This is a genomic window from Rhizobium sp. AP16 (genome assembly GCF_000281735.1).
In the GTDB taxonomy this organism is placed as follows: Bacteria; Pseudomonadota; Alphaproteobacteria; order Rhizobiales; family Rhizobiaceae; genus Rhizobium; species Rhizobium rhizogenes.
Map to the genome: position 1 here is coordinate 1 of NZ_AJVM01000004.1, position 105,589 is coordinate 105,589.

A 105,589-nucleotide genomic window follows, 5' to 3' on the forward strand; every position below is an offset into this window, starting at 1 on the left:
CGGCTTGCCGCCGGGGAGCCACTTTTCGCGCGCCTGTCCGCCCTTCCAGGCCTTGGTGGTGAAGCCGAGAATCTCGACCTTGACACCGCAACGTTCCAGCGTGCGCGCCAGAATGTCGGCGCAGGAGGCCGCAACCGTGATCGGCCGGCCGCGCATCGAACCGGAATTGTCGATCAGCAGCGTCACAACCGTATCACGGAACTGCGTGTCGCGCTCCATCTTGAAGGACAGCGCCTGCATCGGATCGATGATCAGACGCGTCAGACGCGCCGGATCGAGATAGCCCTCTTCCAGGTCGAAGTCCCAGGAGCGGTTCTGCTGCGCCATCAGGCGACGCTGGAGGCGGTTGGCAAGCCGCCCGACCGCACCCTGCAGATGCGCAAGCTGCTTGTCGAGGAAGGCACGCAGGCGCTCGAGCTCGACCGTGTCGCAGAGTTCCTGCGCCGTCGTGGTCTCGTCGTATTCCTCGGTGAAGACGTGGTAGTCGACCTTTTCGTTGAAGTCGGCAAAGGGCGTGTTCGGACGGCGGGTTTCGCCCGGCGTTTCCGAATCCTCTTCACCCTCTTCGCTCATGTCGTCATCGGAGATTTCGGCGCCGTCCATCTCGCCGTCGTCCATCTGCTCGTCGGAGGCTTCGCTGTCCTCGGCCGGCGCGGAGTCGGAGCCATCGTCGCTCTCGACATCCTGGTCGTCCTGATCCTCGCCGCTCGGCTTGTCTTCCTCGGCAGACTCCTCGTCGGAATCCGGCTCCATTTCCTGGTCGCCGTATTCCTCGGCCATTTCCATGGCCGTCAGCATGCTGCGGACGGCGCGGGCAAAGCTTTGCTGGTCGTTGATGCTGGAGGTGAGATTGTCGAGTTCGCCGCCGGTCTTTTCTTCGATGAAGGACCGCCAGAGGTCGAGCACCTTGCCCGCACTTTCCGGAGGCTTCTGACCGGTCAGCTTCTCGCGCACAATCATCGCCATGGCTTCGCCGATCGGCGCATCTTCCTGCCGTTCGATGCCGGAGAAGTTCGCCTTGGCGTATTTTTCCGAATTCATCGAGTTGAGGTTGGAGGCCACGCCGCTCATGCGCAGGGCACCGATCGATTCGACCCGCGCCTGCTCGACCGCATCGAAGATCGAGCGGGCGTCGGCGCCTTGCGGCGCCATGACGGCATGCACGCGGGCATCATGGCAGGCAAGCCTGAGCGCCATCGAATCGCCGAGACCGCGCGTCACCGCCAGCTCATGCGCCGTCGGCCGCTTCGAAAGTTCCGGCAGGCGAATGCGTTCGCCCGTCATTCCCGGGCGCTCGTTGGCGAAGGCAACCTCGACCTCGGCATCGCCTGCGATCGAGCGCACGCAGCCGGTAATCGCCCGACGCAACGGCTCCATGTCCACCGGGGCGCCCGGCTTCGCTTTGGAATTGTCTCCGCGACCTGACATGACTTGTCGGTTCTTCCTTAGGCTTCGAGCACGATGTTGGCAGCACTTTCCTTCAGCTCGATGCCGAAGGCGCGCTGATAATGCTCGGCGACCAGCGGCCGCTCCAGCTCATCGCACTTGTTGAGGAAGGTCACGCGGAAGGCGAAGGCGACATCGCCGAAGATTTCCGCATTTTCCGCCCATGTGATGACCGTACGCGGGCTCATGACGGTCGACAGGTCGCCGTTCATGAAGGCAGCGCGGGTCAGATCAGCGACGCGAACCATCTTGGATACGGTGTCGCGGCCCTTCTCCGTGCGGAAGGACTTCACCTTGGCGAGCACGATGTTGACTTCGTTTTCGTGCGGCAGGTAGTTCAGCGTCGTGACGATCGACCAACGGTCCATCTGCGCCTGGTTGATCTGCTGCGTGCCGTGATAAAGGCCGGTCGTGTCGCCGAGGCCGATGGTGTTGGCGGTCGCGAACAGACGGAAGGCCGGGTGCGGACGGATAACGCGGCTCTGGTCGAGCAGCGTCAGGCGGCCGGAGGATTCCAGCACGCGCTGGATAACGAACATCACGTCCGGGCGGCCGGCGTCGTATTCGTCGAAGACGAGCGCGACATTGTGCTGGTAGGCCCAGGGCAGGATGCCGTCCTTGAATTCGGTGATCTGCAGCCCGTCCTTGACGACGATCGCGTCCTTGCCGACGAGGTCGATACGGCTGACATGGCTGTCGAGGTTGATACGCACGCAGGGCCAGTTGAGGCGGGCGGCGACCTGCTCGATATGCGAGGACTTGCCGGTGCCATGGTAGCCCGAGATCATCACGCGGCGGTTATGGGCAAAACCGGCGAGGATGGCGAGCGTCGTCTCGCGGTCGAACAGATAGTCGGTGTCGAGATCAGGCACATAGGCGCCGCCCTTGCTGTAGGCCGGAACGCGAATATCGGAATCGATGCCAAAGACGTCACGGACCGAAACGGTGGTGTCGGGAGTCTCGGAAATATCAAGGTCAATCTTGCTCATCATGTCTCCAAGGCGGGTGACTGTCACCCAGCCATATCAATCTCAGCCATTTGTATCATGACGCCGCAGTTTATTGCCCGCATCCGTCTGGTCGGAACATCGGCGATACTTCTCCGGGACTGAAGCGAAACCTCGACGCGATGAAATGATCGCTTGCGAGCATTCTTGAACAGAGTCCCGGACAAGAAACGCCGCGTCCGGAAAGTCGGCCGAGGTGCAGCCAGCCAATTGCGCACCCTGCCGCAGTTGCCTGCGGCTTCAACCGATTTGGACCATACCTGATTGAAGACGGAGAGCAAGGACAGGAATTAACAAAAACCGTTCTGTTTCAATAATTGATAAGCCTGGATGACCGCGCGGAAGCGCTCCTCCGAGCCACGGTCGCCGCCATTGGCATCCGGATGATGTTTTTTCACCAGTTCCTTGTAGCGACTCTTGATTTCCGTCGAGGTGGCGTTGGCGCCGAGACCCATCGTATCGAAGGCCTTTGCCTCCAGCGTCTTCAGCTTGCGCTGCTCCGGAAAGCGCGGCCCGCTGCCCCGGCCGTCGCCATCCTTGACGAAGCCGAAGGGATCGCGAACCCGGGTATAGGCACCGGAGCGGACTTCCGATTGCAGCGGGCTGTTCTTCGCCGCCTTGTTGACGCCGACGGTCCAGGTCGGACGATGGCCGGTGATCGCTTCCTTCTGGTAGCGCGCGATCTCGCCGTCCGAGAGGCCGGAGAAATAATTGTAGCCCTTGTTGTAGTCCTTGACGTGCTCGAAGCAGAACAAAAAGAACTGCCCTTCCGCATTGCGCCCGACCGGAGCGCGATGCGTACCCTTTTTGTCGCAGCCGTCCCACTGGCATGTCGGCGGCGCTTGTTCGGGCTCCGGCTCACGTCTGCGGCGGGTTCGAATGCGATCGAAATATTTTGAATCAAGTTTCATGACGCCCTAATTATGAGGCCTCGATTACCCCACAACAAGAATTGACAAATGGGAATGTTATAGGCTTTGTGGGAACCTTTTTCGCGAACGAGGACATGGCGGGAATATGGAAACGACGCTGCAATCCCGCATTGAAAAAAAGCTCACGGACGCCTTCGCGCCCGAGCGTCTTGCGGTCATCAACGAAAGCCACATGCATGCCGGCCACCAGCCCGACATGACCGGAACCGGCGAGACTCATATAAGAGTTCGAATCGTCTCCGCCAAATTCGCCGGTATGCCGCGCCTTGCCCGCCACAGGGCAATCAACGAGCTTTTGAAACCGGAACTGGATGCAGGGCTGCACGCGCTCGCCGTGGAACCGGCGGCGCCGGGCGAAGCGGTACGTTGGTAGAAAGCCTTATTCCGGCTTGTTCTCTTCCGTCTCGGCGGGGCGGATGCGCAGCTTGGTGATGCGGTTCTTTTCCCGCTTCATGACGATGAAGCGCTTGCCGTAGAAGGTGAAGGCCTGGCGCTCTTCGGGGATGGTCATTGATTCGTGGATGACCAGGCCGGCGATCGTCGTTGCCTCCTCGTCCGGCAGATGCCAGTCAAGCGCGCGGTTCAGGTCGCGGATCGGCACCACGCCATCGACGACGATCGAGCCGTCCGCCTCCTGGCGCACGCCCTGGATATCGAGATCGTGCTCATCGGCGATATCGCCGACGATCTCTTCCAGAATGTCTTCCAGCGTGACGATGCCCTGCACCTCGCCATATTCGTCGACGACGACGGCGAAATGCTGCTTGCGGCGCAGGAAGGCATTCAGCTGGTCTTCGAGATTGGTGCTGTCGGGCACGAACCAGGGCTTCTGGGCGATCTTGACGATATCCAGGTTCTCCGGCTCGGCATTGCGCTCGGCCAGCGCCCTCAGGAGATCCTTGGCGTGCACGACGCCGATGATGTTGTCGATCGTACCGCGCCAGAGCGGCATGCGCGTATAGGGGCTGTCGAGAATGGCGCGCACCACGACATCGGGCGGATCGTCGGCATTGATGGCACGCATCGCCGTGCGGTGGACCATGATATCGGAGAGTTCCAGCTCGCCGAGATCGAGCACGCCGCCCAGACGGTCGCGGTCAGCCTTGACCACCGACCCCTCGCGATGCAGCAGATCGACGGCGCCGCGCAGCTCCTCATGCGCCGACAGCATCGACACTTCCCTGGAGAGGTTGATGCCGAAGACGCCGAGAATCTGCCGGACGATGGCATTGACGAAACTCGATATCGGCCCGACGACGGCGACAAAGAGGCGCACGGTGCCGGCAACATTGAGCGCAAACCGATCCGGCGCCGAGATCGCCCAGCTTTTCGGCAGCACCTCCGCGAAAATGACGAGGATGATGGTCATGGCCAGCGTTGCCAGCGCCACGCCGGAATTGCCGAAGAGACCGAGAAATACGCTGGTCGCCAGCGACGACGCCAGAATATTGGCGAGGTTATTGCCGATCAGCAGCGCACCGATCAGGCGGTCGCGGCGTTCGATCAGCTTGCGCACGATCCCCGCCCGCTCGTCGCCATTGACCTCCAGCGTGTGAATGCGGCTACGCGAAGCCGCCGTCAGCGCGGTTTCCGAACCGGAGAAAAACGCCGACAGCAACACGAGCACGACGATCGAGGCGATCTCGGGCCAATATTCCAACAGAACCGCCAGCGTGCCTTCGACCGTCATTGCGGATGTTTTTCCTTGAGGAAGCTCAGAACCTCGGAGGACGGGACATCGTCGGCCACGAAGGACTGGCCGATGCCGCGGGTGAGGATGAAGGTGAGCTGTCCGCTCTTGACCTTCTTGTCTTGCGCGATCGCATCCATCAGCACTTCGGCTGGCGGCAGCTCGCCTGGAATATCGCCCATGCGCGTCGGCAGGCCGACCGCCTTCAGATGCGCCTCGACACGCTTGGCGTCGTCAGGGCTTGCCAGATTGAGGCGCGAGGAAAACTCATGCGCCAGCACCATGCCGATCGCTACCCCCTCGCCATGCACCAGCCGGCGGCTGTCATAGGCGGTGGCGGCCTCCAGGGCATGACCGAAGGTATGGCCGAGATTGAGCAGCGCCCGCGGACCGTTTTCGCGCTCGTCGGCAACGACGACATCGGATTTCGCCTGGCAGCTCGCGGCGATCGCCTCGATGCGCGCGGCACCTCCGGAAAACACATCCTGCCAATTCGCTTCCAGCCAGGCGAAGAAATCCGGCTTGTCGATCAGGCCGTATTTGGCGACTTCGGCGTAGCCGGCGCGGAATTCGCGTTGGCTGAGCGTGTTCAGCACGTCGGTATCCGCCAGCACCAGGTCCGGCTGGTGGAAGACGCCGACCAGGTTCTTGCCGTGATGCGTGTTGATGCCGGTTTTGCCGCCGACGGAAGAATCCACCTGCGACAGCAGCGAGGTCGGCACCTGCACGAAACGAACACCCCGGCGCACGATGCCAGCAGCAAAGCCGGAGAGATCGCCGATGACACCGCCGCCGAGCGCGATGACGGCATCGTTGCGCTCGATGCGCGCGGTCAGCACGGCGTCGCAGACGGTCATCAGATGTTCGAAGCTTTTGGTCTTCTCACCGGCCGGAAGCACCAGGCTGGACGACTGGATACCCGCCGCCTGAAGGCTCGCTGTCAGTGCATCGAGATAGATCGGCGCGACGTTTTCATCGGTGATAACGGCGGCCTTGCGGCCCTTCAGCCTCGTCGCGATTTCCGCGCCTGCCCGGGCAATCAGCCCCGGACCGATCAGAATGTCATAGGCGCGCTCGCCGAGCGGCACGCGGACAAGGCGTTCCGCTGGCGCGGATGTGATCGCATTCATGGCGTCTTGCTTTCCTGTCTTCCCTCGGCGATGGCCACAAGGACTTCATTGACCATGATATCCTTGTTCACATCGCGGGATAAAACCATGAGATCGGCTTCCGCGTAGATCGGATGGCGCACGTTCATCAGTCTTTCGAGGGTCTGTTTCGGATTCTCGGTTTTGAGCAGCGGCCGCGTATCGCGCTTGTTGACGCGATCCCAGAGCACATCGAGATCAGCCTTCAGCCACACCGACACGCCACTGCGTTTGACATGCTGGCGAGTGTGGTCATTGATGAAGGCGCCGCCACCGGTGGAGACAACGCGCGGCCCGCCCTTGAGCAGCCGTTTGATCACCCGCATTTCCAGTGCCCGGAACTCTTCCTCGCCGTAAGCGGAAAACAGTTCCGGGATCGTCATGCGCGACACACGCTCGATCTCGATATCCGTATCGACGAAAGGAATACCGAGCTGGTTTGCCACCGGCCGACCGATCCAAGATTTACCGGCCCCCATCAGCCCGACGAAGACAAGATTCCGCGCGCCCAGTGCGGCACGCGCCCGATCTCTGAGGCTTTCTGCAAGGGTCAGGACTTGTTCACTCATCGGCCCATTCACAATTTGTTTGGAAACGGTATCGTCAAATGCGCCTGTAGCGTCAAGACGCAGCAACGTAAACATGCCGCTTGCTGCCTATGATTATAACCGATCGCCCGACCAATGCTTGGGACGAGGAGAGTTTTTGAATGCCGACCCTGTTTCGTTTCCCCGTCATCTACGCGATGATTACCGGATCGCGAATGTGAGCCCATTCATGGCGTCTTGCTTTCCTGTCTCCCCTCGACGATGGCCACAAGGACTTCATTGACCATGACATCCTTGTTCACATCGCGAGATAAAACCACGAGATCGGCTTCCGCATAGATCGGATAGCGCGCGGTCATCAGTCTTTCGAGGGTCTGTTTCGGGTTCTCGGTTTTGAGCAGCGGCCGCGTATCGCGCTTGCTGACGCGCTCCCACAGCACATCGAGATCGGCCTTCAGCCAGACCGACAAACCGCTGCGTTTGACATGCCGGCGCGTACGTTCGTTGATGAAGGCGCCGCCACCGGTGGAGACGACGCGCGGCCCGCCCTTGAGCAGCCGCTTGATCACCCGCATTTCCAGCGCCCGGAACTCCTCTTCGCCGTAAGCGGCAAACAGTTCCGGGATCGTCATGCGCGACACACGCTCGATCTCGATATCCGTATCGACGAAAGGAATGCCCAGCTGGTTTGCCACCACCCGACCGATCGAAGATTTACCGGCCCCCATCAGCCCGACGAAGACAAGATTACGCGTGCCCAGTGCGGCGCGCGCCCTGTCTCTGAGGCTTTCTGCAAGGGTCAGGACTTGTTCACTCATCGGCCCATTCACAATTTGTTTGGAAACGGTATCGTCAAATGCGCCTTTAGCGTCAAGACGCAGCGACGTAAACATGCCTGCATTATCCTTCGGCTAACGCTTGATGCATATGATTATAACCGATTACCGGACCAATGATTGGGACGAGGAGAGTTTTTGAATGCCGACCCTATTTCGTTTCCTCGTCATCTGCGCGGTCATCGCCGGATCGGTGTATGGGGCAATGTGGGCACTGGTTCTCTTCGTCGATCCACAGCCGCGCGACGTGACGATCCGCCTGCCGTCGGAACGGATCAATCCACCGACGACCGGCTCGGTGAAACCATGAGGGCTGAGGCCATGGCGAGGGATTTGAGCCGCGTCCATATGGAAGCCTTTCTGGAAATGATGAGCGCGGAGCGCGGAGCGGCGATCAACACGCTGCAGTCCTACGAGCGCGATCTTGATGACCTCCACTCCTTTCTGTCCGAGCGCAGCGTCCGCCTGACCGAGGCCGGATCGAACGATCTCGGCGCCTATCTCTCCGGACTGTCGCGCCAGGGCTTCAAGCCGTCGTCACAGGCACGCCGGCTTTCGGCCATGCGCCAGTTCTACAAGTTCCTCTATGCCGAGGGGCTGCGCACGGACGATCCGACCGGCATTCTCGACGCGCCGAAGAAGGGCCGCGCCTTGCCGAAGACCATGGGGGTCGAGGAGGTGACGCGCCTTCTCACCCAGGCGGAAAAGGAAGCAGCCGAAGAAAGCCCCGATCAATTGCAGCGCCTGCGCATGTTGGTTCTCCTGGAACTGCTCTATGCCACCGGCATGCGCGTCAGCGAACTCGTGACCCTCCCGGCCAAGGTGCTGGACCAGGAAGGGCGCTTCCTGATGATCCGCGGCAAGGGCAATAAGGAGCGGCTGGTGCCGCTGTCGCAATCGGCCATCGCGGCGCTAAAGACCTATGGCAAGCTTCAAGCGCAGGTGGCGGCCAGCGCCAAGCAGCCGGCCCCGGAAAGCGCCTGGCTCTTTCCCGCAGCCTCCAAGCAGGGCTATCTGCCGCGGCAGGTTTTTGCCCGCGACCTGAAGGATCTTGCCATCCGCGCCGGGCTGACGCCGTCGCTGATCTCGCCGCATGTCATGCGCCATGCCTTCGCCAGCCACCTGCTTGCCAACGGCGCAGATTTGCGCGTGGTGCAGGAATTGCTCGGCCATTCCGACATTTCGACGACACAAATCTATACACATGTACTAGAAGAACGCCTTCACCAGCTGGTGCAAACGCATCACCCCCTTGCCAAACAGGGCAAAAAACAGGAATAGGACCGGCACATAGATTATACGAGCCGGCTCTCGTCATAGGCAAAAGGATCGGAAACGCACCTCATGCACAATTATCTCGACTTCGAAAAACCCATCTCGGACCTCGAAGGCAAGATTCACGAGCTCAAGAAGCTCGCGAGCGAAGATGAGAGCATCGACACTTCGGACGAAGTGGGCCGGCTCGAGATTCGCGTTCGCGAGTCGATGGCCGACATCTACTCAAAGCTCAACGCCTGGCAGAAGACGCAGGTTGCCCGCCATCCGCAGCGCCCGCATTTCGTCGACTATGCCAAAGCGCTGTTCACGGAATTCACGCCGCTGGCCGGCGATCGCAAATTTTCCGAGGATGCCGCCATCCAGGCAGGCTTCGCCCGCTTCCGCGGCCAGCCCGTCGCCGTCCTCGGCCAGGAAAAGGGCAACGACACCAAGTCGCGCCTGAAGCATAATTTCGGCAGCGCCCGTCCCGAAGGCTACCGCAAGGCGATCCGCATCCTGGAAATGGCCGACCGTTTCCAGCTTCCGGTGATCACCCTCGTCGATACCGCGGGCGCCTATCCCGGCGTCGGAGCCGAAGAGCGCGGTCAGGCGGAAGCGATCGCCCGCTCCACGGAAATGTGCCTTGGCCTCAAAGTGCCGATCATCTCGCTCGTCATCGGTGAAGGCGGCTCGGGCGGCGCGATCGCGATCGCCGTCGGCAACCGCGTCTACATGCTCGAGCATTCGATCTACAGCGTGATTTCGCCCGAAGGTGCGGCCTCGATCCTCTGGCGCGATTCCACCCGCGCCAAGGAAGCCGCCACCAACATGAAGATCACCGCCGAAGACCTCAAGGGGCTTGGGATCATCGACGGCATCATCCCCGAACCGCTCGGCGGCGCGCATCGCGACCCGCAGACGGTGATCGCGGCGGCCGGCGACGTGATTTTCAACGCGCTCGGCGAACTCTCCAGCCGTTCGGGCGAACAATTGCGCAGCGACCGCCGGCAGAAATTCCTCAATATGGGTCGCAATCTCTAATTCGGATTTGAGATCTGTGATCGCTCGGAACGGGAATGAGGCCAAATCTTGGCCACATTCTTGTTATCGAAGCATTATTGGCAAAGAAAAGCTTGCGACCACGCCGCGGGCGCGTCATAGGCTGGTAAGGAATTATCAAGCATAAGCCGTCTATGCTTCCGTTTCATGTTTGGAAGGGGCGGCGAAACAGATCGTACGGCCGCTCTTCGCATCTATGGACTAAGTCAGAATGCGTATCCGTCACCTTGCCTATATGTCCCTGATGGCGCTGGCTCTCGCCGGCTGCAACGACGCGCTCGATACCGCGTCGATCGACCTGTCGAAGGTAAAGAACAAGGTCGAGCAACCGCTCCCCGACCGCATCCTTGCCGATATGACGAAAAAGGGCATGGACCGCAATTCGCCGATCATGATCCGTATCTTCAAGGAAGAAGGTGCGATGGAGATCCTCAAGGCGAACCAGAACAATCGTTTCGAAGTGATCGCCAGCTACAGCATCTGCGCCTGGTCCGGCCGTCTCGGCCCGAAGGTCAAGGAAGGCGACCGGCAGGCGCCGGAAGGCTTCTACAATCTGACGCCGGCCAACCTCAATCCGAACTCCAAATACTATCTCGCCATCAATACCGGCTTCCCGAACCGCTATGACGCCGCCAATGGCCGCAGCGGCAACAACCTGATGATCCACGGCGCGTGCTCGTCGTCGGGCTGCTATTCGATGACCGACCAGCAGGTGCTGGAAATCTATGCCTTCGCGCGCGACGCCTTCAAGGGCGGTCAGAAGACAATCCAGCTGGAAGCCTTCCCCTTCCGCATGACGGCGGAAAACATGGTCAAGCACCGCCTCAGCTCCAACATCGAATTCTGGAAGATGCTGAAGGTCGGCTACGACAATTTCGAAGTCACCAAGCGTCCGCCGGAAGTCGAGGTCTGCGAAAAGAAATACGTCTTCAACCAGCAATCCAGCGGCCCGTTCACGGCCGGCGGCAAATGCCCCGTGATGACGACACCGCCGGCACTGCAAACCGCGCTCGCAACCTATGACAAGCAATATCAGGCCGACTATGGCACCGCGCTGAAGAAATTCGACGGCATGGCCTGGTACGACCCAACCGAAGCCGAACGCAAGGCCGTCGTCGCCAAGCAGCGCAAGGGCCACGACCTCGCCTATGCCCCGACCGGCACGGCGCTCGCCGCCGGCAAGATGATGAAGGTCGCCGACCTGGAATCGATGATGTCGAACCAGTCGGCACAGCAGATCGCGCGCGGCGCCACTGCCACCAATCCGACAACGGCGAGCATCCGCATGGCAACGGCCGCTCCGGCTCCGGTGGGACCCGTTGCGCAGCAGCCGGTCCAGACCGATGAGATCGCAATCGCCACCAACATTCCCGCGAATGTGCCGATCCCGATGGCAAACCCCATGAACCCCGTGGTCAGCGCGCCGCTCGCCTACGCACAGCCGCCGGTGGAAACCGCGCAGACCGACTCGGCCAAGAAGCCGCCCTTTTGGAAGTTCTGGGCCAAGGGTGAATAGCCTGGACGACGGGGTCTACGACCTGCGCGGGCTGAAATGCCCGCATCCGGCGATCAAAACGGAAAAACGCCTGCGCGGCATGCCAAGCGGTGCGGTTTTAACCGTTGAAACGACCGATCCCCTGGCAATCATCGACATCCCGCATCTCTGCAACGAGCAGGGCCATATCCTGCTGTCGAGCGAGAAGACCGAACGCGGCCATCGGTTCGTGATCCGCAAGGGGTAGCCAATTGCAGCCGGTGGGCCATCCTCGTGGTTCGAGGGTCGCTTCGCTCCCGCCTCACCCTGTGAGGTGGCCCGCAGGGGCCTCAAAGGGCGAGGCGGGTGCCTGATGTAGGCAGTATTAGGCTCTCAGAACCGCATACCCGGAACGGCGAGCGGATTGTCCTGAAGTGCTGCTCGATCCGGCATGTCGATGCTCGGCTTGCTGAGGAACGCGTCGAACAGGCCCTTCACGAAATCCTCCGGCAGATCCTTGGTGATGATCACCATGCGCGTGCGCCGGTCGTTCGGATCGGGCCAGGCCGGCAGACGTACCGGCGGATGGAAGATATTCTGCACGCCATGCAGCACCACCGGACGCTCCGGCCTGTCGGACACGGAGACGATCGCCTTCATGCGCAGGAGCTTCTCACCATGCGCGGACCGCAGCAGGTCGATGAACATTTCCAGCGCGACCGGATCGATCGGCTGCATTTCGACGATCGAGAAGGATCTGATCGACCCGTCGTGACGGGTCACGTCATGGGCGTGCTGATGCCGGTGGCCATGATGATGGTGCCCATGTTCGTCATGGTGATGGTCGTGATCGTGCTCATGGTCGTGGTGGTGATGATCATGGTCGTGATCATCCGCCTCCAGCTCGTCGTGCAGCCAGCGGCCGACGTCGGCAATCTTTGAGGCGGGATCATAGAGGCCATTGACGAGAATGGCGGCGCGGCCGGCCTCATCGCTGTCGGCCTTCAGCATTTGCGCCCGTGGATTGAGTGTCCTTAGCCGGCTTTCCAAAGCACCTGCGGGAGCAGCGCCCTCGATACCGGTCTTGGAAACGATCACCCGGTCGGCAACCGCCACCTGCTTGCGCGCTTCCTCATGATTGTCGAGCGTCTGCAAGCCGTTAACGGCATCGACGACTGTGATCACGCCATCCAGATCGAAATTGTTGGCGATGATCGGATTGCCCATGATCGACTGCATCACCGGCGCCGGATCGGCAAGGCCTGTCGTCTCGATGACGACGCGCTTCAGCGGCTTGATGCGGCCAGTCTGCATGGCGTCCATCAGGTTCGCCAGCGTATCCACCAGCTCGCCGCGCACCGTGCAGCAAAGGCAGCCATCGGAAAGCTCGATGATGGCGTCGCCGGAGCTTTCGACCAGAAGATGGTCGATGCCGACATCGCCGAACTCGTTGATGATGACGGCCGCGTCGCGCATATCCGGATCCTTGAGGATGCGGTTCAGAAGCGTCGATTTACCGGCTCCGAGAAAACCGGTGAGAATCGATACCGGCACCCTCTGCTGCGGATTGCTCATGGTTCAGATCCGATCAGAAGGTGGGGCGCGGCATGGGGATCGGGATGCCGATAGCGGAACCCGAGGTGGCGATCTTGTCGCCCTTCGTGGTCTTGTCGCCCTTGGCCGTCAGATCGGTCTTGTCGCCCTTGCTGGCGGTCGCGGCGTCCTGCCCGCCGATCAGGCCGGCATAGACGAAGTTCGGCTCGTGATCCATTTCGTGGATATAGGGCGAGGTCACCTTCATGCGGCCGGCTTCGTCGCGCGTTTCGCTGCGAATCTTCGCGCCCTTGGCGCTGCAGATTTCGGCGGTGAGATCAGCGACCTGGTCCTGGCCCGGCCCATAGGGCCTGAGGTTCGCCAGCGTGTCCTTGCCGGAAAACTGGTTCTGGAAGCCCTTTTCCAGGAAATTGGCGGAATCATCGGCACGCGCCGCCAGGCTGTCCGTGCCGAGCACGACCGAGATCAGCGTACGACCATTGCGGGTGGCGGACGCAATCTGGTTGAAGCCAGCAGCGCAGATAAAGCCGGTCTTCATGCCGTCGGCGCCATCGTAGCGGCCAATGAGCATGTTGATGTTCGGCACCTGCTTGACGCCGTTGGTGAAACCTTCCAGCGAGAAATAGCCGGCATATTGCGGGAACTCGCGACGCAGCGCGACGCTGAGAACGGCAAGGTCACGCGCGGTCGTATATTGGCCCTGGCCGGGCAGGCCGTTGGGATTGATGAAGTGCGTGTCGAGCATCCCGAGACGGGCCGCTTCCGCATTCATGCGTGCCACGAAGCCCTGCTGCGAACCGCCGATCGTCTCGGAAACGGCCATGGCGAGGTCATTGGCGGACTTGACCAGCATCATCTTCAATGCATTGTCGAGCGTCATCTTCTGGCCCGGCTTGAAATACATCTTCGCGGCCGGCTGCGCGGAGGCAAGCTTGGACATGACGACGGGCGTGTCGAGCGAGACCTGCCCGGACTGGATGGCGCGGAAGGTGACGTAAGCCGTCATCAACTTGGTCAGCGACGCCGGGTACCACTTGCTGAAGGCTTCCTGATGATCGAGCACGCGGCCGGTATTGGCATCGACGAGGACGTGCGGATTGGCGTCGGCCACCTCAGCGGTCGACAGGAAAAGCATGGATACGGCGGCGGCCATGGGAACAAGCCGCAAGGCGGCATACAAACGATTCTGCTTCGTCGGCACGATCTATCCTTCAGAAGTCCGAAATTCTCTCGAAAGCTCCGCCTATTTAACCTATATGGCTAGGAGAAGGCAAAGGCGATCGACGAGTTTATTTACCCGGAGGACCATACATTCGCCGAAAGCGAAACGGGTGCTCCAGTTCCATGAATTCAGAGCATCTTACTCTTTTTCGACAGAAAAGTGGATGGTTTGGGATCACAGCCTTTTGATCATGCGCAGCGCTTTGAAACATGCGATGCGATGGTGATACGTGTTTGCCAGACCGAGTGCCGAACCCGAATCCGATATTGAGCAGCAGGAAAGTCAATATGCCGATCTTGAACAGAGCCGCCGAACTTCAGGACGAAGTGACCGAATGGCGCCGCCATATCCATACGAACCCGGAACTCCTCTACGCGGTGGAAAAGACCGCCGCCTTCGTTGCCGAGAAGCTGAAGGCGTTCGGCGTCGATGAGGTCGTCACCGGCATCGGCCGCACCGGCGTCGTCGGCCTGATCCGTGGCAAGGGTCCGGGCCGCACCGTCGGCCTGCGCGCCGACATGGATGCGCTGCCGCTCACCGAAATCTCCGGCAAGCCCTGGGCCTCCACCACGCCCGGCAAGATGCATGCCTGCGGCCATGACGGCCACACTGCCATGCTGCTGGGCGCCGCCAAATATCTCGCTGAGACCCGCAACTTCAGCGGCAACGTCGCCGTGATCTTCCAGCCCGCCGAAGAGGGCGGCGCCGGCGGCGACGCCATGGTCAAGGACGGCATGATGGAGCGCTTCGAGATCGCCGAAGTCTACGGCATGCACAACCTGCCGGGCCTGCCGGTCGGCCAGTTCGCCATCCGCAAGGGCCCGATCATGGCAGCGACGGACGAATTCACCGTCACCATCAAGGGCCGCGGCGGCCATGCCGCCCTGCCGCACAAGACAATCGACCCGATCGCCATCGGCGCCCAAATCGTCACCAACCTGCAGCTCATCGCCTCGCGCAGCGCCGACCCGCTGAAGTCCGTGGTCGTCACCGTCACCAAGTTCAACGCCGGCAACGCCTATAATGTCATTCCCGACAATGCCGGTTTCGCCGGCACGGTCCGCACTCTCGATCCGGCGATCCGCGATCTCGCCGAGCGGCGCTTCAAGCAGATCGTCGCCGGCATTGCCGCCAGCCACGACGCCGAGGTCGATATCGAATTCCAGCGCAATTATCCGGTGACCTTCAACCACGCCGACGAAACCGACTACGCGCTTGCCGCGGCCCGCGACATCGCGGGTGTCACAAACGTCGTCCCCGATGTCGATCCGATGATGGGCGGCGAGGATTTCTCCTACATGCTGAACGCCCGCCCCGGCGCCTTCATCTTCATCGGCAATGGTGACACGGCGGGCCTGCACAACGCCGCCTACGACTTCACGGACGAAGCTATCGCCCACGGTGTCTCCTATTGGGTCCGCCTCGCCGAACAGCGCCTGGGCGCCTGAGGCTCCGCCGCCATTTGCCGTGCGCCTGACTAGGGCGTACGGCACCGCAAAAGCGAATTGTCCCTAGGACGTAAAAGGGCTTGGCTTCGCGCCTTTGCTTTTGTATGGATCATCTCATGTGGTCTCGTAGCTCAGCAGGATAGAGCACCAGATTCCTAATCTGGGGGTCACGCGTTCGAATCGCGTCGAGATCACCATCTTCTTCCTGAAACGACCACTACAGCCTTTGCGCCGATGCCTCCGTCACGCTATCCTCCATCCATGACGCGGGTGATGGTGATCGGCAATGCGGGCGGCGGGAAGTCGACAATGTGCGGGGCGTTGAGCGCTGCTCACACGCTGCCCTATTACGCCATCGACAATATCCAGTGGAAGCCGAATTGGGTTCAGGCGTCTCCGTCTGAATTTGCCGCCTCCCACGAGGCCTGGCTTTCACAAGAGCGGTGACTCATCGACGGCTACGGATCGTGGGACTCCGTTCAACGTCGCATGGAGATGGCGGATACGATCGTTTTCGTCGACCACCCGATCTGGGTTCACTACTGGTGGGCCAGCAAACGCCAGGTGAAGTCGCTCTTCTTTGGCCGCCCGGACGGGCCGGAAGGATGCCCGATGTTTCCGGTGACCATTCGTCTCTTCAAGATGATGTGGTCGCTGCATCGGGACATCAGGCCAAAGCTGCTTGCGGCCATCGAAGCGCATCGCGGGCACGCCCGGATCATCCATATTCGATCGCCAAAACAGCTTGCCGTGTTTGCCGCCGATCCAAGATAGGCGGCCCCAGAGCTTCGAAAGAGCTAGGCCAGCGCCTCTTCCGCAGCGAACACCAACTCCAGCTCCATCTGAACCGCGCGCATGAACAGGCCGGCCTGATGACCGATCTCGTCCTCGGCGACGCCCTGCCCCCTTAGCCCGGCTGCAAATCCGGCCATTTCCGACCGCCAAAAGCGATTTGCCGCCTCCCCATGCAATTGCTGCAGGGCTTCGGCACACCGTCTTACGTCTGCGGTGCGTCTGTCGGCCGGGAACTGTAGAAGCGTCATACCATCTCCGTCATTGCGGTTCGAATCACATAGCAATGCCGGTACCATCGCCGCCAGTTCTTCATAAAACGTGAACCATCTCAGAAGATTGCGCTCGAACAGCCGATAGGGATGCGTGCCCAAACCAGAACACGGGCGCATGTGCTTGTCGCATAGGCTGCCCGCGGCTTGCCGATCGGCTTTTGCATATTGCTCTTGCAATTCGGCGCGCCAGTTCGGATTGCTGTTTTAACATCCGAACGTGATCGGCATTACCGTATCGACCAAGGAGCAGAGATGGCAGAGCAGCAAGCGAGCGCAAGCTCCATCGTCCTGGCCGAGCCAAGCCTGCTGAACTTATCGGGCTTCGAGGACGCGCTGGCAAAGGGATGGTCACCCGATCCCAGGCGCCAGCAGGACAATATCTATGTCGAAGCCGAGTTGGCGGCGCTCAGATATGACAGGGCGGGCTTCCTTGCCCGCTTTACATCCGGCGATATCGTTGCCACATCGGTGTCCGACCGCGCGCCTCAGCGCCTGGTCATCCGGCCATTCTGGATCTGGGATGGAGAATTCTGCGGCTACATCACATTTCGGCATCTGCCCGGAACAAGCCAATTGCCGCTTCATCTACCGGGCCATGTGGGCTACTCGATCGTCCCGTGGAAACAGAGCAGAGGCTATGCCACGCAGGCGCTACGGCTCCTGCTGCCAATTGCAGCGCAGGCCGGCTTTGAGAGAATAAGCGTCATCTGCAACGAAGATAACCTTGCATCGAGACGGGTGATCGAGAAAGTAGGCGGCGTACTCCACCACGCCGGTGCCGATCCATCGGATGACCCGGATACGATCAAGCTGTTCTTTTGGTTGGCAACATTAAGCGGCTTGTAAATCTATGCGCGCCGGTCACAGTTTTCCGCACACCTCACCCGACCAGGATCCTGTTCCTCACCAGCCTCACCCCCGGCATCGCCTCCGCCACCGCGCTTGCGCGCTTCACCTCGTCAGACGTCGCCACTGTTCCGGCGAGGCGGATCTCCTGGCCGACGGCTGTAACCGTGACGTCGGAGGCGTCGAGACCGCCGGCGACGGCGAGCGCATTGGCAACCTCGCACTCCAGCGCGGAACGCATCGCGTTTTCGCTTTCGATCGTCGGTGCGATGCCGTGAAATGTAGCCGCCTTGAAAACCATTACCTGCTCGTCTCCTGCCGTTTCGCCGACATGAAACGTGGCACTCGGCAATTTGTTCACCGGCGGCACGTAAATTATCATTAAAATCAGTAATCTCCGGAGTGCTGGGCCGGGAGCGCGCGTTCACCGCCAGGCCTGCGGACTTGCCGCCCTTCGCGATCTTCTGTAGAGCCATGGGCGACGACAGCAAGATGCGGATACCTGAATGACAACCGGGAGCAAGGCCAAACGCCGCCTGACGATATTGGGTTCGACCGGCTCGATCGGCCAGAACACGCTCGACGTCATTGCCCAACTGGGCGGACGCGACGCCTTCGAAATCGCAGCGATCACCGGACACGACAATATTGATCTCCTGGCAAGCCAGGCGAAAGCCTGTGGCGCCGCACTTGCCGTCACCGCCAATGAAGACCGTTATCAGGCGCTGAAGGATGCCCTAGCCGGCACCGGCATCGCCGCGGCCGCTGGCCGGAACGCATTGATCGAGGCTGCCTCCATTCCCTCGGACTGGGTAATGGCGGCAATCGTCGGCACGGCGGGCCTGGCGCCAACGCTTGAAGCCGCGCGGCGGGGCGCCGATATCGCGCTTGCCAACAAGGAATGCCTGGTCTCAGCCGGCGATCTTTTCGTGCGCGCCGTCGCAGAAGGCGGCGGACGGCTGATCCCGGTCGACAGCGAACACAGCGCTATTTTCCAGGCGCTGGAGGACGACCAGCAGCATGCGGTGGAACGCATCATCCTGACAGCCTCCGGCGGCCCCTTCCGCACCTGGTCGCGTGAGCAGATGGTCAATGTCACGCCGGCGACCGCGCGCGCGCATCCCAACTGGTCCATGGGTTTCAAGATCTCGATCGGCAGCGCCTCGATGTTCAACAAGGCGCTCGAGATGATCGAGGCCAAGCACCTGTTCAATGTCCGCCCGGACCAGATCGAGGTCGTGGTCCATCCGCAATCCGTCATCCATTCCATGGTCGGCTATACTGACGGCTCGGTGCTGGCGCAGCTCGGCTGTCCGGATATGCGTACCGCCATCGGCTATGCGTTGACCTATCCGTCCCGCACGAAACTCGACGTCGAGCGGCTGGATTTCACCAAGCTGGCGCGGCTGGATTTCGAGGCTCCGGATGAAGTCCGCTTCCCGGCGCTGCGTCTGGCGCGTACCGCCATGGAGCGCGGCGGACTGCAGGGCGCCATCATGAACGCCGCCGAGGAAATCGCTTTCCATGCCTTCGTGGATGGCCGTATCGGCTTCCTGGAAATGGCCGACATCGCCGAAGCCGTGATGGACCAGATGATCGCCACCGGCGCTGCCGAGACGATGGATGCGGTCTTTGCCGCCGATGAGGAGGCGCGCCGTCGCGCGGGCATCCTTGTGGCGCAACGGGAAAAGGCTGCGTAGCCGAGACTCCGGCGCAAATCCGAAAATCGAAAGCTCGTCGCCGCCAAACCGTCAGTTGAGCGTATAGAGAAGCGTGCCGTAGCCGAGCTGGTCATAGCCGCCACTGTTCGGGCCATAGTCGCCGCCGCCGCCTTCGGGACGAAGTTTAGCGGCGAAGGCGGAAACATTCGGGGCATCGAGCCCTTTCAGGACGACATAGTGGTTATAGAGCATCTCCCACATCGGCCGCTCCGTTCCCCGGCTCCCCTCTGAAATCACCGTCTGGGTGACGTCGCTGTTTTTATAGGTCGTGTACGGCACATCGTAGCCCAGATTGTATTTGGCGGCATATTCGGCACCGGCCAGCACGAGGTTGTTGTCGTAACCATAGAGATCGTCGCCCTGCGACCAAGCCATCTGGCAGATCGCGCCGACGAGAGCGATGTCGAGTGTCGTGTGTCCCTGGTCACGCCCCGACTCCTGGACTTGCGCCAGTCCGCCGTCATAGACCTTCCAGAACGTCTTGTTCAGCGCTCCATTTCCGGCGCCATTGTAGAGGTAGTCGATCGCCTCTTTGTAGATATCGACCCTATCCGTCAGCACCCCGATCGCCATTATCGAGGCAAGGTTGGAAAGATCCCAATTGGCCCAATAGTGGTCGACCTTGGCGCCGTTGTGCCGAACCAGAAAATCGTGGTTCATCGGGTAGAATATCGTAAGCATCATGGTCTGAAATCTGGCGAAATCATCGCCGGACCAGCCGCTATAGCCGCGCATGATCTCCGCCGCATTGGCCATTTCATAGCCGTAGATTCCCGCTGCGAGAAACTTGTCCGAGGTGCCGTCCACTTCCGTCAGCGTCGAGGACCAGTCGTTCAAGACCTTGATGGCCCTGATCGCGTAGGCCGGATCTCCACTGATCTTCCAGCGCAGAGCCAGGGCATAAGCGGCGGCGGCATCGTTGAAGAGCAGCGCATAGTTCTGGGCATGAACACCGTCATTGCCGCGAAAAATGACGGATACCGGCCTCGGCGTATACCCCAGTGACGCATGCCTGTTGTTGATCAGCTTTTGCCAGCCGCTGACGCTGGGCTCGGAACCGGCGGCGATCTGCTTGATGATCCGGTCGAAATCCGCTTGGCTCTGCAACAGGCCAGGATGGATGAATGTTCTTGCGCTGCTGCTTGTCGTGATCGTGTCGGTCTGGCCGGTAGCGCCGCCGTTGGTGGAAGCATTGTCGGAGGTCGAACTGGTGTTTCCTGCCGAAGCCTCCTCTTGCGGCGCGGCGGCACTCGTCGTGGAGACCGCGCTATCGGCTATGGCTCCTGCCTCCGATGTCACTGCCGATGAATCGCTGTTTGCGCTCGCTTGGCTCGTCGACGGCGCCGCTGTTTGAGTATCGGCTACGCTGTTATCAATCAGGTTTTTGTTCAACGCGGAGACAATGACATGGACAAGGATATCGACGGGATTCGAATTCTTGCAGCCCGCCAGGCCGAGGCAAAGAACCATCGCTACGACCAAACCAGCTTTTACTCGCTTGCTGCCATGGTCATGCACATACATAGTTCACCCGGATCCGCGTTGAGAAATTCCGCGTGACCGCCAGTTCTCGTAAGCCGCAAAACAGCTCGCCCACCGACAGCCTCGACTATTCCCCATGACATAGATCACGGGCTCAACGTCCTTAGACCTAATTTTAGAAATTGGAGCTGTCTGCGCTCGCTTAACGAATGCCGCCTTCCAGAAAACAGCGCATAGCGGATTTCATCTGCGCATTTTGTATCTCTGTCGAGATCGGAGGCAAGCCGATGTCGTTCGCTCTCCCGACCGGCAACAGCTATGCTCATAGAGCGGTTCCTGGAAAAGTTATTTGTCTGGTTTAAATCATGCATCGGCGCTGCTGAATGCTACCGCAATCAGCAGATGTCACGACAGGATCAGGATGACAGGGCTTTAGGCCACAGCCCTTGCCAGCGCGCAACGCGACCAGAGCGCGTGCAACGCTCCGACCAGATGCTCGATATCGGCGTCGGAATGCAGCGGCGTCGGCGTGATGCGCAGGCGCTCGGTCTTCTTCGGCACGGTCGGATAGTTGATCGGCTGGACGTAGACGCCGTTGTCGAGCAGGAGATCGGAGATCCACTTGCACTTGGCGGCATCACCGACCAGAACCGGTACGACATGGCTCGGGTTCGGCATATGCGGGATACCAGCGGCATCGAGCTGGGCGCGCAGCCGGCGGACACGGTCCTGATGGCGGGCGCGCTCGAACTGGCTGACCTTCAGATGCTGGATCGAGGCGACAGCGCCGGCGGCGAGCGATGGCGGCAGCGACGTCGTGAAGATGAAGCCGGAGGAGAAGGAGCGGATGTAATCGCAAAGCGCCGTCGATGCGGCGATGTAGCCGCCCATGACGCCAAATGCCTTGCCGAGCGTGCCTTCGATGACCGTCAGCCGATCCATCAGCCCCTCGCGCTCGGCAATACCGCCGCCGCGCGGACCGTACATGCCAACGGCATGCACTTCGTCGAGATAGGTCATCGCACCGTATTTGTCGGCGAGATCGCAGATTTCCTTGATCGGGGCGATGTCGCCATCCATCGAATAGACGCTCTCGAAAGCGATCAGCTTCGGCGCCTTCGGATCGGCGGCCTTGAGCTTGGCTTCGAGATCGTGCAGGTCGTTATGCTTCCAGATGACCTTGGCGCATTTCGCGTGACGGATGCCCTCGATCATCGACGCATGGTTCAGCGCGTCGGAGAAAACGATCAAGCCGGGAATACGCGCGCCGAGCGTGCCAAGTGTCGCCCAGTTGGAAATATAGCCGGAGGTAAAGATCAGAGCGGATTCCTTGCCGTGCAAATCGGCAAGCTCCTGCTCGAGCATGACATGGTAGTGGTTGGTGCCAGAAATATTCCGGGTGCCTCCCGCACCCGCGCCACAGTGATCGATCGCCTCTTTCATCGCCTCGATCACTTTGGGATGCTGGCCCATGCCGAGATAGTCGTTGGAGCACCAGACCGTCACTTCCTGCGGGCCGTTGGGCGTATGCCGGGTCGCGCGTGGAAAGCTGCCGCGATGACGCTCCAGATCGGCGAACACGCGGTAGCGGCCTTCCTTGTGCAGCCCGTCCAGCTCGCCCTTAAAAAATGCTTCGAAATCCATCATCTGCTCCAGAACCATGCAACCGTTTTTCCTGAATGCCGGTTCGCACGTCAACCCCTCAACATTGCTTTCACGCCCCACTGCGGCAAATGGCCCTTAATTTTGAACAATTCTAGACAAGAATAGACGATCACGGCGAATTGACAATTACAACCATGCCCGGCGCTGGGACGAACCGGAGGGCGACCGAGCCGCCACTCCGGCATTTTCCGTGGCGATCTATGCTGCCGCCACCGCGCGCTTGGCCATGACCTTTATCAAATTGGCGCGGTATTCGGCCGTGGCATGCAAGTCGGACATCAGCGCCGACGAATCGACGGTTGCGTTGGCAACGGCGTCCGGCGCCCAGTTCGCCGCAAGCGCCTGTTCCATGCCGGCATGGCGGAACACGCCGTCCGCACCCGCGCCGGTAACCGCGACCCGAACGCCACCCACGCCCTTGGCGACGAAGACGCCGGTCATGGCGTAGCGCGAGGCCGGATTGGGGAATTTAGCGTAACCCGCCTTCTCCGGCGCCTCGAAGGTGATGGCGGTGATCAGCTCGCCGTCTTCCAATGCCGTCTCGAACAGGCCGGTGAAGAAATCATCGGCCGTAATCTGGCGCTTGTCTGTGACGATGGTGGCGCCCAAGCCCAGCATGGCCGAGGGATAGTCCGCCGCCGGATCGTTGTTGGCGACTGAACCGCCGATGGTGCCCATATGGCGGACATGCGGATCGCCGATCATGCCGGCGAGATCGCAGAGCGCCGGACAGACGGCACGGATCGCCGCCGAAGAGGCGACCTCCGCATGCGTCGCCGCCGCTCCGATGGTCACCCTGCGGCCATCGACGCGAATGCCCTTCAGCGACGGAATGTGCCGGAGATCGACGAGATCGCTCGGCGAGGCCAGCCGCTGTTTCATGGTGGCGATCAGCGTCATGCCGCCGGAGACATATTTGCCCTCGTCGGCGCCCGACAGAAGCTTGACGGCTTCGTCGACCGAGGAGGCGCGGTGATAGTTGGTTGCATACATGGCTTTCTCCTCCTCTTCTCAGGCCACGGCCCGGGTGGCTTCCCATACCTTCAGCGGTGTGGCCGGCATGGTAAGCGTGTTGTTACCGATCGCATCGGTGATGGCGTTGATCAAAGCCGGAGGTGAACCAATGGCGCCGGCCTCGCCGCAGCCCTTGATCCCCAGCGGATTGCTCGGGCAAGGCGTGCTCTGATGCGACAGTTTGAAGGACGGCAGATCGTCGGCACGCGGCATGGTGTAATCCATGAAGCTTGCCGTCAGCAATTGGCCGTTCTCGTCGTAATGCACGCCCTCGAGCAATGCCTGGCCGATCCCCTGCGCGATACCGCCATGCACCTGTCCCTCGACGATCATCGGATTGATGATATTGCCGAAATCGTCGGCGGCGACGAACTGGATGATCTCGGTCTTGCCTGTTTCCGGATCGACCTCGACTTCGCAGATGTAGCAGCCGGCCGGGAAGGTAAAGTTCGCCGGATCGTAAAAGGCGGTTTCCTTCAGGCCCGGCTCCATGCCGGCAGGCAGGTTGTGCGCGGTATAGGCCGACAGCGCTACCTGAAACCACGGCAGCGACTTGTCGGTGCCGGCGACCTTCACCTCGCCGTTCTCGATGACGATATCGCTTTCGTCGGCTTCCATCAGATGGGCGGCGATCTTCTTTGCCTTGGCCTCCACCTTGTCGAGCGCCTTGACCACGGCGGACATGCCGACGGCGCCGGAGCGCGAGCCGTAGGTGCCCATGCCCATCTGCACCTTGTCAGTATCGCCATGGACAATGGAGATGCTGTCGATCGGCACGCCGAGCCGGTCGGCGACGAGCTGCGCGAAGGTAGTCTCATGTCCCTGGCCATGGCTGTGTGAGCCAGTCAGCACTTCGATGGTGCCGACTGCATTGACGCGCACCTCGGCCGATTCCCAGAGACCCACGCCGGCGCCGAGCGAACCGACCGCCTGGGACGGCGCGATGCCGCAGGCTTCGATATAACAGCTCATACCGATGCCGCGCTTCATGCCGCGCGCCGCCGCATCCACCTTGCGGGCAGGAAAGTTGCTCCAGTCCGCCTGCTGCATGGCGGCATTCAGCGACGCCTCGTAGTCGCCGGCGTCATAATTCATGATCACCTGCGTCTGATAGGGGAAAGAGCGGATGAAATTGGCGCGCCGCAACTCCGCCGGCGAAATGCCAAGCTCACGCGCCGCCGTTTCCATCGTGCGTTCCAGGAGGTAGGTCGCTTCCGGCCGTCCAGCACCGCGATAGGCGTCGACCGGCACCGTATTGGTATAGACGGTGCGGACATTGGCGTGGATCGCCGGGATCGCATACTGGCCCGACAGCAGCGTCGCGTAGAGATAGGTCGGCACCGCCGAGGAAAACAGCGACATATAGGCGCCGAGATTGGCGATGGTGTCGACCTTCAAGCCGATGATCCGGTGTTCGGCATCGAAGGCCATCTTGACCTTGGAGACATGGTCGCGGCCATGGGCATCGGTGAGGAAAGCCTCGGTGCGGTCGGCCGTCCATTTGACGGGCACGCCGGTTTTCTTCGAGGCCCAGAGACAGACGATCTCTTCCGGATAGATATAGATCTTCGAGCCGAAGCCGCCGCCGACATCGGGCGCGATCACCCGCAGCTTGTTTTCCGGCGCGACATTGTAGAAGGCGCTCATCACCAGCCGCGCCACATGCGGGTTCTGGCTGGTGGTGTAGCAGGTATAGTGATCCTCGGCGGAATCGTAGATGCCGAGCGTTGCGCGCGGCTCCATCGCGTTCGGCGACAGCCGGTTGTTATGGATCTCGATCTCGGTGACATGCGCCGCAGCGGCAATCGCACTGTCGGTCGCGGCGCCATCGCCAATCTCCCAGTCGAAGATCAAGTTGCTTGGCGCCTCGGGATGAATCTGCGGCGCATCGGGCTTCAGCGCCTCGACCGCCTCGACGACGGCGGGAAGCTCGTCATAATCCACCACGACGGCCTCGGCCGCGTCGCGAGCCTCGCCCAGGCTGTCGGCAACCACGATCGCCACGGCATCGCCGACATAACGCACGGTATCGACCGCCAGCGGCCGCCATGCACCCATCTTCATCGGCGAGCCATCCTTGGAATGGATCATCCAGCCGCAGATCAGGTTGCCGATGCCATCGGCAAGCAATTGCTTACCGTCCAGCACCCCGATTACGCCCGGCATGGCCAGCGCCGCCGACATGTCGAGGCCGGTAATCTTCGCGTGCGCGTGCGGGCTGCGGACGAAATAGGCGTATTTCATGCCCGGCGTCACCATGTCGTCGGTGTAGCGCCCCTTGCCTGTCAGAAATCGTTTGTCTTCCTTGCGCGTAACGCGCGCACCAATGCCTTCAACGCCCATGATATCCTCCCATTGGGGTTCCGGGCCCGACAATCCGCCAAGATAACAGCCATTGGCGTTCGCCAGACAGTCTCGGTGAAATCTTACTCGGCCGCCTGCTTGGCGGCGTGCATTTCGGCATTGGCGGCAAGGACCGCCTGGACGATATTGTGATAGCCGGTGCAACGACAGATATTGCCTTCCAGCTCGGCCCGCACCGTCTTTTCGTCCAGCGAGCCGCCGTGACGATTGATCATGTCGACCGCCGTCATCACCATGCCCGGCGTACAGAAGCCGCATTGCAGGCCATGATGTTCCTTGAAGGCGGCCTGAACGGGATGCAGCTCGCCATTGGCGGCCAGGCCCTCGATGGTCGTGATCGCCGAGCCGGACGCCTGCACGGCGAGGATCGAACAGCTCTTGACCGATTTTCCGTCCATGTGAACCACACAGGCGCCGCACTGGCTGGTGTCACAGCCGACATGGGTTCCCGTCAGGCCAAGCTTTTCCCGGATGAAATGGACAAGCAGCGTGCGCTCCTCGCACTCGCCGCCGACCGTCCGGCCGTTCACCGTCAAAGTCACCTTTGCCATATTTTCCTCCACGCCTCTCCTCCAGAGGCAATTCCCATCATTTGACTTTTTTGAAGTACGATCAACCTCTACTTTAGAAGAGGCGTGGATTTTCCCTCGCGCAATTTATTCCGCCTACCTATTGTAGATTCAGCTAGTTTAGCATTAAAGAAAATAAAGATGCCCAATGGACAATCATATTTTACGCGATATTTCTTCGTAGCTGCAGGACTGTAAGGACAGCCCATCGTGGTGGAGCTGAAGAATGGGACGACGTTGGCCGGGGGTCCGGCTTAACTAACGTTGGAGAGAGTGAATGAAGAAAGTTCTTATGCTCGCATTGGTCGGCTTGTCGATCGCAAGCTGCACCCCGACTGAACAAGGCGCCGGCATCGGCGCGGCATCCGGCGCCATCATCGGCGGCGCGGTGACCGGCAACGTCCGCGGCGCAGCCGTCGGCGCCGCGATCGGTGGCGTTTCCGGCGCTGTCATCGGCAGCGTCGCCGAACAGCCCGGCCAGTGCTACTACCGCGACCGCTATGGCCGTCGTTACATCGATAATTGCCCACGCGGCGGCTACCGTGATGATGGTGGCTATCGTGGCGGTTACGGCGGCTACAACAGCGGCTACTGATCCACAGCCAATAGAAATGACCAAGGTCCCGGGCCCAAAGCCCGGGATTTTTTGATTTCAGCCTCATGGATTAAGAGCATCAGGGACGCAGCAACCTCCTCTTTACCGGCGGAAAATGACGGGTAACAACTGCCCTGTGGAAACAGCCACAATGACCCTAAGTCCCGGACGGAAATCCGGGATTTTTCATTTTTACGGCCGCCTTTTGTAAGTTTTCATGTCTAAAAAGGTACACGCGGGACGCTTTTGTCTCTATGGTGCCCCCGCGTTAACCCCGGGGAAACACCAAACTGAGTAAGTTCTCACATAACCGTAAAGCGGCGTATGCGTAAAAGAACTGGCCCGAGAAAGAGTATTGCGTATCGGCGAGCAGGCACCGTAATGGCGGTTGCGGCAACACTTGCGCTCGCCCCGCTCTGTGCCAAAAACGCCTTTGCTTTCAAGCTGTTCGGCATGACCCTCTGGGGCGAGGACGAGACGACGGATCAGGTTTCCGATCCCGTCCGCTATACCGTCGATCTGAAGGCCGACAATCTCGACAAAGACCTCAAGAAATCCCTGACCGACACGTCGATGCTGGTCACTGACAAGAAGAAGCCGGTTTCCGGTGATCTCGGCGTCGTCATCAAGGCGCGCGACGACCGCGACCGGCTGATCGCCACCCTTTATGAAAAAGCCCGTTATGGCGCGGTGGTCACCATCACCGTCAACGGCACCAATCTGGATGCGCTGCCGCCGAACCCGACCTTCAGCCGCTCGACGCCCGTAGCCGTAACCGTCAGCGTCGATCCCGGCCCGCTCTTCAAGCTCGGCAAGGTCAATCTGCTGGGCGACGCGGCCGACCGCAACGTCGCGCAATACGGGCTCGTCCCCGGCGGTGATGCCGGCTCGCTGACCATCATCAAGGCGGGCGACAAGATCGTCGCCGACCTCAAGAATGAGGGCCACCCACTCGCCAAGCTGGAGAGGCGCGACGTCGTCGCCGATCACGCGGCCCGCACGGTCGAGGTGACCCTGAAGGTCGATAGCGGCCCGATCGCACCCTTTGGCAATGTCGGCGTTACTGGCCAGAAGTCGGTCGATCCGGATTTCATCAAGCGCTATGCCCGCATCAACGAGGGCAAGCCCTATTCCCCGGACGAGTTGAAGAAAGCCTCCGACCGTCTGCGCAAGCTCGGCGTCTTTTCCAGCGTCACCATCCGCGAGGCCGAAAAGCTGGCGCCGGACGGCAGCATCCCGATGACCATCGAAGTGTCGGAAGGCAAGCAGCGCTATTTCGGGGTCGGCGCGCAATATTCCACCATCGACGGCTTCGGCCTGCAGGGCTACTGGGGCCACCGCAACCTGACCGGCCGGGCGGATTCGCTGCGCATCGAGGGAGCGGTCTCCCGGCTCGGCGAAACCACCGATGTCGGCCAGCTCGACTATAGCGCCGGCATTACCTACGTGAGGCCTGCAACCCTTTATCCCTCGGCGACTTTCACCACCGGCCTGAAGATGCAAAGCCTTCATCCAGACGCCTACGATGCCGATACCGCCACCGTGAGCGCCGGGCTTGCCTACGAGCTGTCCGATCAGGATACAGTCTCCGCTGGCGGCGAAATCTCCTATGAGCAGGACAGCACCGACGCCTATGGTGATCAAAACTATCTGACGGTGGCCATCCCGCTCGAATACATCAGGGACACGCGCGATAACAAGCTGGACCCGACCGAGGGCTACCGCGCCTCGATCAGCGCCAAGCCGAGCTATGAAGCGATGGGCAGTGCGGTGTTCAGCTCCTTCGAGGGCTCGATCTCCGGCTATCAGAGCGTCGGCGCCAACAACAATGTCGTCTTCGCCGGCAAGCTTGCCCTCGGCTCGCTGCTTGGAGCCAACAGCATCGAGGACATTCCGGCCACCCGGCGCTTCTATGCCGGCGGCGGGGGCTCTGTGCGCGGCTATGCCTATCAGGAAATCACGCCCTACAACTCCAATGGCGATGCGCTCGGCGGCCGCTCCTATGGCACCGCCTCTTTCGAAGCTCGCATCAAGATCACCGATACGATCGGCATCGTGCCCTTCGTCGACATGGGCAGCGTCACCGACAGCGCGTTTCCCGACTTTTCCGATCTTCGCATTGGCGCGGGCGTCGGTGTGCGCTACGCTACGCCCTTCGGCCCCATCAGGCTCGATGTCGCCGTTCCCCTGAAGAAATATCCTGACGGTACGGCATATGGCATCTACGCCGGCATCGGCCAATCCTTCTGACCAGCCGTATGATCGGAGATCAGTTCAGCACGCGGTTACAAAATTGAGGTTACTGTCGCTCTCATGAGCATGTTGATTCGAATTTTCGGGAGATTGTTGCGCTTCGTCGGCTATGTCGTCGTGGCGATTCTCGTGCTGGCCATTATCGCCGTACTCGTCGTCGGCTTCGTGCCCGGCGCAACCGGCTATGCCGTGAACCGGGTGGCAAAGCTCGTTTCGACACCGGACCGCACCATCACGATTGCCCAGCCGTCCGGACTTCTGACCGGCAGCCTCCGGGTCGGCGCAATCACCGTTACCGATACCAAGGGCACCGTTGCGAAAGTGCAGAATCTGGCCATCGACTGGTCACCGATCTCGCTGCTGACGGGCACGTTCCATGCGGATCGCGTCGCCGCGGACGTCGTGGACCTTCAGCGCCTGCCAGTGTCGACGGTGAAAGCGGAACCTCAGGCCGCGACGAGTGAAAGCAGCGGCTTCTCGCTGCCCATCGCCGTCGATATCGGCGCCATCGCCCTGCCGGATCTGCGCATAAGCCAAGCCGTCGCCGGCCAGGATTTCGCCCTTGTGGCCAATGGCAGCGTCAAGGCGAACAACAACAGCATCGATCTCGTCCTCAATGCCAATCGCCAGGATGTTCCTGACGCCAAGCTCTCGACCAATATCTCCTTCGCGCCGGCCGAAAACCGGCTGAACCTGAAGGCCGACGTCGCCGAACCGCGCGACGGCTTGCTCGCCGGACTGCTGCATCTGCCGGGTGGCCCGGCGATCGACATCAATCTCTCCGGCGAGGGGCCGCTGTCCAACTGGGCCGGCAAGCTGCAGGCGGCACTCGACGACAAGCCGACGGTCTCGATCAACGGCCAGCACACCATGTCGGCGGACGGGCTGCATCATATTGACGTCAAGGGAGGCGGCGACGTCGATTCTCTGCTGCCACCGACCTTGCGCCCGCTGTTTGCCGGCCAGACGACGATCGACCTTTCCGCCACCTTCGACGGCAAGGGCAAGATCGATATCCAGACCGGCAATCTCGCCACCGGCAGCGTCGTCATCGCTGCCTCTGGCACGCTCGATCCCTCGGGCAACAACAGCCTCAACGCCAACCTGCTCGGCACGTCGGGTCCGGTCGATTTCCGCTGGCCGATGGAAAACGGTGAGCTGCGGGCGATGATCTCGCGCGCCGATCTCGCGCTGACGGGCGCCTCGCAATCGGCGAAGATCGATGCCAAGGCCTCACTCGAAAGCGCCAGCGCGCCACAGGGCCAGATCGGCCAGATAAATCTCAGCGCCCAAAGCGACGCCTTCAACCTGGCCACCGCGTCCGGCCCGCTGCAGCTTCGCCTCGTGGTCGGTCAGACCGCATTCGTCAGCCCCGATCTCAACCGTCTGATCCGCGCACCGATTTCGCTGACTGCGCCGCTGCAGATCTCGCCCGACACGATCGGCTTCAACAACACGACGCTGGAAAGCGCCAGCATCGGCGGCACGGTCAACGGCAAGTATACGCTGTCGTCGAAGGCGCTGACCGGCAACTTCAAGCTCTTCGCGCTGCCCGCCGTGCTGCCGGATGGCGTATCGAACAAGTTCGAGGGAACGATTTCGCTGGAAGGCCAGGTCGCCGGCACCGTGCCGACGAAGATCAACCTCTCCAATCTGGCGGTGAAATCGAATATCGGCGAAATCAACGGCAATGCCACGCTCGACGGCCAGACGCTGGCGTCGAACCTGACAGCCAAGCTGCTCGACCTCTCCAAGCTGATCCCGAATGCCGAGGGACAGGCGGATATCGGCCTCAAGACCAAGGGTCCGCTAACAGCACTCGGCATCGACGCGACGGTGAAGGCCGTCAACGTCAAGCTTGCCGGGCGATTGCTGGACACGCTCGACGTCGCGCTAACCGGAACCGCCGATCCGAATGCCCCGCAGGCGAATGTGCAGGCGAACGGCGCCATCGACGGCAAGCCGATCAGCATCACCGCCAACGCCGCCTCGCAAGGTGGCCGCACCAGCATTCCGGCGCTTGCCGTCGAGATCGGCCCCAACAAGCTGCAGGGCAAGCTGGATTTCTCGCCGAGTTTCGAACCGACCGGCGCGCTGACCTTCGATCTTCCCGATCTCAGCCTCATCGCCGCCCTCGCCGGACAAAAGGCCGCCGGCGACCTGAAGGGTACGCTCGATCTTTCCAACGCCAATGGCAAGATCGGCTTGAAGGTGGATGCCACCGGCGGCGGTATCCGCCGTGACGATCTCGTCATCGACAAACCGGCCATCGCCCTGACGGTCGATGACCTGAAATCCTTTTCCGCCAACGGCAGCATCCGCGCCGGTGCCATCGCATCCGGCGCCAATCGCATCGCCGATCTCGGCCTGACCTTCACGCAGCAGGGCAGCCGCACGGTGTTCGATCTCAAATCGACCTATGACAACGCGCCGCTCACCGCCAGCGGCAATGTCGAGACCGGCGGCGGCCAGACGGTCGTCAGCCTCGACAATTTCGCGGGTGCACCACGCACCATTCCGGTAAAGCTCGCCTCGCCCACCAAGATCACCATCAAGGACGGCACGGTCGCGCTGAACGGCCTGACCATCCAGACCGGCGGCGGCTCCGTGGTCGTCGATGGCACCGCGGGCCAGGCGCTGAACATCAACGCCAAGATCGACAACCTGCCCGCCAGCCTCGCCAATGTCTTCGCCCCGACGCTTGCCGCCGAAGGCGCGATCTCCGGCACAGTGACCGTCACCGGCAAGCCGGCTTCCCCTGTCGTCGGCTTTCAGACCAATTGGTCAGGGGCTGCCACCAGCCAGACGAAATCGGCCGGGCTCGGCCCCCTAGGCATCAAGGCGAACGGCAAATTTGCCGATAACGTCGTCACCATAGACACCAACCTGACCGGCCAGAGCGGCCTGGCGCTGAACGGAGGCGGCACGGTCGCCGTTGCCGGCAGCAAGGCGCTGGCGATGAAATTTTCCGGCAACCTGCCCTTCGACGCGCTCGCCGGCCAGCTCGCGGCACAGGGCCTGGTGATGACCGGCACGGCGAAGATCGACCTGCAGATCGGCGGCACGACCGCCGCCCCCGCTGTTACCGGCACGATCACCACCGATGGCAGCCGGCTTGTCGATGTCCGCCGCAACCTCACGCTCAACGGCCTTGCGGTTACCGTCACGCTTGACGGCAAGCAGGCGGTGATTTCACGCCTCAACGGCAATCTCGCGAGCGGCGGCAGCGTCTCGGCGAGCGGCACGGTGGGCATCGTCGCGGATAGCGGCTTTCCCGCCGATATCCAGCTGAAATTCAACAATGCCACCTATGTCGACGGTACGCTGGTGACGGCAACCGTCAACGGCACGCTCGGCATCAAGGGACCGCTGATGACCGCGCCAGTGCTGACCGGCAACCTGAAGCTCAACAAGGCGTCGATCACCGTGCCGGAAAAGCTGCCGGCCTCGCTCTCCGAGATCAACATCAAGCACAAGAATGCGCCGGCCGCGGTTACCGCCCAGTTCAAGGATCAAAAGCCACAGGCGCCGAGCAGCAAATCCACCAGCCTCGGCATCGAGATGCAAATCGACGCGCCGTCACAGATCTTCGTGCGCGGCCGCGGCATCGACGCTGAACTTGGCGGCAGCATCACGGTTCGCGGCACGGCGGCAAATCCAGTCGTCTCCGGCGGCTTCACCATGCGGCGCGGTCGCCTGACCATCCTCAGCCGCCGTCTGGATTTTACCGACACCAGCAAGATCACCTTCGGCGGCGACCTGACGCCGGCGCTCAATATGGAAGCCACTTCGTCGGTGAGCTCCACCACCATCACCGTGGATGTCACGGGCCTGGCGACCGACCCGCAGATCGGCTTTTCCTCCTCGCCCGCCCTGCCGCAGGACGAGGTGATGGCACAGCTGATTTTCGGCCAGTCGATGTCGAAGCTGTCGGCGATGCAGATCGCCCAGCTCGCCGATGCCGCCAGCCAGCTCGCCGGCGGCCGCTCCACCTCGCTGTTCGACGGTCTGCGCAGCCATCTCGGCGTCGACGATCTCGACATCTCCACGGATTCGAACGGCCAGGCGCAGGTCGGCGCCGGCAAGTACCTGAACAAGCGCACCTATATCGAACTGCAGCAGGGCTCCTCCAACAACACCAAGGCGATTATCAATCTCGACGTCGGACGCGGAGTGAAGCTGCGGGGTGCCGCCGGCTCGAATGGCGCGGGCGAAGCAGGCATCGTCTACGAGCACGAATATTAAGGCGATATGGCCGGAAAGCCTGCTCACAGGCATTCCGGCTATCAGATACGTTAATCAAGCCCCAACGGCACTGCGATGCGTATCGACAAATTCGGCAAGGCTCTTGAACACGAAGTCCACCGTCGGGATGTTCGACGGCACCGGCGTGGCTCCGCCACCGGGCCGTCCGGAACGCCGGTCGATCCAGGCGCGGGCTAGGCCCGCCTTTGCCGCCGGCACATGATCGTGATGAAGGCTCTGCGCGGTGTGAAGCACCTGCGAAGGTGCAATACCAAAATCATCGCGCAAATGATCGAGCAGATAGGTGAAATTGCGCGGATCGGGCTTGTAGGACCCGATGTCTTCAGCCGTGTAGACCGCATCGAAATTCACCCCCAGCTTCCGATTGCTGGCCGCAAAGCTGGTGCGATCGACATTCGACAGGATGATGATCTTGTAGTGCTTCTTCAGATAGCAGAGCGCGTCGGCGGAATCCGGAAAAGGCGGCCAGTCCGGAACCGACATGCCGAAGCGGTCATGCATCTCAGAGGAGACGCGCGCACCCCAGAATTTGGCCATACGCGCATGCACGACCCCGAGCAGAGAAGAATACCGCAGCGACGGCGTCTCAACCTCCTGCTCCATCTCCAGCCTGCCGAAGAGTTCGAGCGCCTCCTCACGGTCCATGGTCAGCCTGCCTTCGCTCAAGAGCGGTTGAAGAGCGTTCCAGAGGCCGGTCTCCCAATCGATGAGCGTACCGTAGCAATCGAAGGTGAGAGCCTTGAAATCAGTCAGTTTGGTCAAGCGGGTCTCCTGAAGCCAGATGTTTGTCTGGCGGAATTTCGCAGGAATCGAGACCCTTGTGATGAGGCGAAGCTCCGAATGACTTGACCGAACCTCCGATCTTCAGTCCGGAACGGACCTGCCATCTGCATCGGCATTGCGGAAGGCCGATGGGGTCAGGCCGAATCTCTGCTTGAACTGTCGGTTAAAAGACGAAGCATTTCGATAGCCGAGATCATAGGCGATTTCCGAAATCGGCAGCGATGTATTGACGAGCAGATCGACGGCACGGTCGAAGAGCTTCCGCAACTGGTATTGCCGCGGCGATTGACCGACCGTTTCCCGAAACAGCGCATGGAACTGGCTTTGCCCAAGACCGGCCTTGCGCGCCATGTTCGTCACGCTGGTCTGCCCAAGGTCGTTTCCTAGCGCGCCGGCCGCGTCAAGAACACGCCGTTCGGCCAGGCTCCGGGATGGAGCAGCCGTCGCCGGCTCCTGCTTGAGGAGCTGCAACCCGCTCAACGCCAGATGGGCAACATCCGGGGCGCGACGCCTATCCGCCTCGACCTCCCGGCCGAGCTGGTTGAAAAGCCGCCAGAGCCAAGGCTCGATCCTGACCGTCAAAGCCGACGCGTCGCTCAAGACGGATGGAACAAGCGCATCGGGAAGAGACCCAAGCTCCACGTCCATGACCATGAGGCTGCAATCGGCGCTTGGTGCGAAATTGTGCATGCGGTCCTGCGGGATGATCGCCATGCTATTGCTTGAGACGACATCGACCCGCCCTTCGACATCGACCAGCATGGAACCGCGCATGGGAAACAGAATCTGGCTATAGTCGTGACGATGACGATCCGGGCCGGCATATTGCCGGATTTCAAGATTGATTGACATGTTGACCTCGGGACAAGCCGCTCCATCTGACCGATTATGCGCGCGGGCATCGTTCGCAGTAAGTATGCTTCAGAACGAATGATCAGACCACCGCTGCGGGCTCGTACTTAAAATCCCATCTTGCTCGTTTTCAGCAAGATATTAGACTCCGTCGTGTTGATGCCATTGATGAGCCGGATGCGGCGCAGCGTTTCGTCGAAGGAGGCAAGGTCGCGATCTTCGAGTTCGGCGATGAAATCCCACTTGCCGTTGGTGCTGTGCAGCGCCCTCACCTGCGGCAGGCCACGAAGCTGATCGGCGACCTTGTCCGCAAGCTTGCCGAGCACTTCGATGAGCACGATGGCGCGGACGCCGGCGGCGCGGGTTTCGTGGCCGGTTCGGATGGTGAAGGCGGTGATGGTGCCGGTGTCGACCAGCCGCTCGATGCGGGAAGTAACGGTCGCGCGCGAGGTGCCGGTCGCGGCCGCAAGCGAAGAGACGGAAGCGCGGGCGTTGTGACGCAATGCACTCAGGAGGTCGCGGTCAAGATCATCCATGGACTTATCATTCTGTCAAAACGAACTTATCAATCTGTCGAAAACTACTCGATTTTCGACAATTTTCCATCTTTTTGCTGTCGCCTCCCTAGCCAATAATGCGAATCAACAGCCCTAACCCTTTGGAGCGCCGCCGATGAGCGTAGAACCCACATCCGTCACCCTGATCGGCGTTCCGCTTGAGGAAGGCTCCGGCCGTCGCGGCGCCAGCATGGGGCCGACTGCCCTGCGCATTGCCGGCATCGCGACAATGCTGACAGAGCTCGACCATCGCGTCACCGACAGCGGCGACCTGCATCCAGCCCCCGCCGCCGACCTGCCGGACGATCCGAAAGCGCATCATCTAAAGATCGTCGGCGCCTTCACCCGCGCGCTTGAAGCCAAGGTCTATGACGTCGCTTCATCCGGCGGATTCCCGCTGATCCTCGGCGGCGACCACAGCCTTTCGATGGGCAGCGTTTCCGGCATGGCGCGCCATGCGGCAGAGGTCGGCCGGCCACTCTTCGTGCTCTGGCTGGACGCGCATTCGGACTTCAATTCGCCGGCGACATCGCCATCGGGCAATATTCACGGCATGCCCGTCGCGTTCTTCTGCGGCCAGGCGGAGATCGCCAATGTGCTGCCGGCCGGGCGGCCGCTGGTCGATCCGAAGAAGGTCTTCCAGGTCGGCATCCGCTCCGTTGATCCGCACGAGCGCGAGCAGATCCGCGAGCACGGCGTCAACGTCTTCGACATGCGCTCGCTCGACGAACAGGGTGTGGCCGCGATCATGCGCCGGGTGCTCGACACGGTCAGCGCCGCCAACGGCCTGCTGCATGTCAGCTTCGACGTCGATTTCATCGATCCGGACATCGCGCCGGGTGTCGGAACGACGGTGCCGGGCGGCGCGACCTATCGCGAAGCCCATCTGATCATGGAAATGCTGTCCGATAGCGGCCTCGTCTCATCGCTCGATCTCGTCGAGCTCAATCCCTTCCTGGACGATCGCGGCAAGAGCGCCCGCGTCCTGGTGGAGATGGCGGCAAGCCTGTTCGGCCGACGCATCTTCGACCGCCCGACAAGGGCCGCATAGTTCTGGGGGAAGCTACCATGAGCGCACCAGCCGATCTGATTGCCACCGAGCAGCGTCTCGGCGCCCATAACTACAAGCCGCTCGACGTCGTGCTCACCCGCGGCGAAGGCGTCTATGTCTGGGATACGGACGGCAAGCGCTATCTCGATTGCCTCTCGGCCTATTCGGCGGTCAACCAGGGTCATTGCCACCCGAAGATCCGCGAGGCGATGATCGAGCAGGCCGGCAAGCTGACGCTCACCTCCCGCGCCTTCCGCAACGACCAGCTCGCCTATCTCTATGAGGAACTGGCGGCGCTCACCGGCTCCCACAAAATCCTGCCGATGAACTCCGGCGCCGAAGCGGTCGAGACCGCGATCAAGGCGGTGCGCAAATGGGGCTACGAGGTCAAAGGCGTGCCGGAAAACCAGGCGGAGATCGTCGTCTTCGCCGACAATTTCCATGGCCGGACGCTGAGCATCATCAGCTTCTCGACCGATCCGGATGCCCGCGCTGGCTTCGGTCCCTATACGCCGGGTTTCCGCGTCGTGCCCTTCGGCGACGCCGATGCCTTCGCCGCCGCGATCAACAGCAACACTGTTGCGGCGCTGATCGAGCCGATCCAGGGCGAAGCCGGCGTCATCATCCCGCCTGCCGGTTATTTCACCCGTTTGCGCGAACTTTGCACTGCCAACAAGATCACGCTCATCCTGGACGAGATCCAGACCGGCCTCGGCCGCACCGGCAAACTACTGGCCGAGGAACACGAGGGCATCGAAGCCGACGTAACGCTGATCGGCAAGGCCCTGTCGGGCGGCTTCTATCCGGTCTCCGCCGTCCTCTCCAATTCCGAGGTGCTCGGCGTGCTGAAACCCGGACAACACGGCTCCACCTTTGGCGGCAATCCGCTCGCCTGCGCCGTCGCCCGCGCGGCTCTGCGCGTTCTCACCGAAGAAGGCATGATCGAGAATGCCGCCGTCATGGGGGATTATTTCCTCGAAGGCCTGCGCTCGATCCGCTCCAACATCGTCAAGGATGTTCGCGGGCGTGGCCTGATGCTGGCGGTGGAACTGGTGCCGGAAGCCGGTGGCGCGCGGCAATATTGCTATCAATTGAAGGACCTCGGCCTGCTCGCCAAGGACACTCACGACCATACGATCCGCCTGGCTCCGCCGCTGGTCATCACCCGTAATCAGGTCGACTGGGCGCTGGAACAGATCGACAAGGTCCTGGCGCGCTGAGCTCAACCTTTAGAAGAAACTAAACTACTAAAGAGCCGAAATCTCTTCCATAGGTTTAGGTTTGAGCAACATTCTTACGCTATCGTCCTGAATAGAGCGCCGGATTCGGCGCCATGCGTCAACGGGAAGAATGTTCATGGCCACGATCAATTCCACCAGCTTCAGCGGCGATACGCTGGAGATCATTGCCTTCCGGCTTCACGATCAGGAATTCTGCGTCAAGACCACCACGATCCGCGAAATTCGCGGCTGGGCGCCGTCGACGCCGATCCCGCATGCACCGGCCGATGTCATCGGCGTCATGAACCTGCGCGGCTCAGTCATCCCAATTATCGATCTCGCCTACAAGCTGGGCATGGAGAGCACGGTCGCCAATGAACGCAGCGCCATCGTCGTGGCTGAAGTCCATAACATGGTCATCGGCATGCTGGTCGATCGCGTCTCCGACATTCTGACGATCGCTGCCGACCAGGTCCAGCCCGTCCCCGAAGTCACCGCTTCCTTCGACCGCGCCTACTGCGAAGGCATCATCGCCACCGAAAACGGCATGATCTGCTTCCTGAACCTTGCCAAGATGTTCAAGGAAGGCGAAGCCGAAGAACTCGCCGCCTGAGCGTCTGCTTTTCATTTCAGTCCCCACGAAAAAGCCGCCCCGGTCGTCCGGGACGGCTTTTTTCATGCAAGTAGCGTGCCGGTTTCAGCCGAACAGTGCAAAAGTGCTTCTGATCGTCACCCAGACGCCCCAAAGCAACGGGATGCCGACGATCGCCCAGGCGATCAGCGCCTTGCCGTCGAACCCGCCCTTGCCGATGCCGAAGGAGCCCGTCGGGCCGGCATTGGCGGCGGCAGTCTTTGCCTGCAGCGCGGCCACTTCCTCATCCGACATGAACCACTTGTCCGCAAGCGGCCTCACCAGCGAGTTGGCAATCAGGCCCAGCGCCAGCATGCCGGCGAGGATATACATAGTGAAGGTATAGAGCTGCGCGCCTTCGACGCCAGCAGCCTTCTGTGCTTCACGGATGTAATTGACCACCACCGGGCCGACGATCCCGGCCGTGGCCCAGGCCGTCAGCAGCCGGCCATGGATGGCACCGACGAATTGCGTGCCGAAGATATCGGCAAGATAGGCCGGGATGGTGGCAAAGCCGCCGCCATACATCGAGAGAATGATGCAGAGGGCGCCGACGAACAGGACCTTGCTGTGAATGCCCGCCGCCCAGGGAGCAAGCAGGTAAAGCGCAATGCCGATGAGGAAGAAGCAGTAGTAAGTGTTCTTGCGGCCGATCTTGTCGGAGAGCGATGCCCAGAAGAAGCGACCGCCGATATTGAAGAGCGACAAGAGACCGGCAAAGCCCGCGGCAATCGCTGCGATGGCCGCCACCTGTTCCTTGCTGAGATCGCCGAACTTCACATCCGGCAGGCCGATCAGCGCACCGCCGAAGATTTCCTGCAGCATCGGCGAGGCCATGCCGATGACGCCGATACCGGCAGAAACGTTGAGGCACAGTACCGCCCAAATCAGCCAGAACTGCTTGGTCTTATGGGCGTTGCGCAGATGCACATGCTTGGTCGTGATCATCGTGCTCTTGGCGGCGGGCGGCGTCCATCCCTCAGGACGCCAGCCGGCCGGCGGCAGGCGATAGCCGAAGGCGCCGCCCATCATGAAGACGAAATAGATCGCTGCCATGACGATGAAGGTCTGCCAGACGCCGACCGAACCATCGACGCGGAAATTGGTCATCAGCAGGTTGGCGAGCGGCGCGCCGATCATTGCTCCACCGCCGAAGCCCATGATCGCCATGCCCGTCGCCATGCCGCGCCGGTCGGGGAACCATTTGATCAACGTCGAGACCGGCGAGATATAGCCGAGGCCAAGCCCGATGCCGCCGATCACGCCCGCGCCGATCCACATCAGCCAGAGTTGATGATAAATGACGCCGACCGCAGCAATCAGGATGCCGCCACACCAGCAGCAGGCCGAGACGACACCGGCCTTGCGCGGGCCGGCCCGTTCCAGCCAACCGCCCCAGATGGCGGCGGAGGAGCCGAGCAGCACGAAGAACAGCGTATAGATCCAGCCGAGATCGCTGACGCGCCAGTCGCAGCTTGTCGTGACCAAAGCAGAAAGGAGATTGAGGCTGGCGCATTCAGCCGAAGGCGGCGTCGTTGTGCCGAGCGCCTTCGACAGCGGCAGCCAGAAGACGCTGAAGCCATAGGCCATGCCGATGCAAAGATGGATCGCCAGGGCCGCCGGCGGCACCAGCCACCGGTTGAAGCCAGGCTTGGCGATAATGCGCTCGCGATCGAGCAGTCCTGGCGCCGCCGCGCCCCTTGAAATATCCGTTTCCGCAGTCGCCATGAACAACCCTCCTTGTTTCAGAGACCTGAATTCCCCAATAATTCCGCCTTGTACAGCAGCTACGGACAGATTTCCCTCTCCATCCAATAGAATTTAAAAATCAAAGACAAAGGCCGGATCAGTCTTGCTTGGCCGGCTCCGGTCTGTGGATCAGCGCGGAGGCCTCGATGACGAGAGGGCTCAAGTCGCTGTCTCCATGATCGATGATCTCGAAAAGCTGACGCCGCATGCGCGGCTCCCAGAATTTGTTGATATGCGTCGCGACACCCTGCGCCGATTCATGCGCCGGCTGCGTCTTGAAGAAGGTGGCGATCTGGTTGGCCATATAGACGAGCTTCGTCGCGGTCTTGCCGTGTGGTGTTTCGTCAGGCGACATCGGCGATGCTCCCCGGAGTAATGCGCTGCGGATGGGTGAAAATCTCGAAATCGTCGCCGCGCACCAGCGCCACTAGCGTCATGCCGGCCTCGTCAGCCGTGCGGATGGCAAGTGCTGTCGGCGCGGAGATGGCGACTAGAACAGAACTGCCCAGGATCGCCGCCTTCTGCACCATCTCGACCGACAGCCGGCTGGTGACCGCAACGACGCCGTCGGCGCCCCTGTGACCGGAGCGAATGACGGCGCCGCAGAGCTTGTCCAGCGCATTGTGCCGCCCGACATCCTCGCGCACGGCGATCAGCCCCTGCCCCTGAATATAAAAGCCTGCCCCGTGCACGGCGCGTGTCTCGCGATGCAAAGGCTGCGCGTCATTAAGTAGCGCGATGGCGCGAACGATATCCTCGTGCGACAGCGTAAGTTCGACGGCAGAAACATCCGGCACCTTGCGCACCGCCTGCTCGATCGACTCGATGCCGCAAAGGCCGCAGCCGACCGGCCCGGCCATATGCCGCCGCCGGATACGCAGCGCATCGGCCACGTCATCGACCAGGACGACCTGCACATCGATCCCCTGCTCGTCTTCGACCAGTTCGACAGCGGCGATCTGACCGATATCGGTAATGATGCCCTCGGTCAGGCTGAACCCGATGGCGAAATCCTCGAGATCGTCAGGTGTTCCCATCATCACCGCATGCGAAGAGCCGCCATAGGAAAAGGCGATCGGCACCTCTTCTGGCACGATGCGCGAGCCGGAGCGGACGACGCCGTTGCGGCGCGCGGTTTCGGGAACGGTGGTGGTGGGTTTGAATTGGGTCATCGGCTTGTCGGGGTATCTCTCCACACATCCATCCTCACTCCGCAGCCTCCATTTTCTCGACAATCCGGCGAGACTGCCGGGCCTGTTCGTCATAGTCGATCTGCCATTGCGACGGGCCGTTCGATGGCGAGACTTGGACGGCCGTGACCTTATATTCCGGGCAATTGGTTGCCCAGTCGGAATAGTCGGTCGTGATGACATTCGCCTGCGTATCGGGATGATGGAAGGTCGTATAGACGACGCCCGGCGCAACGCGGTCGGTGATCAGCGCTCTGAGCGTCGTATCGCCGGAGCGGCTGGCAAGCTTGATCCAGTCGCCCTCGCGAATGCCGCGCTGCTCGGCATCGTGCGGATGCATCTCCAGCCGGTCCTCGGAATGCCACATGACATTTTCGGTGCGCCGCGTCTGCGCGCCGACATTGTACTGGCTGAGGATACGCCCGGTCGTCAGCAGCAGCGGGAAGCGCGGGCCGGTGCGTTCGTCGGTCGCGACATATTCGGTGCGGATGAACTTGCCCTTGCCGCGCACGAAACCGTCGACATGCATGATCGGCGAGCCCAATGGCGTCTTCTCGTTGCAGGGCCACTGCACCGAGCCCATCTTCTCCAGATAGTCGTAGGAGACCAGGGCAAAGCTCGGCGTCGTTGCGGCGATTTCATCCATGATTTCGGAGGGATGCTGATAGTTCCAGCCAAGTCCCATGGCCTGCGCCATCTTCTGCGTCACTTCCCAGTCGGCATAGCCGTTGCGCGGGCTCATCACCTTGCGCACGCGGTTGATGCGACGCTCGGCATTGGTGAAGGTGCCATCCTTTTCCAGGAAGGTCGAGCCGGGCAGGAACACATGGGCGTAGTTGGCCGTCTCGTTCAGGAAAAGATCGTGGACGATAACGCATTCCATCGCGGCAAGGCCGGCGGCGACATGCTTGGTGTCCGGATCGGACTGCAGGATGTCTTCGCCCTGAATGTAGAGGCCCTTGAACGTGCCGTCGACGGCGGCATCGAGCATGTTGGGGATGCGCAGGCCCGGTTCGTTGTTGAGCTTCACGCCCCAGAGCTTTTCGAAGATATCGCGGGTCGCATCGTCGGAGATATGGCGATAGCCCGGTAGTTCGTGCGGGAAGGAGCCCATATCGCAGGAGCCCTGGACGTTGTTCTGGCCGCGCAACGGGTTCACGCCGACACCGGGGCGGCCGATATTGCCGGTCACCATCGCAAGATTGGCGATCGCCATGACCGTGGTCGAGCCCTGGCTGTGCTCGGTGACCCCAAGACCGTAGTAGATCGCGCCATTACCGCCCTTGGCGAAGAGGCGGGCAGCGCCGCGCACCAGATCGGCGGGAACGTTGGTGAATTTTTCCGTCTCTTCCGGGCTATGGTGCGGCTCGGCAACGAAAGCAGCCCAATCCTCGAATTCCGACCAGTCGCAACGCTCGCGAATGAATTTTTCGTCGAACAGGCCCTCGGTGACGATGACATGGGCAAGCGCCGTCAGCAGGGCGACATTGGTGCCGGGCTTGAGCGGCAGGTGATAACTCGCCTCGACATGCGGCGTACGCACCAGATCGATGCGGCGCGGATCGATGACGATCAGCTTGGCGCCCTGACGCAGCCGCTTCTTCAGGCGCGAGCCGAAGACCGGATGGCCATCGGTCGGATTGGCGCCGATAACGATGACAACGTCGGAATGCTCAACGCTGTCGAAATTCTGCGTACCGGCTGAGGTGCCGAAGGCCTGGCCGAGGCCGTAGCCGGTCGGCGAGTGGCAGACGCGGGCGCAGGTATCGACATTGTTGTTGCCGAAACCGGCGCGTATCAGCTTCTGCACCAGGAAGGTTTCTTCGTTGGTGCAGCGCGACGAGGTGATGCCACCGACGGATTCGCGGCCATATTGATACTGGATGCGCCGGATTTCCGTGGCAACATGGGCGAAGGCCTCATCCCAAGTGACTTCGCGCCAGGGGTCGGTGATCTTCTCGCGCACCATCGGATTGAGAATGCGGTCCTTGTGGGTCGAATAGCCGTAGGCGAAGCGGCCCTTGACGCAGGAATGGCCGCGATTGGCCTGGCCATCCTTCCACGGCACCATTCGGACCAGCTCCTCGCCGCGCATCTCCGCCTTGAAGGAACAGCCGACGCCGCAATAGGCGCAGGTGGTGACGACGGAATGCTCCGGCTGGCCGATCGCGATCACCGACTTCTCCGTCAGCGTCGCCGTCGGGCAGGCCTGGACGCAGGCGCCACAGGAAACGCACTCGCTGTCGATGAAATGCTCATGCATGCCGGGCGACACACGCGAACCGAAACCGCGGCCTTCGATGGTCAGCGCGAACGTCCCCTGCACCTCTTCGCAGGCGCGCACGCAACGCGAGCAGACGATGCACTTCGAAGGGTCATAGGTGAAATAGGGATTGGACTCGTCCTTCGGCATCCATTTCAGATTGATGTCGCCGCTATTGCGTGCCTTGACGTGATTGTCGCCCTCGTAGCCATAGCGCACATCGCGCAGGCCGACGGCGCCGGCCATGTCCTGCAGCTCGCAGTCGCCATTGGCGGCGCAGGTCAGACAGTCGAGCGGATGGTCGGAGATATAGAGCTCCATCACGCCACGGCGGATATCCTTCAGCCGGTTGGTCTGGGTGTGCACTACCATGCCCGGCGAAACCGGCGTCGTGCAGGACGAAGGCGTGCCGTTGCGGCCTTCGATCTCGACGAGACAGAGGCGACAGGAGCCGAAAGCATCTACCATGTCGGTGGCACAGAGCTTCGGCACCTGAATGCCGGCTTCCATCGAGGCGCGCATGATCGATGTGCCCTCGGGCACGGTGATCGGACGACCATCGACGGTCAGCGTCACCATGGTTTCGGAGCGGGAGGCAGGCGTGCCGTAGTCGATTTCGGGAACGAGGGACATGGTCTTACTCCGCCGCTTCAATCAAAGGGACCGGAGAGAAATCCTCCGGAAAATGCGTCATCGCGCTCATCACTGGATAGGGCGTGAAGCCCCCAAGCGCACAGAGCGAACCGAACTTCATCGTGTTGCAGAGATCGGCGAGCAGAACCCGGTTCTTTTCCGGCTCGATCCCACACGCGATCTTGTCGGCTGTCTCCACACCGCGCGTCGAACCGATGCGGCAGGGCGTGCACTTGCCACAGCTTTCGACCGCGCAGAACTCCATGGCGAAGCGCGCCTGCTTCAGCATGTCGGCGGTGTCGTCGAAGACAACGATGCCGGCATGGCCAATCAGGCCGTCCTTCGCGGCGAAGGACTCGTAGTCAAATGGCGTGTCGAACAAGGCGCGCGGGAAATAGGCGCCGAGCGGCCCCCCGACCTGCACCGCCTTCACCGGCCGGCCACTCGCCGTGCCGCCGCCAATCTTGTCGATGATATCGCCGAGCGAGAGGCCGAAGGCCGTCTCATAAAGGCCGCCATGCTTGACGTTGCCGGCGATCTGTAACGGGATCGTACCGCGCGAACGGCCCATGCCGAAGTCCCGATAGAAGGTCGCTCCCTTGTCCATGATCACAGGCACGGAGGCGAGCGAGATGACATTGTTGATGACGGTCGGACAGTCGAACAGACCCTTATGCGCCGGCAGCGGCGGCTTGGCGCGCACGATGCCGCGCTTGCCCTCCAGGCTGTTGAGCAGCGCCGTCTCCTCGCCGCAGACATAGGCGCCGGCGCCGGTGCGGATCTCGATATCGAAGGCCTTGCCGGAGCCGAGAACGGAAGCGCCGAGAATACCGGCCTTGCGTGCGATTTCGACAGCCTCAGTCATCGCGGCAATCGCATGCGGATATTCCGAGCGCGTATAGACAAAACCCTTGGTTGCGCCGGTCGCAAGGCCAGCGATCGCCATGCCCTCGATCAGCACGAAGGGATCGCCCTCCATGATCATCCGGTCGGCGAAGGTACCGCTATCGCCCTCGTCGGCATTGCAGACGATGTATTTGCGCGCTCCCGGCGCATCGAGCACGGTCTTCCACTTGATGCCGGTCGGAAAGCCCGCACCGCCACGGCCGCGCAGGCCGGAGTCGGTAACCTCTTTGACGATATCGGCTGATATCATGCCGACAGCGCGATGCAGGCCCTTGAGGCCGCCATGGGCTTCGTAGTCTTCCAGCGAAAGGGGATCGGTGATGCCGCAGCGGGCAAAGGTCAGGCGGGTCTGTTCCCTGAGGAATGGGAGGCTTTCGACCTCCCCAAGACAGAGCGGATGCTCGCCGCCTTCAGCGAGCCCAGCGTCGAACAGTGCTCGCACATCCTTGGCCTTCACCGGCCCATAGCCGATGCGCTTGCCGCCGACTTCGACTTCAACCAGGGGCTCCAACCAGAACATGCCACGCGAGCCATTGCGCACAATCTGCGCATCCAGGCCACGGCTGGCAATCTCCTGCGCGATAGCCTTGGCTACCTTCTCGGCACCGAGGGATAGAGCTGCCGCATCGCGGGGAACGTAAATCTTCACCGTCATCGCCGCGCCTCCCTTACGAGGTCTTCCGCACCCTCGTCATCCAGTCGGCCATGCAGCTCGCCATCCAGCATCGCCGCAGGCGCACAGGCACAGAGCCCGAGACAGTAGACCGGCTCCAGCGTCACGCTGCCATCAAGCGTCGTCTGATGAAAATCGATGCCGAGCAGCCGCTTGACGCGCTCAGCCAGCTGATCGCCGCCCATCGACTGACAGGCCTCGGCGCGACAGAGTTTCAGGACATGTCGGCCGGCGGGATGATCGCGATAGTCATGATAGAAGGTCATGACGCCGTGCACTTCGGCGCGCGACAAATTCAATGCCTTGGCGATCAGCGGCAGCGTATCCTGCGGCACGTAGCCGAACTCTTCCTGGATCCCGTGCAGGATCGGCAGAAGCGGACCTTCCATCGATTTCATAGTTTCGATAATGACGCCGGCACGGGCCGCGATCGCGCCCGAGCCAAGATGCAAACTCATAAGCAGCCCTCCCAGGCTTCTCCTCCGTAAACGCACGACGACGCGGGCCTACATTCAGAGAGTCGCAGGGAAGAAGCGAGGGATCAATAAGGCAGTCTCGTCAAACGATAGAAAATTCCTATCGACCTTTATCGCTCTCCGCGAGCAATCGCGCCTCGTGCAACAGGGCCGAGACGAGCGGGGTAAACGGCTCACGATGGGTGGCGACCAGGCCGACGAGATGTTCGGCATCCGGCTCGGTGATCGGGATCTTGCGAATATCGGCGGGAAAACCGAAGGAATCGGCGATATTCTTCGGCATGATGCTCGCCCAGCGCCCGGTCTGGACATGGGAAAACAACACGATCATCGAATTGGATTCCAGCGTCGGTCTGGCCGTCGCGCCGGCTTCGGCAAGGTGCCGATTGATGATGCGGCGGTTCTGCATGTCTGCGGTCAATAGACAAAGCCGAAGATCTCCGACTTCTTTCCAGGTCACACTCGCGCGCTCGGAGAGCGGACTGCCCGCCGCCGTGATCAGATGATAACGCTCGGCATAAAGCGGCACGCTAGTGACGCGCCCAAGCGGCTCGTTTTCCAGATAGGTGATGCCGGCATCGATCTCGAGATTTTCGAGCAGGCTCAGCACCTGCAGCGAATTGCGCGAGATGATGGAGAAGGTGACATCGGGATGCCGCTCCTGAAACGGCGCGGTGATCTTCGGCACCATGGCAAGCGCCGTTGGGATAGCCGCGATACGGATATGGCCGGCAAGGCCCTTGTGCGCCGCCCGCATCTCCTCGCGCATCGTCCTGGCGTCACCAACGATCCGCCGCGCCCATTCGAGCACCCGCTGCCCTTCCGGGGTCAACCCCTGGAAGCGGGAGCCACGACTGACAAGCATGACCCCGAGCTGATCCTCCAGCTGCCGGATCGCCGCCGACAAGGTCGGCTGCGTCACACCGCATTCCTCCGCGGCACGGCCGAAATGCTTCTGGTTGGCAAGCGCGATGAAGAATTCCAGCTTGTCGATCATTCAACTCTCCCGAGAGGAAGAGTTAAACGGCCCAAGGCATGAGCGCAACATTGGAAAAGGAGAGGCGGAACCAACAGAGGCCACAGCCTTCCCTTTCAGATCAGATCGCCGGGTTCCCACTCACGGATGAGGATCGGGAAACCCATGCCGCTCGGAAAGTGCGGCAAGGATCTTGTCCTTGTCGGAAATGAAGGCACGCCCCTCAAACACGCCGGTTTGATATTTCGACGTTTCACCATCCGCCAACACCAGCAGCGGCAGAGACTGATTTCCCTCCCCGACCAACGCGATGACGGGAAGCCTTGGCCGCGGCCACGCAACCCGCTCGACATCAAGCCGTTGTGCCAGCGCGGGAAATGACGCCAGAACCCCTTCCATCAAGGCACAATGCCAGCAATAGAAGCGCCGGCCGGGATAAGCGGGGTCCTCAAAATCGGGGCGCAGTAAAAAGAGTTTATCGCGGGTCATCATCGGTTCCGTCTATCTCGAACGATGGAAAGCTCTGCAATCCGTACGCGGCAAGCATCTCCTGCCGCCACGATCAGGAATCGAAACCGCAGAAAACCTCCCGCAGCGATTCGACCACGTCGCAGATTTCGGTACCGGCGACAGCATAATAGACGAGCCGGCCCTCGCGGCGTGTTTCGACCAGCTTCTCCAGCCGCAGCCGCGCCAGATGCTGCGACACCACCGCCTGCTGCAGACCGAGGATAGCCTCGATCTCCATCACGGTCTTTTCTTGCTTGGCCAACAGGAAGAGAATGATCAGGCGTGTCTCGTGCGACAGGGCCTTCAACAAAACGCTCGCCCGTCTGGCCCTCGCGTTCAGTTCTTCAACACTATGCTCCGTAATACCGCCAGGCGGTGGAGACAACGACATAGGACAGCCTCAGGCGATAAATTCGCATACAGATATGCGTATAATATTATGAATTGGGTGCCCGTTCAAAAAATGGCGGAGCACCAAAAAAGGTCCATTTTATCAGCAGATAAGCTGCCCGCCATTAATCTCGATCACCTGCCCGGTGATGTAGCCGGATAAGCTCGGCGCCGCCAGGAAAAGATAGGTGGGCGCGCAATCTTCCGCCGTGCCCAGGCGCTGCAATGGAATAGACCGGCGTGTCTGCTCCAGCTTCTCCTTCGAGGAATAACGCTCGTGGAAATCGGTGGCGATGGTTCCCGGCGACACGCAGTTCACCCGGATGCCGTCCGGCGCCAGCTCCCGCGCCAGCGCTTTCGAATAGGTGGCGACGAAAGCCTTGGAGGCGGAATAGATCGCCGATCCCGGACTGCCGCCGGTGAGCGCCGAGATCGACACCGTATTGACGATCGCCGCCTGCCCGGCGCTCCTGAGCTGCGGCAGCAAGGCCCTTGTCACCTCTACAACGGAGGTCTGGTTGAGCTGGACGATCCGGCCATATTGCTCGTCGGTCAATTCACCGGCGGGAAAGCGGCCGAGCATGGTGCCGGCATTGTTGACCAGCACGTCGATACGGTCGAACACGCCCGCAGCCGCAGCGGCGAAATCCTTCGTGCCGTTCTCGCTGCTAAAGTCGGCCGGAATGAGAAAAGCGCGGCGATCGAGTTCGGCCTCCAGCAGAAAATCCGGCAGCTCGCGTTTGCCGTCACGCCCGACATGGACGAGAACGCGCGCACCGCAATCGAGAAACTGCCGCGCCACCTCCAGCCCGATGCCGCGGCCGGCGCCGGTGATCACGACGTTGCGATTTTCGAATAGCTTCGGATGAAACATGATGGCCCTCTCAAATCGCAGAATCCGCGCACCGACAATTGCGGAATTTTCACTTTATCATATGATGATGAAAAAACGAAAGAAAGGGAGCGCAGATTATGTTCCTATCGGGACGGCAAACAGAGATTCTGGAGATCGCCAAGACTGAGGGGCGCGTGCTGGTGGAAGAACTGGCGTCGCGCTTTTCCGTGACACCGCAGACCATCCGCAAGGACCTGAACGATCTCTGCGACGGACGTGTCCTGTCGCGGGTCCACGGTGGTGCGATTTTTCCGGGCGGCACGGAAAACGTCAAATATGAAGCACGCCGCTCTATCGCCGCCCCGGAAAAGCAGGCGATCGGCCGGGCTGCTGCCGGGCTCATTCCCAATAACAGCTCGCTTTTCATCAATATCGGTACGACGACCGAAGCGGTCGGCGAGGCTCTTCTCGGTCATCACGAATTGATGGTTATCACCAACAATATCAATGTTGCCAATAAGTTGCGGATTTTTCCATCGATCGAGGTCGTCATCGCCGGCGGCGTCGTGCGCGGCTCGGACGGCGGCATTGTCGGCGAGGCGGCGGTTGATTTCATCCGGCAGTTCAAGGTGGACTATGCCGTCATCGGCACCTCCGCCATCGATGCCGACGGCGCGCTTCTCGATTTCGATTTCCGCGAAGTGAAAGTGGCGCAGGCGATCATCGCCAATGCCCGCCATGTCATCCTGGTGGCCGACAGCACCAAGTTCGAACGCACCGCCCCGGTCCGCATCGGCCATCTGTCGCAGGTCCATACCTTCGTCACCGACGAATGTCGGATCGAATCCGTGCGTATCGCCGCCGCCGAACACGGCGTTCGCCTGGTCGAAACCGCACGCCGGCAGAGTTGACCATACGCAGAGCCCATCAAGAAACGTTCGTTTGACATTCGTATTGATTTCGCTTTAGATGGATTGATTTTCGAATTATCCATCTTCCAAGATGGCGGGGGCTTTGCGGAGGGGCGCGTGAGCGAGCAGATCCACGACATTTTCGTCATTGGCGGCGGCATCAACGGCTGCGGCATCGCCCGTGACGCCGTCGGGCGCGGCTACAAGGTCGCGCTTGCCGAAATGAACGATTTCGCCTCCGGCACCTCGTCCGGCGCCACCAAGCTGATCCACGGCGGCCTGCGCTATCTCGAACATTACGAATTCCGCCTGGTGCGCGAATCACTGATGGAGCGCGAAGTGCTCTGGGCGATGGCGCCGCACATCATCTGGCCGATGCGTTTCGTCCTGCCTTATCACAAGGGCGGCATCCGTCCGGCCTGGCTCATCCGCCTCGGCCTTTTCCTTTACGACCATCTCGGCGGCCGCAAGCTGCTGCCACCGACGGCGACGCTCGACATGAAGACCGATCCAGCGGGCAAACCGCTGAAGTCGCTGTTCACCAAGGCCTTCGAATATTCCGACGGCTGGGTGGATGACGCCCGCATGGTCGTGCTCAACGCCCGCGACGCCGCCGATCGCGGTGCCACGATCATGCCGCGCACCAAGGTCATATCGGCCCGCCGCGACGGCGCCCTCTGGACGATCGAAACTGAGGACACCGTCACCGGCGAGAAGCGCCTCTTCAAGTCGCGTATGCTGATCAATGCCGCCGGCCCCTGGGTCGATCATGTCCTCTCCGACGCCTTCGGCACCAACCAGGCCCACAATGTCCGCCTGGTGCAAGGCAGCCACATCGTCGTCCGCAAAAAATTCAACGATCCGCGCGCCTATTTCTTCCAGAATCCGGATAATCGCATCATCTTCGCCATCCCCTACGAACAGGACTTCACCCTGATCGGCACGACGGACCGCGACTATAAGGACGATCCGAAGGATGTGAGGATTTCCGAAGAGGAAACCACCTATCTCTGCAACGCCGCCAGCGAATATTTCAAGGAGCCGGTTCGCCCCGAGGATATCGTCTGGACCTATTCCGCCGTGCGTCCGCTCTATGACGACGGCGCCACCAAGGCGCAGGAAGCGACCCGCGACTACGTGCTGAAGGTCGAGGGCGCGGAAGGTCAGGCACCGCTGCTCAACGTGTTCGGCGGCAAGCTCACCACCTATCGTCGCTTGAGCGAACATGCGCTGGAAAAGATCGGCGAAGCCATCGGCCTCAAGGGCACGCCATGGACGGCCAAGAGCTCCCTACCCGGCGGCGATTTCCCGGCCACGGGTTACGAAGCCGAAGTGGTCAAGCTGAAGGCGCGTTATCCCTTCCTCACCGACCCGCACGCCCGCCGGCTGGTGCGCCGCTACGGCACCCGCGCCACCATGATCCTCGGAGACGCAAAAACCATCGCCGATCTCGGCCGCAGCTTCGGCAGCGATCTCTACGAGGCGGAAGTGCGCTATCTGATGGCACATGAATGGGCCTACACCGCCGCCGATGTCCTCTGGCGCCGTTCGAAGAAGGGCCTGTACCTCTCGAAAGACCAGGCCGCTGCGCTGGACGACTACATGGCCGGCACGCGGGTCCACGCATAAGTTCCCACCCCCTTACCCTTCGGGATCGAGTAATCTCGGTCCCGGCCCTTCCTCGGCCAGCACATCCCAGGGATTGCGCAACGGACAGCTTTGCATCGAAAGACAGCCGCAGCCAATGCAGCCGTCGAGCTGGTCGCGCAGGCCTTGCAGTCGCCTGATCCGCGCATCCAGATCGTTCTTCCATTGCGCCGATAGATCCCGCCAGTCGGCACCCGTCGGCGTCCGGCTTTGCGGCAGCGTGTCGAGCGCTGCCTGGATCTCGGCAAGCGGGATACCCACGCGCTGCGCCACCTTGATCACCGCCACGCGGCGCAGTACCTCGCGGGCGTAACGCCGCTGGTTGCCACGACTGCGGTGGCTCTCGATCAGCCCCTTTGCCTCGTAGAAATGCAGCGCCGAGACGGCAACGCCGCTACGTGCCGCCACCTCGCCCACCGTCAACAATCTGGAAAATGTTTCAGAGTCTATTTTTGTCATGACAGACTATTGACCTCAACTTTACTTGAGGTTTTATAGCTCTTGCTCCGAAGCGCGTAAAGCAGGAGCAACGCATGACAGAACCCACCCGCCTGGCAATCCTCTACGGCAGCACCCGCAAGGGCCGGCTATGCGACCGCGTGGTCAATTGGGTCGTCCGGGAACTGGCGCACTATCCGCTCATCGACATCGACGTCATCGATCCGCTCGATTTCGGCCTGCCGGTTCACCATGACGGCGAACATCCGGCGGTGGCGGCGCTTGCCGCGCGGCTCTCGGACGCCGATGCCTTCATCGTCGTCACTCCGGAATACAATCACAGCTTCACGGCCTCGCTGAAATTCGTGCTCGATCTCGTCTACGAGCCATGGCAGGGCAAGCCGGTCGCTTTCGTTTCCTATGGCGGCATTTCCGGTGGGCTGCGCGCAGTCGAACAATTGCGGCTGGTGTTTGCGGAATTGCACGCGGTCACCGTGCGCGACACCGTCAGCTTCGCCAATCCCTGGGGCCGCTTCGCCGAAGACGGTTCTCTCGAAAACCCGATCGAGGCGCGCCAATCGCTGGTGCGGATGATCGCACGGCTGCATTGGTGGAGCGCGGCATTGAAGCCCGCCCGGGAGACACGCCCCTATCGCTCCGTCGCGGCTTAAGCGTTCGTCCACAATAGCCAACACCGCTCTTCCGTTTCTGGCAGGTACGGAAGACCGGCTCGGCGCCCGGGCCTGCGCCGCATACGCCCGGGCGTCTTTCTCCTCCTCCGTCGATCAAGCCACACCCTTGCCGACGCCGCCTCGATGGCCTAACCCAATATCTAAGCGGTTCCAGAGGGACGAGGATGGAGAAAGAGACGCGGCTGGGAGGAGCGGATTTCGTGCGCGCTGTAGCGTGCCTGATGGTGCTTGCCCATCATCTCGTGCTGCGAATGGACTTCAGCTACCTCCCCGATGCCCTGGCCCTGCCGCTCATTCTCGCACGCTTCGGCAATTACGGCGTCTCGGTCTTCTTTGTGCTCAGCGGCTTTCTGCTGTCGCGGCCCTTCTGGCTGGCGCTGGACAAGGGCTTGCCGCCGCCTTCGCTGACAATCTACGCCATGCGCCGGGCCGCCCGCATCCTGCCGGGCTTCTGGTTTGCCCTGACGGTCGGCTTCATCTTGAGTTTCACTGTCTATGATTTTCCGCTCGATCGCGAACTGGCCGGGCGCTACGTCTCCGGTTTCTTCCTGATGAGCCAGTGGCATTGGCGCACTTTCTTCCCGGTAGAGGATAACGGGCCTCTTTGGTCCATCCCCTTCGAAACGACCTGCTATGTGCTACTGCCGATCGCTTTCCTGCTGCTCTTCAGCCCAGCCCTGAGACTGCGCACTGCCCTGCCTGCCCGTATGTTCTGGCTCGGCGTCATCGCTTTAGCCCTTCTGGGCCATTGGCTGATCGTCACCCATATCCCGCTCGACAGCGTCGGTCGGGGCTGGGAGCATGGCTTCCAGGGCGGCGCCAAGGAGTGGATGCCACGCTATAATCCGATTGGTTTCTTTGCGATCTTTGCCATCGGCGCCCTGGCGGCGGGCATCCAGACCATGATCCCCAGCAAGCGCTCGCTGCTCTACGATGTCCTGGCCAGCTTCGCTATGGTCATCGGCATCGCCGAAATCTGGATATCCGTCAGCGGTAGCTGGGAAGGTTACGGCTGGCTCGGCATTCCCTACCGCTTTCCGGTCTTTCCGCTCGCCGTTGCCGGCGCCCTCTGCGCCCTGCCGCAATCGATCGCCCTCCGCCACGTTCTCGACAATCGTCTCAGCCGCTATATCGCCACTGTCTCCTTCGGCGTCTATATCTGGCAGGATATCGTCTTGTTGTTGATGAAGAAGCTGTTCCCCTGGACCTTCGGGACCGGCTCCGATGACGTGTTCGGTGGGTGGTTCATCTCAAGCCTCATCGCGACCGTCATAATCTTTGCGATCGGTACCCTCAGCTATGTCTTTCTGGAGCGCCCCGTCATGCGCTGGGCTCGCGCCCGCGAGCAATCGGCAAGCAAGATCGTCCAAGCCTGATAAAAAGGCCGCCCAACGGAAACCGCTGGACGGCAAAGAAGCTCGACTAGGGTTGCCGAGCATCCCGTCAGATACGCGTGGCTTTCAAGCGTTCCTCATCGAGAACAACCCCAAGACCCGGCGCCTCTCCAAGATCCAACCAGCCACTCTGATGCTTGAGCGGCGATGCCATCGGATAGTCGCGTCGCGCCTCGCTCCATTCCGGATTGTCATAGGGATATTCGAGCCAGCCCACATCGCCGGCGCCAGCGCTCAAATGGGCGTTCGCCAACACACCGATACCGTTCGTCCAGGAGTGCGGGGTGAATTGCACACCCGCCTCGCGCGCCTGATAGGCCAGACGCCGGCAGCCGGTGATACCGCCGACCAGCGCCACGTCGGGCTGGACGACATCGAAGGCGCGTTCCTCGATGATATCGCGAAATTCATAAAGCTCGCGCGTCATCTCGCCGCCGGCGATGCGCAGCGATGTCGCCTGCTTCAGCTCCTTCATGCCCTTGCGGTCGGAGCGGTGCAGCGGCTCTTCCATCCAGTAGACGCCGAGCCGTTCCAGCTCCCTTGCCACCGTCAGCGCATCCTTGAAGGTCCAGGACAACGTCGTGTCCCAGGGCATGCGCCAACCCTGGTTACAATCGACCATAAGCTCCAGCCGGTCGCCAACCCGGGCGCGGACCGCCTCCAGCGCCTTTACATCGTCGCGCCAGCTGCTGCGGCCACCTGACGATGAGGAAAAGCGCACTTTCATCGCCGGAAAGCCTTCAGCGATATAGCGCTCCGCCTGCTCCGCCATTGCGGCAGGCTCACGCAGGACGCCGGAGGAGGCGTAGAGCCGCACGCGGCTGGCACGGCCGCCAAGCATGCGCCAGACCGGCTCCCCGGTGATCTTGCCGGAGAGGTCCCACAGCGCCAGATCCATCGGCCAGCAGCGGCCATAGTGAAAATTGATGTGCGACAGGACTTCGTAGTGGCGCTCGAGATGGCGCGGATCCTCACCGATGAACAGATCCTCGTGCCCCTCGAAACCCTTCATCAGGTCGCCGGAGCCAATGCCTTCGCGACCCTCGTCATCGCGAACACGGACGATCGTCGCGTCGAAATTCCGGCGCGGCCGGCCGTCCCAGCTCGCCTTGAACGGCGGATCGAGCGGCAACCGGTGATGGCTGATCTCGATGGAAACGATCTTGCTCATGATAGTGCCTCCCCGCAAACCTCAGCCGAATTGCTGCCAGATGGTCTTGTAGTCGCAATATTTGTCGATCGCGTGCACCGAGCGGTCGCGGCCGAAACCGGATTGCTTAAAGCCGCCGAAGGGCGTGGCGAAATTCGACATGTCATAGGTATTGATCCACACCGTACCCGCATGGATCGCCTCGGAAAAACGATGGGCGCGGTCCATATCTTTGGTGAAGACGGCGCCGGCGAGACCATAGATCGTATCGTTGGCGATCTTCAGCGCCTCCTCTTCGGTATCGAAGGGAATGGCCGCGAGCACCGGCCCGAAAATCTCCTGCCGTGCCAGGCTCATGTCGTTGGTCATGTCGACGAAGACGCCGGGCGAGACATAATAGCCACCGGTTTCGCTGAGTACGCGCTCAGCGCCGAAGGCCCGTCGCGCGCCTTCCTTCTCGCCGGTAGCGATCATCGAAAGCACCTTGTTCATATGCTCTTCCTCGATCAGCGCGCCGATCTGTGCGGTCGGATCAAGCGGATGCTTCAGCGCGATGTCGGAGCGCGTCACCACCTCGATCTTGGCGATCAGCTTATCCTGTATCGACCGCTGCACGATCAGCCGCGTCGAGGCATGGCAGGTCTCGCCGGAATTGTAGAAACAGCCCCAGGCAACCGCGCTCGCCGCCGCATCGAGATCCGCGTCTTCGAAGACGACCAGCGGCGACTTGCCGCCAAGCTCCAGCGCCACGCGCTTGACGTTCGATTGCGCCGCGTAGCCCATGATCAGCTTGCCGACCTCGGTCGAGCCGGTGAAGGCGATCATGTCGACATCCATGTGCAGCGCCAGCGCCTTGCCCGTCTCCTCACCATAGCCGGTGACGACATTGAGGACACCGGCGGGCAAGCCCGCTTCGAAGCCGAGCTCAGCAAGCCGGATGGCCGAGAGCGAGGATTGCTCCGCCGGCTTCAACACCACGGAATTGCCAGCGGCGATCGCTGGCCCAAGCTTCCAGGCATCGATGATCATCGGATAGTTCCAGGGTGTGATCGCGCCGATGACGCCGAGCGGCACCTTGCGCACGAGAGCGTGGGCATTCGGGCCGGTCGGCGCGATCTCGTCATAGATCTTGTCGATCATCTCTCCATAGAACTGGATGCCGTCGGCGCAGAGGCGGACATCGACGGTGAGCGACGCCATGACCGGCTTGCCGACATCCAGCGTCTCCAGCATGGCGAGCTCCTCGCCATGGGCACGGATCAGCTCGGCCCATTTCAGCATGATCCTCTTCTTTTCCAGCGGCTCCTTCTTGCGCCAGACGCCGCTTTCAAAGGCAGCGCGGGCAGCAGCGACGGCAGCGTCGATATCGGCGGCGTTGCCGCGCGCCAGCTGCGCGCCGGGCTTGCCGTCCATCGGGCGGATGCGGGTGAAGGTATCGCCGGAGGAGGAGGTGCGATAGGCGCCGTCGATAAAATGCCGCCCCTCAAGCTTCAGGCCGGAGAGAACATTCTCCCAATAGTCGCGCGTATAGTCCTTGGTCATCTCAGATTCCTTTCGGCAGCGCCATGACGGCGGCGGCGAAACGGTCGATCTCGGCATCCGTCACATCGCGGACGGTCGAACGCCGCATCGGCTGGTTTTCCGGCGCGCGCATTTCCTGCGCAAGATCGGCCGCATCGAAGGGCTTGAAGGCGGACGGCAGGGCGCGGACGATGCCGCAGCGATCCATCCAGCCGGAGACGCAGGCGGGAAGCGCGGCAGCACTTTCAAGACCGCAGGCTTTCGCGGCGGCATTGAGCTCATCCGTATTCGCCTCGACCAGCCACGGTAGCGTTGTCTCGAAGCCGAGCGCTGTCGCCAGCCCATGGTGGACCGGTGCAAGGCCGGCCAGCGCATGGCTGATATTATGCGCGATCGCCGTGCCGCAATTGTCGATGGCGATGCCGGCGAAGCAGGAGCCGAGCAGCACATCGCCGCGCGCCTCGAGGTTGCCGGGCTCTCTTACCGCCGTCTCCAGCGAGCCGGTGATCAGCCGCAGCGCCTGATGCGCATAAAACTGCGCGCCGCGATGGGTGTTGCGATTGGTCGCCGCCTCGAAGGCATGAATGAAGGCGTCGAGGCCGCACCAGGCGGTGAGGCTGGCAGGCAGCGTCGTTGTCAGGGCGGGGTCGAGAATGACGAGATCGGCTTTGGTTTCCGGACCCCAGATCCAGAGCTTCTTGCCCTCCGGACCGGCGAAGATATTGGTGGCCGAGGTCTCCGAACCGGTGCCGGCGGTGGTCGGCACCATAATCTTCTTCAACGGCGTCTTTGGCAGCGGGTTGACGGCCAAAGCGTAGAACATCGGGTCGGCGCCGGAAGCGGCGCAGCAGGCGACGATCTTGGCGATATCCAGGGCCGAGCCGCCACCGACGCCGATCACCATGTCCACGCCCTTGGCCTTCTCAAGCGCTGCACGAAGATGCGCGAGCTTCGGCTCACCGGAGAAATCCGAGAAGACCTCTGTCAAGATTCCTGCCTCGGCCAGATCGGCCCTGATCCTGTCCGCGAGACCCGATTGCACTAGAAACGCATCGATCACCAGAAGAGTGGCAGCGACCCCATCGAAGGATTTGACGGCGGTGGCAAGGCCGGCAAGCGCGCCGTCACCAAAGCGGATGTCAGGAATGGCGGAAATGGAGAAGGACACGGCAGATCACCCAGGAAAATGCGGTCGATTACGATGTCCTCATCCTGCATCACAATTTCAGCTCTTCAAATCCAAGCATTTATCGGGGATATTGATGATCTGAAGTTATGGAGAGACGATGCTCGAGAAAATACCGCTGGAAGCCTTCCGCGTGTTCGATGCCGCGGCCCGCGCCATGAATTTCTCCCGCGCCGGACGTGAGCTGAACATCACCCAGGCGGCCGTCAGCCGGCGCATAAAGGGGCTTGAGGATCACCTGGGCGCGACCCTCTTCACCCGGCGCGGCCGGAACCTGGCGCTGACCCCGGAGGGCGAGCGGCTGTCTCAGCGCGTGCGGGCAACACTCGAATATCTGGAGGAAAGCCTGGAGCCTTTCCGCGCCGGCACCGGTGAGATCATCTCTATCGCCGCCAGCGGTTCGATCTCGCATCTCTGGCTCGGGAAGAGGCTCAGAGACTTCGGTAAAGAAAGCCCCGGCATTTCCGTGCGCCTGCTGACCACGGACGTCCACTCGGAGCTGGCATCGGAGACCAACGATCTCATCATCATCTACTCCACCGGCGAACATCCACGCTGGAACCTGACGCCGCTGATGAAGGAAGTGCTGGTGCCGATCGCCTCGCCGGACTACCTCACAAGCCGCGGCCTCGACCCGCAGGCGCTGACATCGGCCGATATCGCCGGGCTGGATCTGATCGACTACGAACGCGCCAACGCCCACTGGATCAGCTTTCGCCAATGGTTCGGCCGCGTCGGCGATCCGTTGAAGGGTAAGCTGCCGCGACCCCGGCTCTCCTTCTCCACCTATATCATGGCGGTCGAAGCAGCTCTGCGGGGTGAAGGCATCGCGCTCGGCAGCCTTGGGCTCATCGAAGACTATCTGCGCTCCGGCGCACTGGTCACGATCGGCAACGACCAGGTCGAAAGTGGCTTCGGCTACTATCTTGGCGCGCCACGTTTCCGCACCCTCTCGCCCGAGGCCGGACAGTTGCACCGGCACCTGCTGGCGAACCAATAGCCTCGGCAGCACAACAAAAAAGCGGCCGGGAAAGGCCGCTTTCGTTCGGAACCACTGACTGGGCTTTAGGATCAATCCTTCCGGATCGAGCCGCTCAGATGCGTGAGTTCCATGATGAAATGCTCAAGGCGGGACTTATGCTCGTGATGCTCGGCATCTTCGAGTTCGGCCTTGGCGACATTAATGCGGCGCGTCAGCTCATCCTGGTTGAGATCTTCAACCGGGATTGCGGACTCGGCCAGCAGCGTGCAGCCGGTCGGCAGAATGTCGGCGAAACCGCCGAACACGACGTAATCCTGCTTCTTGCCCGAAGCCGAATGCACCTTGACGACGCCCGGCTTGATCGTGGTCATGGTCGGCGCATGGTGGGCCATGACGGTCATCTCGCCTTCGCTGGCGGGAATGACGACATCGATGACCTGCTCCGACAGAAGCAGACGCTCCGGAGACACCAGTTCGAAATTGAAATTGTCAGCCATGACCGGTCACTTCTCGATTGTCTTTATTTCAAGGCAACGGCGCACGAAAAACCGCGCGCCGTTGGATTGGCCTTATCAGGCAGCCAGCTTCTTGGCCTTTTCGATCGCTTCTTCGATCGAGCCGACCATGTAGAAAGCAGCTTCCGGCAGGTGATCGTAGTCGCCGTTGACCAGGCCCTTGAAGCCCTTGATCGTGTCTTCGAGAGCGACGAGCTTGCCCGGCGAACCGGTGAAGATTTCGGCGACGAAGAACGGCTGCGACAGGAAGCGTTCGATCTTACGGGCGCGGGCAACGGCCAACTTGTCTTCTTCCGACAATTCGTCCATGCCCAGGATCGCGATGATGTCCTGGAGAGCCTTGTAGCGCTGCAGGGTCGACTGGACCTTACGAGCGATTTCATAGTGCTCTTCGCCGACGACCAGCGGGTCGAGCATGCGCGAGGTGGAGTCGAGCGGGTCGACGGCCGGGTAGATACCCTTTTCAGCGATCGAGCGCGACAGAACCGTCGTTGCGTCCAAGTGGGCGAACGAGGTAGCCGGCGCCGGGTCGGTCAAGTCGTCGGCCGGAACGTAAATGGCCTGAACCGAGGTGATCGAGCCCTTGGTCGTCGTGGTGATGCGTTCCTGCATCTGACCCATGTCGGTAGCAAGCGTCGGCTGATAACCAACGGCCGAAGGAATACGGCCGAGCAGAGCCGACACTTCCGAACCCGCCTGGGTGAAGCGGAAGATGTTGTCGACGAAGAACAGAACGTCCTGGCCTTCATCGCGGAAGTTTTCAGCAACCGTCAGACCGGTCAGAGCGACGCGAGCGCGGGCGCCCGGCGGTTCGTTCATCTGGCCGTAAACCAGCGCAGCCTTGGAGCCTTCGCCGCCGCCATGCTTGTTGACGCCGGATTCGATCATTTCGTGGTAAAGGTCGTTGCCTTCGCGGGTACGTTCACCCACGCCTGCGAATACCGAGTAACCACCATGCGCCTTGGCGACGTTGTTGATCAATTCCATGATCAGAACGGTCTTGCCGACGCCAGCGCCGCCAAACAGGCCGATCTTGCCGCCCTTTGCGTAAGGTGCGAGCAGGTCGACGACCTTGATGCCGGTGACCAGGATCTGGCCTTCGGTGGACTGCTCGACGTAAGACGGAGCTTCCTGGTGGATCGAGCGCTTGGTAGCGGTGATCAGCGGACCGGCTTCGTCAACCGGCTCGCCGATGACGTTCATGATACGGCCGAGCGTTTCGTAACCGACCGGAACCGAGATCGGCGCGCCGGTGTCGGAAACGGGCTGGCCGCGGACCAGACCTTCGGTGGAGTCCATGGCGATCGTGCGGACCGAGTTTTCGCCGAGGTGCTGCGCGACTTCCAGAACAAGGCGGCTGCCATTGTTGCTGGTTTCGAGAGCATTCAGGATCTTCGGCAGATCGCCATCGAAATGAACGTCAACGACGGCGCCGATAACCTGCGTAACCTTGCCGACCGAAACTGCGGCCTTAGCTGCGTCAGCCATAATCTTACCCTCTTTTCCTAACCTCAGAGCGCTTCCGCGCCCGAAATGATTTCAATCAATTCCTTGGTGATCTGCGCCTGGCGCTGGCGGTTGTAGCTCAGCGTCAGTTTGTTGATCATTTCACCGGCATTGCGCGTCGCATTGTCCATCGCGCTCATCTTGGAGCCCATTTCGCCAGCGACGTTCTCAAGGAGCGCGCGGAAAATCTGGACCGAGATGTTGCGCGGGATCAGGTCCGCAAGGATCGAAGCCGCATCCGGCTCGTATTCATAAACAGCGCCCTTATGGGCGGCATCTTCCTCAACAACGGCCGGAGCCGAAGCCGGGATAAGCTGCAATCCCGTCGGCACCTGGCTGATTACCGACTTGAACTCGGAATAGAACAGCGTGCAGACGTCAAATTCGCCGGCTTCGAACATCTCGATGATGCGCTTGCCGAGGGCATCGGCATTCTCGAAGCCAACGCGCTTGACGTCGCGCAGTTCCTTGCGCTCGATGATCAGCGAAGCATACTCGCGGCGCAGAATATCGTAGCCCTTCTTGCCGACCGTGAAGATCTTCACGGTCTTGCCTTCGGCGAGCAGCTTGCGGACGTGATCACGGGCAAAGCGCGCGATCTGCGAGTTGAAGCCGCCGCAAAGGCCGCGTTCAGCCGTGCAGACCACGAGCAGATGCGCATCGCTCTTGCCGGTGCCGGTCATCAGAAGCGGCGCACCGTCAGCATCGCTGACGGCAGCCGTGATGTTGGCAAGAACGGCGCCCATGCGCTGCGAATAGGGCCGTGCGGCCTCAGCCGCCTCCTGGGCACGCCGAAGCTTCGCCGCGGCGACCATTTTCATCGCCTTGGTGATCTTCTGCGTCGCCTTGACGGAGGCGATCCGGTTTTTCAGATCCTTAAGTGAAGGCATCCGGTATCCGTCCTAGAAGTGAGGTCCGATCAGGCGAAAGACTTGGCGTAGCTGTCAAGAGCAGCCACAAGCTTGCTCTTGGTCGCGTCGCTGATAGCCTTTTCGGTGCGGATCGTATCGAGGAGTTCCTTGCCTTCCGAGCGGAGGTACGAAAGCAGGCCCTGCTCGAACTTGCCGATCTGCGGAACAGCGATCTTGTCGAGGTAGCCGTTGACGCCGGCGAAGATCACCGCAACCTGCTCTTCCACCTTCAGCGGCGAGAACTGCGGCTGCTTCAGGAGTTCGGTCAGGCGTGCACCACGGTTCAGCAGGCGCTGCGTTGCGGCATCGAGGTCCGAGCCGAACTGAGCGAAGGCTGCCATTTCGCGATACTGGGCGAGTTCGCCCTTGATCGAGCCGGCAACCTGCTTCATCGCCTTGATCTGAGCGGACGAACCAACGCGCGAAACCGATAGACCGACGTTAACGGCCGGACGGATGCCCTGATAGAACAGGTCGGTTTCAAGGAAGATCTGGCCGTCGGTGATCGAGATCACGTTGGTCGGAATGAAGGCAGAAACGTCGTTACCCTGCGTTTCGATGACCGGCAGAGCGGTCAGCGAACCGGCGCCCAATTCGTCGTTCATCTTAGCAGCGCGCTCAAGGAGACGCGAATGCAGGTAGAAAACGTCGCCCGGATAGGCTTCGCGGCCCGGCGGGCGGCGCAGCAGCAGCGACATCTGACGGTATGAAACGGCCTGCTTCGACAGATCGTCATAGCCGATCAGGGCGTGCATGCCGTTGTCGCGGAAATATTCACCCATGGCGCAACCGGCAAACGGTGCCAGGAACTGCATCGGAGCCGGATCGGACGCCGTTGCAGCAACAATGATCGAGTACTTCAGGGCGCCGCGCTCTTCGAGCACCTTGACGAACTGAGCAACAGTCGAACGCTTCTGGCCGACGGCGACGTAGACGCAGTACAGCTTTTCGCTGTCCGGGCCGACATCGTGGATGGCCTTCTGGTTCAGGATCGTGTCGAGAATGATGGCGGTCTTGCCGGTCTGGCGGTCACCGATGACCAACTCGCGCTGGCCGCGGCCGACCGGGATCAGCGCATCGATGGCCTTGAGGCCGGTCGACATCGGCTCATGAACCGACTTGCGCGGAATGATGCCCGGAGCCTTGACGTCGACGCGCGAACGGCGGGTCGCGTTGATCGGGCCCTTGCCGTCGATCGGGTTGCCGAGGGCGTCAACGACGCGGCCGAGCAGTTCCGGACCTACCGGAACGTCGACGATCGCGCCAGTACGCTTGACGGTGTCGCCTTCCTTGATGTCGCGGTCGGAGCCGAAGATGACCACGCCGACATTGTCGGATTCGAGGTTCAGGGCCATACCACGAATGCCGCCAGGGAACTCGACCATTTCGCCAGCCTGGACATTGTCCAGACCGTAGACGCGGGCGATACCGTCACCGACGGAAAGAACCTGGCCGACTTCGGAGACTTCGGCTTCTTGGCCGAAATTTTTAATCTGATCTTTCAGAATTGCGGAAATTTCCGCGGCGCGGATATCCATCAGCCGACCTCTTTCAATGCAAGCTTAAGGGTAGAGAGTTTGGTGCGAAGGGACGTATCGATCTGACGCGAACCGACCTTAACGATCAGGCCACCCAGGATCGACGGATCGACCGTGACGGCAATCGCCACGTCCTTGCCGGTTACGCCCTTCAGCGCCGCCTTCAATTCATTTTCCTGCGCCTTCGTCAGCGCATGAGCCGAGGTGATCTCGGCGGAAACTTCTCCGCGATGTTGCGCGGCAATAATACGGAAAGCCTTGACCATGCCCGGCAGCGCAAAAAGGCGCCGGTTCTTTGCCACGACTTTGAGGAAATTGGTAAAATAGGCGCCGAAGCCTGCCTTGGTCGCCAGAGCCTGAACTGCACCAACCTGCTCTTCGGCCGAAAAGACCGGGCTGGAGATGAAACGCTTCAGATCACCGCTGTCATCCAGCATGGCTTGAAACCGATCGAGATCGGCGGTCACTGCCGGAACAGCACCCTCCTCAAGGGCCAGCTCGAACAATGACGAGGCATATCGCTCTGCAACACCAGAAATATGCTGGGATGTGTCTGCCACGGGCACAAAATTCCCTGATTTCAACCCAAGAGTTCAGCTTCCGGGGCACGGAAGCCACATGCTCTTGAATTCGTTTTGATTTCCCCCAGAAATCAACAGGAGCTTCCTCCTGCCGCATCCGAAATTCGGGGTTCGTCTAACATAGGATATTGAGACTCGCAACACGCGTATTCGCCGAATACGCCATTCGAGTGAATTTATGATGGCAAAAGTTCAGAACCATGGGGATAGAGCGGGCAATGACAGCCGGCGCATGCCCGATTTTGGCTCAAATGTAACCAAATCCGTAAAGAAGGGGTAGAGCGGCCAATGCAACCTGAACAACCAGAAGCAGCAGGTTGAGCCACGCACTTCCCCGGTCGGACATGATCGAGAGAATCCGGCCGAAGGCGGCGATCGCAAACGACGCTCCGAGTGCCAGATAGATCATCGGCTGGGCGAGCAGTATCGCGACCACCCCGAAACCGAGATAGAAACCGCCGGCCGAGCGCGCCTCGGCATAGGCCTCCGATCGCCCTTCGCGCACCTGCAGCCGAAGAAAGCGATAGGTGTAGCCCGGCGCGAACATCACGATAAGACCGATCAAGGCCGTAAACGCTGCCGAGCAATAGGCAAGCCGCTCGCCCAGGTCAGTCGGAAAATAGAACTCCATCGATCGTCCCCAAATCAGCCCAAATCAAATCAACCATATGAACAGATCGACATATGGCATGAAGTGCGACAAGAGGGAATGCGGAATGAAATGCCTTAGCACATTATACTTCGCATCATAATGCTATGAAAATATTTTCTTTATCCCTTTTAACTGATATCTTCCCTGAAGAAGGGATAATTTTCTGCTGGAGGCATCGCTTCGCTGAAATGAATTTATCCCTTTTCAGCAGGAAAGTCATAAAAAAGGGATAAATTGTTTTATTTCAATGAAATGAAGAGCGATCAAATAAGACAGACGATCGATACGGAGCAGCTATTCGAAGCATGGCTGGCCGTAAATGCCGATCTATCGCATCGATTTGCAGGCTCCATGGCATGGAAAACCGTTTCCGGGCGCGATTACCTATATCGCAAGACAAAAACCTCGTGGAAATCACTCGGCCCGCGCTCTTCCGAAACGGAACGCACCTATATGCAATTCCATGAGGGCAGAAGCGAACGTCGGCAGCACTTGGCCACGTTATCGACGCGGCTCGATGAAATGGCCGCCATCAACCGGGCCATGCGGCTTGGCAGGATGCCGTTGACGACGGCTCGTATCCTGCGGGCGCTCAACAAGGCGAACCTTATCGGAAATGCTTTGGACATTGTCGGTACCAACGCACTTTTTGCCTATGAACGGCTCAGCGGCGTCAAGATCGACAGCAGTCTGCTCGCCACGGGGGATATCGACCTGCTGTTCGACGCGCGAACCAACCTCAACCTTTTGCGGAGGAGTATCGGCGCGGAAGGTCTGATGGGCGTCTTACGCACAGCCGACAAATCATTTCATACACTTGGCAAGCGGAGCTTTCGCGCAGCAAACAAGAATGGATATCTGGTCGATCTGATCGGCCCTATGCCATCACATCCACTCAGCAGTTCCAGACCCGCCGGCATCGGCGAGAATGAGGATGATCTTGCCGCCGTCGAGATCGAGGGGCTGCAATGGCTCATAAACAGCCCTAAAGTAACAGCTATCGTTCTTGATGAGCGCGGCTATCCCGTACACTATACCTGCCCCGACCCGAGAAGTTTTGCCCTACACAAGCTTTGGCTCTCACGCCGGGAAGATCGCGACCCCTTGAAGAAGCTCCGCGATGAAGCGCAAGCTCATGTGGTCGCCGATATGATAGGCCGTTACCTGTCACATCTCCGATTTGACGACACCGCACTCGGCGCGGTTCCCAAGAGCCTGCGAAGCCTGTCTCGTGAGCTACAAGAGACAACACACAAGTCGCCGGACGATAAGATCGAACCGAACTGGTAGCCTCACAGAAAGCTCTGTGGATCGATATCCAGCTGAACATGCACCGAGCCGCGCTCCTTCGGCGCTTGCGCCAGCATGGCCCGGAGGAACCCCTGCATGTCGGAATTCCGCTTGCCGTGCACCAGCAGGCGAAAGCGATGGCGGCCGCGCACCAAAGCGAGCGGCGCTTCCGCCGGCCCGAGAACCGAGATACCCTGCACCTGCGGCGCCGCGCTGCGCATACTGCGCGCATGGGTCTCAGCATCCTGGCGGGTCTCGGCCGAAACGATGATCGAGGCAAGCCGTCCGAAAGGTGGCAACACCGCCCTCTCCCGCTCTGAAATCTCGCGCTCATAAAAGGCGCTGGCATCGCCGGAGACGATTGCCTGCATGACCGGATGCTGCGGTTGGTAGGTTTGCAGCAGGCCATGGCTCTTGAGACCGGTTCGCCCGGCGCGGCCGGTCACCTGCGACAAGAGCTGGAAGGTCCGCTCGGCGGCGCGCGGATCGCCATTGGCAAGGCCGAGATCGGCGTCGATAATGCCGACCAGCGTCATCAGCGGGAAATTATGCCCCTTGGCGACGAGCTGCGTGCCGATGACGATATCCGCCTCGCCCTTGGCGATGGCATCGAGCTCCAGCCGCAGCCTTTTGACGCCGCCCATGATGTCGGATGACAGCACGATCGTCCGCGCATCGGGAAAATGCCGCTCCACTTCCTCGGCAATACGCTCGACGCCGGGGCCGCAGGCGACAAGATGGTCGAGCGTGCCGCATTCCGGGCATGCCTCGGGCGTCCGCTCGGCATAGCCGCATTGATGGCACTGGAGCTGGCCGCGAAACCGATGCTCCACCAGCCAGCTCGAACATTGCGGGCATTGGAAGCGATGGCCGCAGACCCGGCAGAGTGTCAGCGGCGCATAGCCGCGCCTGTTGAGGAACAGCAGCGATTGCTGGCCCTTCTCCACCGTCTTGCCGATCGCCCGGATCAGCAATGGCGACAGGAAGCCTCCTCGCTCCGGCGCATGCCGGCGCATATCGACCAAATGCAGGTCCGGCATTGCCGCATCGCCGAAGCGGGTCGGCAGATGGATGGTGCTGTAACGCCCGCTCTGGCCGTTGACCTGACTTTCGACCGAGGGCGTGGCCGAAACCAGCACGACCGGGAAATCAGCGATGCGGCCGCGTACGACCGCCATGTCGCGGGCATTATAATAAACGCGATCTTCCTGCTTATAGGCGGGATCATGCTCTTCATCGACGATGATGAGGCCGAGATCCTCAAACGGCAGGAACAGTGCCGAGCGCGCGCCGGCAACCACGCGCACTTCGCCGGTCACTGCCTGCCGCCAGACCTTTTCGCGCGTTCGTGGCGCCAGATCCGAATGCCATTCGGCCGGCTTGGCGCCGAAACGATCCTGGAAGCGCTCAAGGAAGCTCGCGGTGAGCGCGATTTCTGGCAGAAGGATCAGCACCTGCTTGCCGCGCTTCAGCGTCTCGGCGATCGCCTCGAAATAAACCTCGGTCTTGCCCGAGCCGGTGACGCCGTCGATCAGCGAGACGGAGAATTCCTGTTTGCGCACCTCGCTCAGGATCTCATCAGCCGCTTCGCGCTGCGGGCCTTCGAGCCGCGAGGCGGCGTAGTCCGGATCCGGCTTGGCAACGAGCGGCGGCGGCGGCAGGAACACGGCTTCGAAAACGCCCTGCGTGATCAGCCCATCGATGACGCTTGTCGAAACGCCGGCGGCATGAGCGAGGCCAGAGCGCGTCCACGAGAGACCGTCATTCGCCATCTCCATCACCCGAACGCGTGCCGGCGTCAGCCGCTCCGGCGCGCCACCGGCAAAACGCAACCCCTCGACCATCGGCTCGGGATCGAAGGCAGCCGGGACCCTCAGCGCCATACGGGCAACGAGGCCGGGCGGCGACAGCGTGTAGGCCGCGACCCAATCGATGAAATCGCGCATCTCCTTGGCAAGCGGCGGGCAATCGAAGACACGGCTGATCGGCCGCAGCTTCTTCGGATCGACGCCACCCTCGTCGCCACCATTCCAGACGACGCCGATCACCTGCCTCGGCCCAAGCGGCACCTGCACGACAGAGCCCGGCTCGACCGCCATGCCCTCCGGCACCGCATAGGAATAGGGTTTTGGCGCCGGCATCGGCACCAGAACCGGAACCGTGCGCGTCATGACAGCTTTAGCGGGCGCAGCCTCGAACAGTGCACCGAACAGATCGGAAGAATCTTTACTCATTGCGCCAGACCATGCCCCGAGCGGCGGCAAAAAGGAACCCGGGAGCGGCCCAAGCCATTCGCAAAATGTGGACGGCCTGCAAGCTGCCCTGAATATTCGGGTCTTATGTGGCAATGCCACTAATGACCACTATCGGCCCCAAAGCGGCCATTTTAGGTAGAAAGCAGCCGGACGGCTTCGCGCCCCGATGTCGGTCGTAGAGGTCGTCATCGCGCGAGCCCCAAAGCGAACATAGCTCTGCGGCGGCGTCATGTCTCCTGCGCGCCTTAAGCGGTCAAGGGCGGCCTGAGGGGATTTCGCCTAAAGGCCTTTCACCCCTACTTTGAGCTTTCCATCAATCGACCAATAACGGTCATCGGCAATTGTAGTTGAAATCGGGTATACGCGGTGTCCCGTCAGAAGTGATCGTCAAATCGAGGCGTTAATCTCCCAAGTACGGAGGTACATTGCTCCTGGTCGGACTACCCCAGATGAGAGCTACCGTATAAATCATATGCACTGACAAAGCCGGAGCCGCCCTATGACGCCACTTGCGACTGCCCATGATCCAGTCACCGGGCTACTCGACGCTTTCAAATTCCACGATTTGGTTGCGCTTAGCGACGGCGGGCACGGCTGTGAGCAGGCGTATGCGTTCAGAATAGCGCTAATCCGCGACCCACGGTTTCCCGCCCTCGTGAACGATATCGTCGTAGAAAGCGGTAACTCTCTCTACCAAAGCATGATGGACCGTTTTATTTCAGGAGAAGACATACCTGACAGAGAAATCCGCAAAGCTTGGCAGAATACGACGCAAGCCCACGATGTGTGGGATAGCCCCGTCTTTGAGGGACTATTTCGAGAAGTTCGCGATTTGAATACGACGCTGCCCAAAGAGCGACAGATTCGTGTTTTGTTGGGTGACCCGCCGATAGATTGGTCTAAGATCAACAACGCCGCTGAACTCCGCGAAACATCGAGAGCACTGGAAAACCGTGACAGCTGTGCCGCAAGAATTATTCAAAATGAAGTGCTTGCGAAGCAGCGCCGCGCCTTGATCATCTACGGCGGCATGCACCTTCTCCGCAAGGCTCTCTTCTGGCGATCAGAAGAGGAACAGGCCACGGAATTACAATCCATCCCGCCACAAAATTCAATCGTGTCGTTGCTTGAGACACAAGGAGCGAATGTTTATTCTGTATGGACGCCTGTGGATGTCGATCTGACGCCTTTGCAGTCCGATCTTCGCTCATGGCCTAGACCAAGCCTTGTTCCCATTCGAGGCACTGCGCTTGGCGAGGCGAGCTTTCGATCATATTACCCGCACGCCATGTTCACCGGGCAACTCGACGCGCTCATAAAGATTCATGTCGATCCCGAGCGCTCTCCTTCAATGGAGGAGGAGTTCGACGCTATCCTTTACCTCGGACCGCCATCTGATTTGACGTGGAGTAAAGTCTCTCCCGCGTTGGCCGCCGATCCGGAATACATCAAGATGCGGTCCGACAGATGCGCATGGCTCGGCCTGCCTTTCTGATCGGCGACGAGTAAACGCATCCTCAAGTTGGATCGCTTGCGATTACGAGGGCCGAACGGAGCCCGCGATGAGTTCCACCTCGCAGCCGCAGCCCAAAACCTCCGGAAACTCGCAAAACTAATCCCGATGCCGATGCCGAAACCGGCGTGAAGAGAACTACACCTCGGCGCGTCCCCAACAAGCAAATGCTGCCGCGCGATCACGACGCGATTTTTCAACGGTATCGGCCGATACCAGACCTCGGAGGCAGAAGCTCAGATTTCCGCATTTCTTGTTGGGTGTCCCGACAGCGGACAGTCTTCCATCGGTCCCGAACCAGACAGCGCGTCGCTTGAAGCTTATGTCCGCAATTGGCGCAAAGTTGCCATAAATGCCCCGTCCCAGTTAGTGTCGTCTGCTACCGAATTCCGTGAATATCAGAGATTTCGCGATACTGCTGAAAGCCTGCCATCTCCACGAATCCGAAGAGCAGGCTGTTCGAAATTGTCGTTGTTGAAAATGACATCGGCAGCCGAAGCAGGCGCGCACAAGCGCTGATAGAGATCAAAAGCCGGCCGATACCGATCGGCATAAAGCTGACGTGTGGCCTCCGTTCCGCCCAAGTGCGGGACGTCGCGATCTATGCCTCGTTGTTCGGAGACACGTTCCGTGGTTTCGACGAAGACCGTCAGGTCCCATCCGTCACGCAGCTCAGGGCGCTGGAGAAAGGTCCCGTCCACGATGAGGATAGCATCCGCCGAAGCGAATTGCGGATCCTGTTCAACGGGCCGGTCATTATCGAGGTCGAATGATGCCGTGCGGTACCAGCGATTACCACCTGGCCCCAAAGGAGAGAGAAGCAGCCTGTTGATGGCCGAAAGGTCGCGCGCGTCGTAATAATAGCCTTCGGCGGAATGCCGCCCGCGTGCATAACATTCCACCCTTGGCCTGTGGAAGCCATCGATCGATGTGCGAATAACGTCCCGGCTTTTAGCCGCGAGACAACTGGCCAATTCGTTCGCCAGCGTCGTTTTCCCGGATGCCGTCCTCCCGTCGATCGCAACGCGAATGGGCCTTGCCGATTCGACGTTTGCAATCATGGCGGCGAGGTCGTTCAACAAGGTTGCCCTCAATGAAGACACCTCATCGCTGACAACAGCGCTCAGGCGGAATGTTCCCTGACCTCGGCGACCATATCCGCAGGCTCAGCCGGCGCGCTCATCGGCGCAAACCTCGCATCGCCATCACGAGCCAGATCGAAGACCGTGTGCTTCTCCAGCGCCTTCGTCACTTCGTTGACATCGCCGTCGAGGTGCTCGGCCGGGATCAGATTGCCGATCAGGAAATCGAAGCGGTCGCCGCGCTTGTTGAGGAGTTCGTGGAACACCGTCATGTCGCGCAGCTCCGTCGACCATTTGGCGAACCAGTAGAACAATCCGGAATTGCGCGCTGTCAGGTGTACCGGCAGGATCGGCAGATTGTATTTGCGCGCGAGCCCGACGGCCGAAGTCTTCCACGGCCGCTCGTTCAGTCTGCCATTTGCCCAATAGGCGATGCGGCCGGATGGGAAGAGCACGGTGACCTTGCCGTCGGCAACGGCGCGATTGGTGATTTGCAGCGTCTCACGCGTCTTCAGCTTGCTCTTGTATTCGTCGCGCCATTCGACCGGGATGATCATCTCGGAAAAGCGCGGATTGACCCGCACAGCGTCGCGATTGGCAAAGACCATCATGTCGGGCCGGCGCGATTTCAGGAGGTCGAACACCGCTACGCCGTCGGCAATGCCGGTCGGATGGTTGCTGACGAGAATGAAGCCGCCGGAAGCAGGAATACGCTCGGCATGGGTCACGCCAATGTCGAGCTTCAGCAGGTCGCTCATATATTCGAAGCACTGGAAACCCGGCAGCTTGGCGACGTCATCGGCGAATTCGATCGCCTTGTTGTAGCGCAGCAGCGTGTAAAGAAAGGGCCGCATCACCGGCCAGAGCGGGTTGCGAACGATCTTCTGGCCGCGCTCGGCGATCAGCGTATCGACGATATGTCCGGGCTGGCCCTGGGACACCAAAGCGATCGCTTCTGCAAGTTGTCCCAATGCAGTTATCGAACCGCGACGTGCCATGAAATGCCCTGGATGGTTGGGTTGTACTCTATCGCAATCGAATATGATCGAAGCATGACAAGCGCCTCGCGCATAACCACTTAAATCCGATTTGATTTAAGGAACAGCTTATACGCAGTTGAAAAGGACTACTGTGTTCTTTCCGCACGCAAAGGAAGCGCGGCGCAGTAGGATTGTTAGCGATTCCATAACCTTCCCCACTTCAAAGTGGCAGAATGATTTTGGAATTCAAGGGGTTTTCCACTGAACGAGTTGTTGATCATTGCCGACCCCAAGTTGATGGACGAGCGCAGCCGCTGGTTGGAGGTGCTGGGCCAGGAGCGCCGGCTGTCCGCCCATACGCTGGATGCCTATGAGCGCGACACCCGACAATTCTTGACCTTTCTGACCGGCCATCTTGGCGGTCCGGCAAGCATCAAGGATATCCAGGCGCTGCGGCCCGCCGATTTCCGCGGATTTCTCGCCGCGCGCCGCAAGGATGGCGCCGGCGCGCGTTCGCTCGGGCGCAATCTTGCTGGCCTTCGTTCGCTGCTGCGTTATCTCGAAAAGAAAGGCCTGGTGAACGCCGCCGGCGCCGGCGCGGTACGCTCGCCAAAGCAGCCGAAGTCCCTGCCGAAGCCGCTATCGGACACCCAGGCCATCACCGTCGTCAGCGACGAGGCGCAGATGCACGAGGAGCCCTGGATCGCCGCGCGCGACGCGGCGGTGCTGACCCTGCTCTATGGCTGCGGCCTGCGCATCTCCGAGGCGCTGGACCTAACGCCTGACGACATACGCCCCGGCGCTACAGCACTGCGCATCACCGGCAAGGGTAACAAGACGCGGCTGGTGCCGCTCTTGCCCATCGTCATCGAAGCCGTCGAAAGATACCGCGCGATCTGCCCCTATCATCTCGATGCCGGCTCCCCCCTCTTCCGCGGCGCGCGCGGCGGCAAGCTGCATCCGGGCATCATCCAGCGCGGCATGCAGAAGCTGCGCAGCGCCTTCGGCCTGCCGGACACGGCAACGCCACATGCGCTGCGTCATTCTTTCGCCACGCACCTCTTGGCAGGTGGCGGCGATCTGCGCACGATCCAGGAATTGCTCGGCCATGCCAGCCTCTCGACGACGCAGGTCTATACCGGCGTCGATCAGTCGCGCCTGCTGGAAGTCTACGATCGGGCTCATCCGCGCGCGTAAGAAAGCGTTAACCCCTCGCGTTAAGGGAATATGCGCTTCGGGCGGATAGAGCAGAGACCAGTTTCGGCATGATCCTGTTCGGATGCTATTTCGCGGCTTTCGGGATCATATAGTCTGCTTTTGGAAGGTTGGGATGATATCTGCTCTCGGGATCAAGACGGCGCGGCTGACGGCACCGAGGCCCGGTGATATTCTCCTCTGGCTGGCGACGGCCTTTCCGGTGATGCTGGTGATCGCGCTGATCGTTGCGGTGCTATCATCAGTGCCGGCGCATGCCGACGAAACCGCGTCGGATAGCTGCGGCGGCAAGAACCTGATGACGGAGCTGCAAAAGACCGATCCCGCGAAATATGCCTCGATCCTTGCCGATGGCGACAAGGTCGCGAACGGCAAGGGGATTTTCTGGAAAATCGAAAAGCCCGGCCTGAAACCTTCATGGCTGCTCGGCACCATGCATGTCAGCGACACGCGCGTTACGACCATGCCGAAGGGTGCGGCCGAGGCCAGCGCCGAGGCCGATACGATCATCGTCGAATCCGATGAAATCCTCGACGACAAGAAGGCGGCGGCAGCCCTTTTCATCAATCCATCACTGACCATGCTGCCCAACGGCGGGACCATCGGCCAGCATCTGTCACCCGAAGACAATGCCCGGCTGGAAGCGGCTCTGAAACAGCGCGGCGTGCCGCTTGCCGCCGTTTCCCACATGCAGCCCTGGCTGATTTCAAGCTCCTTCCAGATGACCGGCTGCGAAATCCGCCGCAAGGCGTCCGGCATAAAATTCCTCGATCAGAAGCTCGCCGCCGATGCCACCGCCAGCGGCAAGCAGGTCAAAGGCCTGGAGACACTCGCCGAGCAGGCCAAGGCGATGAGCGACCTGCCGATCGAGCTGCACCTGAAATCGCTACTCCAGACGCTGGAACTCGGCGACAGGATCAACGACATCAACGAAACGATGACCGACCTCTACCTCGCCGGCAATGTCGGCGCGATCATGCCGATGCTGAAGAACATCGACCCAGACCAGAACCTGTCCGACGACGACGCCGGCACCTTCGAGCAGCGCATCGTGCTTGACCGCAACAAGGTGATGGGCGAACGCGCGGCCCCCATCCTCGCCAAGGGCAATGTCTTCATGGCTGTCGGCGCACTGCATCTGGCCGGCGATGAGGGATTGGTGGCGCTGCTGCGCAAGCAGGGCTTTACGGTGACTGCGGTCGACTGACCGCGCCCATTCGCTTGCCAAAATCGACCAGCATCGTCTGGACAATCAGCCGATGGAATGGCGCGATCACGGCGAGATAGATCTTGCCAAGCAGGATGTTCCGCTTCACCAGCGTCGTCGCATCGACGAGCCGGCGTCCCTCACCATCATCCCGCACATCGATCACGACGCGGAAATCAAGGTGCTTGTCATCGAATCCGAGAACGACCTGGTTGTCTGATTTGCTGACAACCGGGAAGAAGCCGACCATCTCCGGCCCGTCCGGTGCACGATATCCACTGGATCTCAGGCCGAAAACGCCCGTCACTGCGTCACGCAGCCTCAGCAGCGACCGCACCCAGAGCGGAAAATGGTCGAGTATCATGCCCGCAGCAACGATCGCCGTAAAATCCGATGTCGGAACTTGCAGCTCGAAACAATCCGCCCAATCAGCCCCCGGTAATGCGGGGTGTGGCATACGCGGTTCAATCATTATGGGCTTTGCCGGCATCGTCTCATCCGCTGTCTCGGTTGCCACAACCTAGCACGATTGACGCACAGCAAGGCAAACAAACGGTGGCTGCGGCAATTCGCCGGACCAACCGGAAAGGGACTATCGCACAGCCGATCCGTTGCTCGGCAATATTTTCATCCGCCAGAAGGTCTCCGGCTTCAAATATGTGGTGGCGATGGCGCGGATATCCTGCGCTGTTATCGACTGATAGCCGTTGATGCTGCTGCGAATCCGCTCTAGGCGCCGAGGGTCTGTCTGGGCGCCGTGCAGGCCCTCCAGCCAGTAGCCGTTGGTCTGTTGCGAGCGCTTTATCTCCTCGATCATCGGAGCCTTTGCCCGCGTCAGCTCGTCCGGCGAGACGTCGCTATCTCGCAGATCGGCGGCGATCTTGTCCACGAGATCGAAGAAATGGTCCACTTTGGCAGGCGTTGTCTCGACATAGACATAGGTAAAGCCGTAGCCCGGGATCGATCGGGACAGATCGACATCGCCCTGCGGGCTATAGGTCGCGCCCTCTGCGACACGGAACTGGTCGACCAAGCGATTCTGGAAGATCGAGCCTGTAACATTGGCGGCGGCGGCACGCGGCAAATCCGATAGAAAATCACCGATCGGCGCGGCGACTACCGCGGCAGCGTTGTCGCTTCGCCCGTCCTGAAGGCGCTCGACCGGCTGAGGCGTCGGTGCCGGAAAACGCACGTTCGAGCCGCTCGCCTGCTCCTGCGCATCGGGACGGCTTGGCAGAGCGCCGAAGGTCTGCGCGGTCATGCGGATTGCGTCATCCACCTTGATATCGCCGACGATGATGATTTCGATCTGCCCATTGGACAGGAGCGGCCGCAACAGCCCCTCGAAATCTTCCGGCTTGGCGTCACGCAATTGCGCCTGATCGGGGAAGGTCCAGCGCGGATCGTCGGAATGCAAAAGGCCGGCGAGATCGCGGCTGACGACCCCGCCGGGTGTCGCCTGAAGTTGGGGGAGACTGTTCAAATAGGCCTGCTGGACTCGTTTGAAGACGTCGGGGCGATAGGCGGGGTCCGAGGCATAGGCCGTCAGGAGCTGCAATTGCATCGCCAGATCGTCGGGCCGCGTAGCTCCTTCGAATCGGAAGGCACCGTCCTGGATGGAGAAATCGTTGCCGACGACGTTGCCGGCCAGAGCTTTCTGCATGTCGTCGTAGTTGATCGCCTTCAAACCGGAAAGTGACATGGCCGGTGCTGCCCAGATCGGCAGCGGACGATCATGCGGCAGATCGAGCCGGCCGCGGCCGATATTGGCACGGACCAGCACTTCATTCGTGCGAAACGTGGTCGGCTTGACCGTCAACCTGACACCATTGGCAAAGCGCACCATCGTGATGCCGAGATCCTCGACCGCGTGCTGCTCAACGACAGCCCCCGGCGCTCCGAAATCGCTGTAGGGCCAGACGGCCGACGCCGTGTGTTCCGGCGCAGCAACAGGCACAGTACGTGAATCGGCATAGGCCTTTTCGACGGTCGCGATACCGCCATCGGGCATTTGCGGGACTTGCAGCACCAGCAGCGGACCATTGCCGGCAAAGACGTTCTGGAGCGTTCGGTTGACCTCATTCGCGGTCAAGCCCTTCATTGCGGCGTCGAAGAGCGAGAGGTCATCCGCCGGCGAGGTGAAAACCAGATTTTCGCCCGTGCTCCAGGCCAGTGTCGTGGCGATGTCGGGACTTGCGCGCGTCGCCGCACCGCCTGCGGCTGCCTGCAGCATCGAACGATATTCGGTGATTTCGCGATCGATTTCGCTCTGCTCGGCGCCGAACTGGGCAATACGGCGCTGCTCCTGATCGATGGCAACAAGCGCCGCTTGCCATTTGTCGGGATCGGAATCGGCGGCAATCATCGCGACGTGAGCGGACTTGTAGAGATCCTGCGATCCCGCCTGTGCGCTGACAAAGGGTGGATTGGGCTGCTGCGCCAAAAAGGACAAGCGCCGATTGAGCACGGCAAGACCGATGTTCTCGACCAAATCCGCCCGACGCTTGGCAACGCTGTCCGGAGAAGCATCATAGGGACTGGTCCAGGCGATCTGCACGCGGGTCGCTCCACCCGGCACGACGACGGCTCCCACTCGCTGCCCTTGCTTTTCAAGGACACCGAGATCGGGCTCGGCCGGCGCCGGCGTCGCCGCGGTCCAATTGCCGAAACGGTTGCGAATATCGGCTTCGATCGCCGCCGCATCGATATCGCCGACCACGATCAGCGTGGCGCGATCCGGGCGGTAGTTGCTGCGGTAGTAATCCCGCACCAGATCGACGGGTGCATTGCGGATGATATCGGTCTTGCCGATCGGCGACCGCAGGGGCACGCGCTGGCCCGGCAGCAGCAGATTCATGAAGCCGATACCGCCGCGATACTGCGGCGTATCACGCAGCTTCTCTTCCGAGAGGATGACACCGCGCTCGCGATCAAAGGCACCGGCATCGAGCGTGAGTTCGCTTGCCGTCTCGCGCATTAGCATCAGGCCGGTGGAAACCGTATCGGGCTTGGCCTCCGGGAGATCGAGCGCATAGACGGTCTCGTTGTAGCCGGTGGATGCATTGGTATCCGGACCGAAGGCCAGACCGAGACGCTGGAGAGTCCGAATCATCTCGCCTTCGGGCACATGGGTCGAGCCCTTGAAGGCCATATGCTCAAGAAAATGCGCCAGCCCCTGCTGGTCGTCATTTTCCTGAAGCGAGCCGGTCGCGATACGAAACCGGATCGCAACCTGCCCCGAGGGCGTTGCATTGTGCATGACGGCGAAGCGCATGCCGTTGGGCAGCGTGCCAAAGCGAACACCGGATTCGGCCGGCAAATCACTGGTGGCTTGCGGCCAGCCGGAGGCCGGCACTTCGGCTCGAGCCGGCAGCGCGCCGGTCACAAGGACCGTGAGCGCCATGACCATGAAAAATCGGAGGAATGCGGCAGCGACTGGAACTTGGCGTGACATGCTTGCTTCGGTTTTGAGGAGAGCTTCGATGATGCGATGCACGAGAATATCCCGTTCATCGCATCATCGCAGGTGCATTGCAATCCCAGCTCTCAACCGAGAGAGAAGGCCGGTTTTTACATATGGATCGGCTTGAAGAAGGTCGCGAGTGCGGCTTCCTTCACGGCTTCCGACATGGTGGGATGCGCATGGCACGTGCGGCCGAGATCTTCCGAAGAGCCACCGAATTCCATCAGCACGGTGATCTCGTGGATCATCTCGCCGGCACCGAAGCCGACGATGTGGCCGCCGAGAACGCGGTCGGTTTCCTTGTCTGCCAGGATCTTGACGAAACCGTCGGTCGCCAGCATGGCGCGGGCGCGGCCGTTGGCGGAGAACGGGAACTTGCCGACCTTGTAGGCAATGCCAGCCGCCTTCAGCTCTTCCTCGGTCTTGCCGACGGAGGCGACTTCCGGCTGCGTGTAGACCACGCTTGGAATGACGTCGTAGTTCACATGGCCCGCCTGACCGGCGAGGATTTCGGCAAGCGCCACGCCCTCGTCTTCCGCCTTGTGCGCCAGCATCGGGCCCTTCACCACGTCGCCGATGGCATAGATGCCGGGGACATTGGTCTTGAAGTGACCATCGATTTCGACGCGGCCGCGATTGTCGAGCGCAACGCCGGCTTCTTCGAGACCGAGGCCGGCCGTGTAGGGCTTGCGGCCGGTGGAGACCAGCACGACATCGGCGTCAAGCACGACCTTGTCGCCGCCCTTGACCGGCTCGAAGGTAACCTTGGCGCCCTTGCCGGACTTCTCGACAGCGACAACCTTGGCGCCGAGGTGGAAGGTGATGCCCTGCTTGGCGAGCATGCGCTGGAACTGCTTGGAGACTTCGCCGTCCATGCCGCCGAGGATGTTGTCGAGATATTCGACGACGGTGACCTTGGAGCCGAGACGCGACCAGACCGAGCCAAGCTCGAGGCCGATGACACCACCGCCGACGACGACGAGGTTTTCCGGCACCTTGTCGAGCGCGATACCGCCGGTGGACGAGATGATCACCTTCTCATCGATTTCGAGCGGCACGCCCGGAATGCCGGCAACATCGGAGCCGGTGGCGATGACGATGTTCTTAGCCTCGATCTCGGTCACCTTGCCGTCTTCGGCCGTGACGGAAACCTTGCCGGCGGAAACGATCTTGCCGGTGCCCTGGAAGGTATCGATCTTGTTCTTCTTGAAGAGGAAGGCGACGCCATCGACGTTCGACTTCACGGTCGCATCCTTGTGCGCCATCATCTTCGGGAGGTTAAGCGTCGGCGCGGCGACTTCCACGCCGAGCGCATCCATGCCGTGGCCGGCATGATGGAACACTTCGGAAGCGTGCAGCAGCGCCTTGGACGGGATGCAGCCAACATTGAGGCAGGTGCCGCCATAGGTGGCGCGCTTTTCAATGACCGCGACCTTGAGGCCAAGTTGTGCAGCCTTGACGGCGCAGACATAGCCGCCGGGGCCGGTTCCGATAATGATCACATCGTAGGACATGGTTTAATTTCCTTGTTTTGTATCTCTAGAGCGTCATGACGCTCTAATTATTTGATTCAGCATGATCTTACCCGAAAACCGCTACGCACTTTTCGGGATCATGCTCGAGTTAGTCGGCCGCCCGCGCCATGGCGAGGCGGATGCCGAAGCCGACAAGTGCGGCCCCGGTGATGCGGTTGAACCATTTGCCGCTGGCGATGAAACGATCGCGGATCGGCTTGACGGTGAAGAAGACGGAGACACCGGCAAACCAGGCGACCAGCGCCGTCGCCATGCCGATGCCATAGCTGAACTGGATCAGCGCCGGCGTATCGTGATGCACGAGCGTCGAAAACAGCGACAGGAAGAACAGCACCGGCTTCGGATTGAGCGCATTGGTAATGAAGCCCGTCGCCAGGCAGCGCCAGACGGACACCGGCTTGCGGTCCTCGTCGGTGATCTCGATTTCCTTGACCTTGAAGCCCGGCTCTCTGAAAGACTTGATGCCGAGATAGACGAGATAGAGCACACCGGCCCATTTGATCGCGCTGAACAGCATCAGTGATTGCGAGACGATCAGGCCGAGGCCGAGAATGGTGTAGCTGATGTGGAAGAGCAACGAGAAGCCCATGCCGAGGCCGGTCATCATCGCCGCGCGGCGGCCATGCACGATGCTCTGGCGCAGGATCACGGCAAAGTCGGCGCCCGGCACGACGATGAAGATCGAAAATACGGCCATCAGGCCGAGGAATTCCCAAACATACTGCATAGTTTCCGCCTTCTCCGCTTAACGGCCGCCGCTCACATTGAGGATTGAGCCGGTTATATAGGATGCCTGGGGGCTCAATAGGTAGAGGACCGCGTCGGCAACTTCATCCGCCGTGCCGGCCCGCTGCATCGGAATGGTCGGGCTCAAGTCACGCACGCGGTCCGGCAACCCGCCGGAAGCATGGATATCGGTGTCGATGATCCCCGGACGCACCCCATTGACGCGGATGCCTTCGGTCACGACTTCGCGCGCCAGCCCGATCGTAAAAGTGTCGATCGCGCCCTTAGAGGCGGCATAATCGACATATTGGCTGGCTGAGCCCAGGATTGCCGCCATCGACGAGATATTGACGATCGCTCCGCCCTTGCCGCCGTGACGGGTCGACATGCGACGCACGGCCTGCCCGGCGCAGAGGATCGAGCCGGTGATGTTAATGCGGAACATGCGCTCAAGCCTTTCGGGCGTCATCTCGTCCACGCGCTGCGGCACATCGACGATGCCGGCATTGTTGGCAAGACCGTCCAGCCGGCCGAAATGCTCATCGACAGCGGAAAAGATCGACTGGATGTCAGCCGCCACGCCGACATCGCCGGCAACCGCGATCGCCTCGCCGCCGCCATCCCGGATCGTAGCAACCACCGTCTCCGCAGCCACTTTATTGGAGGCATAGTTGACGGCCACGGCCCAGCCCTGCCGGGCAGCGGCTATCGAGACTGCGGCACCGATGCCACGGCTACCGCCGGTGACGAGAAGAACAGGGGATTTGCCAGTCATTCGTCGCATCCTTTCAAGGTCAGCACATCCCAGGGAGCGACGGTCGCCTTGCCTTCGCCCCAGATGATGGATTGCCGGATCGAAGGTCCGAGCGCCGGCAGAAACAGCCGCGCGGCAGCCCCGGCACCCTCCGTCGGCAGCGCACTGATATCGCCCTTCATGTCCGAGGCATAGATCATGCCCTGCCAGACGGTGCAGGCGCGCAGATCGGCACCCGTCACGTCACCATCCGGGCAGTTGAACATGATCGTGCCATTGGCGTGCGGCCCATCGTCCGAACGCATGATCACGCCTTCCGCCACGATCGACGTGTTGCGCACGGCAAACTTGAATTTGTTGCTGACGGCAGCCGCCGGGCCTGCCGGCTCGAAACGCAGCTCATAGGCATCGTCCATGTCGCCATAGACAGCCTTTTCCTGCGCGCATTCATTCGCATGCGCCAGCGCGGGAACGGCCATGAGCGCCATCATCGTCCAGTGCAGAGGGGCCAATCTCGCCATCACTCGCTCCCCGGTTCGCGCCGGCCGTCCGCATTTTCGGTCACCCCGAAATCCGTGAACAGCAGGAGGGGACGACCATTGGCATCGAGGCCCCAGAAGACCGGATAGAAACCGTCGCCCCATCCGCTCCAGAAGACCGCGACATTGCCGCGCTTGCCGGCCACCGGCCGGTGCATGACATATTTGTCGTCATTCGCCTCGATCTCGGACGCCAGGACATCATCGTAATAATTGATGTCGGAAGAGGATTTTTGCGTGCGGACCTGCTGTTCCCGCTCCTGGATCAGGGCATAGGTATCGGCGTCCATATAGCAGCCGAGACCGGCATCGACCGGATAGCCGAAGAACTCGTTGCCCTTCAGCGACTTGATATCCTGACCGGCAATCACCGCCAGCTCCCAGCGCACCGGCTTGCCTGGGCCAAATCGCAGGCTGGCGGCGGCGATGCGGCCGAAGGCTTGATAGAGTGTCACGGGATAGTTGCCGGGTGAGACGGTCCTGACGAAGGCCGGGCGGTCCGGCCCGACCAGCGGATCGCTGGCGACGATACGCCCCGAGGTCAGCTCGACATCGCTTATACGAAAGACGGTGATCGACCTTGAGGCAAGATCGGCGTCGCTCAGCGACGCCAGATCGAGATTGCTGCTGAGCTTTGCCGCATCGAGATCATCCGCGACGGCGGGGGATGGCAACCATGCGGCGACGGCACACAAAAGTCCGCGCATCGTCCGCATGGGCCATGTCCACATGAGCCAGTGCTCCCTTAGAGATCGAGAACGAGACGTTCCGGATCTTCCAGGCTTTCCTTGACGCGCACGAGGAAGGTCACGGCTTCCTTGCCGTCGACCATGCGATGGTCATAGGAGAGCGCCAGATACATCATCGGACGGATGACGACCTGACCGCCGATGGCGACCGGACGTTCCTGGATCTTGTGCATGCCGAGAATGCCCGACTGCGGAGCATTCAGGATCGGCGAGGACATCAGCGAACCGTAGACACCGCCATTGGTGATGGTGAAGGTGCCGCCCTGCATGTCCGCCATCGACAGCGTACCGTCGCGGGCAGCCTTCGCCAGACGGCCAAGCTCCTTCTCGACTTCGGCAATCGACATCTGGTCGGCGTCGCGAATGACCGGAACCACGAGGCCCTTGTCGGTGCCGACAGCCATGCCGATGTGGCAGTAGTTCTTGTAGACGATGTCGGTGCCGTCGATCTCGGCGTTGACAGCCGGGAGTTCCTTCAGCGCATGCGTGACGGCCTTGGTGAAGAAGCCCATGAAGCCGAGCTTCACGCCATGCTTCTTCTCGAAGATGTCCTTGTACTTGTTGCGCAGGTCCATGACGGCCTTCATGTCCACCTCATTATAGGTGGTGAGCATGGCAGCGGTGTTCTGCGCATCCTTGAGGCGACGTGCGATCGTCTGGCGCAAGCGGGTCATCTTGACGCGCTCTTCGCGGCCGGCGTCTTCGACCGTCGTCGGCGCACGCGCGGCAACCGGAGCAGCCGGGACTGCGGCAGGCGCCGAAGCGGCCTTGGCAACGGCAGCGATGACATCACCCTTCAGAACCTGGCCGCGCTTGCCGCTGCCATCGACCTGATCGGCGGAGACATTGCTCTCGGCAAGCAGCTTCGCGGCGGCCGGTGCCGGCGGCATGGCAGAAGCCGGAGCGGAAACGGCGGGTGCGGCGACTGGGGCGGCAGCAGCCGGAGCGGGTGCTGCGGCAGGCGCGGCAGCCTGTGCCGGAGCAGCGGCAGCGCCGTTGCCAGCCGAGATCTGGCCGAGCAGCGCACCGAGACCGACGGTCTCACCGGCCTGGGCGACGATTTCGGACAGCGTGCCGGCAATCGGCGAGGGAACTTCGATCGTCACCTTGTCGGTTTCCAGTTCGACAATCGGCTCGTCGACCTTGATGGCGTCGCCGACCTTCTTGAACCAGGTGCCGACGGTCGCTTCGCTGACGGACTCGCCGAGGGTAGGAACGCGGATTTCAGTGGCCATTGTTCAGATCCTGATTTTTCGTCTTATGAGTTAGATAGAATTTCCGGCGACAGATGGCCGGGGAATGATCGAGAGTGTCGGCATTTGCGATGTCGATGACGCGCATATCGAAGGCACCATCGGCCTCGAACGCCCGGGCGGCGTGTTGCTGCATGGCGGCCATCTCCTCCCCTGTGGCGTCATGCGGAAAGCCGGAGCGCGATGGCACAAGTTTCAAATGAAAATAAGCCATCGCGCAACCCCTTGCTTAACCGCCGAGCGCATCCTCGAGGAATGCCGCAAGCTGCGACAGGTGCTTCGACATCAGGCCCGTCGCCGGAGAGGCGGCAGCCGGACGGCCGGTGTAGCGAACCCGCTGGTACTTGGCATCGATATGGGCAAGCACCCATTCCAGATAAGGATCGATGAAGGACCAGGCGCCCATATTCTTCGGCTCTTCCTGGCACCAGACCATCTCCGCATTGCGGAAGCGGCTGAGCTCATTGATCAGCGCCTTGGCCGGGAACGGATAGAGCTGTTCGATGCGCAGCAGGTAGATATCGTCGATGCCGCGCTTTTCGCGCTCTTCCAGCAGGTCGTAATAGACCTTGCCCGAGCAGATGACGACGCGACGGATCTTGTTGTCCTTCTGCAGCTTGATCGGGCCGTCCTTGATCACTTCCGCATCGTCCCAGAGCAGGCGATGGAAGGAGGATTCCCCCGCCATCTCCGCCAGGCTCGACACGGCGCGCTTGTGGCGCAGCAGCGACTTCGGCGTCATCAGGATCAGCGGCTTGCGGAAGTCGCGCTTCAGCTGACGGCGCAGGATATGGAAGTAGTTAGCCGGCGTCGTAACGTTGGCGACCTGCATATTGTCTTCTGCGCAAAGCTGCAGAAAGCGCTCGAGGCGGGCCGAAGAGTGTTCCGGACCCTGGCCTTCATAGCCGTGCGGCAGCAGGCAGACGAGACCGGACATGCGCAGCCACTTGCGTTCGCCCGAAGAGATGAACTGATCGAAGACAACCTGCGCACCGTTGGCGAAGTCGCCGAACTGGGCTTCCCAGAGCGTCAGCGCATTCGGACGAGCCAGCGAATAGCCGTATTCGAAACCGAGAACCGCTTCTTCCGACAGCATCGAGTTGATGACTTCGTAGCGGGCCTGGGTCGGCGACAGGTTGGCGAGCGGAATATAGCGCTCTTCGGTTTCCTGATCGTAGAGAACCGAATGGCGCTGCGAGAACGTGCCGCGTTCGCAATCCTGGCCGGACAGGCGGATCTTGTGGCCTTCGATGACCAGCGCGCCGAAAGCCAGCGCTTCCGCCATCGCCCAGTCGATGCCTTCGCCGCTCTGCACCATGTTGGCGCGGTTTTCCATGAAGCGCTGGATGGTGCGGTGCGCGTGGAAGCCGGCCGGGATTTCCGACAGCTTGCGACCGATCTCCTTCAGCGTCTTCATCGGCACGGCGGTCTTGCCGCGGCGCTGCTCATCGGCATTGTCGGCCGCATGCAGGCCCGACCACTCGCCATCAAGCCAGTCGGCCTTGTTCGGCTTGTAGTGCTGGCCGGCCTCGAACTCCTGCTCGAGATGGGCGCGCCAGTCGGCCTTCATCTTTTCGACTTCGCCATCGGTCAGGACGCCTTCGGCGACCAGCCGCTCGGAATAGAGCTGCAGGACCGTCTTGTGGGCGCGGATGACCTTATACATGTTCGGCTGCGTGAAGGACGGTTCATCGCCTTCATTGTGGCCGTAGCGGCGGTAGCAGAACAGATCGAGGACGACCGGCTTGTGAAACTTCATGCGGAATTCGGTGGCGATCTTGGCTGCATAAACCACGGCTTCCGGATCGTCGCCGTTCACATGGAAGATCGGCGCTTCGATCATCTTGGCGACGTCGGACGGATAGGGCGACGAGCGCGAGAAGGCCGGATTGGTGGTGAAGCCGATCTGGTTGTTGATGATCACATGCATCGTGCCGGCAACGCGATGTCCGCGCAGGCCCGAGAGGCCGAGGATTTCGGCAACCACGCCCTGGCCGGCAAAAGCCGCGTCGCCGTGGATCAAGAGCGGCACGACCTTGGCGCGCTCCGACAGCGGAATGATGTCGCCATCCCACTGGGTGGCACCCATATCCTGCTTGGCGCGGGCCTTGCCCATGACCACGGGATTGACGATTTCCAGATGCGACGGATTGGCCGTCAGCGAAACGTGCACCTTGTTGCCGTCGAAATCACGGTCCGAGGAGGCGCCGAGATGGTACTTGACGTCACCAGAGCCTTCGACTTCGTCCGGCGCGTAGGAGCCGCCCTTGAACTCGTGGAAGATAGCGCGATGCGGCTTGCCCATGACCTGCGAAAGCACGTTCAGGCGACCGCGATGGGCCATGCCGAACAAAGCTTCCCTGAGGCCGAGCTGGCTGCCGCTCTTCAGGATCTGCTCCAGCGCCGGGATCAGCGATTCGCCGCCGTCGAGACCGAAACGCTTGGTGCCCTTGAACTTGACGTCGAGGAACTGCTCGTAGCCTTCGGCTTCGATCACCTTCTGCAGGATCGCTTTCTTGCGTTCGGGATTGAAAGCAATACCCTTATCGACGCCTTCGATGCGCTCCTGGATCCAGGCCTTCTCTTCCGGATTGGAGATATGCATGAATTCGACGCCGAGCGTCGAACAGTAGGTGCGCTCGAGGATCTCGATCATCTCGCGCACGCTGGCATATTCTAGGCCGAGCACGTTATCGATGAAGATCTTGCGATCGAGGTCAGCCTCGGTGAAGCCGTAAGCTTCCGGCGATAGTTCCTTGTAATCTTCGACCGCAGCGGCGATGCCGAGCGGGTCGAGCTTGGCGTGCAGGTGGCCGCGCATGCGATAGGCGCGGATCATCATGATGGCGCGGACGGAATCGCGCGTCGCCTGCAAAACGTCAGCCGTGTCGGTCGGCTTGCCCTGGGCTTCGGCCTTGGCCTTCACCTTGGTCTCGATGACCTTTTCGACGATGCCCCAGTTGCCGTCGAGCGCGGAGACGAGCTCACCATTGGCCGGGATCGGCCAGTTTTTGCGCTGCCAGGAGGCGCCCTTGGCCGCCCGCTTCACGTCGTCGGGACTGTCTTCCAGCGCCTTGAAGAAGGACCGCCACTCGTCGGACACCGACGATGCGTCTTCCTCGTAGCGCGCGTAGAGCTGCTCGATATAGGCAGCGTTCGCACCGTCCAGGAACGAAGTGATCTGAAATTGCTCGTTGGCTTCTTGCCTTGCCATGGTGATATGCGGACGCCTTCGTCCGCCTCCCGACTTGTTTGCATTGCCGGCTTATGGACATCCGGCGACCGTATTTCGTTCGCGGCCGCTCGGACCGCACATCTGCACTTACGAATGGGAAGGCCGGACGGGATAGGCGGCTGCCGCTCCCCGTCCGGGTCTTGCTATAGGTAGGATCAGCCCTTCAGGACTTCCACCAGCGTCTTGCCGAGACGCGCCGGCGACGGCGACACGCGAATGCCTGCCGCTTCCATCGCCGCAATCTTGTCTTCCGCGCCGCCCTTGCCGCCGGAAATCACGGCGCCAGCATGGCCCATGGTGCGGCCGGGAGGTGCCGTGCGGCCGGCGATGAAGCCGACCATCGGCTTCTTGCGGCCCTTCTTGGCTTCGTCCTTGAGGAACTGCGCGGCTTCTTCTTCAGCCGAACCGCCGATTTCGCCGATCATGATGATCGACTTGGTTTCGTCGTCGGCGAGGAACATTTCCAGGATGTCGATGAATTCCGTGCCCTTGACCGGGTCGCCGCCGATACCGACAGCTGTCGTCTGGCCGAGGCCTTCATTGGTGGTCTGGAACACGGCTTCATAGGTCAGCGTGCCCGAACGCGAGAGAACGCCGACGGAGCCCTTCTTGAAGATGGAGCCCGGCATGATGCCGATCTTGCATTCGTTCGGCGTCAGGACGCCGGGGCAGTTCGGTCCGATCAGGCGCGACTTCGACTTGTCGAGACGAGCCTTGACCTTGACCATGTCGGCAACCGGAATGCCTTCCGTGATGCAGACGATCAGCGGGATCTCAGCGTCGATCGCTTCGAGGATCGCAGCCGCGGCACCTGCCGGCGGAACGTAGATGACCGAGGCGTTGGCGCCAGTGGCGTCCTTGCCTTCAGCGACCGACTTGAAAATCGGCAGCTTTTCGCCTTCCTTGCCGGTCCAGGTTTCGCCGCCCTTGGAAGGGTGGATACCGCCGACCATCTTCGTGCCGTGATAGGCAAGCGCCTGCTCGGTGTGGAAGGTGCCGGTCTTGCCGGTCAGGCCCTGAACCAGGACCTTGGTGTCTTTGTTGATGAGAATGGACATCTTGCCTCAGGCTCCCTTGACTGCCTTGACGATCTTCTGGGCGGCATCGTCCAGGTCATCGGCAGAGATGACATTGAGACCGGATTCATTGATGATCTTCTTGCCGAGCTCGACATTGGTGCCTTCGAGGCGAACGACGAGCGGAACCTTCAGACCGACTTCCTTGACGGCTGCGAGCACGCCTTCGGCAATGACATCACACTTCATGATGCCGCCGAAGATGTTGACCAGGATACCCTGGACTGCCGGATCGGCAGTGATGATCTTGAAGGCGGCCGTGACCTTTTCCTTGGTGGCGCCACCGCCGACATCGAGGAAGTTCGCCGGCTCGGCGCCGTAGAGCTTGATGATGTCCATGGTTGCCATGGCAAGGCCGGCACCGTTGACCATGCAGCCGATGTTGCCGTCGAGAGCAACGTAAGCCAGGTCGTATTCGTGAGCCTGGATTTCCTTCTCGTCTTCTTCCGACTTGTCGCGCAGGGCGCGAATGTCTTCATGACGGAACAGCGCATTGCCGTCGAAGGAGACCTTGGCGTCGAGGACGCGCAGGCGGCCGTTGGTCATGACGATCAGCGGGTTGACCTCGAGCAGGGCCATGTCCTTCTCGACGAAGGCCTTGTAGAGGATCGGGAACAGCTTGGCGCCGTCCTCGCGAGCAGCCCCTTCGAGCTTCAGCGCGTCGGAAATGGCGGTCGAGTCGGCAGCCGTCACACCAGCAGCCGGATCGATGGCGACGGTGATGATCTTTTCCGGCGTGTCGTGCGCGACGGTCTCGATGTCCATGCCGCCTTCGGTCGATACGACGAAGGCGACCTGACCGACGGAGCGGTCGACCAGGATCGAGAGGTAGAGTTCGCGGTCGATGTCGGCGCCGTCTTCGATGTAGAGGCGGTTGACCTGCTTGCCGGCCGGGCCGGTCTGCTTGGTCACCAACGTGTTGCCGAGCATGTCCTTGGAATTGGCAACGACGTCCTCGATCGACTTGGCGAGGCGAACGCCGCCCTTGGCGTCGGAGCTAAGTTCCTTGAACTTGCCCTTGCCGCGGCCGCCGGCGTGGATCTGGCTCTTGACGACGTAAAGCGGACCCGGAAGCTGCTTTGCGGCAGCTTCGGCTTCGTCTGCGGAGAAGATGGCAACGCCGTCCGCGACGGGTGCGCCAAAGGACTTCAGCAGAGCCTTGGCCTGATATTCATGAATGTTCATGGGTTTATCCCTGTTATAACGCGGAAATTACTTCAGCGACGGCGCGATGGTGATGCAGGCTTCGCAAAGACCGGCGACGGATGCGACCGACTTGTCGAAGGCTTCCTTCTCGGCCTTGTTCAGGTCGATCTCGATAATGCGCTCGATGCCGCCGGCGCCGATGACCGTGGGAACGCCGACATACATGTCCTTGACGCCATACTGGCCATCGAGATGGGCAGCGCACGGCAGAACGCGCTTCTTGTCCTTGAGGTAGGATTCAGCCATGGCGATGGCGGATGCGGCCGGAGCGTAATAGGCCGAGCCGGTCTTCAAGAGACCGACGATCTCGGCGCCGCCGTCGCGAGTACGCTGAATGATCTCTTCGAGGCGCTCAGCGGTGAGCCAGCCCATGGTGACGAGGTCGGTCAGCGGAATGCCGGCAACGGTGGAGTAACGAGCAAGCGGGACCATCGAGTCGCCATGGCCGCCGAGAACGAAAGCGGTGACATCTTCGACGGAAACGTTGAATTCCTTGGCGAGGAAGAGGCGGAATCGCGACGAGTCCAGCACGCCGGCCATGCCGACGACCTTGTTGGCCGGGAGGCCCGAGAACTTCTGCAGCGCCCAGACCATGGCGTCGAGCGGGTTGGTGATGCAGATCACGAAAGCGTTCGGGGCATACTTCTTGATGCCGGCGCCGACCTGCTCCATGACCTTGAGGTTGATGCCGAGAAGATCGTCGCGGCTCATGCCCGGCTTGCGGGCGACGCCGGCGGTGACGATGCAGACGTCGGCACCTTCGATCGCGGAGTAATCACTGGCGCCGGTCAAGTTGGCGTCGAAGCCTTCGACTGGCGAAGACTGGGCGATGTCGAGACCCTTGCCCTGGGGAATGCCGTCCGCGATGTCGAACAGGACGATGTCGCCCAGTTCCTTCAGGCCGGCGAGATGCGCCAGCGTGCCACCAATCATGCCAGAACCAATAAGTGCGATCTTGTTGCGCGCCATTTCGGGGTATCCTTTGCGATCAAAATCCGTGGCGGGACGCCCACAAGGCATCCACCATTGCCGCCAATCGCATAGACCCAACGGCCGAAATTGGCAATTGATTATTTTGAGAGCAGGGATTTCAATCGGTTAGATCGATAATGTCTTACGTAAACGTAAGACATTCTGTCACCAATCTGTTACTCGGCAGCCCGTTTGGCGGGAGTCTGAGCGAGATATTCGGCGCTGCGCATCTCGAAAAGCCGCGATGCGGTGCGGTCGAATTCGAAGCCTTCCGTACCGCGCCTTTCGACCAGCAGATCCTCCGGCATCGCCGCTGCTGAAACATAAAGCCGGATGGCGTGATCGTAAAGCGTGTCGATAAGGATGATGAAACGCTTGGTCTGGTTGCGTTTTTCCGGCCCGAGCTTCGGCACCCGGTCGAGAAAGATCGTGTCGAACCGCTTGGCGATCGCCAGAAAGTCGGCTGCCCCCAGCGGCGCGTCGCAGAGATCGGCGAAGGAAAAACGCGCGATGCGATCGGCGGCAAGCGGCACATGGATGGACCGCCCCTTCATCGGGATGTCCATGGGCTGCGGCTTGCGGCCATGCAGCGCCTGTACCCAGGACGCCTCCATCGCCATGTCGGTGCGCTCGTCGATCGGGATCAGATAGACCGGCTGACTGTTCAGCTTCTCCATCCGGTAATCGGTTGGCGAATCCAGCGTGACGACCTCGACATGGCGTTTCAGCAGATCGATGAAGGGCAGGAACAGGCCGCGATTGAGGCCGTCGCGATAAAGATTGTCAGGCTCGACATTCGAGGTGGCGACCAGCACGCAGCCGAGCGAGAACAGCTCGGAAAACAACCGCGACAGGATCATTGCGTCGGCAATGTCGGTCACGGTGAATTCATCGAAGCACAGCAGCTCGGCCTCGCTATAGAGGTCGGCCGCGACCGGCAGCACCGGGTCTGCCTGCTTGGTCTCGCCATTCTTGAATTTCAGCCGGTGAGCTGCGATGCGATTGTGCACATCGGCCATGAATTCGTGGAAATGCGCCCGGCGCTTCTTCTTGGCTGGCGCCATGGCGAAGAACATGTCCATCAGCATGGTCTTGCCACGCCCGACGCTGCCATGGATGTAGAGACCGCGAACGATCTCGGCCGGCTTCTTGCGCGCAAACATCCAGCCGAGAGCGCTCGACTTGATTGCCGGCCGCTTCTGCTTGAGATTGGCAAGCACGCGATCGAGGGATTTCGCCACATCCATCTGCGCCGAATCCACCTGAAGCGATCCGGAGGCCGTCAGCGCCTTTAGCTGTTCGCCGACGCTGATGGAATAATCGGGCATGGGCTGCATGGGGAAATATCCACCTGTGCAAAGGGGAAGCGACCCGGACGGCCGCCCCCTTTCAAAAGAGCTTTATCGGCTGAGGCTGATCGGCTGGCCGGACGCGGTCGAGCCATCGTAGCGCGAATCGGCCGTCTTGTAGAGCGAGCCGATCTGGTTGCCGTCACGGTCCTTGAGAAGAACCTGCTTGCCGGACACCGCCCAGGAACCCATCGCCGTCAGCTCACCGGCACAACCGCGTGTGCCGCCGCGCGATCCGCCACCGAGATTGGTGAGCGTCAGGAACATATCGCAGCTCGACCCGCCATTGCTGACCTTCCAGCTGCCGACCATGGATTCCTTGGTCACGTCCTGCGCGGATGCCGCCATCGCCTGCTGTTGCTGCGGATTGGCCGCGTTCGGCGCGTTCGACGGCGCCGCAGGAAACTGCGAACCATCGGCGCCATTCGTCGGCGGTAGCTGGCTAGACTGCACGGAAGGAACAGGCTGAGCCTGCAAGGGTGGTGGGCGCGAATAGGACGTATCGTCGTTGTTGTATGCTGTGCGCTGGCAACCGGCAAGCGACAGACCTATCGCCGCAGCCGTCACTGCATATCTCAATTGCATCATCATACTCCTAATCGTCCACCGCTGACATTGGGAAACCGAGCACCCATAAAATTGGAACTAACGTATTTCATTTTGGTTAATCAAGTCGATACAGGCATAAATCGCCGGACGCCATAGCTGTTCAGGAATCCGGTGATTTCAAGGCTGAACGCGCCGGACCTCAGCCAGATAGAAGTCATCGGCCAATTCCTGCACCCTTTTGTCGCGCTCCGCGTCGTGACGGAGCTCGTTCGAGAAATCGGAATAGCGTGCGAGCGAAGCCGTCAGAAACTGTATCAGCGGCAACGGCGGTACACCCTCTCCCATCTCGCGCGTCTCTTTCTTGACTGCCACCAATTGCAGAATTGTAGCCCGCATGTCCTCAGACATATCGATAGCTTCAAGGCATTCGAGCATGTTCATTGGCGGCAATTTTTCGAAATTCGTTTGACGCATCCATTCGAGCGCGATCGCCGGTCGAATGGAATAAAGCAGCTTCTTCAAGCGGACGGGCTCGTTTTCTTCGCCCGGTCGGTGCTGTTTCATCAGGCCGATATAATGCTGAGCGACCTTCTCCGGCACCATGATCGCATCCAGCAACGCACCGAGACGATCGCGGAAGCCGGGCTCTTCCTCATAGACGAGCGGCGATTTCAACCATTCGACAAGAACGGCGTTACCCTTCAGCGCCAAAAGCAACGCCTTGCGCAGATCCCACCCACCGGTATCGATATCGCCAACGATCGGAAACTCGATGACGTCGCGATGCGGAAACAAAGTCAGATGATCCCGCTCCGGCCTGATGTAGACGAAGCGGCAATCATAATCGCTGTCCGGCGAGGGGAAGCCCCAGGCACGACTGCCGCTTTCGATGGCAAGGCCAATGCGAATGCCTTCGGCTGTGACAGAAGCAAGCCGCAATCGAATTTCGGCCACGGCCTCCGGGGCAAAGCCCTCCATCATCATGCGAACATAATCCCCATTGCTGCCAAGCCGACAAACAATCGCCGGCGGTCAGACTCGCCGTTCGACCATCATCTTCTTGATTTCCGCGATCGCCTTGGCAGGGTTCAGGCCCTTGGGGCAGGTCTGGGCGCAGTTCATGATCGTGTGGCAGCGATAAAGGCGGAAAGGATCCTCGAGATTGTCGAGACGCTCGCCCTTTGCCTCGTCGCGGCTGTCGATCAGCCAGCGATAGGCCTGCAGCAGAACAGCCGGACCGAGATAACGGTCGCCGTTCCACCAGTAGCTCGGACAGGAGGTCGAGCAGCAGGCGCAGAGGATGCACTCATAGAGGCCGTCGAGCTTCAGGCGGTCCTCATGGCTCTGCTTCCATTCCTTGGCCGGCGGCGGCGACACGGTCTTGAGCCAAGGCTCGATCGAGCGATGCTGGGCGTAGAAGTTCGTCAGATCCGGCACCAGGTCCTTGACGACCGGCAGATGCGGCAGCGGATAGATCTTCACCGTGCCCTTGATCTCGTCCAGGCCCTTGGTGCAGGCGAGCGTGTTGGTGCCGTCGATGTTCATCGCGCAGGAACCGCAGATACCTTCACGACAGGAACGGCGCAGCGTCAGCGTCGGGTCGATGTTGTTCTTGATGTAGAGCAAGCCATCGAGCACCATCGGGCCGCAATCGTCGACATCGATGTAATAGGTGTCGATGCTCGGGTTCAGACCGTCATCCGGGCTCCAGCGATAGACGCGGAATTCGCGCGTGTTCTTGGCACCCGCCGGCTTCGGCCAGACTTTGCCTTCACGCATCTGAGAGTTCTTGGGGAGAGCGAGTTCAACCATGGTCAGTTCCTCTCAGATCAATAGACGCGTGCTTTTGGCTCGATCTTGTGCGGATCGATGCCTTCGGCAATCAGTTCGGTATGGACGGGACGATAGTCGAGCTTCACGTCGCCGGCTTCGTTGACCCAGGCAAGCGTGTGCTTGCGCCAGTTCTCATCGTCGCGGCCGCCGAACTTGCCCTCGGTATAGTCCTCGCGGGCATGCGAGCCGCGGCTCTCCTTGCGGGCCTCGGCGCCGTAGATCGTCGCGATGGCGTTGGTCATCAGATTGTGCAGTTCCAGCGTCTCGACGAGATCGGAATTCCAGATCAGCGAACGGTCGGTGACCTTAACATCGGACAGTTCCTTCCAGATCTCCGAAATGCGGCGGCAGCCGGATTCCAGCGATTCCTGCGTGCGGAAAACGGCAGCGTCTTCCTGCATGGCGCGCTGCATTTTCTCGCGCAATACCGCCGTCGGCGTGCTGCCGCTGGCGTGACGCAGGCGGTCGAAGCGATCCATGATCTTGTCGCAGGCAGCAACGTTGACCGGCGGCACCGGGCTGACGCGGTCGATGACTTCGCCGGCACGAATGGCAGCGGCACGACCGAAGACCACGAGGTCGATCAACGAATTGGAGCCGAGACGGTTGGCACCGTGCACCGAGGCGCAGCCGGCTTCGCCGACGGCCATCAGACCCGGCAACACGCGCTCGGGATTGTTGCTGTCGGCATTCAGCACTTCGCCCCAATAGTTCGTCGGAATGCCGCCCATGTTGTAGTGTACGGTCGGCAGAACCGGGATCGGCTCGCGGGTCACGTCGACGCCGGCGAAAATGCGCGCGCTCTCGGAAATGCCCGGCAGGCGCTCATGCAGCACGGCCGGATCGAGATGGTCGAGATGCAGGAAGATGTGGTCCTTGTTCTTGCCAACCCCGCGACCCTCGCGGATTTCCAGGGTCATGCAGCGAGAAACGACGTCACGCGAGGCAAGGTCCTTTGCCGAAGGAGCATAGCGCTCCATGAAGCGCTCGCCTTCGGAATTAACGAGATAGCCGCCTTCGCCGCGCGCGCCTTCGGTGATCAGACATCCCGAACCGTAAATGCCGGTCGGATGGAACTGCACGAATTCCATGTCCTCCAGCGGCAGTCCGGCGCGGGCCACCATGCCGCCACCGTCACCGGTGCAGGTATGGGCTGAGGTTGCCGAGAAGTAGGCGCGGCCATAGCCGCCGGTCGCCAACACCACCATCTTGGCAGCGAAGCGATGGATCGTGCCGTCATCGAGGCACCAGGCAACGACGCCGGTGCAGCGGCTGCCGTCATCCGACATGATGAGGTCGAGCGCGAAATACTCGATGAAGAATTCCGCATTGTTGCGCAGCGACTGGCCGTAGAGCGTGTGCAGGATGGCGTGACCGGTACGGTCGGCTGCCGCGCAGGTGCGCTGCACCGGCGGTCCCTCGCCGAAATTCTGCATGTGGCCGCCGAACGGGCGCTGATAGATCTTGCCTTCCTCGTTGCGCGAAAAGGGCACGCCGTAATGCTCGAGCTCATAGACCGCCTTCGGCGCTTCCATGACCATGTATTGCATGGCGTCGACGTCGCCGAGCCAGTCGGAGCCCTTGACGGTGTCGTAGAGATGCCACTGCCAGCTGTCCGGCGTCATGTTCTGAAGCGAGGCGGCAATGCCGCCCTGGGCTGCAACGGTGTGCGAACGGGTCGGAAAGACCTTGGTGATGCAGGCGGTGCGGAAGCCCTGTTCGGCCATGCCGAGCGTGGCGCGCAGGCCAGCGCCGCCGGCGCCGACGACGATCACGTCATAGGAGTGATCGACATACTTGTAGGCTTTGCCATTCTGAGCGGATGAGTTCGATGCCATGATGCAATTATCCTACGAACGCGATCTTCAGAATGGCGAAGAGACAGAGCCCCGCCATGACGATCGAGAAGAATGTGTTGAGCATGAGAAGGACGATCTTGCCGAATTCGCCGTGGACATAGTCCTCGATGATGACCTGCATGCCGAGCTTCATGTGAATGATACCGGAGATCACCATCAGGCCCATGATGACGGCGACGAAGGGATTCGACAGGGCGTGCACGACCTCCGCATAGGGAGCGCCAGCATAGATGATCAGGAAAATGACGAAGAAAATGAAGAGCGGGACGTTGGCGACGGCGGTCAGGCGCTGGCGCCAGAAATGGTCGGTGCCTTCCTTGGCGGAGCCGAGGCCGCGGACTTTGCCCAAAGGGGTACGCATATCCATAAGAAATATCCTTTAAAGCAATGATCCCGAACCGAAGGACCGCAAAGCGGCTTCGGACAGGATCATGCCAATCAAACCAGCCGGATGGCGATGCCGATGATCCAGACCAGCGCGGTCAGACAGAGCGAACCGACGAGCGTCGCCTTGGCCAGCTTGGTCGAGAATTCCTTACCGAAGCCGTAGCCGAGGTCCCACATGAAATGGCGCAGACCGCCGAGCATGTGGTGGAGCAGCGCCCATGTGTAACCGAACAGCACGAGCCGACCGATGATCGTGCCCATGATCCAGTTGACCAGTTCGAAATAGCCCTGGCCCGTCGCCGCGGCGATCAGCCACCAGGCAACCAGCACCGTACCGAAATAGAGCGCGCCACCGGTGATGCGGTGCACGATCGACATGATCATGGTGGGAATAGGCTTGTAGATTTGCAGATGCGGCGACAAGGGCCGGTTTTGTGTGACGTTCGCCATCAGAACCTCGCGGCGTTACGATACGCTTCTATCCCGGATGTCTCCGGGGCAACGCACACGCGCGGAAAAATCCTGTGTGCGTTGCATCAATTGCGACCATTAATCACGGAAAGGCACGGCGACAAGCACAATTGCTGTCTGCCTCGAATTTAATCGATTCGGATCGCTCGACATCTTTGGCGCGTGGGCCGAGGCCGTGTCCTCCGATTGGAGCCTCGATATGATTTTCCCGTCTGCCAAGTGGACTTAACCACGCGCTTGCGGCATTCTGCTCTTCACACTTTATTAGGGATTTAACGGGTGGGGAAAACGCATGCGGCAGCATTTTTTCAAGGCAGCGGCGCTCGTTTTGGCGGCAGTTGCCGTTCTATCATCCGTATCGGTCTTGGCGGGTGATTATCGCCGGGAGCATCGGCCGTTCCATCATTCCGGCCCCCACCGGTTGCAGGAAATCTCCTGGCCGCAGCGCTCGGCACAGCCGCAGCCGGACAGAATCGTCCTGATGGACCGGCAATATGCGGGAGATATCGGCACCTACGCCGGAACCGCAGATGTCTACCAGGCCAATGACGGAACCTACGTCCTTGGTTATGGCGGCTATGACCGATACCCCGACAAACCCGCGACACGGCTGAGACCCCGCGCCCAGGTGATCGATATCAAGCTTGCCGGCAATGCCTGCGCCTATGAAGCGGGCGTCTGCGTGATTCGCCCGTAAGGATCGTTAGTCGGCGAGAAATCGCCAGACCGTCGTCTTCTTGACTTCGCTATCCTCCAGCGCCCGTGTCACCGGCACCTGATAGCTGGCCCGCGCCTCCAGGCGATCCTTGGGCAGGTAGGCGCGGCCTGGATCGCCGACCAGAACCAGAAGGCCCTCCCCTGCCAACCGCCGAAACCAGGGAATGAGCAGATCGGCAAAATCTCGATCATAAAAGACATCCCCGGCAAGAACGACATCGGCATCGATCGCCTGATCCACGAGATTGTCGCCGATGAAATCGAGCGCAACATCGTTTTCAACTGCGTTCAACCGCACCGCCGTTTCCGCCCAGGGGTCGATATCGGCGGCGAGCACTCGGCTTGCGCCCGCAAGCCTCGCCGCAATCGCCACCAGTCCCGAACCGCTGGCGAAATCGACAACCCGTTTGCCGGCAACCGCGTCGGGATGATCGAGGATATAGCGCGCAAGCCCTTGCCCGCCGGCCCAGGCGAAAGCCCAGAAGGGCGGCGGCAGGCCGATCTCCTCAAGTTCCTCCTCCGTCTTCAGCCAGAGATCATGGGCTTCGCTGGCCAGATGCAGCCGGATTTCCGGTGTATGCGGCGGCGCCATGACGCTGGTGTTCGCACGGATGAATGTCTCCGGATCGGTCTTCAAGCGGCCCTCGGGTCGAGAGTGTCAAACGGGCGGATTGTCGAGCTCGCCCATGCGGCAGACTTCGAGATACTCATCGTCCGTCACCGGCTGCACGGAAAGCCGCATCGAGGTCACCAGCGACATCTGCGAGAGCTTCGGATTGGCCTTGATATCCTTCAGCGACACCGGCTTCGGCATATCGCGCACGGCGCGGATATCGACGCAATCCCAGCGCGGATCGTCCTTGGCGGTGGCATCGGGATGCGACAGCGCGCAGACCTCGACGATCCCGACGATCTCCAGCCCGTCATTGGAATGGTAGAAGAAGCCCTTGTCGCCGATCTGCATCGTCCGCATGTTGTTGCGGGCAAGATAGTTGCGAACGCCGGTCCAGGCCGTACCCTCGCTCCCGGCATCCTTCTGCTGCTGCCAGGACCAGGAGGACGGCTCGGATTTATACAGCCAATGCGCCATGCCTCATGCCTCCGGATTGTTGAAGACCCAGTTGAACGGCTTGACCTCGACACTCTCGAACAGGCCGGCCTTGGCATAGGGATCGGAATCGGCAATCGCCTTCGCTGCCTCTATAGTGTCGGCATTGACGATAACCAGGCTGCCATTCGGCTTGCCGTCGGCATCGAGGAACGGCCCCGCTATCTTCAGCGTGCCCTCGGCGTTGAGCTTGTTCAAATGCTCGACATGGGCGGGACGCGTGTCCATGCGGACATTCAGGTGACCGGGCTTGTCCTTGCAGACAAAGGCAAACAGCATTGTTTTATTCTCCTATGGAAATCGGAATATGAGTGTTTATTCGCTCTCGGAACAATTAGCCGGTGCTCCTCCGCAGAGGATTGACGATATCTAGACCCCAAAAGTCTCTTTCGTTGTCTGTTGCCAAAACACAATCATTTACAATAGCCACCGAGGCAATAATCATATCGAAGGCATCGCGTGGCCGATCCGCTGCTTTTCCTTCGGCCATAAGCTGTGCCCAGACCAACCCGGCGCGTTCGTCAAAGGCAAGAATACGACCGGCGAACACGGCCTGCGGCCCCGCACGGCTTGAAAACCACGCTTCCAACAGGTTACGTCTGCGGCCCGTCGGCATGATCAGAATACCGCGCTGAATCTCGGCAACGGCAAGGGACGGAACAAACAAATCACTATCCGACTGCTCTTCGTACCACGCCAGAAGCGCCCTCGAAGGTTCGGGCTTAATCGCATTGCTGACGATATTGGTATCAAGCAAATAGCGCGTCACAAATCGATCTCACGCGGGCGCGTCCGCAGCCGTTCGAGATCGAGTTCCGCATCCTCAAGAGGAAAACTCCGCAATGCGGCGATGACGCCGCCTTTCTTTGGCGGCTCTTCCGAGATCGTCTTGCTGACGAGATCTCGTATGCGGGCCGATTCAGGATTATCCTCTGCCAGACGTCTTGCCAGCGAGCGGATGAGAGCACGGTCGCCGTCAAGCCCGAGCACCTCGAAACGGGCCAGACCGCGCTCGCCAAGGCGGGAACGATAATTCTGAATCGCGCGTTTTTGTGAACTGCCCATCGTGGCCTCCGATTATATCCAGTAATATATCCAGTGCGCCATTGATATTCAAGCTATTCCGTCGTGATCGGCCGCGTCATCAATTGCTCAATGGCGGTCGGGATATCCAGTTTGCCGTCGATTATGGCCGAAACGGCTTCGGTGATCGGCATATCAACGCCGAGACCTTGCGCCAGCTTCGCCGCGATCGAGGCGGCATAGGCGCCTTCGACCAGCTCTCCATGCGCGGGATCGACCGTCTGGCCCTGACCGAGCGCAATGCCGAAGCGCAGGTTGCGGGATTGATGGCTGGTGGCGGTCAGCACGAGGTCGCCGAGGCCGGAAAGCCCGCGCACGGTCTCCGCCTTGCCGCCCTTGGCAAAGACGAAGCGCGACATCTCAGCAAGGCCGCGGCTGATCAGCGCCGCGCGTGCCGAATCGCCGATCCCTCGTCCTTCAACGATACCGCAGGCAATCGCCAGCACATTCTTCAAGGCGCCGCCGAGCTGCACGCCGACGCGATCGGAAGAGGCGTAAAGACGAAAGGTGGGACCGGAAATCGCCTGCGCCAGCCGTTCGGCCACCGCCATGTCGGCCGCCGCGATCGCCATGGCGGTCGGCAGGCCCTTGGCGATATCGGCGGCAAAGCCCGGCCCGGAGAGAACGGCGATGGCGTGGTGCGGCAATTCGCGTTCCAGCATGTCGGTCAGAAGATCGCCAGAGACCTTGTCGATGCCCTTGGCGCAGGTGACGACGACGGCGTCAGGCGCGAGATAAGGACCGTAGTGACGTGCCGCATCCGCTTGCGCCTGCGACGGCATGGCGAAGAGCACGATGCCGGCATCCGAAATCGAATCCGGCTCGGCAGAAAATAGCAGCGAATCCGGCAATTCGATGCCGGGCAGCGCAGCGTCATTCATCCGGTCGGTCTTGAGATCGGCCATCAGCGCGGCCTTGCGCCCGACCAGCGTTACCTGGCTCTTGCCCGTCAGGGCGATGACGGCGGCAAGCGCGGTGCCGAAGGCGCCGGCGCCGATGACCGCGATCCGTTCGTTGCCGCTCATGCCTTCGCTCCTCGTTTGCCATGCCCCAGCAGCGTTTCCGCCTTCTGATCGAGCGGCCAGCGCGAGCGCGGCTGCACATCGAGACCATCAGGTGCGGCCCCCGTTGCCATGCGCTCCAGCCCGGCCCAGGCGATCATCACGGCATTGTCGGTACAGAGGCTCAGCGGTGGCGCGATGAAGCGGAAACCATTGAGATCGCAGAGCTCCTGCAGCGTGCGGCGCAGCTCGAGATTGGCGGCAACGCCGCCGGCCACCACCAGTGCCGGCTTTTCCGCCGTCTTCGGAAACTCGCTCTTGAAGCGCTGCAGGCCACGCCCGATCCGATCCTTCAATGTGCGCGACACCGCCTTCTGGAAGGAGGCGCAGATATCGGCAATATCCTGCTCGCTCACCGGCGCGATCGTCGTTGCCGCCAGCCGTACTGCCGTCTTGAGGCCGGAAAAGGAAAAATCCAGCCGCGTCTCGCCGACCAGCGGCCGCGGAAGATCGAATCGGTCCGGATTACCCTTCTTCGCCGCCGCCTCGACGGCCGGACCGCCGGGATAGGGCAGGCCGAGCAGCTTGGCCGTCTTGTCGAAGGCTTCGCCCAGCGCATCGTCGATCGTCGTGCCCCAACGCTCGTACTGACCGACGCCGCGCACCAGGATCAGCTGCGTATGGCCGCCGGAAACGAGCAGCATCAGATAGGGGAAGGCGAGGCCATCCGTCAGCCGTGCCGTCAAGGCATGACCTTCCAGATGGTTGATGGCATAGAGCGGCTTGCCGGTTGCCCTGGATATCGCCTTGCCGGTCATCAACCCAACGAGCAGACCGCCGATCAGGCCGGGGCCAGAGGTGGCCGCAATGGCATCGACATCGGCCAGCGACACATTGGCGCGCTTCAGGGCCTCGTCGATCAGCGTATCCAATGCTTCGACATGGGCGCGCGCGGCAATTTCCGGCACGACCCCGCCATAGGCGCTATGCTCGTCCAGCTGGCTCAAAACAACGTCTGAGCGTACGATGGCGGTGCCGTCATCCTGGCGCTCGACAATGGCCGCGGCGGTTTCGTCGCAGCTTGTTTCGATGCCGAGAATACGAAGAAAGGACGCCATGGAAGTCGTTCAATGCCTGTTGGTCGATTGCGATAAAGCGGAAATATGGTTACGGGGACTGTCGGTAACAACGGATCAAAGCGGATGCAAACAAAACCTTTCCGGATCGGCACGCGCGGCAGCCCGCTAGCATTGGCGCAGGCTCACGAGGCTCGTGACCGCCTGATGGCAGCGCACGGCCTGCCGGAAGAAATGTTCGAGATCGTCGCTCTGACCACCAAGGGCGACCGCATCGCCGATCGTACGCTGGCGGAAATCGGCGGCAAGGGCCTGTTCACGCAAGAGCTGGAAGAGAAACTGACCTCGGGCGAGCTCGACTTTGCCGTACACTCGGCCAAGGACATGGCGACGAAACTGCCGGAAGGATTGGCGCTCACCGCCTACCTGCCGCGCGAGGATATCCGCGATTCCGTCATCGGCCGCACGGCGCCGAAGCTGATCGAGCTGCCGCATGGCGCAACTGTCGGCTCCGCGTCCCTGCGCCGCCAGGCGCTGATCCGCCGCCTGCGCCCCGATATCAACGTCATCACCTTTCGCGGCTCGGTCCAGACCCGGCTGCGCAAACTGGAAGAAGGTCAGGCGGACGCTACACTCCTGGCTGTTGCCGGCCTGAAACGGCTCGGCAAGGTGGACGTGATCACCGATATCCTCGATCCCGACGAATTCCCGCCGGCACCGGCCCAGGGCGCGATCGGCATCGAAAGCCGCATCGGCGACAAGAGGATGAACGACCTACTCGCCGCCATCAATGACAGCTCGACCTTCGACATCGTTTCCTGCGAGCGCGGCTTCCTGGCGGCACTCGACGGCTCCTGTCGCACGCCGATCGCCGGCTACGCCGTCTGCGAAGGCGACCATATCCGGTTCTTCGGCATGATCCTGACGCCGGACGGCCAGCAGGTGCACACGACCACCATCGAGGGCAACCGTCGCGATGCCGAGGCGCTTGGCACCAATGCCGGCCAGGCTATCCGCGCCGAGGCTGGCAGCGCGTTCTTCGAAGACTGGACCTGATCGCCCATGCGCGTCGTCGTCACCCGCCCTCAGCATTCGGGTGAACGCACCGTCCGGCGGCTGACGGAGATGGGACACGAGCCGCTGCCGCTGCCGCTGTCGGAGCCGGTGCACGATGTCGAGGCAGCCCGACAGGCGCTGTCGGAAACGCAAGACGCTATTGCCGTCACCAGCGCCGAGGCGATCCGCACCCTAGCCGCACTGGGCCAAAATATAGCGCCTCATCTTGGTCGCCCGCTCTTTGCCGTCGGCAAGGCGACGGCAAAGGAAGCAAGGATCCTTGGCTTTACCCATGTTCTTACCTCCGAAGGCAGCGGCATCGAACTCGCGCAGCTGATTGCCCACAACCGGGCCGGCATGCAACAGCCCCTGCTCTATCTCGCCGGCTCGCCGCGCGCCGCCGGTTTTGAAACCAGATCGATGGAATTGAATATCCCGCTGCGGACGGTGGAATGCTACCACATGCTGGATATCACCCCCGACGATGCGACCCTCCGCAAGTTTTTTATCGACACCCCTGCCGACGCCGTACTGCTCTATTCCCGCCAGACGGCACTGCGCTTTTTCAGCCTACCCTTCCTGCGGCAACAGCCGGATGCCCTTGCTCCAACGAGGTTCCTCTGCCTCAGTGAAGCGATTGCGGATGCTGTCCCGGCCTTGCTGCGCGCCCAATCGGATATTGCCGCCATGCCGGATGAAGACAGTCTTCTGGCGCTTCTGACGACGGAGTAAGGCCTCAATTTTGATCTAAGCTCTTTCCATATTCGACTTGTCTGTCTAACCTCGCTGCAGCGCATGAAAAGAGGACCTCATGGTATCGCGAAAAACGCCAAACCATTCGAAGCCCAACGACGAGCCGGTCACGATCGACCTCAAAGCTGAGGAAGCTGTGCAAGCCGCAGCTTCGGATGACGTCACCGAGCGCAACCCCAGCGAACCCGGCAGCTCATCCGCCAACGAGGTGGAAATGCCGCTGGAAGCGGAGAAGGAAACGTTGCGCGACGAGGAGGCCGGCGAGCCCATCACGGAAACAGCGGAAGAGAAGCTCAAGGCCGAGCTCGACCAGGAAGCTGAAACCTACTCTTTCCGTAGCGAGCCCCCCGCTGCACCCCAGCGTCAACAAGGATCGACCTCGGGCCTGATTGCCGCCGGCATTGTCGGCGGTCTGATTTCCCTCATCTGCGTCGGCGCCATCCAATATGCCGGCCTTCTGCCCGGCGGCAGGGCAGCGAAGGACACGTCCGCCGATATCGCCGCGCTCACCGCCGAAATCGATGGACTGAAACAAACCGTTTCCAATCTCGCCGCCGCACCCGCAGCAGCACCTGACACGACGCTCGCCGCCCGCATCGCGACCCTTGAGACCGCCGCGGCCAACAACACGGCGACCGGCGGATCATCCGGAGCAAGCAGCGGCGACGCCGATCAGAAGATCGCGGCGCTCAGTGCTGAGATGGGCCAATTGAAGGCAAGCCTCGACCAGGCGACGCAAAGCCGGGCCTCGGCCGACGCCGATGTCAGCAAGCGTCTCGATGATGCCGAAAAGAAACTGAGCGAGCCGAGCCAGGAAAGCGCCGTTGCCCGTGCGATTGCGGCCGCGGCATTGAAGGCCGCGATCGATCGCGGCGGGCCTTTCCAGCCCGAGCTCGACACCTTCGCCAATGTCGCGCCGGATGATCCTGCCGTTGCCGATCTCAAGAATTTCGCCCAGAGCGGCATTCCGTCCCGTGCCGATCTCATTCGCCAGGTTTCCAACGTCACGACCGCGATCGTCGGCTCGGTGCAGCAGGACGATCCGAACCAGAGCTGGAGCGACCGGATGCTGTCGGGCGCCAAATCCCTGGTGCAGGTGCGCCCGGTCGGCAATGTCGCCGGCGATGGCGTCGATGCTATTGCAGCCCGCTTCGAGGATAAGGTGAAGAATGGCGACCTGCCCGGCGCCATCACCGAATGGAGCAGCCTGCCGGATGCCGCCAAATCGGCTTCCGCCGCCTTCAAGCAGTCGCTGGAAGCCCGCATCCGCGTCGAGGATCTGGTCAGCGACGCCCTGTCGAAGGCGATCGCCAATACCGGAAAACAGAACTGAGGACGGAGCGCGAGAATGATCAGACTGCTTATCTTCGCCCTCCTCGTCCTGGCGCTCGGCTATGGCTTTTCGTGGCTCGCGGATCGCCCCGGCGATCTCTCGCTGGTCTGGGAAGGCCAGCTCTACCAGACCAAGCTGATCGTCGCCGCCGGTATCCTGATCGCGTTGGTCGCGGCCGCCATGATCGTCTGGTGGTTCATCCGGCTGATCTGGAACTCACCACATTCCGTCACCCGCTATTTCCGCGCCCGCAAGCGAGATCGTGGCTATCAGGCGCTGTCGACCGGGCTGATCGCCGCCGGTGCCGGCAATGCGCTGCTTGCCCGGAAGATGGCGGCGCGCACGCGCGGCCTGATCCGCGCCGACCAGGAGCCGCTGATCAACCTGCTTGAGGCGCAGGCGGCCCTGATCGAAGGCAAGCATGACGAAGCGCGCCAGAAATTCGAGCTGATGGCCAACGACCCGGAAACCCGGGAACTCGGCTTGCGCGGTCTCTATCTCGAGGCCAAGCGCCTCGGCGCCAATGAGGCGGCGCGGCAATATGCCGAAAAGGCCGCCGATCACGCCCCCTATCTGCCCTGGGCTGCGCAGGCAACGCTGGAGTATCGCAGCCAGGCCGGCAACTGGGACGATGCCATCAAGCTTCTCGACCAGCAGAAAGTCGCCCATGTCGTCGACAAGGAGACCGCCAACCGCCAGCGCGCCGTGCTCCTGACCGCACGCGCCAACGACAAACTCGAAAGCGATCCGGCCGGCGCCCGCGACGATGCGCTCGCGGCGCTGAAACTGTCCGCCGATTTCGTCCCCGCCGCGCTGACCGCCGCCAAGGCATTGTTCCGCGAAGACAAGGTGCGCAAGGCCGCCTCCATGCTCGAACAGGTCTGGAAGGCAAAGCCGCATCCGGAGATCGGCAAAGCCTATGTCCGCGCCCGCAGCGGCGACAGCGTCACCGACCGCCTGAAGCGCGCCGAGCGGCTGGAAGCCATCCGCCCTAACAATGTCGAGGCGCTGCTCGTCACCGCGAAGGCGGCGCTTGATGCCCACGACTTCGCCAAGGCCCGCGCCAAGGCCGAGGCCGCCGCCCGCATCGACGCCCGCGAGGGCGCCTTCCTGCTGCTGGCCGATATCGAGGAGGCCGAGACCAACGACCAGGGCCGCGTCCGCCACTGGATGGGGCAGGGG

101 protein-coding genes, 1 tRNA gene and 1 pseudogene are annotated in these 105,589 nt (G+C 61.1%); 34 read left to right on the forward strand and 69 right to left on the reverse strand.

What is annotated here, in order from left to right; genetic code table 11:
• From PMI03_RS03715 to PMI03_RS03725, 3 genes are all read right to left on the reverse strand, one after another.
• A partial coding sequence (locus tag PMI03_RS03715; RefSeq protein WP_007689991.1) for a cobaltochelatase CobT-related protein occupies positions 1-1,428 on the reverse strand: 1,428 nt, incomplete at its 3' end.
• Between the two features lie 17 nt (positions 1,429-1,445).
• Positions 1,446-2,435 (reverse strand): cobaltochelatase subunit CobS, encoded by a 990-nt coding sequence (gene cobS / locus PMI03_RS03720; RefSeq protein ID WP_007689997.1) that lies wholly within the window; start codon positions 2,433-2,435, stop codon positions 1,446-1,448.
• Positions 2,436-2,743: 308 nt separating this feature from the next.
• Positions 2,744-3,364: a J domain-containing protein gene (locus tag PMI03_RS03725; protein ID WP_007689999.1), complete on the reverse strand. Its 621-nt coding sequence runs from the start codon at positions 3,362-3,364 to the stop codon at positions 2,744-2,746.
• 106 nt (positions 3,365-3,470) lie between these two features.
• Between PMI03_RS03725 and PMI03_RS03730 the strand changes: the two genes are divergently transcribed.
• Positions 3,471-3,758, forward strand: coding sequence for a BolA family transcriptional regulator (locus PMI03_RS03730; RefSeq protein ID WP_007690001.1), 288 nt, complete (start codon positions 3,471-3,473; stop codon positions 3,756-3,758).
• Between the two features lie 6 nt (positions 3,759-3,764).
• Here PMI03_RS03730 and PMI03_RS03735 read toward each other — a convergent pair whose 3' ends face one another.
• The 4 genes from PMI03_RS03735 to PMI03_RS03750 all read right to left on the reverse strand — a co-directional run bounded on the left by PMI03_RS03735 (position 3,765) and on the right by PMI03_RS03750 (position 7,589).
• Positions 3,765-5,075 (reverse strand): HlyC/CorC family transporter, encoded by a 1,311-nt coding sequence (locus PMI03_RS03735; protein ID WP_007690002.1) that lies wholly within the window; start codon positions 5,073-5,075, stop codon positions 3,765-3,767.
• Positions 5,072-6,205 (reverse strand): 3-dehydroquinate synthase, encoded by a 1,134-nt coding sequence (aroB, locus tag PMI03_RS03740; protein WP_007690004.1) that lies wholly within the window; start codon positions 6,203-6,205, stop codon positions 5,072-5,074. The genes PMI03_RS03735 and aroB overlap by 4 nt, the downstream gene beginning before the upstream one ends.
• Entirely contained in the window at positions 6,202-6,792 is a 591-nt protein-coding gene (locus tag PMI03_RS03745) for a shikimate kinase (RefSeq protein ID WP_039973614.1), read from the reverse strand. The genes aroB and PMI03_RS03745 overlap by 4 nt, the downstream gene beginning before the upstream one ends.
• Before the next feature lie 206 nt (positions 6,793-6,998).
• Positions 6,999-7,589, reverse strand: coding sequence for a shikimate kinase (locus PMI03_RS03750; protein ID WP_039973617.1), 591 nt, complete (start codon positions 7,587-7,589; stop codon positions 6,999-7,001).
• A 160-nt stretch (positions 7,590-7,749) separates the two neighbouring features.
• Here PMI03_RS03750 and PMI03_RS31305 point away from each other — a divergent pair, with 160 nt between their 5' ends.
• The 5 genes from PMI03_RS31305 (at position 7,750) to PMI03_RS03775 (ending at position 11,665) form a co-directional block, all read left to right on the forward strand.
• Entirely contained in the window at positions 7,750-7,917 is a 168-nt protein-coding gene (locus tag PMI03_RS31305; protein WP_007690010.1) for a hypothetical protein, read from the forward strand.
• Positions 7,918-7,928: 11 nt separating this feature from the next.
• Positions 7,929-8,888 carry a site-specific tyrosine recombinase XerD gene (xerD, locus tag PMI03_RS03760; RefSeq protein WP_007690012.1) on the forward strand — a complete coding sequence of 320 codons (960 nt, stop codon included), beginning with the start codon at positions 7,929-7,931 and terminating at the stop codon, positions 8,886-8,888.
• A 63-nt stretch (positions 8,889-8,951) separates the two neighbouring features.
• Positions 8,952-9,905, forward strand: coding sequence for an acetyl-CoA carboxylase carboxyltransferase subunit alpha (locus PMI03_RS03765; RefSeq protein ID WP_007690014.1), 954 nt, complete (start codon positions 8,952-8,954; stop codon positions 9,903-9,905).
• Positions 9,906-10,134: 229 nt separating this feature from the next.
• Positions 10,135-11,439 carry a murein L,D-transpeptidase family protein gene (locus tag PMI03_RS03770; RefSeq protein WP_007690016.1) on the forward strand — a complete coding sequence of 435 codons (1,305 nt, stop codon included), beginning with the start codon at positions 10,135-10,137 and terminating at the stop codon, positions 11,437-11,439.
• Complete coding sequence (locus tag PMI03_RS03775) at positions 11,432-11,665, forward strand: sulfurtransferase TusA family protein (protein WP_007690018.1); 234 nt, start codon at positions 11,432-11,434, stop codon at positions 11,663-11,665. The genes PMI03_RS03770 and PMI03_RS03775 overlap by 8 nt, the downstream gene beginning before the upstream one ends.
• Before the next feature lie 125 nt (positions 11,666-11,790).
• On the opposite strand, the gene PMI03_RS03780 is transcribed toward PMI03_RS03775, so the two are convergent.
• Both PMI03_RS03780 and PMI03_RS03785 read right to left on the reverse strand, forming a co-directional pair.
• Positions 11,791-12,972 carry a GTP-binding protein gene (locus PMI03_RS03780; protein WP_007690020.1) on the reverse strand — a complete coding sequence of 394 codons (1,182 nt, stop codon included), beginning with the start codon at positions 12,970-12,972 and terminating at the stop codon, positions 11,791-11,793.
• 13 nt (positions 12,973-12,985) lie between these two features.
• Complete coding sequence (locus PMI03_RS03785) at positions 12,986-14,152, reverse strand: D-alanyl-D-alanine carboxypeptidase family protein (RefSeq protein WP_007690022.1); 1,167 nt, start codon at positions 14,150-14,152, stop codon at positions 12,986-12,988.
• Between the two features lie 308 nt (positions 14,153-14,460).
• On the opposite strand from PMI03_RS03785, the gene PMI03_RS03790 reads away from it, so the two are divergent.
• The 4 genes from PMI03_RS03790 (at position 14,461) to PMI03_RS30685 (ending at position 16,395) form a co-directional block, all read left to right on the forward strand.
• A complete protein-coding gene (locus PMI03_RS03790) occupies positions 14,461-15,621 on the forward strand; it encodes a M20 aminoacylase family protein (protein ID WP_007690024.1) in 1,161 nt (386 codons plus the stop codon).
• A gap of 120 nt (positions 15,622-15,741) precedes the next feature.
• Positions 15,742-15,818 (forward strand) — tRNA-Arg (locus PMI03_RS03795).
• Between the two features lie 76 nt (positions 15,819-15,894).
• Positions 15,895-16,068: a hypothetical protein gene (locus tag PMI03_RS32000; protein ID WP_409033796.1), complete on the forward strand. Its 174-nt coding sequence runs from the start codon at positions 15,895-15,897 to the stop codon at positions 16,066-16,068.
• Positions 16,069-16,116: 48 nt separating this feature from the next.
• Positions 16,117-16,395: a hypothetical protein gene (locus PMI03_RS30685; RefSeq protein WP_174052595.1), complete on the forward strand. Its 279-nt coding sequence runs from the start codon at positions 16,117-16,119 to the stop codon at positions 16,393-16,395.
• A 23-nt stretch (positions 16,396-16,418) separates the two neighbouring features.
• Here PMI03_RS30685 and PMI03_RS03805 read toward each other — a convergent pair whose 3' ends face one another.
• Positions 16,419-16,664, reverse strand: a complete 246-nt coding sequence (locus PMI03_RS03805; RefSeq protein WP_007690031.1) for a DUF6074 family protein — start codon at positions 16,662-16,664, stop codon at positions 16,419-16,421.
• A gap of 276 nt (positions 16,665-16,940) precedes the next feature.
• Between PMI03_RS03805 and PMI03_RS03810 the strand changes: the two genes are divergently transcribed.
• Complete coding sequence (locus PMI03_RS03810) at positions 16,941-17,534, forward strand: GNAT family N-acetyltransferase (RefSeq protein ID WP_007690034.1); 594 nt, start codon at positions 16,941-16,943, stop codon at positions 17,532-17,534.
• 34 nt (positions 17,535-17,568) lie between these two features.
• On the opposite strand, the gene PMI03_RS03815 is transcribed toward PMI03_RS03810, so the two are convergent.
• The gene (locus PMI03_RS03815) at positions 17,569-17,835 is read right to left on the reverse strand and encodes a BON domain-containing protein (RefSeq protein ID WP_039973618.1); all 267 of its coding nucleotides are present in this window, start codon (positions 17,833-17,835) and stop codon (positions 17,569-17,571) included.
• Positions 17,836-18,040: 205 nt separating this feature from the next.
• Here PMI03_RS03815 and dxr point away from each other — a divergent pair, with 205 nt between their 5' ends.
• A complete protein-coding gene (gene dxr, locus PMI03_RS03820) occupies positions 18,041-19,234 on the forward strand; it encodes a 1-deoxy-D-xylulose-5-phosphate reductoisomerase (protein ID WP_007690038.1) in 1,194 nt (397 codons plus the stop codon).
• A gap of 51 nt (positions 19,235-19,285) precedes the next feature.
• On the opposite strand, the gene PMI03_RS03825 is transcribed toward dxr, so the two are convergent.
• A complete protein-coding gene (locus PMI03_RS03825) occupies positions 19,286-20,554 on the reverse strand; it encodes an alginate lyase family protein (RefSeq protein WP_309574314.1) in 1,269 nt (422 codons plus the stop codon).
• Positions 20,555-20,662: 108 nt separating this feature from the next.
• Between PMI03_RS03825 and PMI03_RS31455 the strand changes: the two genes are divergently transcribed.
• Entirely contained in the window at positions 20,663-20,815 is a 153-nt protein-coding gene (locus PMI03_RS31455) for a hypothetical protein (protein ID WP_229202545.1), read from the forward strand.
• 354 nt (positions 20,816-21,169) lie between these two features.
• Here the strand turns inward: PMI03_RS31455 and hemA are convergent, their stop codons facing one another.
• The 4 genes from hemA to PMI03_RS03845 all read right to left on the reverse strand — a co-directional run bounded on the left by hemA (position 21,170) and on the right by PMI03_RS03845 (position 26,331).
• Entirely contained in the window at positions 21,170-22,381 is a 1,212-nt protein-coding gene (hemA, locus tag PMI03_RS03830) for a 5-aminolevulinate synthase (protein WP_039973619.1), read from the reverse strand.
• 219 nt (positions 22,382-22,600) lie between these two features.
• The gene (locus PMI03_RS03835; RefSeq protein ID WP_007690043.1) at positions 22,601-23,395 is read right to left on the reverse strand and encodes a xanthine dehydrogenase family protein subunit M; all 795 of its coding nucleotides are present in this window, start codon (positions 23,393-23,395) and stop codon (positions 22,601-22,603) included.
• Positions 23,396-23,413: 18 nt separating this feature from the next.
• Positions 23,414-25,759, reverse strand: a complete 2,346-nt coding sequence (locus PMI03_RS03840; protein ID WP_007690045.1) for a xanthine dehydrogenase family protein molybdopterin-binding subunit — start codon at positions 25,757-25,759, stop codon at positions 23,414-23,416.
• Positions 25,760-25,842: 83 nt separating this feature from the next.
• On the reverse strand, positions 25,843-26,331 hold the full coding sequence (locus PMI03_RS03845; RefSeq protein WP_007690047.1) for a (2Fe-2S)-binding protein: 489 nt from the start codon (positions 26,329-26,331) through the stop codon (positions 25,843-25,845).
• Positions 26,332-26,626: 295 nt separating this feature from the next.
• On the opposite strand from PMI03_RS03845, the gene PMI03_RS03850 reads away from it, so the two are divergent.
• The 3 genes from PMI03_RS03850 (at position 26,627) to PMI03_RS03860 (ending at position 33,442) form a co-directional block, all read left to right on the forward strand.
• Positions 26,627-26,944 carry a YMGG-like glycine zipper-containing protein gene (locus PMI03_RS03850; protein WP_007690049.1) on the forward strand — a complete coding sequence of 106 codons (318 nt, stop codon included), beginning with the start codon at positions 26,627-26,629 and terminating at the stop codon, positions 26,942-26,944.
• A gap of 381 nt (positions 26,945-27,325) precedes the next feature.
• Positions 27,326-29,194, forward strand: a complete 1,869-nt coding sequence (locus PMI03_RS03855; RefSeq protein ID WP_007690051.1) for an autotransporter assembly complex family protein — start codon at positions 27,326-27,328, stop codon at positions 29,192-29,194.
• A 63-nt stretch (positions 29,195-29,257) separates the two neighbouring features.
• Positions 29,258-33,442: a translocation/assembly module TamB domain-containing protein gene (locus PMI03_RS03860; protein WP_007690054.1), complete on the forward strand. Its 4,185-nt coding sequence runs from the start codon at positions 29,258-29,260 to the stop codon at positions 33,440-33,442.
• Between the two features lie 54 nt (positions 33,443-33,496).
• Here the strand turns inward: PMI03_RS03860 and PMI03_RS03865 are convergent, their stop codons facing one another.
• The 3 genes from PMI03_RS03865 to PMI03_RS03875 all read right to left on the reverse strand — a co-directional run bounded on the left by PMI03_RS03865 (position 33,497) and on the right by PMI03_RS03875 (position 35,634).
• On the reverse strand, positions 33,497-34,225 hold the full coding sequence (locus tag PMI03_RS03865) for a haloacid dehalogenase type II (RefSeq protein ID WP_007690056.1): 729 nt from the start codon (positions 34,223-34,225) through the stop codon (positions 33,497-33,499).
• 102 nt (positions 34,226-34,327) lie between these two features.
• A complete protein-coding gene (locus tag PMI03_RS03870; protein WP_007690058.1) occupies positions 34,328-35,098 on the reverse strand; it encodes an AraC family transcriptional regulator in 771 nt (256 codons plus the stop codon).
• A 107-nt stretch (positions 35,099-35,205) separates the two neighbouring features.
• Positions 35,206-35,634 carry an Lrp/AsnC family transcriptional regulator gene (locus tag PMI03_RS03875; protein WP_007690060.1) on the reverse strand — a complete coding sequence of 143 codons (429 nt, stop codon included), beginning with the start codon at positions 35,632-35,634 and terminating at the stop codon, positions 35,206-35,208.
• A 136-nt stretch (positions 35,635-35,770) separates the two neighbouring features.
• Between PMI03_RS03875 and rocF the strand changes: the two genes are divergently transcribed.
• From rocF to PMI03_RS03890, 3 genes are all read left to right on the forward strand, one after another.
• On the forward strand, positions 35,771-36,706 hold the full coding sequence (rocF, locus tag PMI03_RS03880; RefSeq protein ID WP_007690062.1) for an arginase: 936 nt from the start codon (positions 35,771-35,773) through the stop codon (positions 36,704-36,706).
• A 17-nt stretch (positions 36,707-36,723) separates the two neighbouring features.
• The gene (gene rocD / locus PMI03_RS03885) at positions 36,724-37,926 is read left to right on the forward strand and encodes an ornithine--oxo-acid transaminase (RefSeq protein WP_007690064.1); all 1,203 of its coding nucleotides are present in this window, start codon (positions 36,724-36,726) and stop codon (positions 37,924-37,926) included.
• Positions 37,927-38,062: 136 nt separating this feature from the next.
• Positions 38,063-38,539: a chemotaxis protein CheW gene (locus tag PMI03_RS03890; protein ID WP_007690066.1), complete on the forward strand. Its 477-nt coding sequence runs from the start codon at positions 38,063-38,065 to the stop codon at positions 38,537-38,539.
• 84 nt (positions 38,540-38,623) lie between these two features.
• Here PMI03_RS03890 and PMI03_RS03895 read toward each other — a convergent pair whose 3' ends face one another.
• From PMI03_RS03895 to PMI03_RS03940, 10 genes are all read right to left on the reverse strand, one after another.
• Entirely contained in the window at positions 38,624-40,285 is a 1,662-nt protein-coding gene (locus PMI03_RS03895; RefSeq protein ID WP_007690072.1) for an OFA family MFS transporter, read from the reverse strand.
• 118 nt (positions 40,286-40,403) lie between these two features.
• Positions 40,404-40,661, reverse strand: a complete 258-nt coding sequence (locus PMI03_RS03900) for a formate dehydrogenase subunit delta (protein WP_007690081.1) — start codon at positions 40,659-40,661, stop codon at positions 40,404-40,406.
• Positions 40,651-41,478, reverse strand: a complete 828-nt coding sequence (gene fdhD, locus PMI03_RS03905; protein WP_039973615.1) for a formate dehydrogenase accessory sulfurtransferase FdhD — start codon at positions 41,476-41,478, stop codon at positions 40,651-40,653. Before fdhD ends, PMI03_RS03900 begins: the two co-directional genes overlap by 11 nt.
• A gap of 34 nt (positions 41,479-41,512) precedes the next feature.
• Complete coding sequence (fdhF, locus tag PMI03_RS03910) at positions 41,513-44,392, reverse strand: formate dehydrogenase subunit alpha (RefSeq protein ID WP_007690084.1); 2,880 nt, start codon at positions 44,390-44,392, stop codon at positions 41,513-41,515.
• Between the two features lie 4 nt (positions 44,393-44,396).
• Entirely contained in the window at positions 44,397-45,953 is a 1,557-nt protein-coding gene (locus tag PMI03_RS03915; RefSeq protein ID WP_007690085.1) for an NADH-quinone oxidoreductase subunit NuoF, read from the reverse strand.
• Positions 45,950-46,429: a formate dehydrogenase subunit gamma gene (locus PMI03_RS03920; protein WP_007690086.1), complete on the reverse strand. Its 480-nt coding sequence runs from the start codon at positions 46,427-46,429 to the stop codon at positions 45,950-45,952. The genes PMI03_RS03915 and PMI03_RS03920 overlap by 4 nt, the downstream gene beginning before the upstream one ends.
• Positions 46,430-46,547: 118 nt before the next feature.
• Entirely contained in the window at positions 46,548-47,444 is an 897-nt protein-coding gene (locus PMI03_RS03925; RefSeq protein ID WP_007690087.1) for a LysR family transcriptional regulator, read from the reverse strand.
• Positions 47,445-47,564: 120 nt separating this feature from the next.
• Positions 47,565-47,912 (reverse strand): DUF3088 domain-containing protein, encoded by a 348-nt coding sequence (locus PMI03_RS03930; RefSeq protein ID WP_007690089.1) that lies wholly within the window; start codon positions 47,910-47,912, stop codon positions 47,565-47,567.
• A gap of 73 nt (positions 47,913-47,985) precedes the next feature.
• Positions 47,986-48,324 (reverse strand): helix-turn-helix transcriptional regulator, encoded by a 339-nt coding sequence (locus PMI03_RS03935; RefSeq protein WP_007690092.1) that lies wholly within the window; start codon positions 48,322-48,324, stop codon positions 47,986-47,988.
• A gap of 102 nt (positions 48,325-48,426) precedes the next feature.
• The gene (locus PMI03_RS03940; protein ID WP_007690093.1) at positions 48,427-49,197 is read right to left on the reverse strand and encodes an SDR family NAD(P)-dependent oxidoreductase; all 771 of its coding nucleotides are present in this window, start codon (positions 49,195-49,197) and stop codon (positions 48,427-48,429) included.
• Between the two features lie 98 nt (positions 49,198-49,295).
• On the opposite strand from PMI03_RS03940, the gene PMI03_RS03945 reads away from it, so the two are divergent.
• Together PMI03_RS03945 and glpD are read left to right on the forward strand one after the other, a co-directional pair.
• Complete coding sequence (locus tag PMI03_RS03945) at positions 49,296-50,069, forward strand: DeoR/GlpR family DNA-binding transcription regulator (RefSeq protein ID WP_007690094.1); 774 nt, start codon at positions 49,296-49,298, stop codon at positions 50,067-50,069.
• A gap of 117 nt (positions 50,070-50,186) precedes the next feature.
• Positions 50,187-51,698 carry a glycerol-3-phosphate dehydrogenase gene (gene glpD / locus PMI03_RS03950; protein WP_007690095.1) on the forward strand — a complete coding sequence of 504 codons (1,512 nt, stop codon included), beginning with the start codon at positions 50,187-50,189 and terminating at the stop codon, positions 51,696-51,698.
• A 12-nt stretch (positions 51,699-51,710) separates the two neighbouring features.
• On the opposite strand, the gene soxR is transcribed toward glpD, so the two are convergent.
• Positions 51,711-52,175, reverse strand: coding sequence for a redox-sensitive transcriptional activator SoxR (soxR, locus tag PMI03_RS03955; protein WP_007690096.1), 465 nt, complete (start codon positions 52,173-52,175; stop codon positions 51,711-51,713).
• Positions 52,176-52,249: 74 nt separating this feature from the next.
• Between soxR and PMI03_RS03960 the strand changes: the two genes are divergently transcribed.
• Both PMI03_RS03960 and PMI03_RS03965 read left to right on the forward strand, forming a co-directional pair.
• Entirely contained in the window at positions 52,250-52,825 is a 576-nt protein-coding gene (locus PMI03_RS03960; RefSeq protein WP_007690097.1) for an NADPH-dependent FMN reductase, read from the forward strand.
• A gap of 185 nt (positions 52,826-53,010) precedes the next feature.
• The gene (locus PMI03_RS03965; RefSeq protein WP_007690099.1) at positions 53,011-54,222 is read left to right on the forward strand and encodes an acyltransferase; all 1,212 of its coding nucleotides are present in this window, start codon (positions 53,011-53,013) and stop codon (positions 54,220-54,222) included.
• Positions 54,223-54,289: 67 nt separating this feature from the next.
• Here the strand turns inward: PMI03_RS03965 and PMI03_RS03970 are convergent, their stop codons facing one another.
• The 3 genes from PMI03_RS03970 to PMI03_RS03980 are packed head-to-tail and all read right to left on the reverse strand — an operon-like array spanning position 54,290 to position 58,079.
• Positions 54,290-55,411 carry a mandelate racemase/muconate lactonizing enzyme family protein gene (locus PMI03_RS03970; RefSeq protein WP_007690100.1) on the reverse strand — a complete coding sequence of 374 codons (1,122 nt, stop codon included), beginning with the start codon at positions 55,409-55,411 and terminating at the stop codon, positions 54,290-54,292.
• A gap of 21 nt (positions 55,412-55,432) precedes the next feature.
• Entirely contained in the window at positions 55,433-56,932 is a 1,500-nt protein-coding gene (locus PMI03_RS03975; protein WP_007690102.1) for an aldehyde dehydrogenase, read from the reverse strand.
• 1 nt (position 56,933) lies between these two features.
• Positions 56,934-58,079, reverse strand: coding sequence for an iron-containing alcohol dehydrogenase (locus PMI03_RS03980; protein ID WP_007690105.1), 1,146 nt, complete (start codon positions 58,077-58,079; stop codon positions 56,934-56,936).
• Positions 58,080-58,197: 118 nt separating this feature from the next.
• Here PMI03_RS03980 and PMI03_RS03985 point away from each other — a divergent pair, with 118 nt between their 5' ends.
• Positions 58,198-59,097: a LysR substrate-binding domain-containing protein gene (locus PMI03_RS03985; protein WP_007690107.1), complete on the forward strand. Its 900-nt coding sequence runs from the start codon at positions 58,198-58,200 to the stop codon at positions 59,095-59,097.
• Positions 59,098-59,168: 71 nt separating this feature from the next.
• On the opposite strand, the gene PMI03_RS03990 is transcribed toward PMI03_RS03985, so the two are convergent.
• The 6 genes from PMI03_RS03990 to PMI03_RS04015 all read right to left on the reverse strand — a co-directional run bounded on the left by PMI03_RS03990 (position 59,169) and on the right by PMI03_RS04015 (position 64,761).
• Complete coding sequence (locus PMI03_RS03990) at positions 59,169-59,576, reverse strand: F0F1 ATP synthase subunit epsilon (RefSeq protein WP_007690109.1); 408 nt, start codon at positions 59,574-59,576, stop codon at positions 59,169-59,171.
• A gap of 75 nt (positions 59,577-59,651) precedes the next feature.
• Positions 59,652-61,082: a F0F1 ATP synthase subunit beta gene (gene atpD / locus PMI03_RS03995; RefSeq protein WP_007690112.1), complete on the reverse strand. Its 1,431-nt coding sequence runs from the start codon at positions 61,080-61,082 to the stop codon at positions 59,652-59,654.
• A 23-nt stretch (positions 61,083-61,105) separates the two neighbouring features.
• The gene (locus PMI03_RS04000; protein WP_007690114.1) at positions 61,106-61,990 is read right to left on the reverse strand and encodes a F0F1 ATP synthase subunit gamma; all 885 of its coding nucleotides are present in this window, start codon (positions 61,988-61,990) and stop codon (positions 61,106-61,108) included.
• 29 nt (positions 61,991-62,019) lie between these two features.
• Positions 62,020-63,549 (reverse strand): F0F1 ATP synthase subunit alpha, encoded by a 1,530-nt coding sequence (gene atpA, locus PMI03_RS04005; protein ID WP_007690115.1) that lies wholly within the window; start codon positions 63,547-63,549, stop codon positions 62,020-62,022.
• Positions 63,549-64,115 carry a F0F1 ATP synthase subunit delta gene (locus PMI03_RS04010; protein WP_007690120.1) on the reverse strand — a complete coding sequence of 189 codons (567 nt, stop codon included), beginning with the start codon at positions 64,113-64,115 and terminating at the stop codon, positions 63,549-63,551. Before PMI03_RS04010 ends, atpA begins: the two co-directional genes overlap by 1 nt.
• Positions 64,116-64,377: 262 nt before the next feature.
• Positions 64,378-64,761, reverse strand: coding sequence for a DUF4345 family protein (locus tag PMI03_RS04015; RefSeq protein ID WP_007690122.1), 384 nt, complete (start codon positions 64,759-64,761; stop codon positions 64,378-64,380).
• A 255-nt stretch (positions 64,762-65,016) separates the two neighbouring features.
• Between PMI03_RS04015 and PMI03_RS04020 the strand changes: the two genes are divergently transcribed.
• Positions 65,017-66,072, forward strand: coding sequence for a nucleotidyltransferase domain-containing protein (locus PMI03_RS04020; protein WP_007690125.1), 1,056 nt, complete (start codon positions 65,017-65,019; stop codon positions 66,070-66,072).
• Between the two features lie 2 nt (positions 66,073-66,074).
• Here PMI03_RS04020 and PMI03_RS04025 read toward each other — a convergent pair whose 3' ends face one another.
• Positions 66,075-68,306, reverse strand: coding sequence for a primosomal protein N' (locus PMI03_RS04025; protein ID WP_007690132.1), 2,232 nt, complete (start codon positions 68,304-68,306; stop codon positions 66,075-66,077).
• Positions 68,307-68,826: 520 nt separating this feature from the next.
• On the opposite strand from PMI03_RS04025, the gene PMI03_RS04030 reads away from it, so the two are divergent.
• Positions 68,827-69,822: a hypothetical protein gene (locus tag PMI03_RS04030; protein WP_007690134.1), complete on the forward strand. Its 996-nt coding sequence runs from the start codon at positions 68,827-68,829 to the stop codon at positions 69,820-69,822.
• Positions 69,823-69,834: 12 nt separating this feature from the next.
• Positions 69,835-69,972 (forward strand): annotated as a pseudogene (locus tag PMI03_RS31460) (IS5/IS1182 family transposase); the annotation flags it as partial.
• Positions 69,973-70,238: 266 nt separating this feature from the next.
• Here the strand turns inward: PMI03_RS31460 and PMI03_RS04035 are convergent.
• Both PMI03_RS04035 and PMI03_RS04040 read right to left on the reverse strand, forming a co-directional pair.
• Positions 70,239-70,919, reverse strand: a complete 681-nt coding sequence (locus PMI03_RS04035) for a uridylate kinase (RefSeq protein ID WP_309574315.1) — start codon at positions 70,917-70,919, stop codon at positions 70,239-70,241.
• Positions 70,920-70,963: 44 nt separating this feature from the next.
• Positions 70,964-71,920, reverse strand: a complete 957-nt coding sequence (locus PMI03_RS04040; protein WP_007690139.1) for a GNAT family N-acetyltransferase — start codon at positions 71,918-71,920, stop codon at positions 70,964-70,966.
• 243 nt (positions 71,921-72,163) lie between these two features.
• Between PMI03_RS04040 and PMI03_RS04045 the strand changes: the two genes are divergently transcribed.
• Together PMI03_RS04045 and PMI03_RS04050 are read left to right on the forward strand one after the other, a co-directional pair.
• On the forward strand, positions 72,164-73,099 hold the full coding sequence (locus tag PMI03_RS04045) for a tyrosine recombinase XerC (RefSeq protein ID WP_039973616.1): 936 nt from the start codon (positions 72,164-72,166) through the stop codon (positions 73,097-73,099).
• A 133-nt stretch (positions 73,100-73,232) separates the two neighbouring features.
• Positions 73,233-74,324: a TraB/GumN family protein gene (locus PMI03_RS04050; RefSeq protein ID WP_007690141.1), complete on the forward strand. Its 1,092-nt coding sequence runs from the start codon at positions 73,233-73,235 to the stop codon at positions 74,322-74,324.
• On the opposite strand, the gene PMI03_RS04055 is transcribed toward PMI03_RS04050, so the two are convergent.
• The 20 genes from PMI03_RS04055 to sdhC form a co-directional block, all read right to left on the reverse strand.
• Positions 74,302-74,814, reverse strand: coding sequence for a DUF2867 domain-containing protein (locus PMI03_RS04055; RefSeq protein WP_007690143.1), 513 nt, complete (start codon positions 74,812-74,814; stop codon positions 74,302-74,304). The two genes, PMI03_RS04050 and PMI03_RS04055, sit on opposite strands and share 23 nt — an antisense overlap.
• A 102-nt stretch (positions 74,815-74,916) precedes the next feature.
• Positions 74,917-77,778 carry an insulinase family protein gene (locus PMI03_RS04060; RefSeq protein WP_309574316.1) on the reverse strand — a complete coding sequence of 954 codons (2,862 nt, stop codon included), beginning with the start codon at positions 77,776-77,778 and terminating at the stop codon, positions 74,917-74,919.
• Between the two features lie 116 nt (positions 77,779-77,894).
• Entirely contained in the window at positions 77,895-79,301 is a 1,407-nt protein-coding gene (gene lpdA, locus PMI03_RS04065) for a dihydrolipoyl dehydrogenase (RefSeq protein ID WP_007690146.1), read from the reverse strand.
• Positions 79,302-79,410: 109 nt separating this feature from the next.
• A complete protein-coding gene (locus tag PMI03_RS04070; RefSeq protein ID WP_007690148.1) occupies positions 79,411-80,049 on the reverse strand; it encodes a LysE family translocator in 639 nt (212 codons plus the stop codon).
• An 18-nt stretch (positions 80,050-80,067) separates the two neighbouring features.
• Entirely contained in the window at positions 80,068-80,823 is a 756-nt protein-coding gene (locus tag PMI03_RS04075; protein WP_007690149.1) for an SDR family oxidoreductase, read from the reverse strand.
• On the reverse strand, positions 80,820-81,323 hold the full coding sequence (locus PMI03_RS04080) for a hypothetical protein (protein WP_007690150.1): 504 nt from the start codon (positions 81,321-81,323) through the stop codon (positions 80,820-80,822). The genes PMI03_RS04075 and PMI03_RS04080 overlap by 4 nt, the downstream gene beginning before the upstream one ends.
• On the reverse strand, positions 81,323-82,072 hold the full coding sequence (locus PMI03_RS04085) for a DUF4241 domain-containing protein (protein ID WP_007690154.1): 750 nt from the start codon (positions 82,070-82,072) through the stop codon (positions 81,323-81,325). Before PMI03_RS04085 ends, PMI03_RS04080 begins: the two co-directional genes overlap by 1 nt.
• A 14-nt stretch (positions 82,073-82,086) precedes the next feature.
• Positions 82,087-83,325, reverse strand: coding sequence for a 2-oxoglutarate dehydrogenase complex dihydrolipoyllysine-residue succinyltransferase (odhB, locus tag PMI03_RS04090; protein WP_007690156.1), 1,239 nt, complete (start codon positions 83,323-83,325; stop codon positions 82,087-82,089).
• Positions 83,315-83,557: a hypothetical protein gene (locus tag PMI03_RS04095; RefSeq protein WP_007690158.1), complete on the reverse strand. Its 243-nt coding sequence runs from the start codon at positions 83,555-83,557 to the stop codon at positions 83,315-83,317. The genes odhB and PMI03_RS04095 overlap by 11 nt, the downstream gene beginning before the upstream one ends.
• 15 nt (positions 83,558-83,572) lie before the next feature.
• A complete protein-coding gene (locus PMI03_RS04100) occupies positions 83,573-86,557 on the reverse strand; it encodes a 2-oxoglutarate dehydrogenase E1 component (RefSeq protein ID WP_007690164.1) in 2,985 nt (994 codons plus the stop codon).
• A 176-nt stretch (positions 86,558-86,733) separates the two neighbouring features.
• Positions 86,734-87,636 carry a succinate--CoA ligase subunit alpha gene (sucD, locus tag PMI03_RS04105; protein ID WP_007690166.1) on the reverse strand — a complete coding sequence of 301 codons (903 nt, stop codon included), beginning with the start codon at positions 87,634-87,636 and terminating at the stop codon, positions 86,734-86,736.
• A gap of 6 nt (positions 87,637-87,642) precedes the next feature.
• The gene (gene sucC, locus PMI03_RS04110; protein WP_007690168.1) at positions 87,643-88,839 is read right to left on the reverse strand and encodes an ADP-forming succinate--CoA ligase subunit beta; all 1,197 of its coding nucleotides are present in this window, start codon (positions 88,837-88,839) and stop codon (positions 87,643-87,645) included.
• A 27-nt stretch (positions 88,840-88,866) separates the two neighbouring features.
• Positions 88,867-89,829 (reverse strand): malate dehydrogenase, encoded by a 963-nt coding sequence (gene mdh / locus PMI03_RS04115; RefSeq protein WP_007690171.1) that lies wholly within the window; start codon positions 89,827-89,829, stop codon positions 88,867-88,869.
• 179 nt (positions 89,830-90,008) lie between these two features.
• Positions 90,009-91,169 carry a cell division protein ZapE gene (gene zapE, locus PMI03_RS04120; protein WP_007690172.1) on the reverse strand — a complete coding sequence of 387 codons (1,161 nt, stop codon included), beginning with the start codon at positions 91,167-91,169 and terminating at the stop codon, positions 90,009-90,011.
• A 63-nt stretch (positions 91,170-91,232) separates the two neighbouring features.
• On the reverse strand, positions 91,233-91,766 hold the full coding sequence (locus PMI03_RS04125; RefSeq protein WP_007690173.1) for a protease inhibitor Inh/omp19 family protein: 534 nt from the start codon (positions 91,764-91,766) through the stop codon (positions 91,233-91,235).
• Between the two features lie 141 nt (positions 91,767-91,907).
• Positions 91,908-92,714: a DNA polymerase beta superfamily protein gene (locus tag PMI03_RS04130; protein WP_007690175.1), complete on the reverse strand. Its 807-nt coding sequence runs from the start codon at positions 92,712-92,714 to the stop codon at positions 91,908-91,910.
• Positions 92,715-92,762: 48 nt separating this feature from the next.
• The gene (locus PMI03_RS04135; RefSeq protein WP_007690177.1) at positions 92,763-93,542 is read right to left on the reverse strand and encodes a succinate dehydrogenase iron-sulfur subunit; all 780 of its coding nucleotides are present in this window, start codon (positions 93,540-93,542) and stop codon (positions 92,763-92,765) included.
• Positions 93,543-93,559: 17 nt separating this feature from the next.
• On the reverse strand, positions 93,560-95,401 hold the full coding sequence (sdhA, locus tag PMI03_RS04140; RefSeq protein WP_007690179.1) for a succinate dehydrogenase flavoprotein subunit: 1,842 nt from the start codon (positions 95,399-95,401) through the stop codon (positions 93,560-93,562).
• 7 nt (positions 95,402-95,408) lie between these two features.
• Positions 95,409-95,789: a succinate dehydrogenase, hydrophobic membrane anchor protein gene (gene sdhD, locus PMI03_RS04145; RefSeq protein ID WP_007690181.1), complete on the reverse strand. Its 381-nt coding sequence runs from the start codon at positions 95,787-95,789 to the stop codon at positions 95,409-95,411.
• A 71-nt stretch (positions 95,790-95,860) separates the two neighbouring features.
• Positions 95,861-96,259: a succinate dehydrogenase, cytochrome b556 subunit gene (gene sdhC / locus PMI03_RS04150; RefSeq protein ID WP_007690183.1), complete on the reverse strand. Its 399-nt coding sequence runs from the start codon at positions 96,257-96,259 to the stop codon at positions 95,861-95,863.
• Positions 96,260-96,572: 313 nt separating this feature from the next.
• Here sdhC and PMI03_RS04155 point away from each other — a divergent pair, with 313 nt between their 5' ends.
• Positions 96,573-96,977, forward strand: a complete 405-nt coding sequence (locus tag PMI03_RS04155; protein ID WP_007690184.1) for a hypothetical protein — start codon at positions 96,573-96,575, stop codon at positions 96,975-96,977.
• Positions 96,978-96,983: 6 nt separating this feature from the next.
• Here PMI03_RS04155 and PMI03_RS04160 read toward each other — a convergent pair whose 3' ends face one another.
• Genes PMI03_RS04160 through tsaD form a run of 7 tightly spaced genes read right to left on the reverse strand, consistent with a single transcriptional unit; the run spans position 96,984 to position 101,307 of the window.
• Positions 96,984-97,634, reverse strand: a complete 651-nt coding sequence (locus PMI03_RS04160) for a methyltransferase (protein WP_007690186.1) — start codon at positions 97,632-97,634, stop codon at positions 96,984-96,986.
• A 21-nt stretch (positions 97,635-97,655) separates the two neighbouring features.
• Positions 97,656-98,087: an EVE domain-containing protein gene (locus PMI03_RS04165; protein WP_007690188.1), complete on the reverse strand. Its 432-nt coding sequence runs from the start codon at positions 98,085-98,087 to the stop codon at positions 97,656-97,658.
• A gap of 3 nt (positions 98,088-98,090) precedes the next feature.
• Positions 98,091-98,384 carry a YciI-like protein gene (locus PMI03_RS04170; RefSeq protein ID WP_007690190.1) on the reverse strand — a complete coding sequence of 98 codons (294 nt, stop codon included), beginning with the start codon at positions 98,382-98,384 and terminating at the stop codon, positions 98,091-98,093.
• A 55-nt stretch (positions 98,385-98,439) separates the two neighbouring features.
• The gene (locus PMI03_RS04175) at positions 98,440-98,874 is read right to left on the reverse strand and encodes a PIN domain-containing protein (protein WP_007690193.1); all 435 of its coding nucleotides are present in this window, start codon (positions 98,872-98,874) and stop codon (positions 98,440-98,442) included.
• Positions 98,871-99,170, reverse strand: coding sequence for a hypothetical protein (locus tag PMI03_RS04180; RefSeq protein WP_007690195.1), 300 nt, complete (start codon positions 99,168-99,170; stop codon positions 98,871-98,873). The genes PMI03_RS04175 and PMI03_RS04180 overlap by 4 nt, the downstream gene beginning before the upstream one ends.
• 53 nt (positions 99,171-99,223) lie before the next feature.
• Complete coding sequence (locus tag PMI03_RS04185; RefSeq protein WP_007690197.1) at positions 99,224-100,213, reverse strand: NAD(P)H-dependent glycerol-3-phosphate dehydrogenase; 990 nt, start codon at positions 100,211-100,213, stop codon at positions 99,224-99,226.
• On the reverse strand, positions 100,210-101,307 hold the full coding sequence (tsaD, locus tag PMI03_RS04190; protein WP_007690199.1) for a tRNA (adenosine(37)-N6)-threonylcarbamoyltransferase complex transferase subunit TsaD: 1,098 nt from the start codon (positions 101,305-101,307) through the stop codon (positions 100,210-100,212). Before tsaD ends, PMI03_RS04185 begins: the two co-directional genes overlap by 4 nt.
• Positions 101,308-101,391: 84 nt before the next feature.
• On the opposite strand from tsaD, the gene hemC reads away from it, so the two are divergent.
• From hemC to PMI03_RS04210, 4 genes are all read left to right on the forward strand, one after another.
• Positions 101,392-102,321, forward strand: a complete 930-nt coding sequence (gene hemC, locus PMI03_RS04195; protein ID WP_007690201.1) for a hydroxymethylbilane synthase — start codon at positions 101,392-101,394, stop codon at positions 102,319-102,321.
• Positions 102,322-102,327: 6 nt separating this feature from the next.
• Positions 102,328-103,053 carry a uroporphyrinogen-III synthase gene (locus tag PMI03_RS04200; RefSeq protein ID WP_007690203.1) on the forward strand — a complete coding sequence of 242 codons (726 nt, stop codon included), beginning with the start codon at positions 102,328-102,330 and terminating at the stop codon, positions 103,051-103,053.
• Positions 103,054-103,132: 79 nt separating this feature from the next.
• Positions 103,133-104,407, forward strand: coding sequence for a COG4223 family protein (locus PMI03_RS04205; protein ID WP_007690205.1), 1,275 nt, complete (start codon positions 103,133-103,135; stop codon positions 104,405-104,407).
• A 15-nt stretch (positions 104,408-104,422) separates the two neighbouring features.
• On the forward strand, positions 104,423-105,589 hold a 1,167-nt coding region (locus PMI03_RS04210; RefSeq protein ID WP_007690206.1), incomplete at its 3' end, for a heme biosynthesis protein HemY.

Bases quoted from the DNA above. Each gene is read 5' to 3' on its own strand.
- cobS (WP_007689997.1), bottom strand. From the start codon at position 2,435: ATGAGCAAGATTGACCTTGATATTTCCGAGACTCCCGACACCACCGTT.
- PMI03_RS03725 (WP_007689999.1), bottom strand. From the start codon at position 3,364: ATGAAACTTGATTCAAAATATTTCGATCGCATTCGAACCCGCCGCAGA.
- PMI03_RS03730 (WP_007690001.1), top strand. From the start codon at position 3,471: ATGGAAACGACGCTGCAATCCCGCATTGAAAAAAAGCTCACGGACGCC.
- PMI03_RS03735 (WP_007690002.1), bottom strand. From the start codon at position 5,075: ATGACGGTCGAAGGCACGCTGGCGGTTCTGTTGGAATATTGGCCCGAG.
- aroB (WP_007690004.1), bottom strand. From the start codon at position 6,205: ATGAATGCGATCACATCCGCGCCAGCGGAACGCCTTGTCCGCGTGCCG.
- PMI03_RS03745 (WP_039973614.1), bottom strand. From the start codon at position 6,792: ATGAGTGAACAAGTCCTGACCCTTGCAGAAAGCCTCAGAGATCGGGCG.
- PMI03_RS03750 (WP_039973617.1), bottom strand. From the start codon at position 7,589: ATGAGTGAACAAGTCCTGACCCTTGCAGAAAGCCTCAGAGACAGGGCG.
- PMI03_RS31305 (WP_007690010.1), top strand. From the start codon at position 7,750: ATGCCGACCCTATTTCGTTTCCTCGTCATCTGCGCGGTCATCGCCGGA.
- xerD (WP_007690012.1), top strand. From the start codon at position 7,929: ATGGCGAGGGATTTGAGCCGCGTCCATATGGAAGCCTTTCTGGAAATG.
- PMI03_RS03765 (WP_007690014.1), top strand. From the start codon at position 8,952: ATGCACAATTATCTCGACTTCGAAAAACCCATCTCGGACCTCGAAGGC.
- PMI03_RS03770 (WP_007690016.1), top strand. From the start codon at position 10,135: ATGCGTATCCGTCACCTTGCCTATATGTCCCTGATGGCGCTGGCTCTC.
- PMI03_RS03780 (WP_007690020.1), bottom strand. From the start codon at position 12,972: ATGAGCAATCCGCAGCAGAGGGTGCCGGTATCGATTCTCACCGGTTTT.
- PMI03_RS03790 (WP_007690024.1), top strand. From the start codon at position 14,461: ATGCCGATCTTGAACAGAGCCGCCGAACTTCAGGACGAAGTGACCGAA.
- PMI03_RS32000 (WP_409033796.1), top strand. From the start codon at position 15,895: ATGGTGATCGGCAATGCGGGCGGCGGGAAGTCGACAATGTGCGGGGCG.
- PMI03_RS30685 (WP_174052595.1), top strand. From the start codon at position 16,117: ATGGCGGATACGATCGTTTTCGTCGACCACCCGATCTGGGTTCACTAC.
- PMI03_RS03805 (WP_007690031.1), bottom strand. From the start codon at position 16,664: ATGACGCTTCTACAGTTCCCGGCCGACAGACGCACCGCAGACGTAAGA.
- PMI03_RS03810 (WP_007690034.1), top strand. From the start codon at position 16,941: ATGGCAGAGCAGCAAGCGAGCGCAAGCTCCATCGTCCTGGCCGAGCCA.
- PMI03_RS03815 (WP_039973618.1), bottom strand. From the start codon at position 17,835: ATGGTTTTCAAGGCGGCTACATTTCACGGCATCGCACCGACGATCGAA.
- dxr (WP_007690038.1), top strand. From the start codon at position 18,041: ATGACAACCGGGAGCAAGGCCAAACGCCGCCTGACGATATTGGGTTCG.
- PMI03_RS31455 (WP_229202545.1), top strand. From the start codon at position 20,663: ATGGACAAGGATATCGACGGGATTCGAATTCTTGCAGCCCGCCAGGCC.
- hemA (WP_039973619.1), bottom strand. From the start codon at position 22,381: ATGGATTTCGAAGCATTTTTTAAGGGCGAGCTGGACGGGCTGCACAAG.
- PMI03_RS03835 (WP_007690043.1), bottom strand. From the start codon at position 23,395: ATGTATGCAACCAACTATCACCGCGCCTCCTCGGTCGACGAAGCCGTC.
- PMI03_RS03840 (WP_007690045.1), bottom strand. From the start codon at position 25,759: ATGGGCGTTGAAGGCATTGGTGCGCGCGTTACGCGCAAGGAAGACAAA.
- PMI03_RS03845 (WP_007690047.1), bottom strand. From the start codon at position 26,331: ATGGCAAAGGTGACTTTGACGGTGAACGGCCGGACGGTCGGCGGCGAG.
- PMI03_RS03850 (WP_007690049.1), top strand. From the start codon at position 26,627: ATGAAGAAAGTTCTTATGCTCGCATTGGTCGGCTTGTCGATCGCAAGC.
- PMI03_RS03855 (WP_007690051.1), top strand. From the start codon at position 27,326: ATGGCGGTTGCGGCAACACTTGCGCTCGCCCCGCTCTGTGCCAAAAAC.
- PMI03_RS03860 (WP_007690054.1), top strand. From the start codon at position 29,258: ATGAGCATGTTGATTCGAATTTTCGGGAGATTGTTGCGCTTCGTCGGC.
- PMI03_RS03870 (WP_007690058.1), bottom strand. From the start codon at position 35,098: ATGTCAATCAATCTTGAAATCCGGCAATATGCCGGCCCGGATCGTCAT.
- PMI03_RS03875 (WP_007690060.1), bottom strand. From the start codon at position 35,634: ATGGATGATCTTGACCGCGACCTCCTGAGTGCATTGCGTCACAACGCC.
- rocF (WP_007690062.1), top strand. From the start codon at position 35,771: ATGAGCGTAGAACCCACATCCGTCACCCTGATCGGCGTTCCGCTTGAG.
- rocD (WP_007690064.1), top strand. From the start codon at position 36,724: ATGAGCGCACCAGCCGATCTGATTGCCACCGAGCAGCGTCTCGGCGCC.
- PMI03_RS03890 (WP_007690066.1), top strand. From the start codon at position 38,063: ATGGCCACGATCAATTCCACCAGCTTCAGCGGCGATACGCTGGAGATC.
- PMI03_RS03895 (WP_007690072.1), bottom strand. From the start codon at position 40,285: ATGGCGACTGCGGAAACGGATATTTCAAGGGGCGCGGCGGCGCCAGGA.
- PMI03_RS03900 (WP_007690081.1), bottom strand. From the start codon at position 40,661: ATGTCGCCTGACGAAACACCACACGGCAAGACCGCGACGAAGCTCGTC.
- fdhD (WP_039973615.1), bottom strand. From the start codon at position 41,478: ATGACCCAATTCAAACCCACCACCACCGTTCCCGAAACCGCGCGCCGC.
- fdhF (WP_007690084.1), bottom strand. From the start codon at position 44,392: ATGTCCCTCGTTCCCGAAATCGACTACGGCACGCCTGCCTCCCGCTCC.
- PMI03_RS03915 (WP_007690085.1), bottom strand. From the start codon at position 45,953: ATGACGGTGAAGATTTACGTTCCCCGCGATGCGGCAGCTCTATCCCTC.
- PMI03_RS03920 (WP_007690086.1), bottom strand. From the start codon at position 46,429: ATGAGTTTGCATCTTGGCTCGGGCGCGATCGCGGCCCGTGCCGGCGTC.
- PMI03_RS03925 (WP_007690087.1), bottom strand. From the start codon at position 47,444: ATGATCGACAAGCTGGAATTCTTCATCGCGCTTGCCAACCAGAAGCAT.
- PMI03_RS03930 (WP_007690089.1), bottom strand. From the start codon at position 47,912: ATGACCCGCGATAAACTCTTTTTACTGCGCCCCGATTTTGAGGACCCC.
- PMI03_RS03935 (WP_007690092.1), bottom strand. From the start codon at position 48,324: ATGTCGTTGTCTCCACCGCCTGGCGGTATTACGGAGCATAGTGTTGAA.
- PMI03_RS03940 (WP_007690093.1), bottom strand. From the start codon at position 49,197: ATGTTTCATCCGAAGCTATTCGAAAATCGCAACGTCGTGATCACCGGC.
- PMI03_RS03945 (WP_007690094.1), top strand. From the start codon at position 49,296: ATGTTCCTATCGGGACGGCAAACAGAGATTCTGGAGATCGCCAAGACT.
- soxR (WP_007690096.1), bottom strand. From the start codon at position 52,175: ATGACAAAAATAGACTCTGAAACATTTTCCAGATTGTTGACGGTGGGC.
- PMI03_RS03960 (WP_007690097.1), top strand. From the start codon at position 52,250: ATGACAGAACCCACCCGCCTGGCAATCCTCTACGGCAGCACCCGCAAG.
- PMI03_RS03965 (WP_007690099.1), top strand. From the start codon at position 53,011: ATGGAGAAAGAGACGCGGCTGGGAGGAGCGGATTTCGTGCGCGCTGTA.
- PMI03_RS03970 (WP_007690100.1), bottom strand. From the start codon at position 55,411: ATGAGCAAGATCGTTTCCATCGAGATCAGCCATCACCGGTTGCCGCTC.
- PMI03_RS03975 (WP_007690102.1), bottom strand. From the start codon at position 56,932: ATGACCAAGGACTATACGCGCGACTATTGGGAGAATGTTCTCTCCGGC.
- PMI03_RS03985 (WP_007690107.1), top strand. From the start codon at position 58,198: ATGCTCGAGAAAATACCGCTGGAAGCCTTCCGCGTGTTCGATGCCGCG.
- PMI03_RS03990 (WP_007690109.1), bottom strand. From the start codon at position 59,576: ATGGCTGACAATTTCAATTTCGAACTGGTGTCTCCGGAGCGTCTGCTT.
- atpD (WP_007690112.1), bottom strand. From the start codon at position 61,082: ATGGCTGACGCAGCTAAGGCCGCAGTTTCGGTCGGCAAGGTTACGCAG.
- PMI03_RS04000 (WP_007690114.1), bottom strand. From the start codon at position 61,990: ATGCCTTCACTTAAGGATCTGAAAAACCGGATCGCCTCCGTCAAGGCG.
- atpA (WP_007690115.1), bottom strand. From the start codon at position 63,549: ATGGATATCCGCGCCGCGGAAATTTCCGCAATTCTGAAAGATCAGATT.
- PMI03_RS04015 (WP_007690122.1), bottom strand. From the start codon at position 64,761: ATGGAGTTCTATTTTCCGACTGACCTGGGCGAGCGGCTTGCCTATTGC.
- PMI03_RS04025 (WP_007690132.1), bottom strand. From the start codon at position 68,306: ATGAGTAAAGATTCTTCCGATCTGTTCGGTGCACTGTTCGAGGCTGCG.
- PMI03_RS04030 (WP_007690134.1), top strand. From the start codon at position 68,827: ATGACGCCACTTGCGACTGCCCATGATCCAGTCACCGGGCTACTCGAC.
- PMI03_RS04040 (WP_007690139.1), bottom strand. From the start codon at position 71,920: ATGGCACGTCGCGGTTCGATAACTGCATTGGGACAACTTGCAGAAGCG.
- PMI03_RS04050 (WP_007690141.1), top strand. From the start codon at position 73,233: ATGATATCTGCTCTCGGGATCAAGACGGCGCGGCTGACGGCACCGAGG.
- PMI03_RS04055 (WP_007690143.1), bottom strand. From the start codon at position 74,814: ATGCCGGCAAAGCCCATAATGATTGAACCGCGTATGCCACACCCCGCA.
- PMI03_RS04060 (WP_309574316.1), bottom strand. From the start codon at position 77,778: ATGTCACGCCAAGTTCCAGTCGCTGCCGCATTCCTCCGATTTTTCATG.
- lpdA (WP_007690146.1), bottom strand. From the start codon at position 79,301: ATGTCCTACGATGTGATCATTATCGGAACCGGCCCCGGCGGCTATGTC.
- PMI03_RS04070 (WP_007690148.1), bottom strand. From the start codon at position 80,049: ATGCAGTATGTTTGGGAATTCCTCGGCCTGATGGCCGTATTTTCGATC.
- PMI03_RS04075 (WP_007690149.1), bottom strand. From the start codon at position 80,823: ATGACTGGCAAATCCCCTGTTCTTCTCGTCACCGGCGGTAGCCGTGGC.
- PMI03_RS04080 (WP_007690150.1), bottom strand. From the start codon at position 81,323: ATGGCGAGATTGGCCCCTCTGCACTGGACGATGATGGCGCTCATGGCC.
- PMI03_RS04085 (WP_007690154.1), bottom strand. From the start codon at position 82,072: ATGTGGACATGGCCCATGCGGACGATGCGCGGACTTTTGTGTGCCGTC.
- odhB (WP_007690156.1), bottom strand. From the start codon at position 83,325: ATGGCCACTGAAATCCGCGTTCCTACCCTCGGCGAGTCCGTCAGCGAA.
- PMI03_RS04095 (WP_007690158.1), bottom strand. From the start codon at position 83,557: ATGGCTTATTTTCATTTGAAACTTGTGCCATCGCGCTCCGGCTTTCCG.
- PMI03_RS04100 (WP_007690164.1), bottom strand. From the start codon at position 86,557: ATGGCAAGGCAAGAAGCCAACGAGCAATTTCAGATCACTTCGTTCCTG.
- sucD (WP_007690166.1), bottom strand. From the start codon at position 87,636: ATGTCCATTCTCATCAACAAAGACACCAAGGTCCTGGTTCAGGGCCTG.
- sucC (WP_007690168.1), bottom strand. From the start codon at position 88,839: ATGAACATTCATGAATATCAGGCCAAGGCTCTGCTGAAGTCCTTTGGC.
- mdh (WP_007690171.1), bottom strand. From the start codon at position 89,829: ATGGCGCGCAACAAGATCGCACTTATTGGTTCTGGCATGATTGGTGGC.
- zapE (WP_007690172.1), bottom strand. From the start codon at position 91,169: ATGCAGCCCATGCCCGATTATTCCATCAGCGTCGGCGAACAGCTAAAG.
- PMI03_RS04125 (WP_007690173.1), bottom strand. From the start codon at position 91,766: ATGCAATTGAGATATGCAGTGACGGCTGCGGCGATAGGTCTGTCGCTT.
- PMI03_RS04130 (WP_007690175.1), bottom strand. From the start codon at position 92,714: ATGATGATGGAGGGCTTTGCCCCGGAGGCCGTGGCCGAAATTCGATTG.
- PMI03_RS04135 (WP_007690177.1), bottom strand. From the start codon at position 93,542: ATGGTTGAACTCGCTCTCCCCAAGAACTCTCAGATGCGTGAAGGCAAA.
- sdhA (WP_007690179.1), bottom strand. From the start codon at position 95,401: ATGGCATCGAACTCATCCGCTCAGAATGGCAAAGCCTACAAGTATGTC.
- sdhD (WP_007690181.1), bottom strand. From the start codon at position 95,789: ATGGATATGCGTACCCCTTTGGGCAAAGTCCGCGGCCTCGGCTCCGCC.
- sdhC (WP_007690183.1), bottom strand. From the start codon at position 96,259: ATGGCGAACGTCACACAAAACCGGCCCTTGTCGCCGCATCTGCAAATC.
- PMI03_RS04155 (WP_007690184.1), top strand. From the start codon at position 96,573: ATGCGGCAGCATTTTTTCAAGGCAGCGGCGCTCGTTTTGGCGGCAGTT.
- PMI03_RS04165 (WP_007690188.1), bottom strand. From the start codon at position 98,087: ATGGCGCATTGGCTGTATAAATCCGAGCCGTCCTCCTGGTCCTGGCAG.
- PMI03_RS04170 (WP_007690190.1), bottom strand. From the start codon at position 98,384: ATGCTGTTTGCCTTTGTCTGCAAGGACAAGCCCGGTCACCTGAATGTC.
- PMI03_RS04180 (WP_007690195.1), bottom strand. From the start codon at position 99,170: ATGGGCAGTTCACAAAAACGCGCGATTCAGAATTATCGTTCCCGCCTT.
- PMI03_RS04185 (WP_007690197.1), bottom strand. From the start codon at position 100,213: ATGAGCGGCAACGAACGGATCGCGGTCATCGGCGCCGGCGCCTTCGGC.
- tsaD (WP_007690199.1), bottom strand. From the start codon at position 101,307: ATGGCGTCCTTTCTTCGTATTCTCGGCATCGAAACAAGCTGCGACGAA.
- hemC (WP_007690201.1), top strand. From the start codon at position 101,392: ATGCAAACAAAACCTTTCCGGATCGGCACGCGCGGCAGCCCGCTAGCA.
- PMI03_RS04200 (WP_007690203.1), top strand. From the start codon at position 102,328: ATGCGCGTCGTCGTCACCCGCCCTCAGCATTCGGGTGAACGCACCGTC.
- PMI03_RS04205 (WP_007690205.1), top strand. From the start codon at position 103,133: ATGGTATCGCGAAAAACGCCAAACCATTCGAAGCCCAACGACGAGCCG.